Genomic DNA, 115,343 nt, shown 5'->3' on the forward strand with positions numbered 1-115,343 from the left:
GTGGACAGCCATACTTCCGAATTATGGCAGCAAATATTATCGATTATTCAAACCAAATTAAGCAAACCGAGCTTCGATACATGGTTTAAGGCTACGAAGGCATTAACTCTTAGCCAGCACGCCATTATCATCTCGGCACCTACAACGTTTGCCGTAGAATGGCTGGAAAGTCGCTACACCAAATTGGTAGGAGCTACGGTTTATGAAGTTACCGGACAACAGGTTGACGTCAAATTTGTGATTGAGGAGAACAAGCCCGTAGAGCCTGTAATCCAGCAAATGACGCCTTCTCCCGCAGTATCGCGTGAAGAAGCGCAGACTCATTTGCTTAATCCCAAATACACTTTCGATACGTTCGTTATCGGCTCCGGCAACCGGTTTGCGCATGCAGCCTCTCTGGCTGTAGCGGAAGCGCCTGCCAAAGCGTATAACCCCTTGTTTTTGTACGGCGGGGTGGGTCTCGGGAAGACTCATCTAATGCATGCCATCGGACACTACGTCCTGGAACATAACCCTAACAATAAGGTTATCTACATCTCGTCCGAGAAATTCACGAATGAATTCATCAACTCCATCCGTGACAACCGCGGTGAAAGCTTCCGTAACAAATACCGCAACGTTGACATTCTGCTGATTGACGATATTCAATTCCTGGCCGGCAAAGAGTCAACGCAGGAGGAATTTTTCCATACGTTTAACGCTCTTCATGAAGAACGCAAGCAAATTATTATCTCCAGCGACCGTCCCCCAAAGGAAATTCCCACTCTGGAAGAACGGCTTCGTTCCCGTTTTGAATGGGGACTCATAACCGATATTCAACCGCCTGATCTGGAGACGCGGATTGCCATTTTGCGCAAGAAAGCCAAAGCGGAGAACCTGGATATCCCCAATGAGGCCATGATGTACATCGCCAACCAGATCGATACGAACATTCGCGAGCTTGAGGGCGCATTGATCCGTGTTGTTGCCTATTCATCGCTTACCAACCAGGACGTGACCACTCATCTGGCAGCCGAAGCACTGAAGGATATCATTCCTTCCAGCCGGCCGAAGATGATCACCATGAACGATATTCAGCAGAAGGTCGGCGAATATTACAATTTGCGCATGGAAGATTTCAAGGCGCGCAAACGCACCAAAGCCGTAGCTTTTCCACGTCAAATCGCTATGTATCTCTCCCGTGAATTAACGGATTATTCGCTTCCCAAAATCGGAGAAGCTTTCGGGGGACGTGACCATACGACAGTTATACATGCCCATGAGAAGATTACGCAGCAATTAAAGGTAGACCAGGAGTTGTACAAAGTGGTAAATAATCTTGCGGAGAAAATTAAAAATCCTTCCTAAGAGGAACAAAGAGCCTATGCACAATCTATACACATGTGGATAGGCTTAATTTTATGCTGTTTCTGGGGTTATCCACATAAACGGCGCCCCTACTACTAATACTATTAAATAACTATAATAATTCATCTTCTAAGAGCAGGTTTCGAAGAGGACTTACGTACACCTATTTCCCAATTTTTCAGCTAGGAGTGAAATCATGAAAATCAGCATTCTTAAAAATGAACTCAACGAATCAATCGGGCACGTATCCAAGGCCATCTCCAGCAGAACCACGATCCCCATTCTGACCGGCATTAAGCTGGAGGTAAGCCATCAAGGCGTTACCCTGACTGCAAGTGATACGGACATTTCCATTCAGTCCTTCATACCTGCAGAGAACGATAGCCATACCATCGTAAAAGTGGAACAGCCAGGAAGCGTTGTGCTTCCAGCCAAATTTTTCGTCGAGATCATCAAGAAGCTTCCCTCCAAAGAAATTCACATGGAAGTCAAAGAGGGCTTTCAAACCTATATCTCTTCCGGTTCCACGGAGATTCAGATCGTCGGTCTTGACCCCGAGGAATTCCCGGTACTGCCCAGCATCGAGGAGAACGAAACGATCTCAATTCCAGGTGATTTGCTGAAAAATATGATTAAACAAACAGCATTCTCCATCTCCACCCAAGAGACAACGCCTATTCTGACAGGGATTCTGTGGAATCTGAGTGAGAATGAATTTAAATTTACAGCTACCGACCGCCACCGTCTGGCCACAAGAGCTGCGCATCTGGAAGGGACCGAGAATGTCCAATTCGCCAACATCGTCATTGCCGGCAAAACGCTGAATGAGTTAAGCAAAATCATTCCGGACCAGAATATGCTGGTGGATATTGTCGTGGCCGATAATCAGGTGCTCTTCAAAATCGACAAGGTGCTGTTCTATTCGCGGATTTTGGATGGAATTTATCCGGATACTTCTAGAATTATTCCGACCAACTACAAAACAGAACTAACTTTGGATACAAAAAAACTCAGCGAATCAATTGACCGCGCTTATTTGCTGTCCCGTGAAGAAAAAACAAACATTGTCCGTATGCAGACACTGGAAAACGGCGACGTTGAGATCTCTTCCAGCTCGTCAGAGCTGGGGAAGGTCCGTGAAGAACTGGAAGTGCTTGATTTCAAAGGCGAGCCGCTCAAAATCTCCTTCAACTCCAAATATATGCTCGATGTCCTGAAAGTTGTCGAAAGCGAGCAGCTTGTCATCGCCTTCACCGGTATGATGAGTCCGATTATTCTTAGACCGCTGGATGACAGCCGCAGTCTGTATGTCATTCTGCCGTACCGCACAACAAATTAAACGCCGCTGTTCACGGACCTGTGGATAAGTGGCGGAAAGGATAAAAAACATGAAAAAAATACTTATCCACAGTGGATATATTAAGCTGGACCAGTTCTTGAAGCTTTCGGATTGCGTATCCACAGGCGGCATGGCGAAGGCGCTGCTGCAGGAAGGCTACGTGAAGGTTAACGGGGAAAAAGAAGAACGACGTGGCAGAAAGCTTTATCCGGGTGATACAATAGAGGTTCAGGACAACGGCGCATTCGAGATTGAAGGCGGCGGAATAAAAGAGTAGTTCACCCAAGGAGGCAGAGGTTCGTGTTTGTTAAAAATATCGGTCTGCAGCATTACCGTAACTACGGGCTGCTGCGTCTGGAGAACCTGGGCGATGTGAACCTGATTCTCGGTCAGAATGCCCAGGGCAAAACAAACCTCATGGAGGCTCTGTTCGTCCTGGCGATGACCAAGAGCCACCGTACCTCGAAGGACCGGGAACTCATTTCTTTTGATGCTCCCGGAGGATCCGCGCAAATTGTTGCCGAGGTGGAACGTAAATATGGCGATTTGAAGCTGGAGCTAACCTTGTCCGCCCAAGGCAAAAAAGCCAGAATCAACGGGCTGGAACAGCGCAGGCTCAGTGAATTCGTCGGCTCGCTCAACGTGGTGATGTTCGCTCCGGAAGATCTGGAGATCGTCAAAGGGACACCTGGAATACGGCGCCGGTTTCTTGATATGGAGATTGGCCAGGTGCAGCCAAGTTATCTTTTCCATCTGCAGCAATACCAGAAGGTGCTTCTGCAAAGAGGCAATCTGCTGAAGCAGCTATGGGGTAAAGAAGCAGCAGGCAAGGAGCTGTTGGACATATGGGATGCCCAACTTATAGAGCATGGTGTTAAAATCGTCAAAAAAAGGAAACAATTCATAAAGAAGCTGCAAATCTGGGCAGAGAGCATTCACCGGGGCATTACGAACGGCGGGGAAGAGCTGAAATTGCTGTACGTCCCCTCTTTCGGCGAGCGGGACGAGGAAGATGAAGCTGTCTTATTAGACAAATTTATGTTAAAGTTATCACAAACAAGAGATCAGGAAATTAGGCGCGGCATGACGCTGACGGGTCCCCATCGGGATGACCTGTCCTTTTTTATCAACGGAAGAGAAGCTCAGGTCTACGGTTCTCAGGGGCAGCAGCGCACGGCAGCTTTATCGCTCAAGCTGGCGGAAATCGAACTGATCCATGAAGAAATCGGGGAGTACCCTGTGCTGCTTCTTGATGATGTTTTGTCCGAGCTTGATCCTTACCGCCAGACTCAGCTTATAGAAACCTTTCAAAGCAAGGTACAAACCTTCATCACTGCCACCGGTGTGGAAAGTTTAAGTGCCGATAAATTAAAAGGCGCAAGCCTATACCATGTTCATGATGGAAAAGTGGAGTTATAAAGAGCGGAGGAAGAGAATGTATATTCATTTGGGCGGAGAAAAGATTATTCGATCCTCAGAGCTGATTGCTATATTTGATATATCAATTGAGAAGTCCTCGAAGGTGTCGAAGCAGTTCATTGTTCATTCCCAGCAGGATAAAAAACTGGAACGAATCGGTGAAGAGGAAGCGAAGTCCATTGTCGTGACCAAAAATACTGTGTACTACTCCCCTATTTCCTCCTCCACTCTCAAAAAAAGAGCCAAAATCTTGTTGGAAATATAAGCTTTTCAGGTTACAAGAGATAATCAGAAAGAAGTAGGTGAAGGCATGTCAATGAATCAACCGACATATGATGAGAGCCAGATTCAGGTACTGGAAGGGCTGGAAGCTGTTCGGAAACGTCCCGGCATGTACATTGGCTCCACTAGCGCTAAAGGTCTGCATCATTTGGTTTGGGAGGTCGTCGATAACAGTATCGATGAGGCGCTGGCAGGTTTTTGCGACCGGATTCAAGTGATGATTCATGAAGATAACAGTGTGACCGTTATTGATAACGGACGGGGTATCCCTGTCGGTGAGAACGTGAAGCTGAAGAAATCGACACTTGAGGTTGTAATGACTGTCCTGCATGCCGGTGGTAAATTCGGCGGTGGCGGATATAAGGTTTCGGGCGGTCTTCACGGTGTAGGGATATCGGTTGTGAACGCATTATCCGAGAAGGTAGTTGTAACCGTCAAACGTGACGGCCACGTCTACCAGCAGGAATACAGACGCGGTGCACCGCAATATGATATCAAGATTATCGGAGATTCCGACGAGACGGGTACCACTACAACCTTTCATCCAGACTCGGAGATTTTCACCGAAACGACAGTCTTCGAATACAACACGCTCCTTACCCGTATCCGCGAGCTGGCGTTCCTTAACAAGGGAATCGAGCTTTCACTGCTGGATGAGCGGACGGGGGTTTCCAATACCTTCAAATACGATGGCGGTATCGTAGAATATGTGAAATATTTGAACGAGAAAAAAGAGGCGCTTCATGAAGATCCGATCTACGTGGAAGGCTCACGGGATATGATTGCGGTTGAAGTAGCTCTGCAATATAACGATTCGTACACAGAGAACATTTACTCTTTTGCCAACAATATCAATACACATGAAGGCGGAACACATGAATCCGGCTTTAAGAGTGCATTGACACGGATCATCAATGATTATGCCCGCAAGACCGGCGTGATCAAGGACAGCAGCAACAATCTGACCGGAGATGACGTTCGTGAAGGATTGACGGCGATTATTTCCGTGAAAATTCCTGAGCCGCAATTCGAAGGGCAAACGAAGACCAAGCTCGGCAACAGTGAAGTCCGCGGGATTGTAGAATCCCTGTTCGGTGAGAAGCTGCAGGAATTCCTGGAAGAGAACCCTGCAGTTTCCCGGCGGGTGCTGGAGAAGTCACTGCAGGCTTCACGTGCCCGTGAGGCTGCCCGCAAAGCCCGTGAACTGACCCGCCGCAAGAGCGCTCTTGAAGTCAGTGCCTTGCCGGGTAAGCTGGCAGACTGCTCATCCAAGGACGCTTCGATCAGTGAGCTGTATATCGTCGAAGGTGACTCTGCCGGTGGATCAGCCAAGCAGGGCCGGGACCGTCACTTCCAGGCGATTCTGCCATTGCGCGGTAAAATCCTGAACGTAGAGAAAGCACGGCTTGACCGTATCCTATCCAATGCCGAAATCCGGGCGATTATTACTGCTCTGGGAACCGGGATCAGCGAGGACTTCGATCTGTCCAAGGCGCGTTATCACAAGGTTGTTATTATGACTGATGCGGACGTCGACGGAGCCCATATCCGGACTCTGCTGTTGACCTTCTTCTACCGCTACATGCGGAAGATTATCGAAGCTGGCTATATTTATATCGCCCAGCCGCCGCTGTTCAAAATTGAGCGCAACAAAGTCATCCGCTATGCTCAAAGTGAGAGAGAACGCGATGAGATCATTGCTACCTTTGGTGAGAATGTTAAGGTAAATGTTCAGCGCTACAAAGGTCTGGGAGAAATGAACGCCACTCAGCTTTGGGATACCACCATGGATCCTGAGAGCCGCATGATGCTGCAGGTAACGATTGATGATGCCATCTTGGCTGACGGAATTTTCGATACGCTGATGGGCGATAACGTTGAGCCGCGTCGCGAGTTCATTCAGGAACATGCCCAATCTGTTCGGAACCTTGATATTTAATCATATGCGCACACCGGTCCTCATACAGGGCTGAAGCATATGTTCTTAGCAAAGAACCTCCAGTTTCCTATTCCTTGGCGAATAGAAGCCGGAGGTTCTTTTGGTTAGGTAGTCTTTTGCTCAGGAGAGGGGTTACCGGCGGGAGACGGCTGTTTTTCTTCTCTTTAACCGTCCATACGCCACAGCATAACGATGAATTTTGCGGTAAACAGATTTGTCGTGAATTAATTTAAAGGCAATGATGGAGGGAAGGGTGTTCACTTCAAGCAGCCATACATCATGATGCTGATCCAGGGCGATATCAAGCCCGATTTCTTTAAGCCCAGGGTAGGCTGTTTCAAGCTGCATGGCAATTTTTACACCCAGGGATTTTAACGACTGAAGAGTGGATGCCATCTCTGCCGGGCTCATATGTTCTTTAAACAACGCATTGACGGTAAAGACACTGCCCCCATTATGATAATTGGTCACAATCTTTTGCGGAGCGGCGACTCTGCCCAGCATTCCGGTTGTTTCCCACCCTCCATCCGGTCTTTTTTGCGTTAGTACGCGCAAATCAAACGGGCGGTCAGCATGCCGGAGCAAATCAATTCCCTGTTGGATTAAGTAGGAACGTCCTCTAATCTTCGGCTTCAAAGCATTATGCAGTTCCTCCGTTGTGGAGAATGCTTCTGCCTCCAAACCATGACGCAAGATATACATTATTTTTTGTTCAACCGCGGCTTCACTGCTTCCAGTACCGTAATCCCCGTTGACCGGCTGCTGTCCGCTGGGACTTAAATTCACCATACGCTGCTCGGCTCGCATCACACCATTCCCATAAGTCCCGCGGTCAGGTTTTATATATACCGTCCCGTAGGTTTCGAGCAATTCGTTAAGAGCGGCCAAACTGTACTTTCGTGTTTCCGGGATGAAGATTGCCAGTAGGCGGTTTTGCAGGATAACTTTAGTTTTTGCCCATTTGCTGGAGACCCGTTGAATCCTCATTATCTTCCTCCTTTAAAAGTTTTGTGAGCGTAACAGCATTGAATTCTCCTCGTACAAAACTTGCTCCGAAAGCATAAACTTAAAGTTTTGTGGGTTGATCTGAGTGATGAATCTGGAAAGCTGAAATTTTAGGACAAGCTAACTAAACAATGTTATAATATAAGGATATGGGGTTATGTCTTTTTGGACAAAACCAGGGCCATATAACCAATCTTCTTGTCTTTACAGTCTATGTAACGAAGACATTGGCGGAAAGGGCATTTACCCCTGACTGTGCCAAAAGAAATGAATATAGAAGATATAAATCTATAGTGTTTAATTGTGCTGCTTTTGTGAAAGTAATATAATAAAGGGTAGCGGTTTTTAACTGAAGGAGGTCCAGCAACTCATGGCTGAACAAAATAACCCGCAAATCAAAGATCGGGACATTGGTGAGGAAATGCGCGAATCCTTTATGGATTACGCAATGAGCATCATTGTAAGCCGGGCTTTGCCAGATGTGCGGGACGGACTCAAGCCTGTTCACCGACGCATTTTGTTTGCGATGTCGGAACTTGGAATGTCTCCGGATAAACCTCACAAGAAGTCAGCGAGAATCGTCGGTGAGGTTATCGGTAAGTATCATCCTCACGGGGACTCCGCTGTTTATGAGACGATGGTACGGATGGCGCAGGATTTCTCCATGCGCTACATGCTCGTAGACGGTCATGGGAACTTCGGTTCCATTGACGGAGATATGGCGGCAGCAATGCGGTATACCGAGGCACGCCTGTCCAAAATCGCCGGAGAAATGCTTCGCGATCTCAACAAGGAAACAGTTGATTTCGCACCTAACTATGACGGTGAAGAGAATGAACCTGTAGTTTTGCCTGCGCGTTATCCTAACCTGCTCGTTAACGGGGTATCCGGGATCGCTGTAGGGATGGCTACCAACATTCCTCCGCATAATCTGGGTGAAGTCATTGATGGCGTACAGGCGATGATCAGGAATCCAGAGATCACACCTATGGAGCTTATGGAATATATTCAAGGGCCGGATTTCCCTACAGCGGGCTATATTTTGGGCCGTGAAGGTATTCGCCAAGCTTACCGTACAGGACGCGGATCAGTTACGATGCGTGCTAAAGCAACCATTGAGGAGAACAATGGTAAAGCGCGGATCATTGTGCATGAACTGCCTTATCAGGTCAACAAAGCGAGATTGGTTGAAAAGATTGCAGAATTGGTACGTGAGAAACGGATCGAGGGAATAACTGATCTTCGTGATGAATCCGACCGTAACGGTATGCGCGTTGTAATTGAGATGCGGCGTGATGTCAATCCAAGTGTCGTACTCAATAACTTGTACAAACATACTGCCATGCAATCTACATTCGGTATCAATATGCTGGCTATTGTAGGCAACGAGCCGAAGATCCTGAATCTTCGCGACGTGCTGTATCACTACTTACAGCATCAAATCGAAGTTATCCGCCGGCGGACGATCTTTGATCTGAAGAAGGCTGAGGCACGGGCGCATATTCTGGAAGGTCTGCGTGTTGCACTGGATCATCTGGATGAGGTTATTGCGCTGATCAGGGCTTCCCGTACGACGGATATCGCCCGTGAAGGCTTGATGGAAACATTCAGCCTCAGTATTGAGCAGGCTCAAGCAATTCTCGATATGCGGATGCAGCGCCTGACCGGATTAGAACGGGAGAAAATTGAGAACGAGTATAATGAATTGCTAGTCAAGATTGCCGAGTATAAGGAAATTCTGGCCAATGAGCATCTCGTGCTGGATATCATCAGCAGCGAGCTTCAGGAAATCCGTGATAAATTTTCGGATGACCGCCGCACCGAAATCACTGTCGGCGAAGAAAGCATTCTTGACGAGGATCTGATCCCGCGTGAAGAGGTTGTCATTACGATTACGCATACCGGTTATATCAAACGTCTGCCGGTCAGCACGTATCGCAGCCAGAAGCGTGGAGGCCGCGGTGTGATCGGGATGGATACCAAGGATGAGGATTTCGTGGAGCATCTCTTCGTGAGTAATTCCCATAATTACCTCATGTTCTTTACCGATAAGGGCAAAGTGTACCGGATCAAGGCTTATGAGATTCCTGAGCTTGGACGTACTGCACGGGGGACGCCGATTATCAACCTGATTCAAATTGAACAGGGTGAGAAGATCAGTGCAGTCATTCAGGTAGAGGAAGCGGATAGCGACAAATACCTGTTCTTTGCTACCCGTGAAGGGATCGTGAAGAAAACGCCGCTTGAAGATTATAACAACATCCGCAAAGGCGGATTGATTGCCATTAATCTTCGTGAGGAAGACTCCTTGATCGAAGTTAAGCTGACAGACGGAGAGCAGAATCTGATTATCGGTACTGCCCGCGGCATGTCTATTACCTTCTCCGAGAACGATGTACGTTCTATGGGCCGCAGTGCAACAGGGGTCAAAGGGATTAACTTGGACGACAATGACCATGTGATCGGAATGGACTGCGTGGACAAGGAGCTTGAGGTGTTGATCGTAACGACTAAGGGTTACGGCAAACGTACACCTGCCAGCGACTATCGTTCACAAACCCGTGGCGGTAAGGGAATCAAGACCATTAATCTTACGGATAAGAATGGACCGGTTGTTGGCTTGAAGGTTGTTAAGAAAGACGAAGACCTGATGATCATTACAACGAGCGGAACCTTGATTCGTACGAGTATGGATGGGATTTCTACCATGGGCCGTTATGCGCAGGGCGTTAAGCTGATTAATATCCGTGAGGATGATGCAGTAGCCACCCTTTGCAGAGCCGATAAGAATGAGGAAGACGAATTGTCCGAACTCGAGGACGGCGAAGAGAGCCAGGTTACAGCAATAGATGAAACTGCTGAAGCCGCTGAGCCTGAAATGGACGCCGGCAATGACGAGGATATTCTCGAATAGCACCCTATAAAGAGAGCACAGGCTTCTTATAAGAAGCCCGTGCTCTTTTTGCTTTTAAATATAATTTTTATGGATTGCCGATACACTATCTAGCCGCTTGCAACTATCCATACTATAATTAGAGAATCAAGTACTCCGGTGCTGCCTGGCGGCACACCAGTTAGCCGGTAATGTTCAGTCTCTATATAGAGCAGCATTCCTGAGCGCAAGTGTCATGAAGTAGAGGGGCTGAGTGGATGCCAAATATATCCGTAGCAGAAGTTAAACCAGGTTCAAAAATTATCAAAGATGTAGTTACCCCTTTAGGAGGAGTATTATTTCCCAAGGGAAAAATAATACTGCCACGCGACATTGAGATTCTGCAGGCTTTTTTAATTCAACAGGTGGAGATTGAAGGCAACCAGGGAGAGGCTGTACCTGCTGAAAATGTTAAAGCAGCCGCGAAGACGTTGCCAGTCAAGGCAGGAACACTCATTAATGAGTCAGTGCTGGCCAAGAGCAATTCCTCTTTACATGATGAATATGAGAAGATGCTGATTTTGATTAAGCAGAGCTACCGTTCTGTTGCTGCTGCCTCGATACCCATTTTTGAATTACGGAGTCAGTTGGAAGCATTGATCGACAATTTAAAAGATTATCATGTCTTGAAGTTTGCTCCACGGATTCTGCAGGATGAAGATTATAACTATCACAATGCAGTGCTGTCGGCATTAACCTGTTATAAAATAGCCCAGTGGTGCGGATATCCGCAGAAAGACTGGATGCAGGCCGCATTTGCCGGTTTGCTGCATGATATCGGTAACGTTAAAGTAGATGGGGCACTGCTGCACAAGCCGACTCCGCTGAACGGAGCTGAATTAGAAGAAGTCCGCAGGCATACCACTTATGGATACCAGCTGCTGAGAAATGTTACAGCTATTAACGAAGGGGTTAGACTTGCAGCACTTCAGCATCACGAAAAAATAGACGGTACTGGTTATCCGCTCCATCTGGAGGGCAGCCAGATTCATATCTACGCCAAGATCGTTGCTGTGGCTGATATCTTTCATGCTATGACCCTGGAGAAGGCATACAGAAAGGCTCAATCGCCTTATCTGGTATTGGAGCAGCTACAGACCGAAAGCTTCGGTAAGCTGGATCCGGTTATCGTTCAAACCTTTATTCAGAAAACAACAGATCTCTACAATGGCACAAGAATACGATTAAGCGACGGACGTCATGGAGAGATTATCTTTACAGACCGCAGCAACCCTACACGCCCTATGATCCAGGTGGAGGGAAAGATCGTCAACCTGATGATGGAACGTGAGCTATACATTCAGGAGATCATTGCCTAACCCAAGGGATGAGTCCAACGAAAGCTTTGTTATCGCCCTTTAAGCTGGTGCCTTTGCAGTAGGGGGCGGTACAAGCTGTATACTCCAGAAAGAATTTTATAAATAATGCTTGCAATGCAGACCTATACATGATATATTCTATTTCTGGCCGCGAAACATCAACGCCTGGCTCGGAAAAGAAGTTAAAAAAAGAGCTTGCATTGATCGGCTGAATGTGATATATTATAAGAGTTGCTGGTGACGAGATAATCGGCACTGACAACGAGCTTGATCTTTGAAAACTGAACAACGAGTGAGTATGGAAATCACGCAAGTGAGATCCAAAACTGATGAGTTTCACAGCGTATTTATACGCTTTAGAAATTTCATCGTGAGAATGTAAATTCTCGTCAGATGTTTCAAATTGAGCAATCGCTCTTTCTAAATACCAATTTGGAGAGTTTGATCCTGGCTCAGGACGAACGCTGGCGGCGTGCCTAATACATGCAAGTCGAGCGGAGTTATGAAGGAGCTTGCTCTGGATTAACTTAGCGGCGGACGGGTGAGTAACACGTAGGCAACCTACCTCTTTGACTGGGATAACTACCGGAAACGGTAGCTAATACCGGATAATTCCTTTGTTCACATGGACGAAGGATGAAAGGCGGAGCAATCTGCTACAAGGAGATGGGCCTGCGGCGCATTAGCTAGTTGGTGGGGTAACGGCTCACCAAGGCGACGATGCGTAGCCGACCTGAGAGGGTGAACGGCCACACTGGGACTGAGACACGGCCCAGACTCCTACGGGAGGCAGCAGTAGGGAATCTTCCGCAATGGGCGAAAGCCTGACGGAGCAACGCCGCGTGAGTGATGAAGGTTTTCGGATCGTAAAGCTCTGTTGCCAGGGAAGAACGTCCGGTAGAGTAACTGCTACCGGAGTGACGGTACCTGAGAAGAAAGCCCCGGCTAACTACGTGCCAGCAGCCGCGGTAATACGTAGGGGGCAAGCGTTGTCCGGAATTATTGGGCGTAAAGCGCGCGCAGGCGGCTATTTAAGTCTGGTGTTTAAACCTTGGGCTCAACCTGAGGTCGCACTGGAAACTGGGTGGCTTGAGTACAGAAGAGGAAAGTGGAATTCCACGTGTAGCGGTGAAATGCGTAGATATGTGGAGGAACACCAGTGGCGAAGGCGACTTTCTGGGCTGTAACTGACGCTGAGGCGCGAAAGCGTGGGGAGCAAACAGGATTAGATACCCTGGTAGTCCACGCCGTAAACGATGAGTGCTAGGTGTTAGGGGTTTCGATACCCTTGGTGCCGAAGTTAACACAGTAAGCACTCCGCCTGGGGAGTACGGTCGCAAGACTGAAACTCAAAGGAATTGACGGGGACCCGCACAAGCAGTGGAGTATGTGGTTTAATTCGAAGCAACGCGAAGAACCTTACCAGGTCTTGACATCCCTCTGAATCCACTAGAGATAGTGGCGGCCTTCGGGACAGAGGAGACAGGTGGTGCATGGTTGTCGTCAGCTCGTGTCGTGAGATGTTGGGTTAAGTCCCGCAACGAGCGCAACCCTTGACTTTAGTTGCCAGCAGGTAAGGCTGGGCACTCTAGAGTGACTGCCGGTGACAAACCGGAGGAAGGTGGGGATGACGTCAAATCATCATGCCCCTTATGACCTGGGCTACACACGTACTACAATGGCCGGTACAACGGGAAGCGAAGCCGCGAGGTGGAGCCAATCCCAGCAAAGCCGGTCTCAGTTCGGATTGCAGGCTGCAACTCGCCTGCATGAAGTCGGAATTGCTAGTAATCGCGGATCAGCATGCCGCGGTGAATACGTTCCCGGGTCTTGTACACACCGCCCGTCACACCACGAGAGTTTACAACACCCGAAGTCGGTGGGGTAACCCGCAAGGGAGCCAGCCGCCGAAGGTGGGGTAGATGATTGGGGTGAAGTCGTAACAAGGTAGCCGTATCGGAAGGTGCGGCTGGATCACCTCCTTTCTATGGAGAATCGTTTCCTGCAACGGAAACATTCAAATCGGAAGCTTAGCTTCCAAAACTCAGGTTTAGGCCTGTTACTCACTCGTTGGTCAGTTTTGAGAGTTTAAGCTCTCAAGTAGTACCTTGATCCTTGAAAACTGGATACCGAAACGAATTTGCGTTTTAGAACATCTTTTAGCTGAAACTTGTGTAAACAAGTTTTAATTATAGCGATGCTAGCGATTTTCCTAACGGAAAACGCATTGGTTAAGCTAATAAGAGCACACGGAGGATGCCTAGGCGCCAGGAGCCGACGAAGGACGTGGCGAACAACGAAACTGCCTCGGGGAGCTGTAAGCAAGCTTTGATCCGGGGGTGTCCGAATGGGGAAACCCAGCTGTGGTAATTCGCAGTTACTTCTCTCTGAATACATAGGAGAGATAGAGGCAGACCAGGGGAACTGAAACATCTAAGTACCCTGAGGAAGAGAAAACAATAGTGATTCCGTCAGTAGCGGCGAGCGAACGCGGAACAGCCTAAACCAAGGGGCAAGCCCCTTGGGGTTGTGGGACGTCTCACATGGAGTTACAAAGGAATATGGTAGGCGAAGAGGTCTGGAAAGGCCCGCGATAGAGGTAAAAGCCCTGTAGCCTAAACTGTGTTCTCTCCGAGACGGATCCCGAGTAGTGCGGGGCACGTGAAACCCCGTATGAATCCAGCAGGACCATCTGCTAAGGCTAAATACTACCTGGCGACCGATAGTGAAACAGTACCGTGAGGGAAAGGTGAAAAGCACCCCGGAAGGGGAGTGAAATAGAACCTGAAACCGTGTGCTTACAAAAAGTCAGAGCCCGATCTAGGGGTGATGGCGTGCCTTTTGTAGAATGAACCGGCGAGTTACGTTTAACATGCAAGGTTAAGGTGAGAAGCCGGAGCCGCAGCGAAAGCGAGTCTGAATAGGGCGACTTAAGTATGTGGACGTAGACCCGAAACCGTGTGATCTACCCCTGTCCAGGGTGAAGGTGCGGTAACACGCACTGGAGGCCCGAACCCACGTATGTTGAAAAATGCGGGGATGAGGTGGGGGTAGCGGAGAAATTCCAATCGAACTCGGAGATAGCTGGTTCTCCCCGAAATAGCTTTAGGGCTAGCCTCGGTGAATGGAGTGGTGGAGGTAGAGCACTGATTGGGTGCGGGGCCCGCAAGGGTTACCAAGCTCAGTCAAACTCCGAATGCCATTAACTTCTTGCCGGGAGTCAGACAGTGAGTGCTAAGATCCATTGTCAAAAGGGAAACAGCCCAGACCATCAGCTAAGGTCCCCAAGTGTGTGTTAAGTGGGAAAGGATGTGGAGTTGCACAGACAACCAGGATGTTGGCTTAGAAGCAGCCACCATTGAAAGAGTGCGTAATAGCTCACTGGTCGAGTGACTCTGCGCCGAAAATGTAACGGGGCTAAACACACCACCGAAGCTATGGCTAGATGCTTTGCATCTGGGGTAGGGGAGCGTTGTATGTGGGTTGAAGGTGTACCGTAAGGAGCGCTGGACAGCATACAAGTGAGAATGCCGGTATGAGTAACGAAAAGATCAGTGAGAATCTGATCCGCCGAAAGCCCAAGGTTTCCTGAGGAAGGCTCGTCCGCTCAGGGTAAGTCGGGACCTAAGGCGAGGCCGAAAGGCGTAGTCGAAGGACAACAGTTTGAAATTACTGTACCACCGTAATCCGCTATGAGCGATGGGGTGACGCAGGAGGGTAGTGACGCGGACTGATGGATGTCCGTCTAAGCAGTGAGGCTGGTGTGTAGGCAAATCCGCACACCGTTAAGGCTGGGCTGTGATGGGGAGCGAAAATTATAGTAGCGAAGGTCATGATCTCACACTGCCAAGAAAAGCCTCTAGCCAGGAGAAGGTGCCCGTACCGCAAACCGACACAGGTAGGCGAGAAGAGAATTCTAAGGCGCGCGGAAGAACTCTCGTTAAGGAACTCGGCAAAATGACCCCGTAACTTCGGGAGAAGGGGTGCCTCGGTAGGGTGAATAGCCCGAGGGGGCCGCAGTGAAAAGGCCCAAGCGACTGTTTAGCAAAAACACAGGTCTGTGCGAAGCCGCAAGGCGAAGTATACGGGCTGACGCCTGCCCGGTGCTGGAAGGTTAAGGGGAGCGGTTAGGAGTAATCCGAAGCTGTGAACCGAAGCCCCAGTAAACGGCGGCCGTAACTATAACGGTCCTAAGGTAGCGAAATTCCTTGTCAGGTAAATTCTGACCCGCACGAATGGCGTAACGACTTGGGCGCTGTCTCAACGAGAGATCCGGTGAAATTTTAATACCTGTGAAGATGCAGGTTACCCGCGACAAGACGGAAAGACCCCATGGAGCTTTACTGCAGCTTGATATTGAATTTGGGTACGATCTGTACAGGATAGGTGGGAGCCGTAGAGGCAGGAGCGCAAGCTTCTGCGGAGGCGCCGTTGGGATACCACCCTGATCGTATCTAGGTTCTAACCTAGTGCCCTAATCGGGTACGGGGACCGTGTCAGGCGGGCAGTTTGACTGGGGCGGTCGCCTCCTAAAGAGTAACGGAGGCGTTCAAAGGTTCCCTCAGAATGGTTGGAAATCATTCGAAGAGTGCAAAGGCATAAGGGAGCTTGACTGCGAGACCTACAAGTCGAGCAGGGACGAAAGTCGGACTTAGTGATCCGGTGGTACCGCATGGAAGGGCCATCGCTCAACGGATAAAAGCTACCCTGGGGATAACAGGCTTATCTCCCCCAAGAGTCCACATCGACGGGGAGGTTTGGCACCTCGATGTCGGCTCATCGCATCCTGGGGCTGAAGTAGGTCCCAAGGGTTGGGCTGTTCGCCCATTAAAGCGGTACGCGAGCTGGGTTCAGAACGTCGTGAGACAGTTCGGTCCCTATCTGTCGTGGGCGCAGGAAATTTGAGAGGAGCTGTCCTTAGTACGAGAGGACCGGGATGGACGTACCGCTGGTGCATCAGTTGTTCCGCCAGGAGCATGGCTGAGTAGCTACGTACGGACGGGATAAGCGCTGAAAGCATCTAAGCGTGAAGCCCCCCTCAAGATGAGATTTCCCAATCAGTAAGACCCCTTGAAGACGACGAGGTAGATAGGTTGGAGGTGGAAGTGCAGCAATGCATGGAGCTGACCAATACTAATCGGTCGAGGGCTTATCCAACAAATTAAGACGCAGATTCGTTTCGGATTCAGTTTTCAGGAATTAAGGTTCCTGAAGCATTTACGCTGTAAATGCCCGTTTGGTGGCGATAGCGGAGGGGTTCCACGCGTACCCATCCCGAACACGACCGTTAAGCCCTCCAGCGCCGATGGTACTTGGACCGAAGGGTCCTGGGAGAGTAGGACGCCGCCAAGCACACAAAGCCATTGTTGAGTTTCTCAACAGTGGCTTTTTTGTTATTTAGAGTGTAAGAGATAGGTATAGAGGAGCATATATTTATAAAACGCTTACAATGGAGTGACATTTTTGTTACCGAAGCCACAGCAGATCAAAGTATAATAGAAAAGTGCAAATATTAAGAAGAACCTTAATACGAATGAACTACTGATAAATTCTAAATTTGAATTTTCTTGCGTCTTTAGATGCATGGTAGAGGTAAGGAGGATTTAAGGTATGAAGCGAACCCGGCCCATGTGGATATTATTTATTGTTTCTATAGTTTGTGTAATGCTGGTTGGTTGCGGTACGAAAGAGCCTGCCTGGGATGCCTTTGAGGGTGCGCTTAACGAAAAAAGCTTTCCGGTACCTAAGGACGCCAGTTCTCCTGATCGGACCACTACCAATGTCGCTATGGATTATGTTCGTTATTCATTGCCCGGACTTAAAGAAAAGGATGGCGTAGCAGAGCCTTATTTGGAAGCCATCAAGGCTTGGGGATGGGAAGAACAACAGGATGATGACTCAGGAAGCTCGCGAGTCTTTGAAAAGGATGGACTCACAGTTCACCTAACGATCCATGATGACTATTTCGTTGTGATGATTCCGAAGGAGAAGAAAACATAGTTAAAGAGCTGGAGAGTAAATAAATAACCGCCGTCTATTAGGACGGCGGTTATTTATTGTAGTGTGAGCATTTCATAGCTGTATGTATGTGGCTTGTTGATTACTGAGAGTAATAAGAAACATCAGTGGATGTGAACTTAAGCATACCATTTTTCTCTTCACGATTTAGTCTCAGCAGCGTATAAAGACGGGGGAAGAGCACCCATAGATGACAGATGATCAAGGATACTGTAAATGCCGGCGGAGACCATACAATAAACAGCGCGGCGATGCACAGGCCGATCCAAAAGTTATGCATCTGCACTTTACGGAAGATACCATAGCTGATGTATTGATCAGGCATATAACCAAGCCATGGCAGGCGATAGGATAATCTCCACCGCTTGGCGATGGGATGCCCGGTAATGACCAGAACTGACCGCGAGATTACATATTGAATCCATATCACAACAGGTGCGGCAATAATCATGAACAGGATACTCCACCAGGAAAGGAACACTGTTTCCAGCACTACGAAAAAGAGGGGGAGCGCAATATATATCCGTAGCTTAACAGGCGTGAGATTAATCTTTTTGATAAGCTTGTATTGATAGAATGTGGCTGCGCCTTTGGTGTTAGGTTCCATAAAGAAAGGTTTGACCTCCTCACTTAGTTCTCATGTTACTAATATCGGCGAATGACAGCAATTTATTAAACTTCAGCATCAGGTTCACCTTTAGACAAATGACGGAATATATATATTATAAGCCTTGAAGGATAGGAAAAAACTATGAAAGGGTTTAAAATGATAGAAGGTGTAACATACTGTTCTTAAAAGAGTCAAGGTGGGATGGTAATGGAACAGCAACCCGGACAGCCCTGCATCATTTGCGGACAAGTGAAAGAGGAAGGTATTGTGATTGTCTCGCATTTCATTTGTGAGGATTGTGAGAGTGAAATGGTGCATACAGAGGCGGAAGATGCCAAATACCGTTTTTTTATTGGACGGATGAAGAAGATCGGATTGCAGAAGAACGCTTGAGCAGAACACAGGTATGGAATGAAGATGGGGTAAAAAGAGCAGGCGGTGGTTATGTGTCGCGTTGGCTGCATAAGAAGGCTTCAATATAACGGCTTCCCCGTCTTAAAGGGCGGGAGGAGCCGTTTTGTTGTTGTGAAGAGGCTTTTGTCCAGAATAATAGGCGTTTGCACATATTTGCGTTAAAATAGAAGGTAACCCCCAGGGAAGGAATAGATCATGAACAATTTACAGCCTGGCAGGGCACCTGTATACGAAATGTTGGAACAATATAGAGTAAAGGGTAATATATCTTATCATGTGCCGGGCCATAAGAATGGTGAGGCCTATAGCGGATTCGGGGGCGCAGGATATCTAAATGAGATCATGAAATACGATGTCACAGAGATTTCCGGAACAGATGACCTTCATCATCCTGAAGGGGTGATTAAGGAAGCACAGGAGCTGGCAGCGGACTGTTTTGGGGCGGAAGAGAGTTTTTTTCTCGTTGGCGGCAGCACTGCCGGTAATCTTGCCCTCATCCTGACGGTATGCCCCCAGCCGGGGATGACCATGATTCTGCAGCGCAATGTGCATAAATCGGTCATTCATGGACTAATGCTGGCAGGTGTCCAGGCAGTTTTTCTGGAGCCGCTGCTGGATACGGACAGCGGCCTTGCGGTCGCTCCTGCGGCTGAGACGGTGCAGGCTGCCTTGGCAGCCTACCCGGAAGCCGCAGCTGTGCTGGTCACCATGCCGAATTACTACGGCATGGGCAGCGACCTGGCGCCCCTCGCTCAGATCTGTCACGACAGCGGTGTTCCGCTGCTGGTTGACGAGGCGCATGGGGCGCACTACGGACAGCACCCCGAGCTGCCGGCCGGGGCGCTAATGTGCGGCGCGGACGGCGTAGTGCAGTCCACGCACAAGATGCTGCCCGCGCTCACCATGGGCGCCATGCTGCATGTGCAGGGCCCGCGGCTTGACCGCACCCTGCTTAGGCAGCGGCTCGCGATGGTGCAGAGCTCCAGCCCATCCTACCCCGTGATGGCTTCGCTCGATCTGGCCCGGCGGCTGGTGCACAGCCAGCGCGCAAATGCCTTCACGGCGGGGCTCGCCGCCGTAGACGTCCTGCGGCACGGCCTGGCGCAGCTGCCGCGTTATGGGCTGCTGCAGCCAGCGGTGCCGCTGCAGCCTTCCGGCGGTGCAGGCGCAGCCGCCGGCACGGGAACGCCGCCGCATAGCGGGGCGGCGTACAGCATGCAGGACCCCTTCAAGGCCGTCATTTATGACGCCGCCGGGGGCCTGGGGGGCTTCGAGCTGCAGCGCAGGCTCGAGGAGAAGGGCATCGTGCCGGAGATGAGCGATGCCCGGCACGTAGTGCTGGCCTTCAGCCTCGGCTCGAAGGCAGAAGATGCGGCAGCGCTGCTGTGCGCGCTGCAGGAGATTGGTGCGGACATGCCATGCCCGGTGCCGCAGGCATCTGGGGCTGCTGCTGGTCCGGCATCTGCGGTTTTTAAGGCTGCTGCGGACCAAGCACCTGCAGCAGCCTTCACTGACAGTCAGGCAGAGGGAAGCATAACTCCTCACAACAATAATTCCACGTGGAACAATTTCCCCACGTCTCTGATTTCTGATCCGGTTCCGTTTTCATTGCAGCCGGTGCTTGAAAGTGAAACAGAAAGCGTCCGCTTAGAATATAGTATAGGAAGAGTGGCGGCAGAGATGGTTATTCCTTATCCGCCGGGCATTCCACTGCTCTATCCGGGCGAAGCAATAACCGAAGCTATATGCAGCCGGCTGAGTGGTCTCAGTAAAGGCGGAGCCAAATTTCAGGCCTGCGCTGATCCGGTATTACAGCATATCAAGGTATACAACATTCAGAAGGGCGGAGAAGTATAAGTGGCACGAGAAGGTTTCTTCATTACTTTGGAGGGAGGCGATGGCTCGGGAAAAACAACAGTACTGGGCCGGGTGGCGGCATATTTGCAGAATCACTCCATGCCCTACCGGATTACGCGTGAACCCGGGGGGATTGAAATCGCCGAGAAGATCCGATCCATCATTCTGGATCCCGCCCATACTGCTATGGATGCCCGGACGGAAGCGCTGCTGTATGCAGCGGCAAGAAGCCAGCATCTGGCGGAAGTAGTTGAGCCTGCACTCAAGGACGGGATTACCGTGCTTTGTGACCGGTTCGTAGACAGCAGTCTCGTGTATCAGGGTTATGCGAGAGGACTTGGCATTGAAGAGGTCCGGAGCATTAACCGCTTTGCTATTGGGAACCGGATGCCGGATCTAACCTTTTATCTGGATGTGGACCCGCAGGTGGGGCTGTCACGGATCGCTGCCAATCAGGAACGGGAAGTGAACCGCCTTGATTTGGAAAACATGGCTTTTCACCAAAAGGTTCGTGAAGGGTATCAGCTCGTTATTGCATCAGATCCCCAGCGGATTGTTGTCCTTGATGCCAATCGTCCGATTCATATGGTTGAACAGGATATCGTTCGTACGCTGAAGGAGCGCATTTTAAAGGATTTTTAGCGCGCTTTGTCTAATATTACTTAGGTGTGAACTTATCACATCACCTTTGGAGAGGTAACACTCCAATGTATCGCCTACAAAACTTTTAGGAGGGAACGAAGATGAACTTAATCATCGCAATTATCCAGGATAAAGACAGTAACCGGTTGTCCAGTGAGCTGGTCAAGGCAAACTTCCGTGCAACCAAGCTGGCCAGTACAGGCGGATTTCTACGCGCAGGGAATACCACATTTATGATTGGTGTAGACGATACTCAGGTAGATGCTGTACTTAGTGTTATCCGAAATAGCTGCAAGGTGCGTGAGCAGCTTGTTACTCCGGTAACTCCTATGAGCGGTACGACGGATTCATATTTACCACTTCCTGTAGAGGTACAGGTAGGCGGAGCAACAGTATTCGTGCTTCCTGTTGATCGTTTTGAGCATTATTGAGCATAATACCGGTGCAATCCCATGATAAGGACGGTAGATACCTTTGAAAATCAATCCGGGCTACAGGCCCCTAAAAAGCGAGCTGCCGACTAACGAAGAAGGTAGAAGGCCCGTTCAGCAAAAATCATTCACTGATGTATTCCATCAGCAGGGTGAACAGAAAACGATAGATGAGCTTAACCGCCAGATTAAAGATATCCAGCAGCAGGGCGATCGGCTATCCAAATCCATGACGGTCCGCGAGCTGGCGATTTACCGCAATATGATCAAAAAGTTTCTGGAGGAGACTGCGCGCCGCGGAGTCATTCTGAAGGATACGAAGGGCTGGGACCGTCGCGGCAGGAGTAAAAGGTATAAACTGCTGGAGGAGATCGATGCCGCGCTGCTGAACTTGGCGGATGACTTGCTGGAAAGTGAGCATGGCCGTATTGATCTGCTGGGACGGGTTGGAGAGATCCGCGGAATGCTGATTAATCTTGCTTTTTAAAAGAGTTGGAGGAATTTATGCCTTTTCATGATATATTAGGCCAGGAGGATGCCAAACGCCTGCTGCAAAATGCATTGCGCAAAGAAGCGGTCAGTCATGCCTATCTGTTCACCGGACCTTCCGGGAGCGGACAAATGAAGACAGCACTGATGTTCGCGCAAGCCATATTTTGCACCGTACTCCAGGACGATGCCTGTGGTGAATGCCTGGAATGCCGCAAGGTTGAGCATGGCAACCATCCGGATTTAACCCTGCTGAAGCCCGAAGGGGCAAGTCTTAAGATCGATCAGATCCGTGAGCTGCAGCGTGTTTTTTCTTACCGATCGGAAGGAATTAACCCGAAGGTTTATATTATAGAAGGAGCGGATAAAATGACGGTGCAAGCCGCCAACAGTCTGCTCAAATTTTTGGAGGAGCCACCTGCTCCGGCAGTAGGCATTTTAATCTCCGATAATAGCAGTTCCCTGCTACCAACGATTCAGTCAAGGACTCAGCGTATTCCGTTTAGCCCGCTGCATCCGGATATTATGCTCCAGGCGTTATCCGGCGAGGGGGTTCCTGTGCCGCTAGCCCGGTGTGCAGTATCGCTGACTTCAGGTCTTGATGGCTGCAGGGAACTTTTGGCACAGAATTGGTTTGCAGAAATGAGAAATCTAGTGTTACAATTAGCTAAGGAGTCTTTGGGCAAAGGCAGCACTGCCGTAGCAACCGTAGGGCAGAAGCTGTTCAAGGCCGGGCTCGGTGAACATTTGGATATTCTTTTCAGCATGTTCCATCTTTGGTTTAAAGATATGCTTTACTTCCTGTACCGAAGACACGAAAGCATCGTTTTCATAGATCAGTTAGACTTTATTTCCAGACATGCCCGTCAGCGGAGTACGGAACAATGGGTGGCTTATATGGAATTCGCGGCGGAGAGCAAGCGGAGGCTCCGGTCCAATGCCAATGCCCAACTGTGTCTGGAGCAGTTCTTAATCCGACTGGAAAGTTAAAGGGTTAGTTATGATATATCCTCTATATGTCGCTTCAGCCTGGAAGTATGGGTTTAACGGATAAGGAAGGACAAGCATGGATCATCAGAGAGCGGACTTGCTTAAGGGTTCCTTTACCGGCAAACAAGGGGGTTAATTTTTGTACAGCGTAGTAGGTGTCCGCTTCAAAAAAGCGGGTAAAATATATTATTTTGATCCGCTTGATTTCCCGATTGAACGCGATCAATGCGTTATTGTTGAGACGGCAAGAGGGGTTGAATACGGTAGAGTTGTCGTTGGCAAAAAAGAGGTGCAGGAAGCGGATGTTGTATTGCCTCTCAAGAAGGTCATGCGTATTGCCGGAGAAACCGACGCACGTGTGGTTGAAGAGAACAAAGGTGCAGCCAAGGAAGCTTTTACCACCTGTTTAAATAAAATTCGCGATCATGGGCTCAAAATGAAGCTAGTGGATGTGGAGTTCACGTTTGACCGCAATAAGATTATTTTTTATTTCACTGCCGAGGGACGCGTCGATTTCCGCGAATTGGTCAAGGACCTGGCAAGTATTTTCCGTACCCGGATCGAGCTGCGGCAGATTGGTGTGCGTGATGAGGCTAAGATGCTGGGTGGTCTGGGGCCTTGCGGACGAGTATTGTGCTGCTCCTCCTGGCTTGGAGATTTCGAGCCGGTGTCGATCAAGATGGCTAAGGATCAGAACCTTTCGCTTAATCCGACAAAGATCTCGGGTTTGTGCGGACGGCTGATGTGTTGCCTGAAGTTTGAGCATGATAATTACGAAAGCACGAAGGAAGAAATGCCGGCGGTAGGCAAGATTGTCGTAACCTCACTCGGTGACGGCAAGGTGGTAGGAATTAATGCCGGAACCCGCACGGTTCATGTACAGCTGTTTGAAGTGGGCAAAGTTAAGGAACTTCCAATGGATGATGTTGTCGTCAAGTAAACCATATAAGGTTACTTTCGGGGTGGAAACTTGGAGAAGATAAATATATTTGCACACATGCAGGAGATGGAAGCGCAGATGGAAAGCATGCGCGCAAGTCTCGGAGATTGGAAACAGACGGTTAAGGAACTGATGGAAGCCAATCAAAGGCTTAGTCTGGAGAATGAACAGCTCCGCAAAATATTGAAGAGGGACGCACCTTTGGACCCTGCCGTTGATACTGCGGAGGCGGAAGCTCTTTTGGCCGCCAGAGAGGGAACAGAAGAGGTAGTTGGGGAAGGTTATGACAATCTGGCCCGGCTGTATCATGAAGGCTTTCACATCTGCAATGTCTATTTCGGCCATTTGCGCACAGAAGGTGATTGTCTGTTCTGTCTTTCTTTTCTTAATAAATGAGGATATCCAGCCGTAGGAGATTTACGCCTACGGTTTTTTTTGAATTTAAGGGCGTAGACTGATGAAAGAAAGGCACAGGCTCAGGCAAAACTAAGCGTATGCTTCCGAAGCGAGTTTTGTTTCGCAGGATTTCATTGAAGTATATGCTCAGGCAAAACTAAGTCTATGCTTACGAAGCGAATTTTGTTTCGAAGAATTTCATTGAAGCATAGGCTCAACAAAACTTTTAGGAGATTACAATGACGAATTTTTCTAACGAAATACCTGTTCCTCTACTGCTGCCAACGGAGCGGGTGGATGATTTATTGACTCATGATCTGCGGATTATTCAGAGTGATGAAGTGTTCAGCTTCTCAATGGATGCCGTACTGCTGGCCCGGTTTGCGGGTATACCGCCACGCGGCAGAGTACTTGATCTTTGTACTGGCAATGGAGTTATTCCGATACTGCTCACTACACGTACCAAAGCTTCTATAGAAGGTATTGAAATTCAGCCGCGTCTGGCGGATATGGCACGCCGTAGTGTAGCCTTAAATGGACTGCAGGAGCGGATTAAGATACATGAAGGGGATTTACGCGAACTGCATAATGATGCTGGATACGGTGTATACGATGCGATTACCGTTAATCCGCCGTACATGCCGCTTAACGGAAGCGATCTCAAGTTGAATACACATCAGGCGATGGCCCGCCATGAGCTTGGCTGCACGCTGGAAGAGGTGATTCAGGCATGTGTAAGACTGGTTCGCACCGGAGGCAAGGTAAGTATGGTACACAAGCCACAGCGTCTGGTAGATATTATCAGCCTGATGAGACAAAACAGACTGGAGCCGAAGCTGATTCGTTTCGTGCATCCAAGAGCACATTTGGAAGCCAATATGGTATTGATTGAAGCTGCACGCGATGGAAAGCCTGAGGTGCGTTTACAACCGCCGCTGATCGTATATAATGAGGACAATCAATACTGTCCAGAAATTATGGATATTTATTATGGAAACAAAGAGGGTAAATGATGACTATAACATGCCAAAGCAGCTTTCAAAACAACAATGATGGAATTAAACCGCCAGGATGCGGTTGTCTTTATCTGGTCGCTACGCCAATCGGCAATCTGGAGGATATGACTTACCGTGCAGTCCGCACTTTAAAAGAATGTGATATTATTGCCGCCGAGGATACAAGACAGACGCGTAAGTTACTGAGCCATTTTGAAATTACGCCTTCCATGCTGTTCAGCTATCATGAGCATAATAAGGCTGCCAGTGGACCGGAACTGATCCGCTATATAATAGAAGGTAAAAATTTGGCGCTTGTCAGCGACGCCGGTCTGCCGGCAATTTCCGACCCTGGAGCAGATCTTGTAGCATTGGCTGTCAGCCACCATATTCCGGTCATTCCAATTCCCGGAGCTAACGCGGCTTTGTCAGCTTTGATTGCCTCCGGCTTGCCGACTACAAGCTTTACCTTTGTCGGGTTCCTGCCCAGGGAGCGTAAGGATATCCGTAGTGTATTATCCGCTGTTCGTTCTGTGCAGGGGACTTTGCTGTTTTATGAATCTCCGCACCGGGTAGCCAAAACCTTGGTTCATCTGCAGGAGGCATTCGGCAACCGCCGGGTGGTGCTGGCCCGTGAACTGACGAAGCGTTATGAGGAGTTTCTGCGCGGCACGATTGAGGAATGTTCTGCTTGGCTGGCCGAACATCCGCCGCTTGGCGAATATGTAATCGTGGTTGAAGGGGAAAGCAAAGAAGAGGCTGAGATTGCTGAATCCTCCTGGTGGCGTGAGCTCAGCATTGAGCTGCATGTCGCTCACTATGAAAACGCAGGAATGGCACGGAAGGAAGCTATGAAAAAGGCCGCCGCAGACCGTGGCTTGGCCAAACGCGATATTTACAATGCATTGTTGGACAGGGAGTAAAGGGCGTTTGCCTCCGTAAGCGATTCCCGCAGGGAGAGCGGGCAAAAGCAGAAAAAGCAGCTCACCAGCCAGCAGCCAGTAACCGCTAAAGTCACTGGCCCGTGCCACCGTAAAGCGATTCCCGTAGGGAGAGCGGGCAAAAGCAGAAAAAGCAGCTCACCAGCCAGCAGCCAGTAACCGCTAAAGTCACTGGCCCGTGCTACCGTAAAGCGATTCCCGCAGGGAGAGCGGCTTTATCGCCCAACCGTTGCAGGGCAGCGCCTTCGCGCAGCCGCCATAGGCGCACGGCCTATGGCGAAATCCCTCGGATGGCAAGGCCCTGAGGGCGTGCCCGAAAGAGGGCCGGTCCACCGTCACAGTTACTCCTTTACGCGCGGCCACAAATTAGACAAGCTTCCGGGTGTCCAGAGGGCCGGGGCCCTTGGGGCCCTCCCTGTAGGGAGGGTTTGGGAGGGTAAAAAAGCATAAAAAATACCTCCCGCATCAACGGGAGGCCAAGGAGATATAAAAAGGTTAGAATTAACAATTTGATTAGTTCCTATTATAACCTATTTGTTCTAGTTTGTCACAGGGGTAGGGATAGCAGAAATGCATTCATGACAAACTATTTTTCCTTTGAAATAGGTTACATTCTCAGCATTGCCGCAGAAAATGCAAGCTGGCTCGTATTTTTTAAGCATGATCCGCTCACCGTCCACGTAAATTTCGAGCGCATCTTTTTCTCCAATGCCCAGGGTACGGCGCAATTCGATCGGAATAACAACCCGTCCAAGCTCATCTACTTTTCTTACAATTCCTGTTGATTTCATCATTACAATCGTTGCTCCTCTCAATGTTCAAAAGCGTCATTATTCGACATTGTTCACCGTTTTATGATATTTATAATACCAACCATTCCCAAAACAGTCAACCTTTTTTGAGGCTAATTTTAAGGAATTTTTTAATAAAACTTTTATATCGCCTACATTACACATAAATTCATACAAATGCAGATAAAATTAAATTGTCGATTTGTAAAACGATAAAATGACACAATTCGACAAAGTGCGACATAATTCATTATTATACTACCTATTACCTCTTATTTCTAATTATATTATTCGAAGGAGTTGAACACATGAAGCAACCGCTGACAGAAGAGAAGGTTTTCAAAGATCCGGTTCACAACTATATTCACGTGCAGGACACAATTATCTGGCGATTGATCAATACCAAGGAATTTCAGCGTCTGCGGCGCATCCGTCAGCTTGGCACCTCCTATCTAACCTTTCACGGTGCAGAGCATAGCCGATTTTCACACTCCCTGGGTGTCTACGAAATTACACGCCGTATCATTTCGCAGTTCGAGCGAAGCGGGTATAAGGATTGGATGCCGGAGGAGAGCCTGCTTACTCTATGTGCAGCGCTGCTGCATGATTTGGGGCATGGCCCGTTCTCCCATTCTATAGAAGAAGCCTTTGAAATGAACCATGAAGACTGGACCTGCCGGATCATTCTGGAGGACACGGAGATCACCGCGATTCTGCGGGATGTGGCAGAGGATTTTCCCGGCAAGGTAGCATCGGTAATCTCCAAAACTTATGAGCATGAAATTGTAGTCAACTTGGTTTCCGGCCCTCTGGATGCTGATCGCATGGATTATCTGCTCCGCGATGCATACTACACGGGAGTAAACTATGGGACGATTGATATTGACAGGATTCTAAGAATGCTGCGCCCATACCATGGAAGGGTAGTGGTTAAGGAGTCAGGGATGCACGCCATCGAGGATTACTTAATGTCGCGCTATCAAATGTACTGGCAGGTATATTTCCACCCGGTCACACGCAGTTCCGAAATCATTTTGCGGCAAATTTTCCGCAGAGCCAAAGAACTGTACCAGAGCGGTTATGAATTCCGGTTCATGATTGATCCTTTAGGTGATTTGTTCCGCGGAGAGGTCACGGTGGAGCAATATCTGCTGCTAGACGAAGCTATGATCCAGACCGCCTTCATGCAGTGGACTTTGGAGAAGGATGAGTTGTTAAGCGACTTGTGCAGCCGGTTTATTCATCGTAAACTGTATAAATATGTAGAGATGGAGAACCTTGATTCCGAGACGATTGACGAAATACGCCGCAGCTTTGCCGTGGCAGGGCTAGATGCCGATTATGATCTGGAAATTGATTTTCCAACAGATTTGCCCTATGATGTGTTTCGTCCGGGACAAGGCTTTGACAGCAAGCAGATTCTGCTGCTTGACCGCCATGACAAACTGAGGGAGATCTCTGAAGTTTCAGATATCGTACGCTCCATCAGCGGAATTCACCGCGGCCGTTATCACCTGTATTTTCCACAGGATAAGCTGCAGAAAGCCCTTCCAATGCTGCCTACTTCAATCGCAGAAATCTTTGCAAAGTAATCCAAAAATACTTGGAATTCATCATAGAAATTATGACAGAAAAGGGGATGTAACATGCAATTGTTCGACACGCACACCCATCTGGATGCTCCGCAATTCGACGAGGACCGCGAAAGGGTAATCGCCAATGCGCTCGAGGCAGGAGTTACCAAAATGATTAATATTGGCTTTAACAGGGAAACAATCCCAACGACCATGAAGCTTGCTGAAACCTATGACTATATTTATGCAGCCGTCGGCTGGCATCCGCAGGATGCCATAGACATGAGGGACGGTGATCTCGAGTGGATCGCCTCACTGTGCAGTCATAAAAAAGTAGTCGCCATCGGAGAAATTGGGTTGGATTACTATTGGGACACCTCTCCCAAAGAGGTACAGCATGAAGTGTTCCGCAAACAAATCGGACTAGCCCGTGAACTGAAAATGCCGATTTGTATTCATAACCGTGATGCTCATGAAGATGTGGTGCGTATTCTCCGTGAAGAGAAGGCTGATGAAATAGGCGGAGTGATGCACTCCTTCTCCGGAAGCTGGGAAATAGCCAAAATGTGCCTGGATTTAGGCTTTCACCTGTCCTTCGGCGGCCCGATTACATTCAAGAACGCCAGAGTGCCAAAAGAGGTGCTGGCCCAGACTCCGATGGACCGGCTGCTGATTGAAACGGACTCGCCTTATTTGACACCGCACCCTTTCCGGGGCAAGCGAAATGAGAGCGCACATGTGAGATTAGTAGCAGAGGCTGCCGCGGAAATAAAAGGGATTGATTTACAGGAATTGGCGGAAATTACGTATGCGAACGCACTGGAACGATTTGGAATTGTCTGAAATCGGGAGTAAAAGCGGTGAAAAATGAAGTATAGCCGATATATTAAACTTTTTTAATTTAAAAACGGCTGAATATTACAATATTTTAATCATTTTTTTGCGTAAACGTGGTTGAATCGTCCTTTACAACATGCATCAAAACAGGATATCATCTTTTCAGTGCAGTGAGCTGTTGTTACTGTGACAGTCACTGAATCATGGATCGTCTCGCTGAGTCTCCGTATGGAGAACGGGGGAACCAATAATGCCTGCCGCATGTCCGTACATAGAGTACAACACAGAAATGCCGCAGAATTTATTTGATTTCTTCACGTGGTCTTTGGGGTGAATTTGAGGGCAACCGCCGTGAGCGGGTGACCTAAGATAGGGCGTCTCTCTTATGCCCGAACCCGACAGCTAACCCCGTAAGCGCAAGTAAGAGAGGAAACCTCGTGCATAAACATTCCCGCGTATTCTGACATCCGGAGAAGCCACGAAAGAGTCCTCTGTGAACTCTTTTTTGGGCTTTTTTTGTTTTGAATAATGCGAATGTTCCCAGCATACTGTTATATAACAGGTATCTGGAGTAATTATGCCGGGCAGGCGATCCATGAGCAGGAAACGCTAAAGCAATGCGGGCGTATCCTGTTGCAATCTCAAACCTAGTTTCGTCAGCAATCATTCAGTCACCTTGATATACAACTTGACGACGGGGCTATGTAAGGAGGATGGAGAGAGTGGGCGTATTCCAACCAGAAGTATCCCATGATTCGCAATCATCCAGCAGGTCTTTCGCATTACGGTGGAAGCAAGTGAATCCTCGCTTACTTTCGCTTGCAGGTGCGGTATCAATCGTTATCGCGCTGCTCATTCTGCTGTACGTACACGGTCAGAGCAAGAAAGAGATATTTTTAGTAATAGACGGGAAAGTACAGACGCTGGAAACGCGCGAAGCGCTGCTCAGTGATGTGCTGGCTAAGGAACAAATTTCGCTGCAGCCGCATGATGAATTATCTATTGGCCTTAGTGATGAGATACAGGACGGCGACCGTGTCGTGATCAATCGTGCACAGAAGTTTAGTCTCACTGCGGATGGAGCAACAAAAACAATGTACACCACCGAAGACACTATCGGTGACGCCATTAGCAAACTGGGTTTAAGCCTGGAGAGCAGTGACAAAATATACCCTTCGCTTGACACCACAGTATCGGCCGGCATGGAAATTAAAATTGTCCGCATCAACAAGCAAATTGTAGAGCGGAAGCATAATTTGCCATTCCAGGTCATTAAGACCTCAGATCCTTCCCTGAACAAGGGGACCGTAAAAGTGGCACAGTTAGGCGCACCAGGCGTCATGGTCCAGCATATCGAGAAGGTCTACCAAGATGGAGAACTGGTCTCTATGCGCATGATTGGCAAGGAAGTACAGACGGTTACCAAACATAAAATTGTTTATGTTGGTACGAAGCCCCTGCCAAAGCCCGTTGTAGCTGCTGTGACAACTTCCAAAAAAAGTACGGCATCCAAAACAACCAAAGTTTCCGCAAAAAGCAGTAACGTCGTGCACAAGGCAGGCGTAGATTTCCAATACAAGAAGATGATCAAAAATGTGTCGATGACAGCCTATTCTTCGGAAGAGCCAGGCATTGGGACCCGCACGGCTTCTGGCACACGCGTAACAGAAGGCCGGACAATAGCTGTGGACCCGAATGTAATTCCTATCGGCTGGTGGGTGTACATTGAGGGATTAGGGTTTCGCCGAGCAGAGGATACCGGCGGTGCCATCAAAGGCAACAAGTTAGATGTTTATTACGATTCACTGAGCCATGCCCGTAATTTCGGCCGCAAGTCCCGGACTATTTATGTGATCGGTCCAGTGAAGCCGGAGTTGAATTAACGTGGTCCGCTTTTGCAAATTAACGGTTTATAAGCTATAGTGAGGGTAGCACTGACAGAACGGGCTGCCGCTCATCACTTATACATTCTTTAGCCAAAAAGAAGGGGAGCGAATCCTCTTCTTTTTGTGTTTTACAGGAAGGAGCAACGTGTATGATTAAGGAATTAATTGTGGTGGAAGGCAAGAGTGATACGGTTGCCGTCAAGCGGGCGGTGGAGGCCGATACGATAGAGACTGGCGGTTCAGCGGTAGACCGCAAGGTTATCGCCAAGATAGCGCTGGCAATGGAACGCAGAGGCGTGATCATCCTTACGGATCCCGATCATGCCGGCGAACGCATCCGCAAGATTGTTTCCTCCAAGGTGCCAGGCTGCAAGCATGCATTCATCCCGGAGAAGGATGCCACACGCAAGGGGGATATCGGTGTTGAGAATGCATCACCGGAAGCGATCCGTCATGCGCTGCAGCATGTACATACCTCCTTTGAGGGGGCCCCTGCCCTTATTGGGCTGGAGGATCTTATGGAGGCGGGCATGCTGGTGCATTCGCGAGCGGCTGAGCGCAGGATGGCGCTTGGCAACGTGCTTGGCATCGGGTATTGTAACGGCAAACAGCTATACAAGCGGCTGGCTATGTTTGGCATCACGCGGGAAGAATTCTCCGGAGCTCTCGCACAAATTGATCAGGGAGGCATTACCTCATGAGTGGCAATAACAAGATCTCATCGCCAGTACGGACCAAAGAAATTATTCAGCGCTACGGTTTTTCGTTCAAAAAAAGTCTGGGACAGAACTTTCTGATCGACCAGAATATCCTTGATAAAATAGTGGACGCAGCAGAATTAACTGACTCTGCGGGCGCCCTGGAGATTGGTCCGGGTATCGGAGCACTTACTGAACGGCTGGCCATGGCTGCGGGTGCGGTGACTGCTGTAGAGATCGACCGCAGACTGATTCCGATTCTGCGGGATGTACTGTCTCCGTACCCGCATGTCAAAATTCGCAATGATGATGTGCTGAAGGTAAACCTCCAGGAACTGTTCACAGAGGATTTTGCAACCGTCGACAAAGTAAGTGTGGTTGCCAACCTGCCGTATTATGTGACAACTCCTATACTGATGAAACTGCTGGAAGAGAAACTTCCGCTGGATAATATCGTGGTAATGATCCAGAAGGAGGTTGCTGAGCGTATGGCGGCTTCTCCGGGCGGCAAAGAATATGGAAGCCTCAGCATAGCCGTGCAGTACTACAGTGAGCCTGAGCTGGTCTGTATTGTGCCGCGTACGGTCTTCATCCCGCAGCCGAATGTGGAATCTGCTGTAATCCGGCTGAAGGTCAGAGAACGTCCTCCGGTGGATGTAGCTGATGAGAAGCATTTCTTTGAGGTGGTCCAGGCTTCCTTCACCCAGCGGCGTAAGACAATAGCAAACAATCTCAAGGCCCGCTTCTTCCCTGGAGAAGGCCGTGAACGCCTGGAGGCTCTGCTGGCTGAGGCTGGCATAGAGCCAACCCGCCGCGGGGAGACGCTGAGCCTTGCGGAGTACGCCCGGCTTAGCGCTGTGCTGCTGGCGGCAGGAATCGCCTAGAGTATGCAGCGTGAAACATCGCGCTTTATCTTTTGAAAATGCGGCTGTTGAAGAACCAACCATGACCTTTGCCCATACGATGGGGATAGAGGTGGTGTTGTCATGAATTTAGGAGACTTGGTCGTCCGCAAATCTTATGGTGGAGATGTAACTTTCCGGGTGGAGAACATCGTGCAGAGTGGAGCTGTAATCAAAGGCACAGAATTCCGCCTTTTGGCGGATGCTCCCCTGGACGACTTGGTTCAAGTGCCGCCTACCCGTATTACAGAACGGGGACAGCAGGCACAGATCAAAGCAAAGGAATCATTGACAAGGTTGCGTAAGGACCGTCAGGAACAGAGCCAGCGCAGCGGAGAAACTGTTGCCGGAGGCTGGCCGCAATCCCCCAAGGAGGCGGCTTATTTCGAGGTGCCGGGCAAAGTGCTGCATTTGGACGGCGATGCGCTTTATTTGAACAAAAGTCTTAGCTTGTATGAACAGCTGCGGATTCCCGCGGAAGGGCATCATGTTCATGAGTCCAAAATGGCGGAGACATTATACCGGCTTCTGCCTCGTGTGCGTCCGGATATCGTAGTTATAACTGGCCACGACGGGGTGCTGAAACAGCCGCATACTTATGATCTCTATAGTCTTAGCAGCTACAAAAATTCGCAGAACTTTGTGGCTGCTATTGGGGTTGCAAGGGAATATGAACGGAACTTTGATGCCCTGACCATTGTGGCGGGAGCCTGCCAGTCGCATTTTGAGGCACTGCTGGGGGCGGGGGCCAATTTTGCCAGCTCACCGGGGAGAATCCTGATTCATGCGCTGGATCCGGTCTATATAGCAGCCAAAGCCTCTTTTACCTCGATCCGTGACACTGTCAGTCTAGGCGATGTACTGAATCATACCATCAGCGGCAACCAGGGAATGGGCGGAATAGAGACACGCGGCAGCTTCCGGATTGGAATGCCTCGCCTGCAAAATCTTTCCGCGCTGAAAGTTACCCCGTCGGCGATATAGTATCATGGTCCCGGAAAAGCCGTACGCAATAATTTTCCAGAATGGCAGGAACAAAAAAAGGAAAGGATAAGCATAACGCTTTTCTTTTCCTTTTTTTGTTGTGGAAGCCGGACAGGCGGCGACAGCCTCCGGTATATTATTACCGATAACAAGGCGCCTCGGCCGGGAGTCTTTCGTTCTAAAAAAATTCCGTTGACAACTTTTTTGGCATCATCTATAATTATTTATTTGCTTTGACAATGTTTGTGAAAAGTTGTATAATGGACAAGGAAAGAGGTGGTCGTCAGGTAATGGCTAATAACGCGCTGTTGGAAATTAAACGCAGTCTCGAAGCTCACGTCGGTCATAAGATCACGTTGCGTGCAAACGGTGGACGTCGTAAGACCGTTGAACGCACCGGTGTCCTGGAAGAAACGTACCCTTCTGTATTTATTGTCAAACTGGATCAGGAGCAGCAAACCTTCAAGCGTGTCTCCTATAGCTATGCCGATATTCTTACGGAGTCTGTGGAGATCACAGTTTGCGAAGACGATGGGCAAATGCGAATTATGTATATTAAGGCTTAAGTGTTACGGACAGTCTCCTATGGGGGCTGTTTTTTGTTTTGTGAATATAACAACAGTGTGAACGGTTTCTTCGCGGGTTGAATGATCATTGCCCCGGTACAGCATACTAAAGGAGCAATAAGCTAATCATCTACTACCCTAAGGAGGAATTCCGCTAATGAGCCGCAGAAAACGAGGCATGATGTCGGAGGAACTGAAGACGGAATTGGCTAAGGAGCTTGGATTCTACGAAACGGTAGAGCGGGACGGCTGGGGTGGAATCCGGGCCCAGGATGCAGGGAATATGGTGAAGAGGGCGATTCAGCTTGCCGAGCAGGCTGCCCGGAAGTCTTAACCGCTTATGTGCTGAAAAATGGTAATAAAAAAGGGGAACCGTCCTTGCGGCGTTTCCCTTTTTGGCCTGTCCAAACTTTTGATAATGGACTTCGTTACAAGTTTCTCATATAATATGTTAAGTTGTTTTTACGGGAAAAGCTGAAGGTGGGTGAACGCCTTGAAAATGTATGAGAAAGCGCCGGCCAAGATCAATTTGATGCTGGATGTGCTTCACAAGCGGCCTGACGGATTTCACGAAGTGGAAATGATTATGACCATGGTGGATCTGGCGGACCGTTTGGAGCTATCAGAGATGAAGAGAGACTCGATTATTATATCAAGCCAGGCGGGATATATTCCGCTCGACGAGAAGAACCTTGCCTTTCAGGCTGCGAGGCTTATTAAAGACCGTTATAATGTGAAGAGCGGTGTACATATCCATCTGGACAAAAGAATTCCGGTCGCTGCCGGCCTTGCCGGCGGCAGCAGCGATGCGGCAGCAACGCTGCGCGGCCTGAACAGGCTCTGGCGCCTTGGTATCCCGGCGCAGGAGCTGCAGGAACTGGGCGCCGAGCTGGGCTCGGACGTGCCGTTCTGCGTCACAGGAGGCACTGCCCTGGCAACGGGGAGAGGCGAGCGGCTGACTCCGATTGAGAATCCGCCGCAGTGCTGGGTCGTCCTGGCGAAGCCACCGATTAATGTATCGACGGCTGAGGTGTACGGACGTGTACGGGCGAATGACATTGCGGTGCATCCGTCGGCAACGCGGATGCAGGAGGCCATTGCAGCGGGCGACTTCAACGCAGTCTGTGCGGGGCTAGGCAACGTCCTGGAGGATGTGACGCTGAAGCTCCATCCAGAGGTGCAGCAGCTGAAGGAAGCCATGATGAAGCTGGGTGCAGATGGAGTGCTGATGTCCGGCAGCGGACCGACCGTCTTCGGTCTGGTATCCAAACAGTCGAAGGTAGCCAGAATTTACAATGGACTGCGCGGATTCTGTAAGGAAGTTTACGCGGTACGTTCGCTGAGCTGAAGAGCTTCCAGAGAAACGGCTAGCAACTGTCAAAGGCAGAGCAGCCGTTTCTTCTTGTGTAAATCCGTACAAAAGTGATATTATTTTATAATAATATTCGGTTTTGGCGAGGAGCATTCCGTGAAAAAACTTAAAAGAAGCCAACGTTTGGTAGACATGACCCAATTTTTGCTTGAGAAACCGCATGACCTGCTGTCGCTGTCAACATTTGCAGACCGGTATGGTGCGGCAAAGTCATCCATCAGCGAAGATTTGGCTATTATAAAAGAAGTATTTGAAGGCGAAGGCATGGGTGAGCTGCAGACACTGGCCGGAGCGGCAGGCGGGGTGCGTTATATTCCTAGAATGCCAACAGAGATGGCGCTGGCTTTCGTTAACCGTTTGTGCGGACAGCTGGAGCAGAGCGACCGGATTCTGCCCGGTGGTTATTTATATATGTCTGACTTGCTGGGGCTGCCTTCTCTGATGGAACAGGCCGGAAAGATCATTGCAACGGCTTTCTACGGGGTAGAGATTGATGTAGTGATGACCGTGGAAACCAAAGGCATTCCGCTGGCTTATGCAACAGCTGCACAGCTTGGGCTGCCGGTGGTGCTGGTGCGCCGTGACCATCAGGTGACCGAGGGCTCTGCGGTTAGCATCAACTATGTATCGGGCTCGCACAAGAGCATACATACGATGTCGCTCTCGAGGCGGGCGCTGCGTGAGAAGTCGCGGGTGCTGATCGTGGATGATTTCATGAAGGCCGGCGGTACCGTACGCGGTATGGTCGATCTGCTTGGCGAGTTCAATGCCGAAGTGGCCGGTGTAGGTGTACTCGTGGAATCAGGTGCGGTGGAGACGGAAGAACGTCTTTTGCATGACTATGTATCTCTGGTGAAGCTGAATGAGGTGGATTCCAAGGTGCGGCGGATTTCAGCGTATCCGGGTAATTACTTCTCCTCCTGAGCTGGACAGTTACTTTGCGTTAAGAAACAGTAAAATGTCGAAATCGTAAGGGATTATTAGAAAACCCCGCGAATGGTGTCGAAATCAATGGTTGCGCAAAAATAATCTTCATTATCAGGCATTTTTTGGAATCAAAAAGAAGGAATTCGCTTTGCTGTGTGGAATTATACACCAAGTCTCTGATGGAAAAAGGTGGTGAACACACACATGCAAATTACGGATGTCAGACTCCGCCGCGTCAACTCTGAGGGGAGAATGAAAGCAATCGCATCCATTACAATCGACAACGAGTTTGTTGTTCATGACATTCGAGTCATCGACGGTAATAACGGGATGTTCGTTGCTATGCCCAGCAAGCGTACACCGGACGGCGAATTCCGCGATATCGCACACCCGATTTCTTCGGGAACACGCGAGAAGATTCAATCTGCGGTTCTGGCCGAGTACGATCGCGCCGCTACGGAAGAAGAAGAGGTCATCGAAGAGGGAGCTTAAGCCTTAAGCTGACTCTGATGTCCAGCTGCCCTCCCAGGGCGGCGTAAGGTCAAGCCGTTTTTAATTGGGGTTCGAAGAAAAGGGAACCATGCTCACATGGTTCTCTTTTCTTTTTTCCCGATATGAGATATATTCAGTAGTGAGCTCAAGAAGTGGGAGGTTGGCATTCTTGAAAAGAATGGCTGTTGTACTTGCCGCAGGTCAAGGCAAGCGCATGAAATCTAAATTATATAAAGTGCTGCACCCCGTCTGTGGCAAACCGATGGTAGGGCACGTACTTGATACAGTTAAAGCGACCGGAAGCCAGCGTACCGTCGTTATTGTCGGATATGGCGCAGAGCAAGTAAAAGCCCATATAGGCCAGGATGCGGAATATGTGCTGCAGGAAACCCAACTGGGTACCGGTCATGCCGTCAAACAGGCTAAGGATCTTATCGGCAGCGAGGAAGGCACAACCATCGTGATTTGCGGTGATACACCGCTGGTCATGGCGGAAACGCTGGAAGGGCTTATGACACTGCACGAAGGGCAGCATGCGGCAGCAACTGTACTGACTGCTGTGATGGATCAGCCTGCAGGCTATGGACGGGTTATCCGCGGGGAAGACGGCGGTGTACTGAAGATTGTGGAACAGAAGGATTGCACCGCTGAGGAAGCAGCTGTAGGCGAAATTAATACAGGTACCTATTGTTTTGATAATGCCAAGCTGTTCGCGGCGCTGGAGAAGGTCACCAACAGTAATAACCAGCAGGAATATTATTTAACAGATGTAATCGGCATACTCCGGGCACAGGGTGATATCGTTCTGGGATATCAGGCTCATGACGCTGCGGAGTCTATCGGCGTTAACGACCGTTTGGCTTTATCCGAAGCAGAAGGTTACATGCGCCAGCGCATCAACCGGCAGCATATGCTGAACGGTGTAACCATCATTGATCCGGCTTCCACCTATATAGGAGCCGATGTCATCATTGGATCAGATACCGTGTTATATCCGGGTACCCAGCTGAAAGGCAAAACCGTCATTGGTGAAGATTGCGTGATCGGGCCTTTCAGTGAAATCGAAGACTGCGTGATTATGGACGGCGCTGAGGTGAAGCATTCCGTACTGAATCAGGCACAAGTCGGCGCACGGACTACCGTTGGGCCTTTTGCCTATTTGCGTCCGGGCACTGTACTTGGTGAGGAAGTCAAAATAGGCGATTTCGTGGAAATTAAGAATGCAGTGATCGGCGACGGCTCCAAAGTATCGCATTTGAGCTATGTCGGCGATGCCGCTGTAGGTAAGAATGTAAATGTTGGCTGTGGTGCAATTACTGCCAATTATGACGGATTTAATAAATCCAAGACGACAATTGAAGATAATGCCTTCATCGGCAGCAATGTGAATCTGATTGCACCGGTCACCGTAGGCAAAGGCGCTTTTGTTGTTGCAGGGTCGACAATCACAAGATCTGTTTCGGAGAATGATTTGGCCATTGCCAGAGTAAGACAGGAGAACAAGCCGGGATATGCCGAGAAGATCCGCTCCCGGGCCAAAGCAAAGAAAGACCAGTCAAGTCAATCGTAAGGGCCACTGCCAAAGCGCCGGATAGAGCTGAGATCTCTTTACCGGCGCTGCTTGGAAGCTAAATTCCGTCACGGAGGGTTTATATTTTATGACTTATTGCGATTCCAAATTAAAGATTTTCACCTGTAACTCCAATCCTAAGCTGGCTAGTCAAATTGCTGATTATATCGGAATTCCGATGGGTGAATCACATACCACAAGCTTCAGCGACGGGGAGATTCAGGTCAAGCTGTCTGAGAGTGTCCGGGGCTGCCATGTCTATATCGTACAGTCGACTTGTGGTCCGGTTAACGACAATTTGATGGAGCTTCTGGTTATGGTAGACGCGCTCAAACGCGCTTCCGCGAAAAGCATCAATGTGGTTATTCCTTATTACGGATACGCTCGTCAAGACCGCAAGGCGCGTTCCCGTGATCCAATTACGGCCAAGCTGGTAGCGAACCTGATCGAAAAAGCAGGAGCTCACCGTGTTATCACGATGGACCTTCATGCCATGCAAATTCAAGGCTTCTTTGATATTCCGGTGGATCATCTGCTGGGTGTCCCGATTCTTGCCCAGTATTTCCGTTCGAAGCAGATCCAGAATCCGGTTGTGGTCTCCCCGGACCATGGGGGTGTTGTGCGGGCTAGAAAGCTTGCCGATTTCCTTAACGCACCTCTGGCGATCATCGACAAACGCCGTCCGGAACCCAATGTCAGCGAAGTCATGAATATTATCGGTAACATCGAAGGCAAAACAGCGATTCTGATCGATGATATTATCGACACGGCCGGAACGATTGTACTGGGAGCCAATGCCTTGATGGAAGGCGGCGTGAAGGAAGTTTATGCTTGCTGTACCCACCCGGTATTGTCTGGACCTGCGCATGAACGTCTGGAAAATTCACCAATCAAAGAAATTATCGTGACGGATACCATTCCAATCCGCAGCAGCAATCCGACCTCGAAGCTCAAAGTGTTGTCCGTGGCTCCACTTATGGGTGAGGCGATTATTCGTGTTCATGAGGAGCTGTCCATCAGCAAATTGTTCGAAATCGAATAGTATTCGGGTAGTGCTCTTGTAGTGATATGACTGCCGTTCCCGCCTATATTCAAAAAGGGTTACACCTCCGTAACGGAAGATGTAACCCTTGTCGGCGTGATGACCCCCAGCTTTGCTGCGGCATTAATACCCTGGCCGGGAGATAAAGGTGAACAGGCTGCGGTTGTAAAGAGTTCCTTGCAGCTCAACAAAGCCTTCATCCGCCGCTGTAACTACACCGATGGCTACGTGCACATTGTCTCTGTAAATTTCGACAGGCACAGCATATTGGATGTGGTACTGGAAATGGCGCTGAAGCGTTAAGATGTCGCCCTGATGTGGCATCGTTCATCACCTGTCTTTGGAGTAAAGTGGCCCTAGGCTGCTCTAGAAGTAAGCCTAATAAAATTCATTGTACCAAAAACGGAACTCTTCTGCTTAAGAGAACCGGATGGAAAGGATAGGCCATCATGAAATGGATTGTTGGACTCGGAAATCCGGGACCGCAGTACGCCAAAACCAGGCATAACGTCGGTTTTATGGCGCTTGACGAGCTAGCGGCCAGAAACGGAATCACCTTTAACCAGAATAAGTGCAAGTCCGTAATCGGTGAGGGCGTCATCGGGGGAGTCAAGACAGTTCTGATCAAACCCATGACCTTTATGAACCTGTCCGGAGAAGCGGTTCGTGCATATATGGAATATTATAAAGTGAATTTAGAGGATATGATCGTTGTCTATGATGATCTTGATACAGAAATCGGCAAAATCCGGCTGCGTTATCAGGGAAGTGCCGGAGGCCATAACGGAATCAAGTCGATCATACAGCATACAGGCACGCAAAGCTTCAACCGTGTGCGGATGGGGATCTCCCGTCCTGAACCGGGCTTTGCTATTGTAGATTATGTGCTTTCTACCTTTCCCAAGAAAGACGGAGACAGGCTGAAGACCATGATCCTGGATACCTGTGATGCCCTGGAGTTCAGCCTGCAGCATACCTTTGAACAGACCATGGCCAAATTCAATGGCTAGCCGCCCGCTCCCGCCGCATCTTTAGGCTAAATACGGCCGGGCCGGGGCATACTGAAGGGTATATACTAACTTCAGGAGGCATATAGATGGCAATACACTACGTATGCAGGCACTGCCGGACATTTCTGGGAAGCATCAATAGAAGTAATATCACAGAAGCGCAGCTTGGTCTGCATTCTTTGACCCCTGCGGAGCGCAGAGATATCATAGCGTATGATTCAGAAGGTGAGATCACGGTAAAGGTTACTTGCGATTACTGCAAACAGGCCTTGGAGAACAACCCTGAGCTCAGCCTGCTGTCCAGTCCGCTTCAGTAAGGTGGAAGCGCCTGTCTCTATCGTCATCCGCAAGCCTTGGCCTTATCGCTGAGGCTTGTTTTCAATTCTAATCATAATAGGTGCGGCGGCTTAGGCTGCTGTCAGCCTGTTCAGTAAGAGAGGTGTCTTTTGTTGTTACAAGGTCTTATAGAAGCTTTTTCCAAAGATCCTGATTTTCAGTCTGTCACCCGCGGTGTTGCCGTAGGGATGAAGGAGCAGCTAATATCAGGTTTGTCCGGTTCGGCCAGACAAATTATGCTGGCGGCGCTGCATGAAGAAACCGAACGGCCGCTGCTTATAGTCACCCATAATATGTTCTCGGCCCAGAAGATGGCTGAGGATTTGCAGGAAGCGCTTTCTCCGGATCGCGTGCTGCTTTACCCTGCCAATGAGCTGGTTGCCGCTGAAGCGGCTGTCTCCAGCCCTGAGACGCTCGCTCAGCGGATAGATGTCCTGACCAAATGTGCGCAGGGCTTCCGTGGCGTTGTGGTTGTGCCTTATTCCGGCGTCCGGCGTCTGCTTCCATCGCCGCATGTGATGGCAGAGGCACAATTAACCGTTTCACAGGATGGAACCCTCTCTCTCGATGATTTTCTAATGTCAATGATTATGATGGGTTATGAACGGGTTGAACGGGTAGAGAACCGCGGTGAGCTTAGTGTTCGGGGGGGCATTGTCGATTTCTATCCAATGACCTCTTCACTGGCTTATCGGGTAGAGCTGTTTGATGATGAGATCGATTCGATCCGAACCTTTGATCCTGCAGACCAGCGATCCATCGACAAGGTGCGCAGTGTGAAGATCACACCGGCTAAGGAGATCATCGCAGACCAGTCCCGCCAGGATTCGGCAGCCTCTGAAGCGGCTGCGATGCTGGAACGCCAGCTTGAGAAAATGACCGACCGGCAGGCAAAGCTACGTTTGCGTGAGGAAATGGGCCGGGAGCTGGAGATGCTGCGGCAGGGCACCTATTTCCCTGAAGTCTATAAATATATCAGTCTGTTATATCCTGAACGCTGCCATTTATATGATTATATGGCACAGGATACTCTCCTTATTATGGATGAGCCGGCCAGACTGCTGGAAACGGCGAAACAGCTGGAGCGGGACGAGTCAGAATGGAACCTGCATTTGCTGCAGAACGGCAAGAATCTGCCTGATCTTCATCTTTCTGTAGATAATGAGGCTATCATGTACCGCCGCCCATTCCAGAGTCTGTTCATGTCGATTTTCCTGCGCCAGGTTCCACATATCCAGCCGCAGAACATCCTTGGATTTATCAGCCGCGGCATGCAGGATTTCCACGGCCAGATGAATGTGCTGAAATCGGAGATGGAGCGCTGGCATAAGTCGGGTGTGCAGGTCGTGATGCTGGCGAGCAGCGAGGAGCGGATGGAACGGGTCCGCCGGGTGCTGTACGATTATGGCATCGAAGAGCCTACTATTGTCCACGGGAATCTGGGCTCCGGTTTTGAGCTGCCTTCCATTCATCTTGCCGTGATCACTGAAGGAGAGATGTTCTCCCAGAAGCAGCGCAAGGCGCGCAAGGTTTCCAAAGGAATTGACAATGCAGAACGGATCAAGAGCTATACCGAGCTCAAAATCGGCGATTACGTGGTACATCAGAATCACGGTATCGGCAAATATATGGGGATTGGCACACTTGAGGTCAGCGGAATTCACCGGGATTATATGCATATTCTATATGCCGGTGGCGATAAGCTATCTGTACCGATTGACCAGATAGATCTGATTCAGAAATATGTCGGATCGGAAGATAAAGAACCGAAGGTATACAAGCTTGGCGGAAACGAGTGGACGCGAGTTACTAATAAAGTGCGTTCTTCTGTTCAGGATATCGCGGATGATCTGATTAAGCTGTACGCCGAACGCCAAAGTGCTCTGGGTTATGGTTTTGAGAAGGATACGCAGGAGCAGCGTGAATTCGAGGAAATGTTCCCGTATGACGAAACCCGAGATCAGCTGCGTGCTATCGAAGAGATCAAGAAGGATATGGAGCAGAACCGTCCGATGGACCGGCTGCTATGCGGAGACGTTGGCTATGGCAAGACGGAGGTGGCGATCCGGGCAGCCTTCAAATCAGCGATTGAAGGCAAGCAGGTTGCCGTGCTGGTGCCGACCACAATCCTCGCGCAGCAGCATTATGAAACCTTCCGTGAGCGGTTTGCCAATTATCCGCTGAACATTCAGGTGCTGAGCCGCTTCCGCAGCCGCAAAGAGCAGAATGAGACCATTAAGGGTGTCCGGCAGGGAACGGTAGATGTAGTAATCGGCACACACAGGCTGTTGTCGCAGGATATGGTCTTTAAGGATCTCGGTCTTTTAATTGTTGATGAAGAGCAGCGCTTTGGTGTAACCCATAAAGAAAAACTCAAGAAGCTCAAGACCAATGTCGATGTGCTCACCTTGACTGCAACGCCTATTCCACGGACCTTGCATATGTCGATGCTTGGCGTGCGGGATTTGTCAGTCATTGAGACACCACCGGAGAACCGCTTTCCCGTGCAGACGTATGTGGTTGAACATAGTCAGACGCTTACCCGGGAAGCGGTGGAACGTGAGCTGGCCCGTGGAGGACAGGTCTATTATCTTTATAACCGCGTTCAAGGCATTCAGGAAATGGCCGCCCAAATCTCCATGCTCGTTCCGGAAGCAAGGGTCGGCATTGGCCACGGCCAAATGTCGGAATCGGAGCTGGAGAAGACCATACTCGATTTCCTTGACGGAGAATACGATGTGCTGGTGAGCACAAGTATCATTGAGACTGGGGTGGATATTCCGAATGTCAATACGCTTATTGTCCATGATGCCGACAAAATGGGGCTATCGCAGCTCTATCAGCTGCGTGGACGTGTAGGACGCTCTAACCGGATTGCCTATGCCTATTTCACGTATCAGCGGGACAAGGTGCTGACTGAGGTCGCGGAGAAGCGCCTGCAATCCATCAAGGAATTTACGGAGCTTGGCTCCGGCTTCAAAATTGCCATGCGCGACCTTTCCATTCGCGGAGCGGGCAATCTGCTTGGTGCGGAGCAGCACGGGTTTATCGCTTCCGTCGGTTTCGACCTGTATTCGCAAATGCTGGCGGAAGAAATCCGTAAGCGTAAGGTCACTGTACTGGGAGAAGAGGATACTTCGCTGAAGCATGGCAATACGGTCATTGATTTGTCAATTGATGCGTATCTTCCATCCGAGTATATCTACGACAGCATCCAGAAGATCGAAATTTACAAGAAGGTTGCGGCGGTTTCCACTTTTGAGGACGCTGGGGAATTGGAGGATGAACTGCTTGACCGCTTCGGAGAATTGCCGGAGGCCGTAGTCAATCTGCTGTCCGTAGCCCGTCTCAAGGTATATGGAAAGCTCTATGGATTGGAATCAATGATCCGTCGTGGTGACGATGTTTCGTTGAACTTCCATGAAGGGAGCACCGGGGCCTTTGATACGGCCAAGCTTGCCAAAGTTGGAAATAGCTTTGAAAGACGTGTACAATTTGATAGGGATGCAAAAGCCAGTATCCGCATCAAGTCGAAGGATCTTGACGATAAGGCGCTGCTTGATCTGTTAGAGCAGTTTCTGGCAGCGGCCAAACAGTCTCTAAAATTGAAGGGAGAACTACATGATGTCGTTAAATAAAACAAAATCCTGGAAAGTGCTGCTGGTCTCACTGGCAGCGGCTCTTTCTTTCTCTATGCTTTCTGCTTGCAGCAGCAACAACAATAATAAAAATAATAATGCAGCTGATGATAGCAGCACAGCGTACGCTACCTACAAAGGGGGAACCATTACTGAGAAGGAATTCGATTTAGACACCCGTGTCATGAAATTCCTCTCCCCTCAGCAGGCCCAGTACCTGGAGATTGATACCTTCAAGGAATCTATTCTGAACCAGGAAGTGGCCTTTGAGCATCTGGCCGGCAAGGCAACAGATGAGGCTAAGAAGCAGGCCGAGAAGGAAGCCGATGTGCAATTAGCTGATCTTAAGAGCCGTTTGGGTGACACCTTTGATAGCGTATTAAAGGAGCAGAATCTGAAGGAAGACGATGTGCGGACTTATATGGTGCGTGTGCTTACGGTTTTTCAGGATATGCTGCTCAAAGTAACCGATGACCAAGTAAAGAAGGAATTTGAAGTAATCAAAGGCGATTTCACTGTAGCTACTCTTCGTCAGGTGTTGATCGGACTGACCGACGCCAACAAAAAAGAGCGTACCGAGGAAGACGCACTTAAGCTGGCTAAGGAGGTAAAGGCTAAGCTTGACGGTGGAGCGGACTTTGCGGAAATCGCCAAGCAATACACCGACGATACCGCGTCTAAGGAAGCTGGCGGCCAGCTGAAGGAAGTATTTCTGGGCAATTATTCGGAGGAGTTCAAGGCAGCAGCCCAGACACTGCCGCTGAATACAATCAGTGATCCAGTGCTAACAAAATTGGGTTATTACATCATTAAGGTGGAGAGCCGTACAGAAGCAACCTTTGACAAGCTGACCGGTGAACAAAAGGAAGCAATCAAAAGCTCGCTGGCTTCGCAGAGCGTGGAGTCCTTCCTCGAAAACAATCTGAAAGACCTGGAAATCAAAATCAATCTGCCGAAAAGCTCCGCTGCTGCCTCTGAGTCCGGAACAAACAGCGGAACTAAAGCTACAGAAGCTCCAAGTGCCTCACCAGAGGCTACACAAGAAGCCAAATAAACCATTTGCACGGACAAGCCATCCTGACGCTTCAAAGCGAGGGATGGCTTTATTTTGTAAATTATAATGTATAATTATGTTAAAAATAGCACATAACGGGGAGGGGTGCGCCGGAAGTCTGCGGATTAAGGATATTTAATGTTATACCTTCCAGAGGATGTATAAGGAACTGGGAAGAGATGAATACTATGGTCAGATATTACGATAAATCACTGGGATTATCCATTCCCTTAATGGACAGTAGTTGGACCATACTTCTTAAGAAAGCGGGGCAACATGTGAAATGAAAGCTACTGGAATTGTACGTCGTATTGATGACCTCGGTCGAGTTGTTATCCCTAAAGAAATCAGACGCACACTACGTATTCGTGAAGGGGATCCGTTGGAAATTTTCGTCGATCGCGACGGTGAAGTCATACTGAAGAAGTATTCCCCCATTGGTGAGCTGGGCGATTTCGCCAAGGAATATGCAGAGTCGCTTTATGAAGGCACCGGGCATATTACAATGATTACTGACAGGGACACTTTTATCGCCCTTGCCGGAGGCTCCAAAAAGGATTATCTCGAGAAACAGGTGGGTGTGCTTCTGGAGAAGGTAATGGACAGCCGCAAGACCGTGCTCGAAACGAATGCAGGCAGCTATGACATCGGTAAAGATCATGCAGAATTAATATCGAGCTATGTAGCTGCTCCCATCATCTCAGGCGGGGACCCCATCGGTTGTGTAGTGCTGCTGAACAAGGATGATTCGGTAAAAATGGCGCAAATGGAAATCAAAATGGCCGAAACGGCAGCCGCTTTTCTGGGCAAGCAGATGGAGCAGTAACAGCTTTGATACTATGGACCCCGCTTTCCTTTTGGTATGATACAAAGGGAGGGCGGGGTTTTGACATTCCATTTTGGAAAAGATAAGAAGATGCGGATTGCAGAAAAATGCGGCCGTCCGTGTAAATGCAACCAAAACCGCTTCTACTTACGCGCCTCCATGCGTTATAATATAGAAATTCATCCCATTATGGCAGTTATCGCTGTAGAAGCAGGTACTTTTATGAAATCTGGTACACAAGGCTCTAAATTACTGCAAGGCGCATTTATTCTCAGCGCAGCAGCCATTCTCTCCAAACTGATCGGTACGCTGCAGAAAATTCCGCTGCAAAATCTGGGGGGAGACGCCGTGTTCGGCATATACAACACGGTTAATCCCCTGTACACGATGCTTATAACGATAGCTATGCTGGGTCTGCCGTCTGCAATCGCCAGATTCGTGGCCGAGTCCTCGGCCGACAGAGATGAAAGCGAAGGCCGGAGGGTTCTGCTGCTGTCAGCGGCCATTACAGTCATCAGCGGCCTTGTGATCGGGGCCCTTGCCTATCTTGGGGCTCCGGTTATCGCCGGGTGGGTCGGCAACTCCCATGTCATTCCCGCGCTGCGCTGCAGCGCATTAGGGCTTGCTGTTGTTCCGCTTATGGCCGCATTGCGCGGTTATTTTCAGGGACTGCATAATATGGTCCCTACCGCGGTGTCGCAGGTTGTCGAGCAGTCGGTGCGGGTAGCTGTCATGATCGCACTGCTGCTGTATCTGACCGGGAAGGGAGCAGATGCGGCCACCATCGCGGCGGGTGCGCTGATTGGCTCGGCTGGCGGCGGAGCGGCCGGTCTGATTGTCATGCTGCTGTATTGGCAGAATTACCGCCGCCGTGTGAGCGTAGCGCAGCAGTCGGCTGAGCTGGCGATATCAGCTGCCGCTGAAACCGCCTGGACCCGGAGTTCTGCTGCGGACAATATCCGGGAGCAGACAGGAGCCAAGGCCCGCAAGCTGCTGGGCTATGGTATTCCAGTCATGCTCGGAACGCTGGCTATACCGCTTATCGGGCTGGTCGATGTATTTACCGTCCCCCGTTTGCTGTCGTCAACTGTCAGTGAAGCGGCGGCGATGGCGCAGTTCGGCATCTACAATCGCGGCCTGCCGCTTGTTCAGATGGTAACGATGCTGGCCACTTCGTTATCAGTGGTCTTCATCCCGGCACTCGCGGAGGCGAAGCACCGCGGAGATCTCGGGCTGATCCAGACCCGCTGCAGCCTGTCGCTGCGCTGGTTCTGGCTGCTGGGCCTGGCCGCTTCGGTTGGCCTGGCCGTCCTTGCAGAGCCGGTCAATGTGGCTCTGTACGGTGATGCTGCCGGCAGCGGCACGATGACCTGGCTGGCCTTTACCGCCGCTGGCGGTACGGTCAGCATCATCTCCTCCGCGCTGCTGCAGGGCCTGGGCGCCGTGCGCGCGCCGGCGATACATCTCTTGGCCGCCGCGGTGCTCAAGGCGGCCCTTAACCTGCTGCTGATTCCGCAGCAGGGCATTACCGGCGCAGCCATCGCCAGCGTGGCCGCACATCTCTTCGCAGCAGCGCTGAATGTGCTGCTGCTGTACCGTATGGGCCATCTGCGGCTGCGCTTCGCAGATGCCCTGGTGAAGCCCGCGCTGCTGCTCGCGGGCCTTGGCCTGGGCGCCGCAGCCGTAAGCCTCGGCGTTGGCAGTGCGGCCGCAGCCATCGGCTTCGGCGGCGGGCGTACCGCAGCCCTGGCGCAGAGCCTGCTCGGCGTGCTGGCAGGCTGCGCCGTCTTCGCGGCCGGCGCTGTTGCCCTGCGGCTGCTCAGCGAAAGCGAGCTGCGCCAGCTTCCGGGCTTTGGCCCGCGGCTTGCGGACAAGCTGAAGAAGCTGCGCCTGTTCCCTTAAGGCGCAGCTAGGGGTTCCAACCGTTATCTCTTAAGCATGAGATTACTATATTGCAGTACATACAAAGCTGCCTTAGCCTCAGCGGCAAGGCAGTGCAGAAGGAGTGGAGACAGGTATGAGCGCAACATTAACCGTGGTTGGCCTCGGTTCCGGCAATCCCGACCGGCTGACCCTGGGCATTATCAAGAAGCTGCAATCCGCATCCGCCGTTTATGTCCGGACCGCAGAGCATCCGGTGATGGCAGCTTTAACAGAGCTTGAAATAGCTTCTCAGTCCTTTGACGGGCTGTATGAATCGCTGTCCTCGTTTCCTGAGGTGTATGAAGCCATTACGGCGAAATTAATCGAGGAAGCGCGTTCCGCACCGCAGGGTACGGAAATTGTCTATGCCGTCCCGGGGCATCCCATGGTTGCAGAATCGGCGGTATCCCTGCTGCGGGAGCGCTGCCCGGGCGCGGGAGTAGAACTGCACATTCTCGGCGGGGAAAGCTTTCTCGATGAGGCATTCGTACGGCTTGGCTTCGACCCGATTGAAGGGTTTCAGCTTCTGGATGCTTCCGGTATCCGCAGTTCCCAGCTTCAGCCGGAGCTGCATACGCTGATCGGCCAGGTCTACGACAGCTTCACGGCTTCCGAAACCAAGCTCTGTCTGATGGATTGTTATCCGCCGGAGTATGAGGTAATCGTAGGACATGCTCTTGGAGTGGATAAGGAAGAACGTATTCTCCGGGTACCGCTGTATGAGCTGGACCGCCTGGAAGGGTACGGCAATCTCTCGCTGATTTATGTTCCGGCCAACCGCGCTGAAAGTGCACGAAAACGCACATTCGCCCGCTTACATGAAATTGTCGATACGTTGCGCAGTCCGGAAGGGTGTCCATGGGACCGGGAGCAGACGCATGAATCACTGCGCAAAAATCTGATTGAGGAAACCTATGAGGTTCTGGAAACGATTGATGAGGATGATCCGGACCATATGAAGGAAGAGCTGGGCGACCTGCTGCTGCAGATCCTGCTTCATTCCCAGATGGAGGAGGAGCAGGGCACCTTTAATGTCTATGATGTCATTGAAGGATTGAATGACAAGCTGATCTTCCGCCATCCGCATGTCTTCGGCGATAAGAATGCTGCAGATGCCGAGGAAGCGCTCCAGAACTGGGAGGGCATGAAGGCCGAGGAAAAACGGCTTAAAGGCGTAACACCGGAAGCAGAATCCGCGCTGAGTGGTGTTCCCCGTGATTTGCCTGCGCTAATGAAGGCCTACAAACTGCAGAAAAAGGCCTCAAAAGTAGGATTCGATTGGGACAACGTTGGCGATGTGCTGGCTAAAATCCGCGAAGAGGTTGATGAGCTTCAGGAGGCTATCGAATCCGGCGCACCGGCGGAGGAGCAAATGCTGGAGCTGGGGGATTTGCTGTTCGCCGCGACCAATGCTGCACGCTTCATCGGTGCGGACCCGGAAGAGGCGTTAACCCGTACCAACCGCAAGTTTGTATCTAGATTCCAATATATTGAGCAGCAGCTGCTAAGCCGGAACACCCGTCTATTGGACAGCAGTCTAGAAGAGATGGAAGCGTTGTGGCAGGAGGCAAAGGTCAAGGAGCAAAAAAATTGATTCTGAGCATCTCTAATATAGGCGTCGCTTTCCCAGCCTTTTGCAGTATAGGGGCTGCAGGAAGAGGCAATGATGTGAATGGGGCTTAACTCTCTGGTTTGGAATGCGGTGAGAGGTTTATAATGTAATAGTGCCTGAGCCTGGACTGCTCTCTTAATTTTAAAAAAATAGAGTGTTTGCGGCAGGAATTTCGGGCGGCATCCAGAATATCTTAAAGACGAAATGACGATTCGCGGCATATCCTAGCAGCTTATCGCGTTTCATTTATTTTTTTGTATCCTAGGAGGAACTTCAAATTATGAACAAGACAGATTTGGTAAACAACATTTCCGAAAAAAGCGGATTGGCAAAGAAAGATGTAGAAACCGTATTGAACGGCGTGCTGGGTGAAATTACAGATGCACTGTCCAAAGGCGATAAGGTCCAATTGATCGGCTTCGGTACTTTCGAAACCCGCAAACGTTCCGGCCGCACCGGCCGCAACCCGCAATCGGGCACACCTATTGAAATTCCTGAATCCACTGTACCGGCCTTCAAGGCTGGCAACAAGCTTAAAGAAGCCGTCAACTAATGCGCCTGGACAAATTCCTGAAGGTATCCCGTTTGATTAAGCGCCGCACTGTGGCCAAGGATGTGTCCGAACAGGGCCGGGTGCTGATTAATGGGAAGGAATCAAAACCGAGCAGTACGGTAAAGATCGGCGACGAGATTACAGTGCAATTCGGTCAAAAGCTAGTAACGGTCAAAGTGGAGAAACTGGTGGAAACGACCCGCAAGGATGAGGCCGCCGGCATGTATACGCTGCTCCGTGAAGAGCCTGTTGCCAAAAGCAACGGTCTCGACTGGTAAAAGCGCTGTAAGGATAAGCAGATCACAAGCAAGAGGGTGTTCCTGTAGCCAGAAGTGGCCGGAATACCCTCTTTGTTTTTAATAATAATAGAACTCTGTTGGCTTCGTGCAGGAGCTCTATCGGTCTTTTGAAATTCTAAAAGCCTCTGTTCTATAACCTCTTCTTCCACCATAGATTAGAAACAAGAAGGAGGGGTACATGCTATGATCGAGCCAGTCAAAGTCAATAAACAGCACGATCTGCACATGCGCAGTCGCAAGCAATTGGAGCTAACAGGCGTGCAGAATGTGGAGAGCTTCGACAGCGAGGAGTTTCTGCTACGCACGGAACTTGGCCATCTCACCATTCGCGGAAATCATTTACATATCAAGAATCTAAGTCTGGAGAATGGGCTTTTGTCTCTGGAGGGCAACGTCCATTCCCTGATTTACCTTGATCCCGGAGCACAGAGTAAAAACAAAGGCATCCTCGGCAAACTGTTTAAATGAATCCCGCGATTCAGTGGATCACCCTGCTTTACATGATGCTGGCCGGCACAGCCATGGGACTGGCCTATGACAGCTACCGGGTGCTGTCGCTGAAATTAAGCTTTCCCAAATGGCTGAATGCGCTGCTGGATCTGCTGTATTGGATGTGGGCGGCACTCCTCGTCTTCCGGATGCTTTATGCCGGGAATCAGGGACAATTGAGGTTTTATGTCTTTCTTGGCCTCTTTCTAGGCGTATGGATTTATTTTTTACTCTTCAGTGTTACGGTGCGGCATTTTGTGGTAATGTTAATTCAGTCGATTCAGTATACGTGCAGGCTGCTATGGAGAGCTGTAGAAATCGTAATAGGCATGCCGCTTCGCTGGCTTTGGCGCCTCCTGAGGGGGACGCTGCTGCTCTTGTGCCGGATCCTGTTATTTATCCTGAAGCTGCTGCTGCGTCTAACGAAGCCAATTTGGGTACTTCCAGTAAGATGGATCTCTCCGTCTTTGTCCCGGCTCTATCACAGTGCCTGGATGGTGAGATTGTCTGAGTGGTTGACTGCATGGTGGAAACGCTGAGATTGAACTGGGGGTAGGCTGCATGAACAGATTTTCTGCAGAAGAGAAGAGTAGCAATAACAAAGGCTTGGCTGCAGGCGCGAAGAGAAGAAGATTCATATGGGCGGTCATGGTTACAGTTTTTTTGGGCTGGGCCGGTTATATTTTCTTTGCCCAGAGTGCGGCAATTGCGGACAAGAGTGAACAGCTGGCCAAGAAGCAGGCGAGCAGCGAGGGAGTTACGGCTTCTCTCAATCAACTGAAATACGAAGTGTCACGACTTAACGATGACGAGTATATCGGCCAATTGGCGCGTAAATGGTACAATATGTATCCGTTAGGGGAACAGCCTATTCGTCCCGAGCAATCAGGACAATAAAGCAGGCCAAAAGAGGCTTTCGCTGTGTTGCCTTGCTTTGCTCTTTACTGTATAATCAAATCACCGCAGACTGGATGGACTTTATATTCGTCTGTATATTTTTAAGGGAGGATCATTTTATTCTATGGCAATTGAAGTGGGCACCAAGTTAGAAGGCAAGGTGACAGGCATCACGCATTTCGGAGCATTTGTGGATCTGTCAGGAGGTGTCACAGGTCTCGTTCACATTTCGGAAATCGCCGATAACTACGTCAAGGATGTTAACGATCATTTAAAGATTGGTGATGTAGTAACTGTCAAGGTGATCAACGTTGACAAGGACGGCAAGATCGGGCTTTCCATCAAGCAGGCTGTAGATAAGCCGGCATCGGAAGTACGTCCCCCTAGAGCTCCAAGACCAGAACGTCCAAGCGGTGGAGACCGTTTCGGCGGCGGTGGCGGCAGTGGTGGAGGCGGCGGCGGTGGTGGTGGTTTCAATCGTGAACGGGGAGGGCGTCCATTCAAGCCTGCAGCCGGTAAACCTTCATTCGAGGATAAAATGTCACGCTTCCTGAAAGACAGCGAAGAACGGATATCTTCGATCAAGAAGAACACAGAAGGAAAGCGCGGAGGCCGTGGAGCCAAACGCGTATAATCTACTTGCACATCATAAATAACCGCAGGGGCTTTCGCCCTTGCGGTTTTTTTGTCGTTGCCCGGCAAATTGCCGACAGCATCTATCTCATTCTCACATAACACCAGAGCAATCGCTGACGAAAATCTGCCGCTGGCCTCTGCACAGTCTTGCGGCAATCCGATGGTCGAGTCTATCAATCCAATGCCCCGCATGGGATCGAGAGGCTTCGCGGGTGCTTTGTCGGGACAGGCTTTTTTGTCGGAAATTTTTTACAGTTTGCTCTCTGTTTCTGACAAACTTTCTTAAGACCCCCGCTATATAATGAGAACCATAAATTCTTAAACGGGTGGTGCAGAGGAATGGATAAAAGCAATGTGGTCAATTTGCCGGAGTGGACAAAAGCGGGAAGCAAAGACAAGGAGCAGAAGGAAGCCTGGGGCATGCGTCTAAAGAGCTGGGGTAGGAATCAACCGCTGCTTCAGTTTTTAACAGTGAAGAAATGGATGCTGCTGTTGAGCTTAATGGGCTTTATGCTGGGACGGGCAATGATTTTGGACGAGCTGTCACCCTTTGCTGTAGCTTACTTTGCTGTCATTGTGTTTATGCGTAAAGACTCCATACTTCCGGTGGCTGCAGCCACGATCCTCGGCAGTCTGTTCACCCCGTTCCCCGGAGCTGTAGTGATTGCCGCAGAGCTAATTATCTTCTACCTGCTGTACAAAGGTTTTGAGAGCTTCCAGCGGATTGATCTGTCCTATGCGCCGCTGATGGTATTTGTATCCTCATTTATGGTCGGACTGTTCCGGATTATTATGGGTCCCTCGATCGCCTGGTACCCGCTGATGATGTCGACACTTGATGCGCTGCTTGGCTTTGTGCTTACACTGGTATTTTTGCAGGCGCTTCCTTTGTTTACTTACAAGCAAAGGAGCCGGGCGCTGCGGAATGATGAAGTTCTCTGCTTGATTATTCTGCTGGCTTCCGTCATGACCGGCCTTGTGGGCTGGACCATAAACGGCTTGTCGCTGGAACATATTCTGTCACGCTTTCTTATTCTATTGTTTGCTCTCGCCGGTGGAGCTCCGCTCGGTGCTGCCGTCGGGGTAGTCACCGGCCTGATCCTCAGCCTGGCTGATATCGGAGCCATTTATCAGATGAGTCTCCTGGCTTTCTCCGGAATGCTGGCCGGGATGATGCAGTCCGGGCGCAAAGGGGCAGTCTCGATCGGGATGCTGCTGGGCTCAACTATACTTTCGGTCTACTTCTTGGGCCCGGGTGATGTGATGGCTTCAACTTGGGAGACTTGCGCTGCCGTGCTGTTGTTTCTTCTAACACCAAAGGGGATTATTTCTGCCATCGCCAAATATGTGCCGGGCACACCGGATCACAGCCGGTCACAGCATGAATATGCCCGAAGAGTGAGAGATATTACAGCAGACCGGGTAACCCAGTTCTCGCAGGTATTCCAGCAGCTGTCGAGCAGCTTCGGGCAGATTCCCCGGGCTGGGGAAGCCGGTAAAAGTGAACGTGAAATGGAAGACTTCATGAGTACCGTAACTGAGGGTGCCTGCGCCGGCTGTATCCGGCGTTCGCATTGCTGGGACACGAAGTTTTATCAGACGTACAGGTATATGACAGATATGATGACGACCGTAGAAGAATGCCCGGACATCACCGCAGCCCAGCTTCCGCCCGAGTGGAGCCGGATTTGCGGCAAGACAGGGGAGGTGCTGGAAGTGATGAAGGGCCAGTATGAGCTATACCAGCATGATATGCGCTGGAAAAGACAAATATACGACAGCCGCCAATTTGTTGCCGAGCAGCTTTCGGGTGTATCTCAGGTGATGGAGGATCTGGCGAAGGAGATCAAACGTGAAGGCCAGGCAATGTACCGGCAGGAGGCCCAGATCCGTGAGGCGCTGGAGAAACTGGGGTTGTCCATTCATTCGATTGAGATTTTAAGCCTTGATCCCGGCCGGGTAGAAATAGAAGTGGTTCATGCTTATACCCGCGGCTTTGATGAGTGCCGCAAGATGGTTGCGCCGCTGTTATCCGATATTCTGGAGGAGAATATTGCAGTCGTAAGTGAAACCGCAGTGCATCCCCGCGAGGGACTGTCGATGGTCACCTTTGGATCTGCCAAAGCTTATGAGGTGAATACTGGAGTTGCGGGGGCAGCCAAGGGAGGCGATATGTTCTCCGGCGACAGCTTCAGCACCGTAGAGCTTGGAAATGGCACATTTGCTGTTTCCATCAGCGACGGGATGGGTAACGGAGAGCGTGCCCGGATGGAGAGCAGTGCCGCGTTATCTATGCTGGAAAAGCTGCTGCAGTCCGGTATGGACGAGAAGCTGGCGGTAAAGTCCGTAAATTCCATTCTGCTGCTGCGTTCTCCGGATGAGTTCTATGCGACGGTGGATATGGCGCTGATCGACCAGTATTCGGCGCATACTACTTTTATGAAAATCGCGTCTGCGCCTTCCTTTATCCGCAGGGGGAGCGAAGTTATCCCGATTACTTCGAGCAATCTTCCGATCGGAATCATAAAAGACATTGAGGTGGATCTGATCAGCATGCAGCTGCGTCCGGGTGATATTCTCATTATGATGACCGATGGTATTTATGATGCGCCCGGATATGCCGTTAATAAAGAAATATGGATGAAGCGGTTAATCCAGGAGCTGGAGGGAGATGATCCTCAGGATATGGCCGACAGCCTGCTGGAAAAGGTTATCCGTTATCAAGGCAATGAAATCCATGATGACATGACCATTATCGTCAGCCGGGTCGATCATTATCATCCGGAATGGTCCAGCCTGCATATGCCTGGCATCGGCCGGATGGAGCGGCCGCGCACGGTCAGCTAGTAAGGTAATCTATCATCTAACTCACGTTATTCTTTCGTGAGCTATATATGGAAGCAATGGAGTATCCTAATTCGGCGGGGCCTCATCTACTCCGCCGCCCTTTGCGCAGCCCCGTTTCAAAAGCCGCTGGCTCAGCGGCGTTCTTTTTCAGATTTCAAACATAACGTGAATCTATGGGACGGAGAGGAATTTTGGAGCTGGAGAAGCGTCAGCGTTCGCCTTTGTCCCCGGATTTGCACCATGTGGCCAATTCAATAAATCCGGGGACAACAGCGATCGGAAGCCCAAAAGTTCCTCGCAGTTCCCCGAGTTCACTATTGTTTTTATCTGAATATCTCCGCTAAGCGGCGTTTGAAATCTCTCAACCTTGGATATGCTAGAAACAGATAACAAGGCAAAGGGGAGTGAACGGTCATGAAGCAAATTCTGCTCATTACGGACGGATGTTCCAATGTGGGGGAGAGTCCGGTGATGGCTGCGGCGCATGCCCGGCAGGAGGGAATCACCGTTAACGTGGTTGGCGTGGTCGATTACGGAACCATTGGCGAGCTGGGAAGCCGGGAGATTTCCGATATTGCCAAAGCAGGGGGCGGACTGAGCCGGATTGTCGGAACGCCGCAGCTGGCGCAGACCATCCAGATGATGACCCGCAAAACTGTGGTTCAGACCATTCAGCAGGCGGTTAATAAAGAGGTAAAAAAAATACTCGGCGAAGGCTCGCTGGAAGAGCTGCCGCCGTTGAAACGTTCGCAGGTCGTTACCGTCGTAGATGAGCTGACAGAAACTTCGCCGCTGCGCATCGCACTGCTGATTGACGCAAGCGCAAGTATGAAGCCTAAACTGGGAGCCGTAGAGGATGCTATCCGTGATTTGGCCCTCAGCCTGGAAGCGCGGGAAGGAAGCAGTGAGATTTCCGTGTTCCATTTTCCCGGGCGCTCGAGCAGTGAGGAGGCCATGCTGGATATGGACTGGACGAGTAATGTGTCGCAGGTCCGCTCGCTGTTCTCCAAGCTGAAAATGAGGGGAGCCACGCCTACAGGTCCGGCTATTTTCAAGGTGCTCGAATATTACCGTTGTGATACACTGGATGAACACCGTGACCGCCTTCCGGGCAGGGATCACGATGAAAGAGAAGGGATGATTGGTGGGTATGTCGTCTAATCCGCCCTACCCTGCCGGTACCGTTATTAGCGGCAAATGGCGGGGGAACCGTTATGTCATTGAACGGATGCTGGGAAGAGGGGCCAATGGAACCGTATATCTCGTGCAAAGAGAAGGCAGACGGGAGCGGTATGCGCTCAAGATCGGAAACGATACGCTTGAGCTGCAGTCGGAAATCAACGTGCTGACCTCGCTGCAATCCTGCCGGAAGCGAAGTGAGTTTCGCGCCCGCCGTGAATCTACGCTGTCCTCTTACCTGCTGGAGTCGGATGATTTCAAAGATGGAGAGCATACCCCTTTTTATGTGATGCGCTACGTTGAAGGTAAACAGCTGCACCATTTTTTGGCTAAAAACGGGATCTCCTGGCTGGGTCTGGTTGGACTGAAGCTGTTAGAGAAGCTGCAGACGCTGCATGAATGCGGTTTTGTGTTTGGTGATCTCAAGCCCGAGAATGTAATGGTATCACATTACGGCGAAGCCGAACTGATCGACTATGGCGGCGCAAGTCCCATGGGACGCAGTGTGAAGCAATTTACCGAATGGCATGACCGGGGATTCTGGAATGCAGGCAGCCGTACCGGCGACGAGAATTATGATCTGTTTGCTTTTGCCGTTCTCTGCCTTCGTTTGCTTAATGAAGACGGGCTGAAAGCCGCTGCCCAGCAGCTGCCGCAGACAAGAAGCGTCGATGAACTGATTAAGCTGGCCAAAAGTTTGCCTGACAGGAAGCTCTCCTCTTGGCTGTGTCTTGCACTAAAAGGCGGATTTCCCGGTTCGGCGCAGGCTGCTGAGATCTGGAAGGTTCATATATACGGAACGCGCAAACAGCCGAAGGATGCCATGGCGACCCCGCGCTGGCTAAAAAGTGCGTTTGGGTTATCGTTATTTGTGCTGGCTTTTACGATTTATTGGGTATTGCGTTTTTGATCTCATACATATACCGGAATGCTGGCCATGCCGGTCAAAGATTGTGTAAATGATAGGGCAAGAAAGGGAGCACCGTATGGAGCAAATGAATGAGCTTGTGGAATCCGTATTGGAGTCTGCAGCCGAGCACAGGCTGTGGGCGCCCCATGACACCATAGTAGTCGCAGTTTCCGGAGGGTCGGACTCTGTGGCTCTTTTGCGTATTCTGCATGAAATATCTGTGAACCGGATACCGCTAAAGCTGGTATGTGCCCATGTAAACCACGGGTTCAGGGATGAGTCGGTTGAGGAGGCGGAGTTCGTCCGGCAAATGGCCGGGGAGCTGGGGGTGCCTTTTGAGCTGGCCGAATTTGATATCCCTTCCCTCGCCAAAGGCAGCGGGCTTGGCCCCGAGGGGACGGCACGCGAGAAACGATATCAGTTTCTGATCGAGACTGCGCACCGCTATGGCGCACGCTCTGTTGCGCTGGCACATCATGCCGATGATCAGGCGGAGACGGTGCTTATGCGCCTGTTGCGGGGCAGCGGACCTTCCGGTCTGGCCGGAATGCGCTGGAAGAGGACAGAAAAAAAGGTGGAACTCATCCGCCCCTTCCTGCGTATTAACAAAACGGCTCTTGTCGGGTTATGCCGGGATGAAGGGTTTCCCTACGCCGAAGATGCCAGCAATCTGCTGACCAAATATAAGCGGAATGTCATCCGGCTGGAGGTGCTGCCTTCACTGGAAAAGTACAACCCGAAAGTCAAACAGTCGCTTCTGCAATTGTCCGAAATTGTCGGAGCCGAAGATGAATTTATGGAGGCGAACGCAGCAAGATGCTTCGATGAGCTGGTTTTGATGAAGCATGGAAAATACACCTTTAAGAGAGCTTTGTTCGCGGCCATACCCTCCGCTTTACAACGGCGTTTGATTAAACTAATATTAAATTATCTGTCGGCGGATTCATCGACCCTGGATTTTTCCAAGATCGAGGCTGTACGCCGGGGAACGCTGCAGGAACACCCCACCGTATGGAGTTTAGATTTGGGTGGAGGTCTGATCTGTGTGCGGCAATATGATACAATTTTGTTCTCGTCCAAGCCTCCGCAGCGGAAGGTTAGTTATACATATCGGATGTCTTTGCCTGATTCCCGGCTTTTGCTGACGGAACTAGGAAAAGTAATGACGATGACGGTGCTGGAGAAAGAAACTTTTTTAGTACAGGGGGAGGACTATGGGAAGATGTCGGCTTGGTTTGACAGCGATGAGCTGGTCCTGCCGCTGACCATTCGTTCCCGATTGCCTGGAGATACCATAAGGGTTATGGGATTAAACGGAAGCAAAAAGGTAAAAGATATTTACATTGATGATAAAATACCTTCTTCCGAACGCTCTGAGATTCCCCTTGTTTGTGATGGTTTGGGCAATATCGTCTGGATTCCGGGCGTTAGGCGCTCGATGCATGCCGCAGTAGGGCGGCACACGGCCTCGGTTCTTCTCTTGTCTCTGGAGGATATGGAGCAGCACGAAGAAGCGTAATGGTCGAAGTTAGTCTTTCATAGTATAACTTAGGAGGTTCGCAAGTTGCAGAACGATATTCAGGAAATCTTGATCAGCGAAGAAGAAATCCAACAAAGAATCAGGGAGCTCGGCGCCCAGCTGAGCGCAGAATATGCAGGACGTACGCCATTGGTAATTTGTGTGCTGAAAGGCGCGTTTATCTTTATGGCGGATTTGGTTAAAGTCATTACAGTACCTGTTGAGATGGATTTCATGGCTGTATCCAGCTATGGAGCATCCACCAAATCTTCCGGTGTAGTCAAAATCATCAAAGATTTGGATGCGTCAGTTGAAGGACGCGATGTTCTGATCGTCGAAGACATCATCGACAGTGGTCTTACACTCAGTTATTTAATTGAAATGCTTCAAGGACGCAATGCTGCTTCCATTTCTGTGGTTACCCTGTTTGATAAACCGACAGGACGCACCGTTAATCTCGAAGCTGCCTATACCGGCTTTGTGATTCCTGACGCTTTCGTAGTCGGCTACGGACTCGACTATGCCGAGCTGTATCGGAACCTCCCTTACGTCGGTGTACTGAAGCCTGAAATTTATTCCAAATAAGCTAATCGACAGCCTTAGATCCACGGATCAGATTTCCGGAGCACTGAGCATTTGAGGACTCTGGGCAGGCTATGGTACAATAACTTGAGCGTTGTGAGAGGAGGTAGGGGATGAATCGGTTCATCCGGAATTCTGGTTTTTATTTGATTTTATTTTTAGTCGTGGTGGGCATTGTCCAGTTTGTGAGCAATGGAAATGAATCCGCCGATTTCCCTAGATACGATGAGTTAAGGCAGGAATTGAAAGACAATAATGTGAAGAGTATGACGATTCAGTTTGAAGGCAATGCTTTTGCCGTTACTGGTGAATATAGAGAGCAGCCGTCAGATGCCAAATCGAAAAATTTCTCCACATTTGTTCCTCCTACAGACAAGGCTCTTGATGAGCTTATTGGAGCCAGCGAATCCTACGGTGTAGAGCTGGTTACGAAAAAAATGGAAGGTGACAGCATTTGGCTGACATTCCTTTCTTCCATCATTCCGCTGGTTATTATGTTCATCCTGTTCTTCTTCCTGTTCAATCAGGCACAGGGTGGCGGCGGCAAAGTAATGAATTTCGGCAAGAGCAAGGCCCGGTTATATAATGAAGAGAAGAAGAAAATCAGCTTTGAGGATGTTGCAGGGGCTGATGAAGAGAAGCAAGAGCTGGTGGAAGTCGTGGAATTCCTCAAGGATCCGCGTAAATTCGCAGCTGTTGGCGCGCGTATTCCTAAAGGGGTTCTCCTTGTAGGTCCTCCAGGGACCGGTAAAACCTTGCTGGCCCGCGCAGTTGCCGGTGAAGCAGGCGTTCCGTTCTTCAGTATTTCCGGTTCCGACTTTGTGGAAATGTTCGTGGGTGTCGGTGCTTCCCGTGTACGTGACTTGTTCGAAAATGCCAAGAAGAATGCACCATGTATCATCTTTATTGATGAGATCGATGCAGTGGGTCGTCAGCGCGGCGCCGGACTTGGTGGCGGACATGATGAACGCGAACAGACACTTAACCAATTGCTTGTAGAAATGGACGGTTTCGGCGGCAACGAAGGCATTATTATTGTCGCAGCTACCAACCGTGCAGATATACTTGACCCGGCATTGCTTCGTCCGGGACGTTTCGACCGTCAAATTACAGTTGACCGCCCAGATGTTAAAGGCCGTGAAGCTGTACTTAAAGTTCACTCCCGCAACAAGCCGCTTACGAAAGACGTAAGACTTGATGTTATCGCCAAACGCACTACCGGATTTACCGGTGCCGATCTGGAGAACCTGCTGAATGAAGCGGCTCTGCTCGCTGCACGCCGCAACCGCAAGGATATTACCATGCGTGAGGTAGATGAAGCGATTGACCGTGTAATTGTAGGTACCGAGAAACGCAGCCGCGTGATCAGCGACCGTGAGAAGCGTATTGTAGCTTACCACGAAGCCGGTCATACGATTGTGGGTTACTTCCTGGAGCATGCAGACATGGTTCACAAAGTTACGATTATCCCGCGCGGACGCGCAGGCGGATACGTCATTATGCTTCCTAAAGAAGACCGCATGCTTGTTACGAAGCAGGAATTGCTTGATAAAGTAACCGGACTCCTCGGTGGACGTGTTGCCGAAGAGATGTTCATCGGTGAAATCGGCACAGGCGCATACAGCGACTTCCAGCAGGCTACGCGTATTGTCCGCAGCATGATTATGGAATACGGTATGAGTGATAAGCTGGGACCTATGCAGTTCGGTACATCCCAAGGCCAGGTCTTCCTGGGCCGCGATATCGGGCATGAGCAGAACTACAGTGATTCCATCGCTTATGAAATCGACCAGGAGATGCAGAACTTTATCCGCAGCAGCTATGAACGCTGCCGGGAGCTGCTTACCAAGCACTCCAAGGAAATGCACCTCATTGCCAACACCTTGCTTGAGAAAGAAACGCTGGAACTGGATCAGATTAGAGAATTGATCGAGCAAGGATATCTGACTGAAGACGGTAAACCGGAAGAGACTCCGGGTGTGACACACGAAGCCGGTGAACCCGTTATTGATTCTATTGGTGATGTGCGTGTCCGCATTCAAGGCAAGGACGACACCTCTTCTACAATTCCTGATCTGACCAAGGATATTCCGAATAATCCGGAGTCCGGGGATGGAAATGATTCTAACGACGGCAATAAAGACGGCGGCGGAGGCCTCGTCTAAAGAGCCCCTAAACTGAATGAAGCTACGTAAGCTCGTCCGGAGAACCTTAAAGTTCTCCGGATTTTTTTCGCCTTTAGGCTTCCTACCGTACAGCTTGATCGACTCCCGGTTACATTGACAGAGGGTGGAACCTTGTGTACATTAGTGATTAAATATTAAATAAATGGATAACTATCTATAGCAGAGCTGAGTGGCTGTGCAGATCCGCAAGGAACATATAATCTATTCGAAAGTAGAGCCGGCGTACGCCGTGAAGAAATAAGGGGGAGAATTAACCGTGGAAGCTCTGGCGCTTGAGCGCAAGCAGGAACAAAATCGCGAACTTCGTGTGCGCCTCGAACAGCTGAAAAAAGAACGGAATGCAATCATTTTGGCTCATTATTATCAGCGTGATGAAATTCAGGAGGTTGCCGATTTTCGGGGGGACTCTTTTTTACTCGCTCAAAAAGCAGCGGAGACCGATGCAGAAGTGATCGTCTTCTGCGGTGTTCATTTCATGGGGGAAAGCGCTAAGATTCTGGCGCCTAACAAAACTGTGCTTATTCCTGATGAACGCGCCGGTTGTCCGATGGCCGATATGGTCAATGTGGATGGCTTGCGCAAGCTGAAAGCACAGCATCCAAATGCTAAAGTGGTGACTTATATCAACTCGTCGGCTGAAATTAAAGCAGAGACTGATATTTGCTGTACCTCTGCCAACGCTGTGAAGGTCATCGAATCACTCGATGCGGAAGAAATCATCTGGGTGCCGGATAAGAATCTGGGTCAATACGTCCAGGACCAGACGGGCAAGAAGCTGATTATCTGGGAAGGCTATTGCAACACTCACGATATGCTTACCGTTAAAGATGTAGTGGAAATGAAAGCGAAATATCCGGAAGCCGAGTTTGTGGTGCATCCGGAATGCCGCCCTGAAGTGGTTGCCATGGGCGATTATGTAGGCAGCACCACCTCGATTCTTGAATATTGCCGGAAATCGGACCGCCGGCAGTTCATTGTTGGGACAGAAGACGGTACCGGATACCAGCTCCGCTTGGATAGTCCGGATAAGGAATTCCATTTTGCAACGAAATTTCTCGTATGCCCTAATATGAAGGTCAATAATTTAAAGAAACTGGTCAAATGCCTGGAGACGATGAAGCCGCAGATTTACGTACCGCCTGCTGTCGCCGACAAAGCCAGAACTTCCCTAGAGCGCATGCTACAAGTCCGGTAGCATGCGCTACTCTTTCGTTGAAACAGGTGAAAAGCGGTCATGATTCCACAGTATTTGGTTGATTTCGACCTTCGCGAGCTTCCTACAATAAAGACGGATTGCATTGTTATCGGTTCAGGTATCGCCGGATTGTTCACGGCTATTAAAGCGAGTGAAGACCGGCATGTCATTATGATTACTAAGAAATCGCTGATGGAGAGTAATACTAGATATGCTCAGGGAGGAATTGCCGCTGTAATAGCCGAAGATGACTCTCCGGCATATCACCGGCAGGATACACTAATGGCTGGTGCAGGGCTCTGCTCCTCGGCTGCTGTTGATGTATTGGTGAATGAAGGACCGGGCGGGGTACATGAGCTGATCCGGCTCGGCACCGTATTTGACAAGGAAGATGGCATATTGGCTTTGACTCAAGAAGGAGCACACAGCCACCGGCGGATTCTGCATGCCAACGGGGATGCTACGGGCTTTGAAATTGTGCGTGCACTCTCTGAACAGGTTACTGAACATGACAATATTGAGGTATGGGATGATCATTATGTCATTGATCTCGTTACCGAGGGCGGCGAATGCCTTGGGGCACTGGTACAGAGGCCGGGTGGAGGCAGATTGTTCCTGCAGGCTGATGCAACGATTCTATGCTCCGGGGGGGCGGGACAATTGTACCGCTATACTACTAATCCGGAAGTTGCAACCGGAGACGGCGTAGCCATCGCTTACCGGGCCGGAGCCCATGTGCGCGACATGGAATTTATCCAATTCCATCCAACGGCGCTTAGTTATCCGGGAGCCCCGAGGTTTCTGATCTCGGAAGCGGTACGCGGCGAGGGCGCTGTGCTGCGCAATATCAATGGAGAGCGGTTCATGGAACGATATCACGAGCTGCTGGAACTGGCACCCCGCGATATCGTGGCCCGGGCCATTGTCAATGAGATGGAGCTGACCAAATCAACCTTTGTCTATTTGGATATTACGCATGAATCGGCCGATATGGTCAAACATCGTTTCCCCACGATATATGAGACATGTATGGGCTACGGACTGGATATTACAACGGACTGGATTCCCGTGGCTCCTGCTGCGCATTATATGATGGGGGGCATTAAGACCGATCTCAACGGAGAGAGCAATATCTCCCGTTTATTCGCCTGCGGTGAGGTGTCTTCCACCGGGGTACATGGCGCCAACCGCTTGGCTAGCAATTCTTTGTCCGAGGCCATTGTGTTCGGACGGCGGATTATTGAACGCATTCGCCAGCTTCCTCCGCTCCGGCGGGAGACGATTTCGGCAGGTAGTCAGCAAGGCCGTGTTGAGTCTCCTACACAAGCTATTGTGGAGCGGCGGCTTAAGCTGCAGAAGGTAATGGTCCGTTACGCCGGATTGCGGCGGAATGAAGAGATGTTGTCTAAGGGGCTGGAGGAATTGAAACGGCAGCTGCCGATTTTTGCTTCGGCGCTGACCAAACGTGAGGAGTACGAGTTCGCCAATATGCTGACCTGCTGCCTGCTGATTACGGAATCGGCTTTGGCGCGGGAGGAGAGCCGCGGAGCACATTACCGTGAAGACTATCCGCTGCGGAATGATGCAGAGTGGCAGAAGCATCTGCTCCAGATTCGCGAACTGGGAATAGTGGAGGAATTAAGTGATGATGTTTAATGGATATAATGAAGAGCTGGTACAGGCAATTAAAGGCTGGCTGCAGGAGGATGTCGGTTCCGGGGATATAACGACCCGTACGACGATACCTGCAGGCCATGAGTCCAAGGGTATTATTCACGCCAAAGAGGACGGCATTATCTGCGGAATCCCTGTAGCGGAGCTTGTGTTTGAGATTGTAGATCCGTCGCTTGTGTTCACGGCACTGGTGCAAGAAGGCCAGAGTGTGTCCAAGGGAACGGTCATCGCAGAAGTTGAAGGCAGCACGCATGCGATCCTCACGGGGGAACGGCTGGCACTTAATTTAATGCAGCGGTTGTCCGGCGTGGCTTCACGTACCGCCTCCTTCGTTCAGGAGCTTCATGGCTTGCCGACGCGTCTGGTGGATACGCGCAAGACAACACCCGGTCACCGGATGCTGGAGAAATACGCTGTACGGGTCGGTGGTGGAGCGAATCACCGGTTCGGATTATATGATGCGGTAATGATTAAGGACAACCACATCAAAGGCGCTGGCGGAATCCGTCAGGCTGTAGGACGTGCACGGGCTAATATTCCGCATACAATGACGATTGAAGTAGAGACGGAAAACCTTGAGCAGGTGGAGGAAGCACTTGTTGCCGGAGCCGATATCATCATGCTTGATAATATGTCTCCTGAGCTGATGAAGGAAGCTGTGAGAAGAATTAAGGCCAAATCGCCTCATGTCAAGACTGAAGCATCGGGTAATGTATCTTTGGAAACGGTTCGCCGTATCGCGGAGTCCGGCGTTGATGTAATTTCAGTGGGCCGTCTCACCTATTCTTTCTCCAGTCTGGATATCAGTCTGGACCTGAATGCGAAGAAGGAGGGCCCGCTGTCATGATGCTCGCCGTCGATATCGGCAATACCAATATTGTTCTCGGGGTGTACCGGCAGCGTGAGCTGCTGCACCATTTCAGGCTTAATACTGCACGCCAGTCCACTGTGGATGAGTATGGAGTTCTGATCCATAATCTATTCAGCATGTCGGGACTTTCGGTGAAGGATATCGAAGGGGTTATTATCTCCTCGGTAGTTCCGCCGCTTGTTCAGGTCATCGTGGAGATGTGTGTGAAATATATTGGCAAGGATCCGCTGCTGGTAGGTCCAGGAATCAAGACAGGGCTTAACCTGCGCTATGAGAATCCGCGTGAGGTAGGTGCTGACCGGATTGTTAATGCAGTTGCTGCCATTGAGCAATATAAATGTCCGCTAGTTGTTGTTGATTTCGGAACTGCGACTACCTTCGATTGCATTGACGCAGGTGCCAATTATCTTGGCGGGGCGATTGTGCCGGGACTCGGCATTTCTACGGAGGCTTTATATCAGCGGGCTTCCAAACTTCCGCGGATTGAGCTGGAGAAGCCGAAGAAGGTAATCGGACGGAACACAGTCCACGCTATGCAGGCAGGGATTATTTTCGGCTATGCCGGGCAGGTTGAAGGGATTGTAAGGCGCATTAAGCTGGAAATGAATGCGCCGGTGCTGAAGGTCATCGCTACGGGTGGACTTGCCCCGCTCATTGCCGGTGAAACGGATTGTATTGATGAAGTGAATCCAATGCTGACGCTGGAAGGTTTGCGTATTATTTATGACCGCAACAAATAAAATAAAGAAGCCTTAAAGGGCAGGAGATAGGAGGAGTATGCACCCGATGGATAACAAAAAGGACCGGCTGGTCCGGGGAACGGCGCTGAATGGCAGAGTCAGAGCTTTTGCTGTGCGCACGACAGCGCTGGTTGATGAATTGCGGCGCAGACATGATACGTATCCAACGGCTACAGCCGCACTGGGCCGTACAGTTACCGCTGCAGCCATGATGGGCGCAATGCTCAAAGGTCAGGAGAAACTCGCCGTAATGGTCAAAGGCAATGGACCGATCGGACAGATTACTGCAGAATCAAATGCTTTTGGAGAAGTACGCGGTTATGTGACCAACCCGCATGTTCATCTGCCGAGCAATAGTCTTGGCAAGCTGGATGTCGCAGGCGCCGTGGGTACGGAAGGGTTTATTGATATCAGTAAGGATTTAGGCATGAAGGAGCCTTACCGGGGAAGTGTGCCGATTATTTCCGGTGAGCTCGGAGATGATTTCACGTATTACTTTGCAGTTTCCGAACAAACACCGGCTGCGGTGGGTCTTGGTGTGCTGGTTGAAACCGATAACTCCGTGCGCGTAGCCGGGGGATTTATTGTACAACTGCTTCCAGGGCTTACGGATGAAGAGATCACCGAGATTGAGCGGGCGGTAGGGTCGCTGCCTTCAGTAACCGCTTTACTGGAAGAGGGGCTGGAACCCGAAGAGATGCTCCGTTATCTTTTACCGGATGCAGTGATTATGGATGAGCTGGATATCAAATTTGTCTGCCAATGCTCGCGTGAACGGGTGGAGCAGACACTGGTCAGCTTGGGTGAGAAAGAGCTGGAGCGTTTGATTGAAGAAGATGATCAGGCTGAGGTTGTCTGCCATTTTTGCAACGAGGCCTATGTTTTTAATAAGGATGAATTGCAGGTTATCCTGGATCAAGCGAAATCGTAGGGCTGAGGATGATGACAAGACAGGAGCGCGCGCTGCGCAATGCCGTTATTCTACTGGCTGTCGCGACTTTGATGCTCGGAGGTCTTTTATTCTGGAGTTTGCGGGCGATGTCCATTCTTAAAGGAGAGCCGGCGGACGGCGAGTCCTCGGACATCGCCTCTGCAGGAGGCCAACCGGTAACGGATCAAGCCTGGGTGGATGAACTCAAAAAAAAGTACGGTAATGATGTGCTGCTGGGCATGCTTAATCATATTGTAGTCGACAAAGAAGCCAAGGCTCTTGGTGTTGCTGTGACAGATGTGGAGATTGAGCAGGAATTGAAGCGCAGCATGACCGGTTACGGTTCGGAAGAGCAATACTATGCCCAGATGCAGTCGGAGCTGGGGCTTTCCCGTCAGGAAGTGCGTGAAGAAGCAGTGTATCGCCTGACTCTTCAGGCAGTTGCAACTGCAGGCATTACCATTACTGATGCGGAAATTGATAATTATTTAGCGGAGAATTCCGAGCGGTTCACACCGAGGAAAGAAATGCAGCTCTCGATAATCAAAGTGGCCACCTACAGCGAAGCTGAGCGTGTAATGGACCGGCTGGAGCAAGGAGAGGACTTTGCTGCACTTGCCAAGGAATTATCCATAGATGAGGAAAGCCGGGGACGAGGCGGCAGCATCGGAACCGTGGAAGAGGAGGATCCCTTTTGGCCGGAGGATCTGCTGAAGACGGCAGCGCAGCTGGACGAAGGAGATATCGCAGGTCCCCTGCAGACGGGCGATGATTATGCCATTATCCGGCTGGAGAAAATGATTGATCCCAAAAGCCAGGATCAGACGGAAATCCGTGAGCAGGTTCGGCGGGAGCTGGCCCTGGAGCAGGCAGCTCCATTACAGCAGGTGGAGAGTGATTTGCGCGCTAAATATGATACAGCGATATATATTGACAACAGCCTGCAAGATTGATAATATGAAATTAAATGGAAAACCTACTGTTTTAGTCGGAAATAGATAGCGGCAGATCATATTTGACCGCGGAACAGCGCTATAACTTGGTGCTGCGGTGTTGAATCTCCTGGTGCACACCCGGAATTACAAGCTGAAGACTTATATATGTCACAAGTTATGCACCCATATATCATTTATCATTCCAAGGAGGTTTTTACATGGCTAAAGTCGTCAACAGTGTAACAGATTTGATCGGAGGCACACCGCTCGTTCGTCTCAATCGTATTGTTCCTGAAGGATCAGCGGAAATTTATTTGAAGCTGGAATACCAAAACCCGGGCTCCAGCGTTAAAGACCGCATTGCCCTCAGTATTGTAGAAGAGGCTGAGAAGGAAGGTCTTCTGAAACCAGGCGGCACGATTGTAGAAGCAACCAGCGGCAATACAGGTATTGGCCTTGCGCTTGTAGCTGCAGCCAAAGGTTATAAGGCTATTATTGTTATGCCGGAAACGATGAGCCTTGAGCGCCGCAATCTGCTGCGTGCTTACGGCGCAGAGCTGGTGCTGACTCCAGGATCGGAAGGTATGAACGGTGCGGTTAAGAAGGCGGAGCAGATCTTAAGCGAGAACCCAAGCTTCTTCCTGGCTGAACAATTCAAGAACAAAGCCAACTTGAAAATCCACCTTGAAACAACCGGCCCGGAAATCGTGGAAGCCATTGAATCCATTGGTGGACCGCTGGATGCTTTCATCGCTGGTGTGGGTACAGGGGGAACTATCTCCGGGGCAGGTGAAGTGTTGAAGGGTCAATATCCTGATGTGAAGATTTATGCGGTAGAACCAGCTGCTTCGCCAATTCTGGCCGGCGGCAAACCGGGACCTCACAAAATTCAGGGGATTGGCGCAAACTTCATTCCTGAAATCCTCAACCAGGACATTTATGATGAGATCATTCACGTAGAGAATGATGAAGCATTTGAAACTGCCCGTCGCGTGGCTAAAGAGGAAGGCGTGTTGTCCGGTATTTCTTCCGGTGCAGCTGTATTTGCGGCTCTCAAAGTAGCTAAAGAACTGGGCGCAGGCAAAAAAGTGGTTGTGATCATCCCAAGTAACGGCGAACGCTATTTGAGCACACCACTGTATAACTTCGAAGCATAATTGCTGACTAAGCAAATAACTAAGAGTCCTCGCATCCGCTAAGACAGGGATAACGAAGGCTCTTTTTTGTGCATGATGAAAGATATAATCCTTCCTGTGCTTCCACAGCAGATGAGGCTGGAGTCAGTTGAAGCAGATTTTTTCAGAAAATCCATGGTTCAGGCTTTTCAAAGCAGCACGAAGTACAGTATACTGACAGGCAATAAACTTTAGATTGCTTAATGCAAGCAGCGCAGCTTCATAGAACTTAAGCGAATGCTTACGAAGCAAGTTTTGTTACGAAGCAAATTGAAGAAGTGCAGGGCTTCACAAAACTTTTAGGAGGATGGCTTTGGAAATCATAACGGCTTGGCAGGATTGGGAGCAGTGGGCACAAGAGGACTGGAGCCTCCTCCCTTTAATTATAAAATCACCGCAGGACAAGGAGGGCTTGCCCTCTTCCTGGATGAAGGCCTGGCAGCTGGCCTCCCCCTATTCAGTGGTGCTGGAGAGCGGGAAAGGCGGACGATACACATACTTGGGGTTGCAGCCCGTTTCAGTACTAAAAGGAAAAGGCGGGGATGCCGAGGTGCTCAGCTTGTCCCCGGAGGCAGCGGGAACGAATGAACCAGTACCGCAAGCTGTGGAGCTGCAGGGAGAGCCGCTGAAAGTGCTGCAAAACTGGATGAGCGGCTTCACTTCGCCCAAACTGCAGGTTGCCGGCCTGCCCCCGTTCCGTGGAGGCTGTGCGGGGTTCCTCAGCTATGATGTAGTCCGCTCTCTGGAGCAGCTCCCTGTGCTTGCCCAGGATGATCCCGAATTTCCGGACTATCTCTTCATGCGGCTGGAAGAGCTGTGGATCTATGATCATCTTGAGAACACGCTCTATTCCATCGTGCATGTGCCGGTTGCTGCGGCCAGCTCGTCTGAGCTTGCCGCTCTGAAGTCACTGTATCAAGACGCAACCGTCCGGGCAGAAGGAATGGTGGAACAGTGGCATCAGATCTGCTCTGCTCCCGGCCTGGAGGAAGACCGCGAAGAGGAACGTGGAATTATCGCTGCTGTTGAATCAAGCGCCGACCTGTCCGGTGAATGGCCAGGCATGACCTCTGCTTTCTCGCCCGGGCAATTCCAGCAGGCTGTGCTTCACGTTCAGGAATACATCCGCCAGGGCGATGTATTCCAGGTCAACCTGTCGCTGCGCAAGGAGGCGCAGCTGAATTCCTCGCCGGAGGATGTGTATGAATGGCTGCGCAAGCTCAACCCGTCCCCGTACATGGGGCTGCTTCGCTCGCCCGGCTTCGCTCTCTCCAGCGCTTCGCCGGAGCTGCTGGTCAAGCTGCACGGGGACAAGGTCAGTGCCCGCCCCATTGCCGGTACCCGGCGCAGGGGCCTGACTCCCGCGGAGGATGCCGCCATGGAGGCGGAGCTGCGCGGGAGCGAGAAGGAGACCGCCGAGCATATTATGCTTGTCGATCTGGAGAGAAACGACATCGGCCGGGTCGCGGCCTATGGATCGGTCAGCGTGCCGGAGCTGCTGACCGTGGAGCGATACTCGCATGTCATGCATCTCGTCTCGCAGGTCGAGGGCAGCATCGCCCCCGGCAAGGATGCTTATGATGTCATGGCCGCCTTGTTCCCCGGCGGTACCATTACCGGTGCACCCAAGGTGCGGACAATGGAAATCATCGAGGAGCTGGAGCCGGTACGGCGTGGTCCATATACTGGATCACTGGGCTGGATTGACTATAACGGTAATATGGAATTAAATATTATTATAAGAACACTGGCAGTGAAGGACGGAGTCGGTTATATTCAGACGGGCGCGGGTATTGTGATTGATTCGGATCCGTACCGCGAATACCGGGAATGCCATAATAAAGCCAAAGCGGTCGTGAAGGCGGTTCTCTGCAGTGAGCATCAGCAGGAATTGCGGACGACCGGCGGCGCCGAAGGGGGAGCAATACAATGATCTTGGTCATCGATAATTATGATTCCTTTACGTACAATCTGGTACAATACCTGGGGGAGCTGGGGGAAGAAGTGAAAGTATTCCGCAACGATGAAATCAGCATTCAGGAGATAGAGGCGCTGGCTCCGGACCATATTTTGATCTCTCCCGGACCTTGTACGCCGAACGAAGCCGGCATCAGTCTGGAAGTGCTGCAGCATTTTAAGGGGATCATACCGATCTTTGGAGTCTGTCTCGGACATCAGGCTATCGGACAGGCCTTTGGCGGCAATGTTATCCGTGCGGAGCGTCTGATGCATGGCAAAACATCGCCGATTCACCATCACGGCACATCCGTATTTGAAGGACTGGAATCTCCCTTTACCGCAACCCGGTATCATTCTCTGATTGTAGAGCGTGAGAGTCTGCCGGAATGTCTGGAGATTACAGCCGAGACCGCGGAAGGCGAGATTATGGCGCTGCGCCATAAAGAGTACCCGATTGAAGGCGTGCAGTTCCACCCTGAATCGATCATTACGGATCATGGGCACATCATGCTGCGCAACTTTCTGAAACGGAGAGCCGGGGAAACGGCATGAAATATATAGGGCTCAACAATAGCGTAGTTGAGGCTAAAGACGCCGTGGTCTCCACCTTGGATCACGGTTTTTTATACGGTATGGGCTTGTTTGAAACCTTTCGCACCTATAACGGCGTCCCCTTCCTGCTGCGCCGTCATCTGGACAGACTGGCTGATGGCTGCAGGCAGCTAGGCATTCCATTTGTACCGGATGAAGCGTCCCTGCGGGACTGGATCACACGGGTGATGGACAAAAACGCACTAAAGGATGCCTATATACGGTATACAGTTACAGCCGGGGAAGACATTCTTGGTCTTCCGGCTGGTGACTATAGCCGCCCGAATCATTTGCTCTATATCAAAGAATTGCCGCGCCAGCCAGCCGCTCTCTACAGTGAAGGCAAAGGACTGCAGCTGTTGCAGCTGCGTCGTAATACCCCCGAAGGACCGGTAAGGCTGAAGTCACTCCACTATATGAACAATATACTGGCCAAACGGGAGCTTGCCGGATATGCCTCTGCGGCCGGCGGCACGGAAGGGCTTATGCTGACTGCAGAAGGGAACATTGCTGAGGGAATTGTGAGCAATATTTTTTTTATCTGCAATAAGGTGCTGCACACACCTGAACTGGCCACAGGCATCCTTCCGGGAATTACCCGGGAAATGGTCCTGAAGCTGGCTCCTGCCGCCGGACTCCGCGTGGAAGAGGGATTGTACCGCTGGGAACAGCTTCAGGCTGCCGATGAGGTGTTTCTCACCAATTCGGTGCAGGAGATTGTCCCGGTTACCACACTGTGGCACGGTGATGAGGCGCTGACTGTAGGCACAGGGCGCTGCGGGGCATACACGGGGCAATTGATTACTTTATACAGGGAAAGGATGGGAGAGCCGGTATGAGACCCGTAATCTATAAGCGGACCTACCGCTGGAACAACAGCGAGCTGATCCTTGGTGACCGGACGTTAATTATGGGCATTTTAAATGTAACCCCGGATTCCTTCTCTGATGGCGGACTATGGAATGAACCGGATCAAGCGGTAAGACATGCGCTGCAAATGGCTGCTGAAGGTGCCGATATTATCGATATAGGCGGAGAGTCAACCCGTCCCGGTCATCAACCGGTAAGCCTGGAAGAGGAGCTGGCCCGTGTACTGCCTGTTATTGAGAGCATTCACCGCGCTGCGCCTCAGTTGATATTATCCATAGATACCTATAAGGCGGAGGTGGCACGTCAGGCGATTCGGGCAGGGGCCCATATCATCAACGATATTTGGGGGTGCAAGGCTGATCCTGATATGGCGGCTGTGGCTGCTGAGGCAGACTGTCCGATTATTTTGATGCACAACCGCCACGACCGGAATTATCAGAATTTGGCCGCGGATATGGCAGCTGACCTCAATGGCAGCATCAGCCTGGCGCTCGAAGCCGGTGTGAAGCCGCATAATATCATCCTTGATCCAGGCATTGGCTTTGCCAAGGATTATGCGGAGAATTTGCAGGCGATGATGGTGCTGGATGAACTTACGATGCTGGGTTATCCCATGCTGCTTGCCACTTCCCGCAAAAAATTCATCCGTACCGTGCTGGACCTCCCGTCTGATGATGTGATGGAGGGAACCGCCGCTACCGTTGCATTCGGCATTGCCCAAGGCTGCCAGATTGTGCGGGTGCATGATGTGGCCACGATGAAACGTACCGTACTTATGTGTGATGCGATGCTCTATGCCGCCTCTCCGCGGGTGCATGAATAGATGGCTATTGCTGAACGAACTATTTTGTATTAGAAAGCAGGGATCAGGGTGGATAAAATGAAGCTGCACCGCATGGAGTATTATGGATATCATGGTGTGTTCGAAGAGGAACGCAAGCTTGGACAACGTTACTATATTGACCTGGAGCTGGAGCTTGATCTGCGGGGGGCTGGTCTTCAGGATGATCTGGACCAAACCGTAAATTACGCCGAAGTGCATGGGCTCGTCAAAAAAATTGTCGAAACAAAGTCCTTTAAGCTGATTGAAGCTTTGGCGGAACATATTGCATCCTCAGTACTGGACACTTATACTGTTATCAATGCAGTAACGGTCAAAGTGACTAAGCCGCATCCGCCGTTCGACATTCATTTTCAGGGAGTGACTGTAGAACTGCATAGAACGAGAAAGTGAGACAGGGCCCATGACTATACACTCCACCTCTGAGGTATCAGAGGCTTATATTGCTTTAGGGGCCAATTTGGGTGACCGCGAAGGCACCTTGAAGGAAGCTTTGAACAGGCTGGATCATTATGACGGGATTGAAGTTGTACGCTGCTCTAATGTATATGAGACAGAGCCTGTCGGCTATCTCGACCAGCCGCAGTTTTTGAATATGGCAGCCGCCCTCCGCACCACGCTTGGGCCGGAGAACTTGCTTCATGTGATGCTCGACATTGAAGCGCAGCTAGGCCGGGTTCGTGATATCCGTTATGGCCCGAGAACAGTGGATCTTGATTTATTATGGGTAGAAGGACAGAGCTATGATACGGCAGATTTAACGCTTCCGCATCCCCGGATGCTGGAACGGGCGTTTGTGCTGTTTCCGCTTAGTGACATCGTACTGCCGGATGAGGATTCTTCTGGACTCCGGGGAATCATTACAGCAGCGCTGCAGGATATAGACGGAAAGGAAGGAATGCGCTTGTGGACATCAAACGTATGGGAACGCGGGTCAGAGCATTCCGAAAGCTGAAAGGATACACCCAGCAAGAGTTGGCGGATTCTGTCGGAATTTCACTGGCTGTGCTAGGCGCAGCCGAGAGGGGAAACCGGCATTTGGAAGATAAAATTTTAAATAAAATTGCGGATGTTCTTGAGGTTTCAGTCGAAGAATTGACCAATCCCTCTACTTAGGAAGACGTCCATTCATTAAAAATGGAACTAAAGGAAGTGAAGAATTGTGCTGAAAATTGGCGGCATTGAAATGAAGAACCAGGTCGTTCTGGCTCCTATGGCCGGTGTATGCAATCCAGCGTTCCGGCTGATTGCAAAAGAATTCGGCACCGGCTTGGTATGTGCGGAAATGGTCAGTGACAAAGCTATTCTGCACGGTAATTCTCGTACGCGTGAGATGCTGTTCGTGGATGAACGGGAGAAGCCGCTTAGCCTGCAGATTTTTGGCGGAGACCGTAAGTCGCTCGTTGAGGCGGCCAAAGTTGTGGATAAGGAGACCAATGCCGATATTATCGACATTAATATGGGGTGTCCCGTACCGAAAGTAACAAAATGTGATGCCGGGGCCCGCTGGCTGCTGAATCCGGACAAAATCTATGAGATGGTCTCGGCGGTTGTAGAGGCCGTTGACAAGCCGGTTACCGTAAAAATGCGGATCGGCTGGGACAGCGAGCATATCTTTGTAGAAGAGAATGCCCGCGCAGTGGAACGTGCCGGAGGCCAGGCTGTCAGTGTGCATGGACGTACCCGTGAGCAGCTCTACACCGGCCATGCCGACTGGAAGTATATTAAAATGGCTAAAGAGGCTGTTTCGATCCCTGTCATCGGCAACGGCGATGTTAACACACCTGAGGATGCCCGGGCCATGCTGGATCAGACCGGCTGCGACGGGGTTATGATTGGACGCGGCGCGTTAGGTAATCCATGGATGCTGTACCGGACCATTCAATATTTGAGCACAGGTGAGCTGACGCCTGAACCGGGAGCGGAAGAGAAGATCAAAGTGGCGATTCTTCACATGGACCGTTTGGTGGCCCTTAAAGGCGAGGCGGTAGCGGTTCGTGAAATGCGCAAGCATCTAGCCTGGTATTTAAAAGGTCTTAAGGCTGCTGCCCGCGTAAAGGATGTCATTATGGAAGAAACCAAACGCGATGAAATGGTGCGGATCTTGAATGATTTTGTCGCACAGCTTAAAGATGAAGAAGAACAAGAGGGCCGTAATCCGTCTCTCTCGGCAGTTTAATCACCGTCTCCACTGGCTTTAAGAGATAACACCGGAACATTATATGGGGCGTCATTGACATTTTGTAGCGGTTCCAATATAATTTCACAGTATAAAATCGCCGTTACAGCAAGGGCAATGCAGCATGGAGGGTTCTTATCCCTCTGGATTCGCATATAGTATGGTGTTTTCAATAAATGTATACGACAGGAGAATCGGTTGAGATGAGCGATAAAGAAGTCATCCTTACGCCGGACGGACTTAAGCGTCTGGAAGAAGAACTGGAGACCCTCAAATCCGTGAAACGCCGCGAAGTGGCCGAACGGATTAAAGTGGCGATTGGCTACGGAGATATCAGCGAGAACTCCGAATATGAGGACGCGAAGAATGAACAGGCCTTTATCGAAGGGCGTATTATCACTTTGGAAAAAATGCTCCGCAACGCTCGCATCATCAATAGCGATGAGATCGTTACCGATGTGGTAAGTATCGGGGTTACTGTAAGCGTTGAAGATATGGAATATGGCGATGTGATGGAATACACAATCGTTGGTACAGCCGAATCCGATCCGCTTAACAATAAAATCTCCAATGAAAGCCCGGTAGGCAGAGCTATTATCGGTAAGAAAATCGGCACTGTTGTAGATGTTAGTGTACCTGCAGGAGTCATTCAATATAAAATTCTTGATATCCGAATGAAGTAATCTACAGGCGCTTTGCGCCTGTGAATAGACATGCTGCCCTCGCACAGAGAACTGCACTGCACTGGCAGAAGAAGGAACAGGGCCCGGAAAGCTTCCTTAGGGAAGCTTTTTTCTAAATAAAGAAGAGATATCGCCCGAAAAATATGGCTGAACACATATAGCTTATATTTTGTACTGGAACGGACTGCCCTCAATTATGGAGGTGGAGCCGTTTCTTCTTGTGTATATGACATGAGGCATTAGAGAGGATGAGGAACATGACTGAGGAAATGAATACCGTGGAAACCACGGAAAAAGAGCTTAGTGAGCTGTTGCAGATTCGCCGTGCTAAATTGGACGAGCTGCGGGCACTGGGAATTGACCCGTTTGGCAAAAAATATGACCGCACAGCAGGTGCCGGGGACCTTCTGGCTAAGTATGACGGACAAACAAAAGAGGAATTGGACGAGCTGGCTCTGGAAGTCAGCATTGCCGGTCGGATTATGGCTAAACGTGTCATGGGTAAGGCGAGTTTTGCCCACATTCAGGATCTTAGCGGCAAAATCCAAATTTATGTGCGCCAGGACAGCATCCCTGAGGCACAATACGCAGCCTTTAATGTTCTCGATTTAGGCGATATTATCGGAGTGCGCGGTATCGTGTTCAAAACAAAAACTGGCGAAACCTCTATTAAAGTGTCCAATCTTGAGGTTTTGTCCAAATCTCTGCTGCCGCTGCCTGAGAAGTATCATGGCCTGAAGGATGTTGAGCTGCGCTACCGCCAGCGTTATGTAGATCTGATCATTAACCCTGAAGTACAGCAGACCTTTATTGCCCGTTCGCGGATCATCCAGTCGATGCGCCGTTACCTGGATTCCCTTGGCTACCTTGAGGTTGAAACCCCAACACTTCATGCGATTGCCGGCGGAGCCGCTGCACGTCCGTTCATCACCTACCACAATACGCTGGATATGCAGCTGTATATGCGGATTGCGATTGAACTGCATCTGAAACGTCTGATTGTCGGCGGACTCGAAAAAGTTTATGAGATCGGCCGTGTATACCGCAATGAGGGCATTTCGACGCGTCATAATCCGGAGTTCACCATGATTGAGCTGTATGAGGCTTATGCCGACTACAAGGATATTATGCATTTGACCGAGAGCATGATCGCCCATATCGCCCAGGAGGTTCTTGGCAGCCAGAAGATCAACTATCAAGGCCAGGAAGTGGACCTCTCACCAGGATGGCGCCGTGTGACCATGGTTGACGCCGTTAAGGAAGTAACGGGTGTGGACTTTGGTGTTCAGATGACGGATGAGGAAGCACAAGCTTTGGCTAAGGAGCACCGTGTACCGGTTGAAAAACATATGACCTTCGGCCATATCCTGAATGCCTTCTTTGAGCAGTTTGTTGAGGAAACATTGATTCAGCCTACATTTGTAATGGGTCATCCGGTTGAAATCTCGCCGCTGGCCAAAAAGAACGATCAAGATCCGCGGTTTACCGACCGCTTTGAGCTATTTATCGTCGCACGCGAGCACGCGAATGCCTTTAGTGAGCTGAACGACCCGATTGACCAGCGTCAGCGCTTTGAAGCGCAGATTCAGGAGAAGGAGCAGGGCAATGATGAAGCCCATGAGATGGACGATGACTTCATCCGTGCTCTGGAATATGGTATGCCTCCTACAGGCGGACTGGGAATCGGTGTAGACCGTCTGATCATGCTGCTGACCAATGCTGCTTCAATTCGTGATGTTCTGTTGTTCCCGCATATGCGCAACAAGACTGATTAATTTCAATGTTTTATTTCACAGAGCCAAGGGCCGCTGTATTATACAGCAGTTCCTTGGGCACTGTGGGTTTAGAATTGGTGTAATGGACTACAGGGTATGCGGGAAGCGGTGTATCCAACCTAGTTTAAAATAATGCTTGCAATGCAGAACCATACATGATATATTCTATTTCTGGCCGCGAAACATCAACGCCGGGCTCGGAAAAGAAGTTAAAAAAAGAGCTTGCATTGATCGGCTGGATGTGATATATTATAAGAGTTGCTGGTGACGAGATAATCGGCACTGACAACGAGCTTGATCTTTGAAAACTGAACAACGAGTGAGTATGGAAATCACGTAAGTGAGATCCAAAAATTAGAGAATGTAAATTCTCGTCAGATGTTTCAAATTGAGCAATCGCTCTTTCTAAATACCAATTTGGAGAGTTTGATCCTGGCTCAGGACGAACGCTGGCGGCGTGCCTAATACATGCAAGTCGAGCGGAGTTATGAAGGAGCTTGCTCTGGAATAACTTAGCGGCGGACGGGTGAGTAACACGTAGGCAACCTACCTCTTTGACTGGGATAACTACCGGAAACGGTAGCTAATACCGGATAATTCCTTTGTTCACATGGACGGAGGATGAAAGGCGGAGCAATCTGCTACAAGGAGATGGGCCTGCGGCGCATTAGCTAGTTGGTGGGGTAACGGCTCACCAAGGCGACGATGCGTAGCCGACCTGAGAGGGTGAACGGCCACACTGGGACTGAGACACGGCCCAGACTCCTACGGGAGGCAGCAGTAGGGAATCTTCCGCAATGGGCGAAAGCCTGACGGAGCAACGCCGCGTGAGTGATGAAGGTTTTCGGATCGTAAAGCTCTGTTGCCAGGGAAGAACGTCCGGTAGAGTAACTGCTACCGGAGTGACGGTACCTGAGAAGAAAGCCCCGGCTAACTACGTGCCAGCAGCCGCGGTAATACGTAGGGGGCAAGCGTTGTCCGGAATTATTGGGCGTAAAGCGCGCGCAGGCGGCTATTTAAGTCTGGTGTTTAAACCTTGGGCTCAACCTGAGGTCGCACTGGAAACTGGGTGGCTTGAGTACAGAAGAGGAAAGTGGAATTCCACGTGTAGCGGTGAAATGCGTAGATATGTGGAGGAACACCAGTGGCGAAGGCGACTTTCTGGGCTGTAACTGACGCTGAGGCGCGAAAGCGTGGGGAGCAAACAGGATTAGATACCCTGGTAGTCCACGCCGTAAACGATGAGTGCTAGGTGTTAGGGGTTTCGATACCCTTGGTGCCGAAGTTAACACAGTAAGCACTCCGCCTGGGGAGTACGGTCGCAAGACTGAAACTCAAAGGAATTGACGGGGACCCGCACAAGCAGTGGAGTATGTGGTTTAATTCGAAGCAACGCGAAGAACCTTACCAGGTCTTGACATCCCTCTGAATCCACTAGAGATAGTGGCGGCCTTCGGGACAGAGGAGACAGGTGGTGCATGGTTGTCGTCAGCTCGTGTCGTGAGATGTTGGGTTAAGTCCCGCAACGAGCGCAACCCTTGACTTTAGTTGCCAGCAGGTAAGGCTGGGCACTCTAGAGTGACTGCCGGTGACAAACCGGAGGAAGGTGGGGATGACGTCAAATCATCATGCCCCTTATGACCTGGGCTACACACGTACTACAATGGCCGGTACAACGGGAAGCGAAGCCGCGAGGTGGAGCCAATCCCAGCAAAGCCGGTCTCAGTTCGGATTGCAGGCTGCAACTCGCCTGCATGAAGTCGGAATTGCTAGTAATCGCGGATCAGCATGCCGCGGTGAATACGTTCCCGGGTCTTGTACACACCGCCCGTCACACCACGAGAGTTTACAACACCCGAAGTCGGTGGGGTAACCCGCAAGGGAGCCAGCCGCCGAAGGTGGGGTAGATGATTGGGGTGAAGTCGTAACAAGGTAGCCGTATCGGAAGGTGCGGCTGGATCACCTCCTTTCTATGGAGAATCGTTTCCTGCAACGGAAACATTCAAATCGGAAGCTTAGCTTCCAAAACACTCACTCGTTGGTCAGTTTTGAGAGTTTAAGCTCTCAAGTAGTACCTTGATCCTTGAAAACTGGATACCGAAACGAATTTGCGTTTTAGAACATCTTTTAGCTGAAACTTGTGTAAACAAGTTTTAATTATAGCGATGCTAGCGATTTTCCCTCTGGGAAAACGCATTGGTTAAGCTAATAAGAGCACACGGAGGATGCCTAGGCGCCAGGAGCCGACGAAGGACGTGGCGAACAACGAAACTGCCTCGGGGAGCTGTAAGCAAGCTTTGATCCGGGGGTGTCCGAATGGGGAAACCCAGCTGTGGTAATTCGCAGTTACTTCTCTCTGAATACATAGGAGAGATAGAGGCAGACCAGGGGAACTGAAACATCTAAGTACCCTGAGGAAGAGAAAACAATAGTGATTCCGTCAGTAGCGGCGAGCGAACGCGGAACAGCCTAAACCAAGGGGCTTGCCCCTTGGGGTTGTGGGACGTCTCACATGGAGTTACAAAGGAATATGGTAGGCGAAGAGGTCTGGAAAGGCCCGCGATAGAGGTAAAAGCCCTGTAACCTAAACTGTGTTCTCTCCGAGACGGATCCCGAGTAGTGCGGGGCACGTGAAACCCCGTATGAATCCAGCAGGACCATCTGCTAAGGCTAAATACTACCTGGCGACCGATAGTGAAACAGTACCGTGAGGGAAAGGTGAAAAGCACCCCGGAAGGGGAGTGAAATAGAACCTGAAACCGTGTGCTTACAAAAAGTCAGAGCCCGATCTAGGGGTGATGGCGTGCCTTTTGTAGAATGAACCGGCGAGTTACGTTTAACATGCAAGGTTAAGGTGAGAAGCCGGAGCCGCAGCGAAAGCGAGTCTGAATAGGGCGACTTAAGTATGTGGACGTAGACCCGAAACCGTGTGATCTACCCCTGTCCAGGGTGAAGGTGCGGTAACACGCACTGGAGGCCCGAACCCACGTATGTTGAAAAATGCGGGGATGAGGTGGGGGTAGCGGAGAAATTCCAATCGAACTCGGAGATAGCTGGTTCTCCCCGAAATAGCTTTAGGGCTAGCCTCGGTGAATGGAGTGGTGGAGGTAGAGCACTGATTGGGTGCGGGGCCCGCAAGGGTTACCAAGCTCAGTCAAACTCCGAATGCCATTAACTTCTTGCCGGGAGTCAGACAGTGAGTGCTAAGATCCATTGTCAAAAGGGAAACAGCCCAGACCATCAGCTAAGGTCCCCAAGTGTGTGTTAAGTGGGAAAGGATGTGGAGTTGCACAGACAACCAGGATGTTGGCTTAGAAGCAGCCACCATTGAAAGAGTGCGTAATAGCTCACTGGTCGAGTGACTCTGCGCCGAAAATGTAACGGGGCTAAACACACCACCGAAGCTATGGCTAGATGCTTTGCATCTGGGGTAGGGGAGCGTTGTATGTGGGTTGAAGGTGTACCGTAAGGAGCGCTGGACAGCATACAAGTGAGAATGCCGGTATGAGTAACGAAAAGATCAGTGAGAATCTGATCCGCCGAAAGCCCAAGGTTTCCTGAGGAAGGCTCGTCCGCTCAGGGTAAGTCGGGACCTAAGGCGAGGCCGAAAGGCGTAGTCGAAGGACAACAGTTTGAAATTACTGTACCACCGTAATCCGCTATGAGCGATGGGGTGACGCAGGAGGGTAGTGACGCGGACTGATGGATGTCCGTCTAAGCAGTGAGGCTGGTGTGTAGGCAAATCCGCACACCGTTAAGGCTGGGCTGTGATGGGGAGCGAAAATTATAGTAGCGAAGGTCATGATCTCACACTGCCAAGAAAAGCCTCTAGCCAGGAGAAGGTGCCCGTACCGCAAACCGACACAGGTAGGCGAGAAGAGAATTCTAAGGCGCGCGGAAGAACTCTCGTTAAGGAACTCGGCAAAATGACCCCGTAACTTCGGGAGAAGGGGTGCCTCGGTAGGGTGAATAGCCCGAGGGGGCCGCAGTGAAAAGGCCCAAGCGACTGTTTAGCAAAAACACAGGTCTGTGCGAAGCCGCAAGGCGAAGTATACGGGCTGACGCCTGCCCGGTGCTGGAAGGTTAAGGGGAGCGGTTAGGAGTAATCCGAAGCTGTGAACCGAAGCCCCAGTAAACGGCGGCCGTAACTATAACGGTCCTAAGGTAGCGAAATTCCTTGTCAGGTAAATTCTGACCCGCACGAATGGCGTAACGACTTGGGCGCTGTCTCAACGAGAGATCCGGTGAAATTTTAATACCTGTGAAGATGCAGGTTACCCGCGACAAGACGGAAAGACCCCATGGAGCTTTACTGCAGCTTGATATTGAATTTGGGTACGATCTGTACAGGATAGGTGGGAGCCGTAGAGGCAGGAGCGCAAGCTTCTGCGGAGGCGCCGTTGGGATACCACCCTGATCGTATCTAGGTTCTAACCTGGTGCCCTAATCGGGTACGGGGACCGTGTCAGGCGGGCAGTTTGACTGGGGCGGTCGCCTCCTAAAGAGTAACGGAGGCGTTCAAAGGTTCCCTCAGAATGGTTGGAAATCATTCGAAGAGTGCAAAGGCATAAGGGAGCTTGACTGCGAGACCTACAAGTCGAGCAGGGACGAAAGTCGGACTTAGTGATCCGGTGGTACCGCATGGAAGGGCCATCGCTCAACGGATAAAAGCTACCCTGGGGATAACAGGCTTATCTCCCCCAAGAGTCCACATCGACGGGGAGGTTTGGCACCTCGATGTCGGCTCATCGCATCCTGGGGCTGAAGTAGGTCCCAAGGGTTGGGCTGTTCGCCCATTAAAGCGGTACGCGAGCTGGGTTCAGAACGTCGTGAGACAGTTCGGTCCCTATCTGTCGTGGGCGCAGGAAATTTGAGAGGAGCTGTCCTTAGTACGAGAGGACCGGGATGGACGTACCGCTGGTGCATCAGTTGTTCCGCCAGGAGCATGGCTGAGTAGCTACGTACGGACGGGATAAGCGCTGAAAGCATCTAAGCGTGAAGCCCCCCTCAAGATGAGATTTCCCAATTAGTAAGACCCCTTGAAGACGACGAGGTAGATAGGTTGGAGGTGGAAGTGCAGCAATGCATGGAGCTGACCAATACTAATCGGTCGAGGGCTTATCCAACAAATTAAGACGCAGATTCGTTTCGGATTCAGTTTTCAGGAATTAAGGTTCCTGAAGCATTTACGCTGTAAATGCCCGTTTGGTGGCGATAGCGGAGGGGTTCCACGCGTACCCATCCCGAACACGACCGTTAAGCCCTCCAGCGCCGATGGTACTTGGACCGAAGGGTCCTGGGAGAGTAGGACGCCGCCAAGCACACAAAGCCATTGTTGAGTTTCTCAACAGTGGCTTTTTTGTTGGGTTAAAGTGCAAATGGTGGTAGTTAAAACAATATATAGGCTAATCCCACGCCCTGAAACTACGAATGTACATATACAATAAATGGGTTCTTACAGTGATAATGTCCACTGGATACGGACTTTCGTCCAAGAATTCGCTTACCCGGTGACCGTTTTCCGATTCCCTCCTCCGATGATGTAATATTCTTGACAGGCCAAAAACCCTTTGCTAAGATGGCAATAATATATTTTTGGACAAGCATCTCAAACCTTAATTGAAGATACGGATATGTATAACTTCGCTGTTTAGTTCGGTGTCTATCGGATATGGACTTCAAACCGGAGTTTCTTCATTTATAAAGTTTGTGGGCGGTTAGAATAAAGATAATCGAGGAGGAATGACCCAGGTGTGGGAAGATAAGTTTGGTAAAGAAGGTTTGACGTTTGACGATGTGCTGTTGGTGCCGCGCAAATCCGAGGTACTGCCGAAGGAAGTGGATCTTGCCACGGTACTGAGCAAAAATGTGAAGCTAAATATCCCTCTGATGAGTGCAGGCATGGATACAGTCACAGAAGCAGCTATGGCGATTGCAATCGCCCGCGAGGGAGGCATTGGCATTATTCATAAGAATATGTCAGTGGAGCAGCAGGCTGAAGAAGTAGACCGCGTAAAGCGCTCCGAGAGCGGTGTTATTACTAATCCCTTTTCTCTAACGCCAGAACACTGGGTCTCCGACGCTGAAGTCCTAATGGGTAAATACCGTATTTCCGGAGTACCTATCGTTGATGAAAGCAACAAGCTGGTTGGGATTCTGACCAATAGAGATCTGCGTTTCATCCATGATTTTAATATTCAAATTAAAGAAGTGATGACCCATGAGAATCTGGTCACTGCTGCGGTTGGGACTACTCTCCAGGAAGCAGAAGGTATCCTTCAACGCCATAAGATCGAGAAACTGCCGCTTGTAGATGAGAACAACATTCTTAAAGGTCTGATCACGATTAAAGATATAGAAAAAGCAATTCAATTCCCGAACGGAGCAAAAGATGCTCACGGCCGTCTGCTGGTAGGTGCGGCAATTGGTATTTCCAAAGATACTTTTGAACGTACAGAGGCGTTAGTGAAAGCCGGCGTGGATCTGATTACAGTAGATTCCGCACACGGACATCATATTAATATTATTGATGCTGTCCGCAAATTGCGTGAACTGTACCCGGATCTTACGATTGTTGCCGGTAACGTGGCAACCGGAGACGCAACCCGTGAATTGATTGAAGCTGGTGCTTCTGTAGTCAAAGTGGGTATTGGACCAGGATCAATTTGTACCACACGCGTAATTGCCGGTATCGGTGTTCCGCAAATTACGGCCATTTACGACTGTGCAACGGTTGCCCGTGAGTACGGCATTCCAATTATTGCTGACGGGGGTATCAAATATTCCGGTGAGGTTACCAAAGCGATTGCTGCGGGAGCATCTGCGGTTATGATGGGAAGCCTGTTCGCCGGAACGGAAGAAAGCCCGGGCGAATCCGAGATTTACCAAGGACGTAAATTCAAGGTATACCGCGGCATGGGCAGTATGAGCGCCATGAAGCAGGGCAGTAAAGACCGTTACTTCCAGGATGATGACAAGAAGCTTGTTCCAGAAGGTATTGAAGGTAGAGTCGCATTCAAAGGTTCTCTCTCCGATACAGTTCATCAGCTGATCGGCGGGCTTCGTTCTGGCATGGGGTATTGTGGAACGAAGACACTGGAGGAACTGCGCAATGATACATCTTTCATCCGGATTACAGGAGCCGGATTGCGCGAAAGTCACCCTCATGATGTACAAATCACCAAGGAAGCTCCCAACTATTCCCTATAATTAGGCGGTTTCGATAAATTACGGACAGACAGGACTAAATTCGTCCTGTCTGTCTTTTTTTGCAGGTACCCCTGTGTTAGAATAGAACAAGCAATGGATATGAGGATCAAAAGGAGAGTAGTAATCATTGAAGCACAAGCGGAAATTTAGCAGTAAACAATTTGTAATTAAGACAGCGACAGTAGGTCTGCTTTTAAATATGTTAGCTTCTCCAGTACATTCGGTGTTCGCTGATGAAGTGAAGACACCGGCAACGACAGAAAAGGGTACTGCCGCTGGCACTACTGCGGCGAAAGCTGCAGTCAAGATTCCTAATATAGAATCACTGAAGCTCGAAGTAGATTCGGCAGTGTTGATCGAACCCACTACAGGCGAGGTTCTTTTGTCCCTGAATGCCGATAAGCCTCTGCCTCCGGCAAGCATGACGAAGATGATGACCGAATATCTGGTTGCAGATGCCGTGAAGAATGGCCAGATTTCCTGGGATCAGAAAGTAGTTGTTCAGGAAAATGCCTCCAAGCAGATCGGCTCGCGTATTTTTTTGGCTGAAGGCGATGAACATACGGTAAGAGAGCTATACATAGCGATGGCCGTTGGTTCTGCTAATGATGCCACCGTAGCGTTGGCTGAGCTTGTTTCGTCATCGGAGCAGGAATTTGTAGCTCTAATGAATGAAACTGCAAAGAAGATGGGAATGAAGACGGCTTACTTTATCAATTCTACCGGTCTTGACCGTGCCGATATGCCAGCTAAGTTCCAGCCCAAAGTCGATCGTGAAACCGTAATGTCAGCCATGGACGCAGCGATTCTTGCCAAATATATCGTAACGGACCACCCTGATTTCACAGAATTCACAACCATTCAGTCTTATAAGTTCCGTCAACGGGATGACAAACCGATGGTTAACTACAACTGGATGCTGGAAGCGAACAAGGATATCGCCAACTTTAAGGCATACGCTTATCCCGGCCTTGACGGGCTGAAGACAGGACATACCAACAATGCCGGCAACTGTTTCACTGGTACGGCTGTTCGCGACGGCATGCGGCTGATCAGTGTCGTTATGGGCGCCAACTCGGAAGCACACCGTTTCACAGAAACCAAGAAAGTACTTGATTTTGGCTTCAATAATTTCGAAATCAAACAGGTAGTGGCCCCTAAAGCCGTGATTGCCGGCAATGAAACAGTGCCCGTGCAAAAAGGCAAAAAGAAAGATGTGTCCATCGTTACCGATGCCGGAGTTACTTTTATCGTGCCTAAAGGAACGGTTGCACCACAGATTAACACGGCGGTTGCGGTTAATGATGCAGCAACACTGGTAGCCCCAATTGCCAATGCTTCCAAAGTGGGCAAGGTTACTTACTCCTACAAGGTTGAAGGCATGTCTCAGGTTCAGGAGAAAACGGTCAATCTGATTACCGCAGAGGAAGCGGAGAAGGCTGGCTGGTTCAAGCTGCTGATGAGAGCAATTGGCGATTTTTTCAGCGATTTGTTTACAGGAATTAAGAACCTGTTCTAGGGCAGTAATGTCTGGTGCAGTGAATAATTCGAGTAAATAGGTTGTATATATAGCCGCCTTGCGGTAAAGTGGCAAGTTAGATAAGATCAATCGGGAGGCTTGAATCATGGAAACTGGAACATCGCGAGTTAAAAGAGGCATGGCAGAAATGCAAAAAGGCGGCGTCATTATGGACGTCATGAATGCAGAGCAAGCGAAAATTGCCGAGGCTGCGGGTGCAGTAGCTGTAATGGCTCTGGAACGTGTACCCTCTGATATCCGCGCAGCAGGCGGTGTAGCCCGGATGGCTGATCCTACAATCGTAGAAGAAGTTATCAAAGTGGTGAGCATTCCCGTTATGGCCAAAGCCCGTATCGGTCATTATGTAGAAGCGAAGGTTCTTGAATCTCTGGGCGTAGATTATTTGGATGAAAGCGAAGTGCTCACGCCTGCCGATGAAGTATTCCATATCAACAAACGTGAGTTTACAGTCCCTTTTGTCTGCGGAGCGAAAGATCTGGGTGAAGCGCTGCGCCGCATTAATGAAGGAGCTTCGATGATCCGTACTAAGGGTGAACCGGGAACGGGCAACATCGTGGAAGCCGTGCGCCATATGCGTTTTATCAACAGCCAGATCCGCAAGGTAACCAACTTGTCCAAAGACGAGCTTTTTCACGAAGCTAAGACTTTAGGTGTTCCTTACGAGCTGCTGCTTGAAGTTCACGAGCTCGGCAAGCTGCCGGTTGTTAACTTTGCCGCAGGGGGTGTAGCTACTCCGGCTGATGCAGCCTTGATGATGCATCTTGGTGCGGATGGCGTATTCGTCGGTTCCGGTATATTCAAATCGGACAACCCCGAGAAATTCGCCCGGGCGATTGTAGAGGCAACTACTCACTTCACTGACTATAAACTGATCGCTGAAGTATCCAAGAACCTTGGCACGCCAATGAAGGGGATTGATATCGCAACTCTGACTCCGGCTGAACGTATGTCGGAGCGCGGCCGTTAATAGAGAGAAGGTTGTCCGGATGAAAATAGGAGTGTTGGCGCTTCAAGGCGCCGTAACAGAACATATTGTCAGTATAGAGAAGGCCGGGGCTGAGGGCCTGCCCATCAAGCGTGTAGAGCAGCTGGATGAGGTCCAGGGGCTCATTATACCTGGTGGAGAAAGTACAACGATAGGCAAGCTGATGCGCAAGTATGGCTTCATAGAAGCGATACGCGATTTTGCAAGCTTGGGCAAGCCTATTTTTGGAACATGTGCCGGCATGATTGTACTGGCGAAGAGAATCGCCGGCGGTGAGCCCGGACATCTCGAACTGATGGACATTACCGTTGCCCGGAATGCCTTTGGCCGCCAGCGGGAAAGTTTTGAATGTGATCTGGAGGTTAAAGGGATAGATGAGCCGGTGCGTGCCGTCTTTATCCGTGCTCCTCTTATTAATGAGACGGGTCCGAATGTGGATGTGCTCACGGTTTACAAGGATGAGATTGTAACTGCGCGTGAAGGCAATCTGCTGGTCTCCTCCTTTCATCCGGAACTGACAGAAGATTACCGGCTGCACCAGTATTTTGCCGATATGGTAGAGGCAAGCCTGGCAGCCAAACAATAGAACTGCATATAAGAACATTCTGACTCTTTCAGTGCTGCAAAACAGCAATTTGAAAGAGTTTAGGCTGTTTTCAGGAGGGAAACTTTGTGCTAGATGTAAAAGTATTGCGCAGTGATTACGCAAAGGTAGAAGAGGCGCTTAACAAACGCGGTAAATCGCTCGATTTGATCGCCGGATTTCCGCAGCTGGATCTGCGCCGCCGTGAGCTGCTGCAAGAGACAGAGGGTTTGAAGAACCGCCGGAATATTGTTTCCGGTGATGTTGCTAAGAAGAAGAAAAACGGCGAACCGGCTGATGATTTAATTGCAGAGATGCGGACCGTTTCTGACCGCATTAAAGAACTCGATGATGAAGTGCGTGTTCTGGAGACTCAGATTGACGAACTGACGATGAGTATTCCGAACATTCCGCATGAATCTGTACCAGTAGGTAAATCCGAGGAAGAGAATGTTGAATTGCGCCGCTGGTCGCAGCCAAGAGAATTCGGATTTACACCAAAATCACATTGGGAGCTGGCACAACAGCTGGATATCATTGATTTTGAAGCTGCTGCTAAGGTAACCGGCTCCAGATTTGTTTTCTATAAGGGACTTGGAGCGCGTCTTGAACGTGCCCTGATTAACTTTATGATGGACCTTCACAGTGGAGAGCATAATTATGAAGAAATGCTGCCGCCGTATATCGTCAACAAGGATAGCTTATATGGTACAGGCCAGCTTCCGAAGTTTGAAGAGGATCTGTTCAAGTTGCGGGATACAGAGTACTACTTAATTCCTACGGCTGAAGTCCCGGTGACGAATTATTATCGTGAGGAGATTTTGACAGCGGCAGACCTACCCAAATATCATGTCGCTTACAGCTCCTGTTTCCGTTCTGAAGCAGGGTCGGCAGGACGTGATACCCGCGGACTTATCCGCCAGCACCAGTTCAACAAGGTGGAGCTGGTGAAGCTCACCACCCCTGAGACCTCGTATGAGGAGCTTGAGAAGATGACTGCGGATGCTGAGCGTGTACTGCAGCTTCTGGGGCTGCCATACCGTGTCCTGGGCCTGTGCACGGGAGATATGGGCTTTACTTCGGCTAAGACTTACGATTTGGAGGTTTGGCTGCCGGAGAGCGGCATGTACCGTGAAATCTCCTCTTGCTCCAATACTGAGGACTTCCAGGCGCGCCGGGCGAATATCCGTTTCCGCAAGGAACCCAAATCCAAGCCGGAGTTTGTTCATACGCTGAATGGCTCTGCACTTGCTGTCGGCCGGACGGTCGCCGCTATTCTGGAGAACTACCAGCAAGAAGATGGCAGTATCCAGATTCCAGAGGCCCTTCAGCCGTATATGCGTAATGTAAAATGTATTAGTCCTAAAGTTTCTTAATAAAACAGTTGCTTATTGTTTGTATTGTGTGGTACAATTCCTAATGCATGTGAAATTTAGATGCATTGGAGAGGTACCGAAGCGGTCATAACGGGGCGGTCTTGAAAACCGTTAGGGTGCAAGCCCACATGGGTTCGAATCCCATCCTCTCCGCCATTCCTTTTAATTAAATAAATTTACAGATAGAAGTCGCCTTCCTTGGAAGGCGGCTTTTTTTATACAGCAGGTTGAGAAAAATAAGGTTGTGGAATTTAATTTTTTAAATATTCCTTTACAGGAATATTCTCATAATGGTATATTTATATCGAGCAAGGGAATACAAAAGCCAGACACTTAATGAAGGGTACGTACCTTCACAGCTAAGAATGGATGATGACTATGAATTCGAATGTCATGAGTGCCTTGGCAGAGCCTAACCGCCTGCAGATTGTTGAGCTTTTGCGCGAACGCCCGCTAACTGTAGGGGAAATCGCTGAAAGGCTGCAACTGCGCCAGCCTCAAGCATCCAAACATTTGCGTGTTCTAAGTGAGGCTGGCATTGTGGAGGCCCGGGTGGACGCTAACCGCCGGATCTATAGCCTGCTGCCCGAACCTTTTCAGGAGCTGGAGGATTGGCTGAGCAGCTATCGTCACATCTGGGAGGAACGGTTCGACCGGCTGGATGACTACTTACAGAAAGTACAAGGTAAGCAAGCAGTAGAAGAGCAGCAAGATTGAATAAGAGATGATGGATGAGCTTTGCGAACGCTGTGGTAGAACTGTCTTAACCCACTAGGAAGATCGAGGAGGAATTTAAAATGGCAAATGAAATGGTATCCAAGGTAGAGGATAAGGTGCTTATTCTGGAACGTGAGTTCAATGCCCCTCGGGAGCTGGTATTTCAGGCGTTTTCGCAGGCAGAGCATCTGAAGCATTGGTGGGGGCCTAGAGGCTGGACGCTTCCGGTATGCCATATGGATTTCCGTGTGGGCGGCGTTTGGCATTATTGTATGAAGTGCGAGGACAAGAACCAGGGCGATTTCTATGGCATGGAATCATGGGGCAAGGGTGTATACCGTGAGATCGTTGCACCAGAGAAGATCGTGTATGTAGATTATTTCTCCGATGCGGAGGGCAACGTTGCAGATAATATGCCTGAGACGCTCGTTACCTTAATCTTCGTCGAAACAGAAAATGGGACTAAAGTCATTAATCGCGCGGAATATGCTACAAGAGAAGCATTGCAGCAGGTACTGGATATGGGTATGCTGCAGGGTATCACCGATACCTGGAACAGACTGGTTGAGCATTTGAACTCGATCCGGAAGATCGGTTAAAGGATAAAAGTCCTGCATATACGAAGGTCATTCCTCTTAGGAGGAGTGATCTTTTTTTATTCTTATTTTTGGAACCTGTTCCAGAGGGAATAAAAACCCTCTTTTCTCCGCAATGTATTAAAGAAGGGAGGCTGATAAGAACAATGAACCGACAATTGCAACTGGACCAGCAAAGCCTGGTTACCGCATGGCAGGAGCGTCTGCCTGCACTGATGGAGGATGGAGACAGCTTTAGTGTGCAGGGAGATGCAGCTGACCAGAACAGTCTGCTGATTCATTTCAATGCGGCAGGGCGGCAGGATTATTCTCTTGATTTTCGCTGCACTTATGTCGATAGCCGTGAAGTGGCTGTGAATCTGATTGATGCCGAGCAAGCCGGACGGCATACCGATGAGCGTACCGATGCCGTACAATTACTCGCTCAGCAGTATTCAAGACAGATTCATGAATGTGCACAAGCGCTACAAGATTTGACTAATCCATAGGGAGGGAATTAAAAATGAGCAAGCCTAAAAGTATGCCGGTTCCCGGGGTAGACACCAATCACGAGCCTAGAGGAGAACATCATTCTTCAGCGCCCAAGCCGCTTTCCGGCTCCAAAAAGGTCAAACAGGCTAACCATGTAGATCATCATAATCCGCAGGGATAACACCTCCGGAAAAGAAAGGAGAAATGAACTGTTTCCCCTTTTTGCCAAATGGTTTATCATTAGGAAGGGGAAACAATTTTTTTACATGGGAGAGGAGAACAACAATGAACAAAAAATGGGGGTTATCCGCTTCCGCATTGCTGCTTGCAGCTGCAATTATTTTGCCGGGATGCGCGAACAAACAAGAGGCACCAAAAGAGGCCCTGAAATCGGCCGCCGCTAAAGCGACTGCATTGACTTCATATGAAATGAAGAGCAAGCTAGTCATTAACAACCTGACTGTGGAAGCCGGTGAAGGTACAACGGATGCCACGACAGGTATGGTGCTCAGTATGCTGAAGAACGCTGATATTTCCGTGAATGGGGTATACCAGGCGGATCCGATGCAGACAGAAATGACTATGGTACTGAACCTGAAGGGCGATATGGCGATGTCCTTTAACATCCCTATGGTAATGACCGCAGAGAAGATGTACGTCAAAGTACCGTCGATTCCGTTCTTGCCGCTTCCGGAGACAATTGTAGGGAAATACGTAGAACTTGACCTGAAGGAACTGGCAGAGCAGGGCGGCACCGAATGGAGCCCGGCTTCAGTAGACACGCAAAAAATGCAAAAGCTCTCCAATGAAGTGGTAAGCACACTGTTGGCTGAGTATGATGAAGAAAAATATTTTACCGACATCAAACCTAAAGATGCAGCATTACCGGAGGACGTCAAGGCTAAACAAGTGGTTCAGTTCCAGGTGACCAATGACAATGTCAAAGAAGCACTTACAATCCTCGTGAATAATGCACTGCCGAAGATTATTGATATTGTGGGTAAGGAAGAATACAAGACTATGCTGCAAATTGACGAGGCTGATTTAGCCAAAGCCAAAGAAGAGCTGCAGTCCAGTGAGACCCGTGCTGAGGTCGACAAAGGATTGGCTGATTTGAACAAGTATCTGACGATCAACCAATTCAAACTCGATACCGCGATCGACAAAGATAGCTTCCCTGTATACCAAAACCTGCTGATGGATATCATCGTCAAAGATCCTGAGCAAGGAACGAACGTCAGCCTGTCATTAACCGGAAGCAACCAATACAGCAAAGTTAATGAGAAGCAGACCTTCACGATTGGCATCCCGCAGGGCGATGATGTAGTTACAATGGAAGAGCTGCAACAGCAGTTCGGTGGAATGGGCACTTATTAATCTAAGCAGCATAGAAATCCCGCATGCGTGCGTATTGTTCGCGCTCATGCGGGATTTTTTTGTTCAAATATAAAAATTTATATGCTTTTGAGGACGGCGAACCGTTTCCACTGGTTTACATAGTTTGGCTGCAATATGTAGTGAGGGCTAATGCTGTCCCTTCTCCGGATAGTAATCATCGCTCAGAATAGCGTAGGTGCGGTGGTCCTGCCACTGGCCGTTGATTTTAATGAAACGCCGGGCAATTCCTTCTGCCTGAAACCTGTTCTTCTCCAATACACGGCGGGAGCCTTCGTTATGCAGCAGGATGCAAGCCTGTACCCGATGCAGCCCAAGAGCATGGAAGGCATACTCCAGGATTAAGCCTACAGCGGCGCTGGTATACCCTTTTCCTTGTACCTCATGGTCAATAAAATAGCCGATATCGGCATACTGTCCGACGCCACGTACCACATTGGAAATGGTAACCTGCCCAATTAATTGTCCGTCCAGCAGAAAGATGCCAAACATATAGGCTCTATCCTGACGGGCATCCTCCAAACGCTGGCCAACGAGCTGCTTCTGGCTTTCAAGGGTAAAATAATCGTCCTCGCGCAGTGGTTCAAACGGCTGATGCTGTACCTTGTTGCGCAGGCGCAGCTGAAGCAGCTCTTCCGCATCATGGAGCTGCAGCAGGGAGAGATAGATACCTTGAGACGTATTGTACAGTTTAAGAGACATATAATCCTCCTTGGTCATTTTTGCGAATAACTATAGCTTGGACGGCTTCTGGCGCAAGCGGCGGAAAAAGGAAGTCAGCAGATCCGCACACTCCTCCTGCAAGATCCCTTGAATGACTTCGGTCCGGTGATTGAACCGCGGTTCCTCCAGCAGATTCATGAGGGTGCCTGCACAGCCGGCTTTAGGGTCTGTTGTGCCATATACGGTGAGAGGGACTCTAGATTGAACCATAGCCCCCGCACACATCGGACAGGGCTCAAGGGTAACGTAGAGCCGGCAATCGAGCAGCCTCCAGGAATTCATAGCTATACTGGCCTTGCGGATGGCTACCATTTCAGCATGAGCCGTGGAGTCCATTGTGGTCTCACGCAGATTGTAGCCGCGCCCGATGATTTCGCCATGGCGGACAATTACTGCTCCGATGGGAACCTCGCCCAGTGCTTCTGCTTTGCGGGCTTCCGCAATCGCCTCCCGCATCCAATATTCATGAGCCTCCCGCTCTTCGGGCGGCAGTTCATCAAGTAATATATTCAAGTGCATCTTCCCTTCTTATTCTGTACCTTGTGCAACGAACAAATATTCGTTCTGAACAAATTGTGTATAAGTCTGTGGATAACCGCCGACTTATACACAATATTGTACACATTAGAATTTAATAAAATGTTTATATGTGTATATCCTGTGGATTAACCTTATGTTTTTCTTATCCATTGTAGAGAAACTCCCTATAAAATTCAATGCTTCGCAAAATATGCCCCGTCTCTGAAATGTCTTTTCAAATGGATAGGCAAAAGGTATGATATTCATGAACACTCCGCTAGGATTTACCAGCGGATAAGAGGTGAAAAAGCAGCTTGTCCATAAAAACGAAATTATCGGCTATTATTTTTGGTTCGGTACTGCTGATCTTGGCGCTCAATCTTACACTGAATCTTTACGCGGCCCGTGATAATCTGCGTATTGAAAGTGAAAATAATATGAAGATGACCGCCATGCAGATTGCCGTTTCAGTCGAACAGAGCAGCTATAGCTCGAACTATGTGCAGTATCAGCTGGCTCAGAACCTGCGGATGACCGCCATTCTAGCCTCTGAAGAGCTTGACCCGGATATCAAGAATGTGAAGAATGAACAGCTGGTGTACCTGGCGGATAAGCTTGGTGTGTCTAATATTTCACTTCTGGTCAAGACTGATGATGATATAGTGGTTGCCAAATCGTCTGATCCTAATGAGATTGGACTGCCTACCAAAGGAATGGGGTATTGGTACGTCGCATTTCTCGAGCTGTTTGCCGGTCAGAAAGTATCCGTTCAGCAGGGGCAGAGCCTTGAGAATTTCTGGTCCGGACCTTTTGAATTTTCGACTTCCAATCCTAAGTTCATTGAAAAGTGGGGATATTATCACGATGCCTCGACTAACTACATCATAGATCCTTACATACGGAGTACAGCAGTGAGTGATTACGTCAAAATTATGAATCCTGATGAGATCGTTCAGCAGTCCAAAGAGGTCAATCCGGGACTTCTGGAGGTCACAGGAATCAATCCCAAAACCTTTGCCTCTGCAAGCATGATGCCTAATGGTGAAGACCGCGTGAATGAGAAGCTGCGCAGCCGTCCCATTAAATTCGGCACCTATATCTTTGGCAATGTGGAAGAGGATAAGTCGGCGATGATGGCAGCCCTCGGCAAAGGGCAGCCGGTCACGCTGGATACGGAGGCTCTTGGCAAAAGAGTGCTCAAAAGCTTCATCCCGATCAACCAGCCGGGTGCTGATGATTATGTCGTCTCTGTAGTCATGGACTATTCGGTCATTTCTTCGGTCATCAAAGACCAATTGTTCAATAATATCACTACTTCATTGTTGCTGCTTATCATTTTTTTCGTGTGCAGCTATGTGCTTGCCGGTGTGGTAACGCGTCCGATTCAGGATATTCTGGCCAAGGTCAATGATGTGGCAAAAGGCAAATTTGAGCCGCCGTTAAAGGTGGACAGCCGGGATGAGCTGGGACAGCTGGCCCACAGGATTAATGCGATGACCTCCCATCTTTCCCAGCATACGAACCGGTTAGGGCAGACGCTGGAAGAGAACCGGGCGGTTAAGGAACATTTGGAATCGGTGATCAACGGCACCTCCGATGCGATTCATACTGTAGATATGGATGGACGGATCACCAGTACGAACAGAGCATTTGAGGATCTGTACGGCTGGAGTGCCGCAGATGCCCTGGTTAAGCCGCCTTATCTGGTACCGGCTACGGTGCAGAAACAGGAAGAAGAAAGGCTTAGGGAGCTGAAGAATGGCGCTGTTCTGCCTCCGGTAGAGACTGTAAGGCTGAAGCGAGACGGTTCGATGGTCGAAGTCAGTGTCAGCACCTCGATCATTCGCGACGAAGAGGGACGGCCACAGGCCTTTGTCCACGTATCCCGTGACATGACAGAGCGCAACCGGATCGAAGAGCTGCTGAGACGCTCTGAGAAGCTGACGACGGTAGGACAGCTTGCCGCCGGGGTTGCCCATGAAATCCGTAATCCGCTGACAACGCTACGGGGATTCCTGCAGCTTCAACAAGAAAAGCAGGTGCTGGTCCCGCTGCATATTGACTTAATGCTCTCCGAACTGGAACGAATTAATCTCATTGTGAGTGAATTTCTGATATTGGCCAAGCCGCAGGCAGTTCACTTTCAGCAAAAGGATGTCCGGCACATTCTAAATGATGTAATTTCCCTTCTGAGCAGCCAGGCCCATCTCTTTGGCATAGAGTTTGAGTCACGGTTCGCAGAGCTGCCGGCAACGGTGCATTGCGAGGAGAACCAGCTCAAGCAGGTGTTTATTAATATCGTCAAGAATGCCATTGAAGCCATGCCGGACGGCGGAACCATCACACTGGAGCAGTATATGGATGAAGACTCTGTTGTTATTGTGATCTCTGACGAGGGAGGCGGCATTCCCGATTATATGCTGCCCAAGCTGGGCGAGCCGTTCTATACCAATAAAGAGTCAGGGACGGGACTTGGGCTGATGGTCAGCCAGCGGATTATCCAGGCTCACAAAGGCAGTCTGGAGATTCGCAGTGAATACGGTTGCGGGACGGAGGTTATTATTAAACTGCCCGCACCAGTTGAGCCTGCTGCAGAGCAGGGCATGAATAAAGAACGGAGTGAAGACAATCATGAGAATTAATAAATTCATCAGTGAGACAGGCTATTGTTCACGCCGTGAAGCAGACAAGCTGGTGGAAGGCGGCAGGGTTACCATTAACGGTGAGCCGGCCGTACTCGGCAGTCAGGCCGTTCCTGGCGATGAAGTACGGATTGATGGCAAGCCGCTGGAAACGGGAAGCCAGATCGTCTACATTGCGCTTAATAAGCCGGTGGGCATCACATCGACCACGGAAAGCCACATTCAGGGGAATATTGTTGACTTTGTCGGACATCAGGAGCGCATCTTTCCGATCGGCCGGCTGGACAAGGACTCAGAGGGGTTAATTTTACTTACCAATGATGGAGACATTGTTAACAAGATATTGCGGGCCGAAGGCAAGCATGAGAAGGAATACGTAGTCACTGTAGACCGGCCTGTCACGCCTTCCTTCATTTCCGGGATGTCGAGTGGAGTGAAGATCCTGGGCGGCAGAACGCTGCCCTGTGAAGTGACAAGAATGACAGAGCGGGTATTCCGCATCATCCTGACTGAAGGCAAGAACCGGCAAATACGCCGCATGTGTAGCGCCTTTGGTTATGAGGTCAGAAAGCTGCAGCGCATCCGGGTTATGAATATCCGCCTTGGGACGCTGCAAACCGGAGAGTGGCGTGAGCTGTCCCCTCAGGAGAAGCAAGAACTTGGGGAAATGCTAAACTATGAGCTGCAGTAGCCATTAGAAAGTGCTGCCGAAGAAAGCAAAGAGCTGTTCCAGAAGATCTCTCGCGGGATCGTTGGAACAGCTCTTTTATCTGAGTGCCTATTATTGGTTAGGGAGGGTAATGCCCTTTGGTTCAGTGACTTCTTGATATTTGCGCAGAATAGAAACTTCTACGCGGCGGTTCTTGGCCCGTCCGGCAGTAGTGTCATTGGGTGCGATTGGATGGTATTCCCCATATCCGATAGGACTGAATTTAACGGGATTCAGATTCGGATTCAGCAGCAGGATTTTCATGAAATGCAGTGCACGGTCTACGCTGAGGTCCCAGTTAGATGAATAGCTGGTATTGGAAATCGGAATATTATCCGTATGCCCTTGTACAAGGACGTCATAATCAGGGAATTGCTGCAGCATGTTCGAGATTGATTTGGCAAGCTGGCGGGAATCATCCTTTACGTCTGCCTGTCCTGAAGCAAAGAGGGCGTTGTCGCTGATGGTAATCATCAATTGCGATTGATTCAACTTGGTGCTGAGCAAATCGGTCAGCCCGTTCTTTTCAATATACTGATCAAACTGCTTTTTTAGTTTCTCCAGATCCTCTTGCTCTTTCGCCCGCAGCTTGGCCATGTCGGATTCGCCGGTATTCTTATCAATAACACTGTTCATTTTATCTTGCTTACCCTGATCAAGCTGGGTATTTGTCGGGGCATCGGAACGATACTCCAGAACACCGCCACCACCACTGAGCGCAGAGCTAAAGGCATCAGCCATGTCTTCAAATTTCTTGGCGTCTGTAGCACTCATGGCATACATAACGAGGAACAGCGCCACTAGGAGCGTCATCAGGTCGGAATAGGGTAATAGCCAGGATTCATCGGCATGCTCTTCGTGTTCTTCATGCCTAGTCTTTTTGCTCACTTGAGCCGCCTCCCTTTTCGATTAGCTTGACACGTTCAGAAGGTGTTAGGAAGACGGAAAGCTTCTGATTGATAGCGATTGTGGATACTCCGGATTGAATAGACAGCAGACCCTCTACCATCATCAGCCGGATTTCAATTTCACGCTTGGAAATTCTTTTGAGCTTGTTGGACATCGGATGCCACATTACATAACCGGTGAAAATACCGAGCAATGTAGCAATAAAGGCTCCGGCAATTGCGTGCGCCAGAACGTCCATATCACTCATATCCGCCAGAGCGGCAATCAGCCCGATAACGGCACCCAATACCCCTAGGGTAGGAGCGTACATCCCCGCTTGTGAGAAGATCAGGGCTCCCGCTTTATGCCGGTCTTCTGTAGCATGAATATCTTCCATTAACACATCGCGGACAAATTCCTGGTCGTTGCCGTCGATAATCATCCGCATACCGTTACGGAGGAAGTTATCTTCGATCTCATCGACCTTGGACTCCAGCGCCAACAGACCTTCGCGCCGTGTAATGGAAGCCCATTCCATGAACATTGTAATCAGTTCAGCTTTGCTGACCATCTTTTTCTTAATAAAGAGGATCTTGAACAGCTTGGGTACATTCTTGACCTCCGACATGGGAAAGGCCACAAAGATTGAGGCAGTCGTACCAAGAAAGATAATGACATAAGCTGCCGGATTTTCCAAGCTGGTAAGCGGGGCATGTTTGAGCATCATTCCCCAGACAACTGCGATGAGACCAAATACTAAGCCTAGTAATGTTGAAATTTCCATTATGCACCTCGTCCATGAGAATTAAGAAGTGATCCGTTCAGACCGCATATTTCATCCTTGAACAGCGGCGGGACACCCTGCACGTAACCAAATCACGTATATTCTTATTTATCGTCAGTATTCCGTTTTTTGTGAAGTCATTTTTTCGGCTATAATGATAAGGTAAGTTATTATTCATCTGTGAAGAAAACGGAGTGATACACGTGGGTGTGAAACATGGCAGAGATTACAGCGAGATTCTTAGTGATTTGACGGAAGCAGTCGGACGTATTTCTGACGGGTATGTGTTTTTTGAGATGGAGCCGGATGAGTGGCAGGAACTGCCGCAGGAATCCAAGCTGGAGGTATGGGAAGCGCTCGCAGAGGATCTATTCTACGCGCTGGGCAACGAGCCTGTTATTCAGGTAGGCAGTGGTGTGGTTATCTATGACAAGGAGACGCACCGTATCAATATTTTGCTGGGTGAAGAGGATTTGGCTTCGGTTGTACTCATTTAGAGCAGCAGAACAGCAGAGTAACAGGAGGACGGTTTGCCCCCTGTCTGCGGCCCGTGGTAAAATTGAAGATGCCGAGTACTATTTGCCGGGATCTTAGAATACATTAAACCGAAAAAAAGCCTTCATCCTGGCGCATCCCTTGGACTTTACCGAAGCTGAGGGATGTTTTGTTTAAGGGATATGGGGAGCTGGGCTGTACGGACTTTACGGCTAACTTAGTAAGGGAGGAAACAAATTGCATTTTACGGAGGAAGAGCTGCGTGAGCAGGTAAGTAAGCTGGAGGGCTGGAAGCTGGAGCCGAATATGATGGTGCGTAAATATATGTTTAATGAATATATGAAGGGTATCGCCTTTGTGGATGAGGTGGCTGCGATCTCGGAAGCCTTCGATCATCATCCGCATATTACAATTGATTACAAAACGGTAATTCTGCGCTTGTCCGCAAAAGAAGAGAGCGGGCTTGCCGCGCTAGAGTTCCGCCAGGCGCATGAATTTAACGAAGCTTTCGACAAAACGCGTTAGGCGCAGGAGAAACCGACCTATCATAGGAATAGATATAAAAATGCCCGTGCAAGGATGTCTGAATATCCTTTGTACGGGCATTCTGTATTTTTAAGGTCAGGTTTATTTCTTCTCTGCAAGCCACATGGCAACATTCGCAATCTCTTCGGGAGCAAGCTTATCCTTGAAAGACGGCATTTGGCCGCGTCCCTTCGTAACAATGGTGTAGATTTCTTCTGCGTTATGCTGGCCGCCTTCCTGCTGCAGACTAGGGCCTAGACCGCCCTGTAGCTGATCACCGTGGCAGGTAATGCAGCTTGCCTGTACAATCGCTTCGGCGCTGGTGGCATCCAGTGTGACTTGCGGCATCGTCGGGTTATTTTCTTCGGCTACCTCTGCTTTGCCGGGCAATGTGAACAAGAGCACTACCGCAAAGGCACAGGCTGCGAAAAACAAACCGCCCATGATCCATTTCTGCATCTTCATCCGTCCCCTCCATGTAAGCTGCTTCCTACATTATATAGGATGGTGAAGCGTTATCATAGCATTTGTGTCAAAAAAGTGGACGATTTCAACACTAAAATTTTCAATTTAATGGAACGTTATGTTGTTTATCATAGACCATGCAATAAAATGGCTTATTTCCGGTTGGAGTAAGGCGTTCATAAGTATCCGTGATCGTGAAGCCGCATTTTTGGTATGTTCGGATCGCCCGCTGGTTCCAGGTCAATACTTCCAAATCAATCTCCCGCCCGGGATACCGCTTTAGCGCGGCCTGAACGATGGCTTCCATGAAAATGTGGCCAAGACCGTGTCCGCAAAGCTCGGGGCGCATTCCAATACCCAGCCTGACGACACCCTCCATCGGAAACAACTGCGCAAAGCCGCAAAGGATGCCTTGCTCGTTGACCACGGAAACATACTGGTCCCTGCGGAGCTCTGGATCGCCAAATTCAATGCCAAGCGCCTCCATTTGGGACCAAGGCATCCATTCGTAAATATTATAAGGCGCTTTGTAATTCCATGCGGCGATGTCTTCAGCATGGCTGATCTCCATGGGAACCACATGGAATGTAACGGGGGAGCTAATCATAAGGCCACCGGCCTCCTTTCATAGGGAGCAACAGCACTAGCTATACCTAATTATATCCATAACTGGCCTGATTCGACTCAGAAATTTCCTGAAAGGCGGAAACTTGACAAAGTGGTAAAAAATATTTTATGAAATGGAGGAAATTTGGGTAGATTTATGTTTTGCGGATATTGAGAGGGGTAAGTAATTTTATAGACAAAAAAAACAGGCCCCCTCCAGATTTCGGCAAAAATCATGGAAGAGTGCCCGTTTTACGACAACTTATTGCACGTCATCATTGTCTTGGGAATCAGAAGTAACGGATTGGTAAGCATCTGTACTCATGATCCGTTTGGCGCCAACGTAACGGTTGACGTAGTAGCTGTCACTCATCGTGCTGATGGTTACACCACGGGAGGATGAAGCATGTGCGAATTTGCCCTCACCGACATAAATGCCGACATGGGATACACCTTTACCGCTGGTATTATAAAATACAAGATCTCCCGCTCTCAGATCGTCCCGGGAAATGGCGGTACCCATTTGGTATTGGGAACCGGATTGGTGTGGCAGATTGATACCGATCTTATCAAAAACGTACATTGTAAATCCGGAGCAATCAAAGCCGTTGGTCGATACACCGCCGGATACGTATTTACTTCCGATGGTCTTGTCGATGACTTTATCCATTTTGGAATCCGCGAAAGCGCTTCCTGCTCCGATGGTAAGCATAATGGAAAAGCTTAGTACTGCTGCTGCTAACTTCTTCTTCAAAAGTGAATACCCCTTCCAAATGCCTACGAGGTTAGCTTAAGGGTTCGGTTGAAGGTCCCCTATGACCCCTCTGTGAATAGGAGGTCAATTCACCCAAAATCGGTTCCCCCGTTTCCCTAATGGTTAGGGAACTCGGCATGACTGTTGATTAGGATTAGCTTGTTAACCAATACATGACAAAACCTTTGTAAAACCCGATTGAATAATTACAAAAATGTTACTAAAAACTCACTGCGATAATTGTAACAAAGACTTCGCCAGTTGGCAATCACTTAAAACATATTAATGCATAATATTTACGCTTTTTAAGAGTTGATTTTGCTAAAAAGGTCTTATATTTACACGCTGAGTAAGCTTTAACTTAGATTTGTTGGGATTTTTAGTAAAAAGGTGTTTCACAGGCCTCAAATACGTGTAAAAGGTAGAATAAGGAAGACAAAAAGGAAAAACCCGGAAATGATTACGGCAATAATCAGTTTCCGGATTTCTATAAGTTACAATTATTTATTGGAGGATGGAATTCCTGAGGGATGTCAATCGTAAGCGATAGCTTTGTAAGCTGTTGTGCTCATTACTCGTTTGGCTCCAACGTAGCGGTTGGCCCAATAGGATTGACTCATTGAACTGATAGTTACACCACGGGATGAAGAGGATTGGGCGAATTTTCCGTTGCCGACATAAATACCGACATGGGAGACTCCATTGCCAAGGGTATTGAAGAATACCAGATCGCCTGAACGGAGGTTACTCCGTGATACGGCGGTTCCAACGCTGAATTGTGCTTTGGAAGTGCGGGGCAAGGTAAGGCCAACGTTCTTAAATACATATTTGGTGAATCCAGAACAATCAAAGCCGGCAGTGCTTGTGCCCCCGGTTTTATATGTCGTTCCGAGTGTTTTTGTAATAACCGTATCCATTCTGGAGTCGGCGAAAGCGCTCCCTGCTCCAAGCGTGAACACCATCACCAGCCCTAATGCTGCTGCGGTGCATTTCTTCTTAAAATTATGACTTTTCAAAAGATGTACTCCTTCCAAGGCCTGCGAGGTTAGCTTAAGGATTCGGTAGAAGGTTCCCCTATGACCCCTCTAAAGCGAGATCAATTCACCCAAAATATGGTTCCCCCACTTCCCGGTGCCGGGAATTTGGCGTTTTATGCACCGAAACAGTGACGTGTCGACAAGGTTAAATGCTTAAAGGTACATTCATTTGCTTCAAATTAGTTTCAAAAGATTACAAAGTTGTTACTACTGGTACAGGCATCATTGTACCAGAGGATTTACAGTTTTGCAAATACCCTAAATCACGTTGTAACCAAAAGAAGAGTCCCGCCCTTTATCTGGGGCAGTGACTCTTCTATTATGCCAAGGGACTGGCGTAATTATTGTGGAAATGTTTTACTGCACCAAAGGTGATACTGCCCCGCTAGGCTCCACATTTTGAACAGCGTTGAGGGAAGCGGTGAAAATTGCCGGAACAGCAGTGCGGGCAGGCCTGGACAGAAAAGTGCGGTCACTCCAGAGAGCAGCAGCAGAAGCAGGCCGCCGGCGCCGAACAGTGCAGATATACAGGTGGAAGGGAGGATTACCCTCAGGCCAACCAGCAAGGAAGAAAACATGCCTGTTCCTCCGGTGAAGCCAAACTGCATGTACAGCAGCAGAATGCGGATCAGGTAGAAGTACAGGAGCCAGGCCAGAACATAAGGAACCAGTCTCAGCAGCAGAGTATAATCGAGAATACCGCTGAGGAGAAGCCCATACATTTTGGGGAGAAGCCAATACAGCGGTGTTGCGGCCAGAAGCCATTCCGCTAGACTGAACAGCAGTACGGGGAGTCCGTAAAGCTTCATTCCGGGAAAAAAGAACATTCCCCGCTCCCCTTTGCGCTCCTGGTGCAGCTCATGCAGCAGCCCTGCGCGGATAAAGGGGGAGCATAGCAGCCGTAGCGCTGAGAGGGCCAGCAGCAGCCAGAGCCAGCGCAGCACCCCGGGGTCTGTGCTAAGTGCAGTCTGTCCTTCGATATAATACAGCAATCTGCCTATTCCGCTGCCGCCGGCGTGTGTATCGGGATAACGGAGCAGCACCGGGATGAGGGCTGACCTGACGAATCTGTACAGGAAATAGCCCCAAAGCAGCCGATAGATAAAAAGCAGAATCAGAATATAAAATTGCTCTTTCATGCTGTACCAGCCGCGAACTATCGATCTTTTCACAATCCTTCACCTCACCAGACAAGAGTTCCGAGCAGGGTTTCAAGCAGCTTCGTTGCGCTAAGCGTCCAGCGGGAGAGCGTCTTTCGCTCCAGCTCCGCCAGTCTAAAATTGTTGAGATGCTTACTCTCCAGCAGAATGGAGTGCTCCGGATCAATCTCTGCAGACAAAAGAGGCGCTTTGTAGGCTAGCTGAAAGGTGGTTTCCTTCTCTGTCCCATTCCAAAACTGCTGGACAGTATAGCCATCCAGGAAGGTGAACTTTATGGGGACGTCACCATACTGATTTCCTTTATTGCTGACCGCTACTGAGCTTTCGTAACGGGCATTATCATCGCCGCCCTCTTTTTTTGGGTCAGAGATTTTAATGTGATCAATTGAAAAATCCGGAGAACCGCCGCTGTATACATATTGGTCGAAGTAGGCTTGCCAGGATTTTTTGGTTACCTTCTCCACGATTTTCTGAAAGTCGGCGGTAGAAGGATGCCGGAAGCGGAACTTACGGGTATAGGCCGCCATTATGGCATCCATCGTCTTGGTTCCGACCTGCTGTTCGATATCCTTCAGCACCAGCTTGCCGCGGATGTACACATTTCGGGCATAGGCATCGGCAGGAGTGTATTTCCAGGTTTCCAGGTTAAGCGGCTGGGAGGATGTCACCAGGCTGGCCTGCAGGACATGATTGGATGATACCCCATACTCCTGCTCCATTAGCCTGTCTTCAGCGTAGGAAGTGAAGCTTTCGTCCAGCCAGGCCTCCTCGAATTCATTGCTGGCTAACATCCCGTAGAAATATTGATGGCCGATCTCATGAATGACCGTGCGCTCCAGAGAGGTGCCTGGAGAAGCCTCGGCCGCGCCAAAAGCAGTAACCAGTGTGGGATATTCCATCCCGCCGGCGCCGTTGCCCTCTTTGGGAGGTACGACGATGGATAATGTAGAGTAAGGATAAGGTCCGTACCATTTGCTGAAATTGGTCAGAGCGGCCTTCGCTGCCTGGAAATAACGCTCCTGCAGATGTTTATGTAGCGGGTCCAGATAAAGCTTGATTCTCACGCCCGGTACATAGTCTGTAGAGAAGGCCTCTTCGGCTACCACAAAGTCCGGGGAAGCGGCCCAGGCGAAGTCATGGACATCATCCGCATAAAATTGATACACCTTCTGATCCTGCTTCAGCTTGGCGCTCTTGACCGGGAACCCGCTTGCGCCAACGATATAATTGGGGGGGACGGAGATGGTTACATTGTAGATACCGAAATCGCTGTAAAATTCGGATGTTCCGTGATATTGGTGCAGATTCCAGCCTTCCTCATGTACACCCCGGGTACCGGCAGGTTCATAGACGCTCAGTTTGGGAAACCATTGCCCGGCCATCACGAAATTGCCGGCGGAACCCATGCGGGCGAATATTTTGGGCAGCTTAACTTCAAACTGGACCCTAAGCGTAACACTTTCCCCACCGTTAACCGGCTGCGGGAGATGCACCTTTACGAGTGTCTTGTCATTGCCATTGCCATCATCAGGCTGCACGTATTGCAGCCGCTGCATGAGCGAGACTCCATCCGTAGTCCGGAGATCGGTCAGGGTTATGCTGCCAAATCCGTTCGCTGGCATGGCATCACCCCGGAGTTCGCCTCCAGATTCTTTCATAAACGTAGTATCTTCAGAAGCAAATGCGTTTGGATAAAGATGAAAGTAGAGTTCTTGTACCGGTTTTAGGCCCGGGTGAGTCCAGGTCACCGTCTCTGAGGCTCTTAGAGAGGTGGTGTCCGGCAGCAGCTGCACGTCGATATGATACTCCACTACCCGCTGGCTTAACGCTTCTGAGACCGGAAGGGGAGTGCTCTGGGGAAGAACGGGCTGCACGGCTTTGGGCTTAGGCAGGGCAGCGGGGGACTTGGCCTCTTTTTGAACAGCAGCAGTCAGAACGGCAGGGCTGTGCTCTGCACCATACCCTGAAAGGACCCCTATTCCCCCTCCCAGCAGAGTGAGGGCGGACAGGGCCGCAAAGACGATAACGTACCTTAATGACAGTGGCTTCATACTGTGATTCCTCCCGTGACAAGCATCTACGGGATGTATATGTTTGCATTCGCCGCATTATTAGCTAAAATTAAATTATTAGTGAAAGGGAAGGATGTGCACTTGTGGATAACATACAACCGGAGGGCAAGAAACAGATTGCCTTAAATATTGTGAATGCCAAGAGCAAACATAAAGGCTTCGGCGCAGGCTCCATTGATTTGAACAATGTATCGCCCGTTATTATTGACGGCGGTGAAGCAGTTATCGATATCGGTGCCATGCATGCCAAGAGCAAGGTAGAGAAGGGGATTAAGTTCTCCATGAACCGCGAGGATGTGCCGGCGGGCAGACAGGTTTGGGTTGTCTGGGTAGCTGTAGACCGTACGGCGGAGGGCCAGTTCTACGGGGGCATTACCGCTTGCGAGATGTGGATTGATACAGAGGCACGGCGCGGCTGGAAAATTCTTGCCGATCATGTGAACAAGCTGGATGCTGCTCTGAAGCGGAAGATCATTCTGGAGGGGCTCGGTACGGTGGAAAGAGCGGCGCTTAAATCATTGCTGATTTCTCATAATGAAGCTTGGTGGAATGCCTCTCCGGAAGAGCTGAAAGCGGCGCTGTCGGAATAGGAGATGTCCCCCGCAACATACTTTGATTCAAGCTAAAAAGGCTTGGCCCTCCCGAAACGGGAAAGGCCAAGCCTTTTGAATGCTCATGAGGGATGAATCAAGATGTTTGTGTTCTTTTATTTGCCTGCTGCATTGATCTTGCGCTTTAGCTGGCTGACTCTGGCCTGGCTGATGCCAAGAACCTCGGCAAGCTCCTTCTGGTTGGCATACGGATGGTCCGCGATGGCCTTCTCGAGACGCTGGCTCATTTCCTCTGTTTTTGTTCTCCGGCCGCCACGCAGTAATGCAGTGTTGTCTTCAACAGGACTTACCGGTTGCTCTGCCGCATCGGAAACAAGCCCGGGATCCCCCAGCTCTTTGAGGCAGCTGTTGCAAATAAACTGATCTTTAAAGTAAGTTACATGGTCAAGGCTTCTGCAAAAAGTGCATTCTGTAGAGGTGTACTTTCTGAGCACAATAATCTCTTCATTCAGAATGAAAAACTCGATAGGATCCCCAATGTCAATATTACGTGTCATGCGGATTTCTACAGGAACCACAATTCTACCAAGACTGTCTAAACTCCGGATCATGCCTGTATCTTTCATCTCATGTCCCTCATTTGCATCTTTATATTTTTGGTGTGGATATCTATGATTATAACAGTAATTGTAAGTTAAGAGAACGGGGGAAGCGCATACATTTATAGGAATTTGGAGATTAAAGAGATGAAAAGCCTCTGCCGGCGGAGGTCCGCTGGCAGAGGCTGATTAGGGTTCATTATTTTTTACCCAATTCCGGGATACCGAAACAGGCAGGGAAGTCTTTAAACTCTGAAAGAGCTGGCCTGCTTAGCATTTACCGAAACGTAAGGATTGTTCCTGAGATAGAAACGCCAGGGCAGCTCCGCATATTCTTCAGCATAAGGAATATTGATGCGGGGAGCCTGTACAATATCAAGAGTTTCGGGGCTTGCGCCTTGCTCCAGCCAGAGCGGCCCGCCCGGTACGTCCAGGCGGATTTCATTCAGGCTTTTGTCGATCCGCAGCGCCCGGCAGAGCTTGCCCGGACCGCCCGACAGGTCGGCCGGCTTCTTGACGGCTATGCCCCGGTAAGATGCCATCCGCTCCGCATCGGCGGGAGTGAGCGGCTCCACCGCGCGGATCAATACCGCATGCGGATCGTCTTGCGCGGCGGTAACCACATTGAGGCAGTGGTACATGCCGTATATGAGATATACATAGGCGGTGCCGCCGGAGCTGAACATCACTTCGGTTCTGGCGGTGCGGCGGCCTCCATAAGCATGGCTGCCTTTGTCTTCGGCGCCTCCGTAGCTTTCCGTTTCCACGATGCGGCAGCGTATATCCCCGTCTTCCGTGCGCCGGACCAGATGCTGGCCAAGAAGAAGCGGCGCGGCCCTAAGCGCTGTATGCGCATAGATCTCCGGGGACAGAAGTGGAGAAGAAGGGAACGGTTCCCTGCCGCTGGCAGCGTTATTCGCATTCATAGATTGATGGCACCTCTCCCTGGCGAAGCAGGGCTTAAAGCCTGTGCTTCTGCCGTTCATTGGTCCCATCGTAGCGCAGACGGGGCAATGGCTGCAACAGGGATCAGTTCATCCACCAGCGCTTAATGTCGCTCCACAAGGAATGTTCATCCTTGGCAGGGACTGCGCTGTCCTTTGATCCGCCGGATGGAGCGGTGTCTTCGCCTGCACCATGCTGGTCACAATATTCCGTAGGTTCTGTACCGCTGATGAAGGTTTCCAGCTCCTTCTCGGGGCAGGCGGCCGTGGCCAGCTTACCGGATTGCGGGTTAATGTACACGCTAACCACGCCGTCGGGAATCGGAAAAGTTTTTGGCGGGACGTTTGCCAGTGCTTTTTCCGTGAACTCCGCAAAAATTGGCGCAGCCCGCCTTCCGTCAGACGTGGCGATCTCACGCCCTTTATCATAGCCTACCCAGACTACGGTAGACAGCTCGGGGGTGAAGCCGACCATCCAGCCGTCGGTGTCAGTGGTGCCGGTCTTGCCGGCCACGGGACGTTTGATAACGGAGGCGACACGATTTCCCGTTCCGCCGCTCTCGAATACACCTTCCATCAGCCGGGTCAGCACATAGGCCGCTGCCGGCTCGACAACCTTTTGCCCCCGGCCCTGCGGAGCCTCATAGAGCAGATTGCCTTTGGAGTCGGTAATCTTGAGGATAGCCGTCACAGGCAGCTTAGTCCCTCCGCCGCCAATCACCGCAAAGGCTGAGGCCATCTCCAGCGGACTGACCGGCGAGGTGCCGAGCGCTAGTGAGGGCACGCTTTGCAGCGGGCTGCCGATACCCATATTAGCGGCCATTTCGGCGACCTTATCCGCCCCTACCTTCATAATGGTATTCACGGCATAAATGTTGTCAGAGGCGGCAATCGCCTGACGCATATTGATCTCTCCAAGATATTTGTCGCCAAAGTTGCGGGGCTGATAGGTTTTGCGGTTATTGTCGTAATGGAACAGCGTCGGCTGGCTGTTAAAGACAGACAGTCCGGTCATCGTCTTGGACGAGAGTGCGGTTAAATACATAATTGGCTTAAAGGAAGATCCCGGCTGGCGCGTTGTGGCTAAGGCATGGTTGAACGGGTTGGTGCGGTAATTTGTGCCTCCGACCATCGCTTTGATATAACCGGTGCGGGGGTCGATGGAGACAAGGGCGGTCTCCAGCTCACTGCTGCCGTCCATTCCTTTATCGACAGCATCCTCTGCCGCCTGCTGCATATCGGAATCAAGGGTGGTATAGACCTTCAGCCCGCCCTGGTCCAGCTCATCGCTGCTGATATGCAGGGTGTCGATGACAAGACTGCGCACATAATCGCGAAAATAGGGTGCGGCCACAGTGGTGTCCTTCTGACCCTGAGGCTTGAATTTCAAGCCTTCCCGGGCTGCTGCCTGGGCCTCCGCATCGGTAATATCGCCAACATTGGCCATAGCGGACAAAATGATGCCCTGCCGCTTCTTGGCATTCTCCATATGCGTATACGGCGAATAGTAGGTCGGGCCCTTGGGAATCCCGGCAAGCATGGCGCTCTCGGCCAGATCCAAATCCGCCGCAGCTTTGCCGAAATACATTCGTGCAGCCGCTTCAATGCCGTAGGCTCCATGTCCGTAATAGATTTCATTTAAATACATGTTCAGGATTTCGTCTTTACTAAACTTCATCTCAAGCTGCATCGTATATAAAGCTTCCTTCGCCTTACGGGTCCAGGTCTTCTCATGGGTCAGGTAAAGATTGCGCGCAAGCTGCTGGGTTAGGGTGCTGGCCCCCTGCGTGCGTTTGCCCGCCTCCAGATTGACGAGTACAGCCCGGGCCATACCTTTTAGATCAAAGCCGGAGTGGTCATAGAACTTACGGTCCTCCACGGCCAGGGTTGCCTGTATGAGCAGCCGAGAAATCTCTTCCAGCTTTACAGGGTCCCGGCTGCGCCCGTCGTTGGTGAAGGTGGCCAGCACATTGCCCCGGGAATCGAGCAGCTTGGAGCGGATATCATCTCCGATCGGAGGAAGGTCTTTCTGATATAGATAGCCGATCAATGCCCCGGAAGCGAGCAGCAACAGTACGGTCATGACGGCCAGCAGCCGGAACAGCCCGCGGAAGCGGTGTTTCTTTGCCTTGGGTTTATCAGAATCGCGCGGCATGGCATCAGGCTCCTTCTTTATAAATATCTAAATTATAGGAAACGACGGCTGTATTCTTATTTCCTCATTAATTTTCATTATGGGGAAGGATGGGATCAGATATTCAGGAGACCTGTACTTTGCATCAAAAGAGACAAGAGGGAGCCGTTTGAAGGACGGTGACCAAATTGTCTTCTTTTTGTGATTTTCTCTGGTGGATCGAGCAGCGGCGGGGGAGTATAACAGAGTAGTGTTTACAGAAAAGGGTATATATCTTACAGGAGGTGTTCTCATGAATTGGACCCATAAAATACACCACACGGCCTTAACGCTCCTCTCGGCGGGCCTTTTGGCGGTTTCCGGCTGGGGAGCATCCGCTTCACCGGCGCAGGCAGCGTCAGTACCGGCACCTGCCTGCGGCAGCGGCGATCACGGATTGTTGCAGGAACTGCAGGCGAAACTGAGCAGCACCCAAAGCGCACCGCCCAGCTTTAACGATCTCCAATTTCTTGGCGCAGATACAGGCCGGGCGGCAGGAAACGGCTTTATGATCGGTACGTCAGATGGCGGTTGTCACTTTCAGGAGATCTACAAGGGACAATGGAACTTCCGCCAAATGGATTTCCCGGACAACGTCAAAGGTTGGGCACTGGCTTCAGTTCAAGACGGTTCAGCGGTCTATCTGATTACAACCTCTGACGGAGGCTCTACCTGGAAGAGACTTTTGGACAAGGCGGTAACTTTTGAGCGAATTGATTTTACAGACAGGATGCACGGCTTTGGGTACAACCGGACCTCTTCCTACTACACTGCGGACGGCGGCCTTAGCTGGAGCAAGATCTCAACACCGGCCCACACCAGCGGCGCAGAGTTCAGCAGCCGCAGTAACGGTTGGGCAGTTGTAACTGCACCGGGTTCCGGCTACCGGATCATGAAGACTACGGATGGCGGCTCCACTTGGAAGCTTAGCCTGAAGTCCGCCTTTGCCTATCCTGAATCAGGACGAATCTATGCGAAGGGTGATCAAGTATACGCCTTGCTATACGGGGGGAGCGGTATGTCGCAGACCTCTTATTCACTGTATGCCAGCGGTAATAAGGGCAACAGCTGGCGCAGAGTAATTGCCGAGGATTCGGCTGGGGGCGGACCTGCGCCGGGCAGCGGCGCCGAGCCGCTCAAGACGGGACCTGCTTCCGGCAAACCGGGCAACATGCAGCTGGTCGGCAACAGCACCGCTTTTCTGTCCGGCTTCTCTCCGGCGGGAGAGAAGGTAGCCGTTGGCAGGACTTATAACAGCGGCAAGCAGTGGTCAAATCAGCCGGCCATTCCTGGGGTTGACGGTATGATTTCTTTTACCGGCAGCAAAGTGGGCTGGATGGCCATGAAAGGCGTCAATAGTTCCTCCCTGTACGCTACGGAAGACGGCGGTACCACCTGGAAGCTGAAATTGACTTTTAAAGGAACAGAATAATTATCCGGCAGCGGGACCGCATGGTCCTGCACGGATGGCGGCTCCTCTGGGGGCCGCTTTTTGTATTTCGAACATCTAGTTACTACCCCGGGAAAGTGTGTTTTTTTCGCCGGTATGGTAAAATTTTATGTACTTTCTAAGGTAGGCGCCCGGCGTGTGAAAGGGTTGCTTATCCAAACAATCTTGAATAACCATTAGGAGGACTTCCAATATGGCTTTTCGCGTATCTGCTGTGCAATATCATCTGCATACGATCTCTTCATTTGAGGAGTTTTCCGCTCAATGCGAGCACTACATAAAGACAGCGGAGGAGTATAGCGCCGACTTCATCCTGTTTCCCGAATTTTTAACGACGCAGCTAATGTCCATAGGTGATGAGCAGGGCAAGGCCCTGGGAATTAACGACCTGCCGCAGTTTACCGGCCGCTACCGGGAAATGTTCTCTGGTTATGCCCGGAAGTACGGTGTACATATTATTGGCGGAACCCACGTACTGCGCAGAAATGGCAAGCTGTACAATGTGGCGCATCTCTTTTATCCGGATGGAAGAATTGCCGAGCAGGCCAAGCTGCACATTACACCTGCGGAAGTTGAAGGCTGGAATATGGGGGCGGGAGAAGGGCTGGAGGTATTCCAGACCGATAAAGGCACCATCGCCATGCTGACCTGCTATGACATTGAATTTCCGGAAATTGTACGCATGGCCAGAGCCAAAGGTGCAGACGTGATTTTCTGTCCCTCCTGTACGGATGACCGCCATGGATTCCACCGGGTAAGATATACGAGTCACGCCCGCGCGATTGAGAATCAGATCTATGTGGTGCTGACGGGGACCGTAGGCTCCTTGCCGACTGTCGACCTGATGCGCGCCAATTTCGGCCAGGCAGCGGTCATTACGCCGAATGATATTCCTTTTCCGCCGCAAGGTCTGCTCGCCGAAGGTGAAATTAATGACGATATGATCATTACCGCCGATCTGGATCTGGAGCTGCTGTACAGTGTGCGCGAGAAAGGTTCTGTAACGACGTGGCGGGACCGCAGGACAGACCTCTACACAGATTGGAAGTAAGGAGTGGAGCACGGTATGTACTACAAAACCTTTTATGCTTTTGACGGAAAAATCCCGGTGCCTGCGGTTATCCGCCAGTATACCGAAGACGATTTTGCCGAGCTGATCACCATTCAGTCCGAAGCATTTCCGCCGCCTTATCCTGCTGAATTATGGTGGAACCGGGAGCAGCTGCTGAATCATGTGACGCTTTTTCCGGAAGGCGCGCTCGCTGTGGAAGTGAACGGGGAACTGGCTGGCTCGGTGACAGGGCTGAAAATTAATTTTGAGCCGGAGGGTGAAGGGCTTCATCATACGTGGTCGGAGGTTACAGCAGACGGTTATATTACCACGCATCAGCCGGATGGAAATACGCTGTATATCGCCGATTTATGCGTACGTCCCAAATACCGCAAGCTGGGACTCGGCAAGGAACTGGTGCAGTCGCTGTATCACGTTGTGGTGGAGCAGAAGCTGGAGCGGCTACTGGGAGCGGGAAGAATGCCCGGCTATCATCTGCAGGCTTCCCGGATGCCGGCGGAGAAGTATCTGGCCGAAGTGGCCGCCGGCACACTAGCTGATCCTGTGATTACCTTCCTGCTGCGCTGCGGGCGGACGCCGGTCGGGGTCGTAGCCGATTATCTGGACGATGAAGAATCGGGCAATTTCGCTGCACTGATGGAGTGGCGCAACCCCTTTGTTTCACGTGTATGAAGTCGTAGTGAATTCATAACCGGATGGAGGAGGAAATGGAATATGGAATATATAAGAATCACCGATATTGGGGACCCGTTGTTCAGACAAGTGCATCAATTGCTGGCAGAGGTGTTCCCACCGGAGGAAGTGCTGGAGTATAGCTTGTGGAAAGCGCCGCTTGAAGATCCCGGGATTCGCGTATTTGCCGCCGTCCATGACGGAGCTGTGGTGGGCACAACGGAATACCGTTATTATCCGGACTGGAATGTGGCAATGACCGACTTCACCATCATTGGCCGTGAGGGTCTGGGGATCGGGCGTTTTCTGGCCCGGAACCGGCTGAAAGACTTGAACAAGATTGCTGCGGATAGCGGCAAAATGCTGTACGGTATGTTCGCAGAAATCTACGATCCTTACCGGGCCGAGCATCATGAGTTTGGAGGCGTTAAGCCGATGGATCCCTTTGTACGCCGTGAGGTGCTGTCGCACTTAGGCTATAAACGTCTTGATTTTCCTTATGTACATCCCTCGTGGACGGGCGACGGGGAAGCGGTAACCGGACTGGATCTTTGTTTCATGCCCGCAGATGAGGAGCAGGACCGGCTGGATGCATCTTTGGTTGGCAATTTCCTGACCCGCTATTATGCTGTGCTGGAGGATAAGCCTGAGGCCTGGCTGTCGATGGTGGAAGGTCTGCGTGCCCAGGATAAGCTTGAACTGCTGCCGCTTTAATTATTCCTCATGGCGAATTAGCCATTGAATTGCTCTCTTGAACTGGATATAGTGTA

The 115,343-nt window shown here is 50.2% G+C and carries 104 protein-coding genes, 1 tRNA gene, 6 rRNA genes and 3 riboswitches; of the genes, 94 read left to right on the plus strand and 17 right to left on the minus strand.

Translation table 11 applies throughout. The features are described from left to right. The 6 genes from dnaA to gyrB all read left to right on the plus strand — a co-directional run bounded on the left by dnaA (position 1) and on the right by gyrB (position 6,326). Positions 1-1,347, plus strand: a complete 1,347-nt coding sequence (dnaA, locus tag NST07_RS00005; RefSeq protein WP_038584283.1) for a chromosomal replication initiator protein DnaA — start codon at positions 1-3, stop codon at positions 1,345-1,347. Between the two features lie 196 nt (positions 1,348-1,543). Beyond that, positions 1,544-2,686, plus strand: coding sequence for a DNA polymerase III subunit beta (dnaN, locus tag NST07_RS00010; RefSeq protein ID WP_038584286.1), 1,143 nt, complete (start codon positions 1,544-1,546; stop codon positions 2,684-2,686). A gap of 49 nt (positions 2,687-2,735) precedes the next feature. After that, complete coding sequence (gene yaaA / locus NST07_RS00015) at positions 2,736-2,963, plus strand: S4 domain-containing protein YaaA (protein ID WP_038584289.1); 228 nt, start codon at positions 2,736-2,738, stop codon at positions 2,961-2,963. A 23-nt stretch (positions 2,964-2,986) separates the two neighbouring features. Further along, positions 2,987-4,105 carry a DNA replication/repair protein RecF gene (recF, locus tag NST07_RS00020; RefSeq protein ID WP_341097486.1) on the plus strand — a complete coding sequence of 373 codons (1,119 nt, stop codon included), beginning with the start codon at positions 2,987-2,989 and terminating at the stop codon, positions 4,103-4,105. A gap of 16 nt (positions 4,106-4,121) precedes the next feature. Next, positions 4,122-4,370: an extracellular matrix/biofilm biosynthesis regulator RemA family protein gene (locus NST07_RS00025; RefSeq protein WP_076114400.1), complete on the plus strand. Its 249-nt coding sequence runs from the start codon at positions 4,122-4,124 to the stop codon at positions 4,368-4,370. Between the two features lie 45 nt (positions 4,371-4,415). Beyond that, entirely contained in the window at positions 4,416-6,326 is a 1,911-nt protein-coding gene (gene gyrB, locus NST07_RS00030) for a DNA topoisomerase (ATP-hydrolyzing) subunit B (protein ID WP_341097488.1), read from the plus strand. 132 nt (positions 6,327-6,458) lie between these two features. Here the strand turns inward: gyrB and NST07_RS00035 are convergent, their stop codons facing one another. Further along, complete coding sequence (locus NST07_RS00035; protein WP_342480900.1) at positions 6,459-7,313, minus strand: YheC/YheD family protein; 855 nt, start codon at positions 7,311-7,313, stop codon at positions 6,459-6,461. 388 nt (positions 7,314-7,701) lie between these two features. Between NST07_RS00035 and gyrA the strand changes: the two genes are divergently transcribed. From gyrA to NST07_RS00065, 6 genes are all read left to right on the plus strand, one after another. Continuing rightward, a complete protein-coding gene (gene gyrA / locus NST07_RS00040) occupies positions 7,702-10,245 on the plus strand; it encodes a DNA gyrase subunit A (protein WP_341097491.1) in 2,544 nt (847 codons plus the stop codon). Positions 10,246-10,481: 236 nt separating this feature from the next. Then, positions 10,482-11,582: an HD-GYP domain-containing protein gene (locus NST07_RS00045; protein ID WP_341376977.1), complete on the plus strand. Its 1,101-nt coding sequence runs from the start codon at positions 10,482-10,484 to the stop codon at positions 11,580-11,582. A gap of 429 nt (positions 11,583-12,011) precedes the next feature. Next, a 16S ribosomal RNA gene (locus NST07_RS00050) occupies positions 12,012-13,567 on the plus strand. Positions 13,568-13,811: 244 nt separating this feature from the next. Beyond that, positions 13,812-16,739: ribosomal RNA gene (locus NST07_RS00055) — 23S ribosomal RNA — on the plus strand. A gap of 78 nt (positions 16,740-16,817) precedes the next feature. Further along, positions 16,818-16,934 (plus strand): 5S ribosomal RNA (rrf, locus tag NST07_RS00060). Together the 16S, 23S and 5S rRNA genes form the textbook arrangement of a ribosomal RNA operon. 258 nt (positions 16,935-17,192) lie before the next feature. Continuing rightward, a complete protein-coding gene (locus NST07_RS00065; RefSeq protein ID WP_341089002.1) occupies positions 17,193-17,582 on the plus strand; it encodes a hypothetical protein in 390 nt (129 codons plus the stop codon). Positions 17,583-17,682: 100 nt separating this feature from the next. On the opposite strand, the gene NST07_RS00070 is transcribed toward NST07_RS00065, so the two are convergent. After that, the gene (locus NST07_RS00070; RefSeq protein ID WP_076113617.1) at positions 17,683-18,207 is read right to left on the minus strand and encodes a hypothetical protein; all 525 of its coding nucleotides are present in this window, start codon (positions 18,205-18,207) and stop codon (positions 17,683-17,685) included. Between the two features lie 210 nt (positions 18,208-18,417). Here NST07_RS00070 and NST07_RS00075 point away from each other — a divergent pair, with 210 nt between their 5' ends. From NST07_RS00075 to rsmI, 10 genes are all read left to right on the plus strand, one after another. Then, positions 18,418-18,603 carry a sigma factor G inhibitor Gin gene (locus NST07_RS00075; RefSeq protein WP_038584317.1) on the plus strand — a complete coding sequence of 62 codons (186 nt, stop codon included), beginning with the start codon at positions 18,418-18,420 and terminating at the stop codon, positions 18,601-18,603. A 216-nt stretch (positions 18,604-18,819) separates the two neighbouring features. Further along, positions 18,820-20,481 carry an aminotransferase class I/II-fold pyridoxal phosphate-dependent enzyme gene (locus tag NST07_RS00080; protein WP_341089004.1) on the plus strand — a complete coding sequence of 554 codons (1,662 nt, stop codon included), beginning with the start codon at positions 18,820-18,822 and terminating at the stop codon, positions 20,479-20,481. Beyond that, a complete protein-coding gene (tmk, locus tag NST07_RS00085) occupies positions 20,482-21,123 on the plus strand; it encodes a dTMP kinase (protein WP_341089005.1) in 642 nt (213 codons plus the stop codon). 101 nt (positions 21,124-21,224) lie between these two features. Next, entirely contained in the window at positions 21,225-21,554 is a 330-nt protein-coding gene (locus tag NST07_RS00090; protein ID WP_038584327.1) for a cyclic-di-AMP receptor, read from the plus strand. 43 nt (positions 21,555-21,597) lie between these two features. After that, complete coding sequence (locus tag NST07_RS00095) at positions 21,598-22,041, plus strand: YaaR family protein (RefSeq protein ID WP_341089007.1); 444 nt, start codon at positions 21,598-21,600, stop codon at positions 22,039-22,041. Between the two features lie 17 nt (positions 22,042-22,058). Beyond that, positions 22,059-23,033 carry a DNA polymerase III subunit delta' gene (gene holB, locus NST07_RS00100; RefSeq protein ID WP_341089008.1) on the plus strand — a complete coding sequence of 325 codons (975 nt, stop codon included), beginning with the start codon at positions 22,059-22,061 and terminating at the stop codon, positions 23,031-23,033. 139 nt (positions 23,034-23,172) lie between these two features. Then, positions 23,173-23,973 carry a stage 0 sporulation family protein gene (locus NST07_RS00105; RefSeq protein WP_341089010.1) on the plus strand — a complete coding sequence of 267 codons (801 nt, stop codon included), beginning with the start codon at positions 23,173-23,175 and terminating at the stop codon, positions 23,971-23,973. 30 nt (positions 23,974-24,003) lie between these two features. Continuing rightward, positions 24,004-24,369, plus strand: coding sequence for a DNA replication initiation control protein YabA (locus tag NST07_RS00110; protein WP_341089011.1), 366 nt, complete (start codon positions 24,004-24,006; stop codon positions 24,367-24,369). Positions 24,370-24,608: 239 nt separating this feature from the next. Then, the gene (locus tag NST07_RS00115; RefSeq protein WP_341089013.1) at positions 24,609-25,382 is read left to right on the plus strand and encodes a tRNA1(Val) (adenine(37)-N6)-methyltransferase; all 774 of its coding nucleotides are present in this window, start codon (positions 24,609-24,611) and stop codon (positions 25,380-25,382) included. Next, the gene (gene rsmI, locus NST07_RS00120; RefSeq protein ID WP_038584344.1) at positions 25,382-26,287 is read left to right on the plus strand and encodes a 16S rRNA (cytidine(1402)-2'-O)-methyltransferase; all 906 of its coding nucleotides are present in this window, start codon (positions 25,382-25,384) and stop codon (positions 26,285-26,287) included. The genes NST07_RS00115 and rsmI overlap by 1 nt, the downstream gene beginning before the upstream one ends. A 557-nt stretch (positions 26,288-26,844) precedes the next feature. On the opposite strand, the gene NST07_RS00125 is transcribed toward rsmI, so the two are convergent. After that, positions 26,845-27,099 carry an AbrB/MazE/SpoVT family DNA-binding domain-containing protein gene (locus NST07_RS00125; RefSeq protein WP_019914502.1) on the minus strand — a complete coding sequence of 85 codons (255 nt, stop codon included), beginning with the start codon at positions 27,097-27,099 and terminating at the stop codon, positions 26,845-26,847. Between the two features lie 305 nt (positions 27,100-27,404). On the opposite strand from NST07_RS00125, the gene NST07_RS00130 reads away from it, so the two are divergent. From NST07_RS00130 to NST07_RS00190, 13 genes are all read left to right on the plus strand, one after another. Further along, positions 27,405-28,688 carry an HD domain-containing protein gene (locus tag NST07_RS00130; protein WP_341089014.1) on the plus strand — a complete coding sequence of 428 codons (1,284 nt, stop codon included), beginning with the start codon at positions 27,405-27,407 and terminating at the stop codon, positions 28,686-28,688. A gap of 54 nt (positions 28,689-28,742) precedes the next feature. Beyond that, complete coding sequence (locus tag NST07_RS00135; RefSeq protein WP_341089016.1) at positions 28,743-29,513, plus strand: TatD family hydrolase; 771 nt, start codon at positions 28,743-28,745, stop codon at positions 29,511-29,513. Between the two features lie 198 nt (positions 29,514-29,711). Continuing rightward, a riboswitch (cyclic di-AMP (ydaO/yuaA leader) is annotated at positions 29,712-29,939 on the plus strand. 290 nt (positions 29,940-30,229) lie between these two features. Further along, complete coding sequence (locus NST07_RS00140; protein WP_341089017.1) at positions 30,230-31,390, plus strand: ubiquitin-like domain-containing protein; 1,161 nt, start codon at positions 30,230-30,232, stop codon at positions 31,388-31,390. 152 nt (positions 31,391-31,542) lie between these two features. Beyond that, complete coding sequence (gene rnmV, locus NST07_RS00145) at positions 31,543-32,094, plus strand: ribonuclease M5 (protein ID WP_341089019.1); 552 nt, start codon at positions 31,543-31,545, stop codon at positions 32,092-32,094. Then, positions 32,091-32,975, plus strand: a complete 885-nt coding sequence (rsmA, locus tag NST07_RS00150; RefSeq protein ID WP_341089021.1) for a 16S rRNA (adenine(1518)-N(6)/adenine(1519)-N(6))-dimethyltransferase RsmA — start codon at positions 32,091-32,093, stop codon at positions 32,973-32,975. The genes rnmV and rsmA overlap by 4 nt, the downstream gene beginning before the upstream one ends. Positions 32,976-33,077: 102 nt before the next feature. Continuing rightward, entirely contained in the window at positions 33,078-33,977 is a 900-nt protein-coding gene (yabG, locus tag NST07_RS00155; RefSeq protein ID WP_038584361.1) for a sporulation peptidase YabG, read from the plus strand. A 290-nt stretch (positions 33,978-34,267) separates the two neighbouring features. Beyond that, positions 34,268-34,543 (plus strand): Veg family protein, encoded by a 276-nt coding sequence (locus tag NST07_RS00160; RefSeq protein WP_019914493.1) that lies wholly within the window; start codon positions 34,268-34,270, stop codon positions 34,541-34,543. 157 nt (positions 34,544-34,700) lie between these two features. Further along, complete coding sequence (locus NST07_RS00165) at positions 34,701-34,877, plus strand: small, acid-soluble spore protein, alpha/beta type (RefSeq protein ID WP_019914492.1); 177 nt, start codon at positions 34,701-34,703, stop codon at positions 34,875-34,877. A gap of 159 nt (positions 34,878-35,036) precedes the next feature. Beyond that, a complete protein-coding gene (gene ispE / locus NST07_RS00170) occupies positions 35,037-35,891 on the plus strand; it encodes a 4-(cytidine 5'-diphospho)-2-C-methyl-D-erythritol kinase (protein ID WP_340895699.1) in 855 nt (284 codons plus the stop codon). 120 nt (positions 35,892-36,011) lie between these two features. After that, on the plus strand, positions 36,012-36,839 hold the full coding sequence (gene purR, locus NST07_RS00175) for a pur operon repressor (protein ID WP_038584367.1): 828 nt from the start codon (positions 36,012-36,014) through the stop codon (positions 36,837-36,839). Between the two features lie 207 nt (positions 36,840-37,046). Beyond that, positions 37,047-37,334 carry a septation regulator SpoVG gene (gene spoVG / locus NST07_RS00180; protein ID WP_020425826.1) on the plus strand — a complete coding sequence of 96 codons (288 nt, stop codon included), beginning with the start codon at positions 37,047-37,049 and terminating at the stop codon, positions 37,332-37,334. A 169-nt stretch (positions 37,335-37,503) separates the two neighbouring features. Next, entirely contained in the window at positions 37,504-38,904 is a 1,401-nt protein-coding gene (gene glmU, locus NST07_RS00185) for a bifunctional UDP-N-acetylglucosamine diphosphorylase/glucosamine-1-phosphate N-acetyltransferase GlmU (RefSeq protein ID WP_342480901.1), read from the plus strand. Between the two features lie 88 nt (positions 38,905-38,992). Next, positions 38,993-39,946 (plus strand): ribose-phosphate diphosphokinase, encoded by a 954-nt coding sequence (locus NST07_RS00190; RefSeq protein WP_019914487.1) that lies wholly within the window; start codon positions 38,993-38,995, stop codon positions 39,944-39,946. Between the two features lie 123 nt (positions 39,947-40,069). On the opposite strand, the gene NST07_RS00195 is transcribed toward NST07_RS00190, so the two are convergent. Continuing rightward, the gene (locus tag NST07_RS00195) at positions 40,070-40,270 is read right to left on the minus strand and encodes a hypothetical protein (RefSeq protein WP_038584374.1); all 201 of its coding nucleotides are present in this window, start codon (positions 40,268-40,270) and stop codon (positions 40,070-40,072) included. Positions 40,271-40,395: 125 nt separating this feature from the next. Here NST07_RS00195 and pth point away from each other — a divergent pair, with 125 nt between their 5' ends. The 50 genes from pth to NST07_RS00445 all read left to right on the plus strand — a co-directional run bounded on the left by pth (position 40,396) and on the right by NST07_RS00445 (position 93,715). After that, positions 40,396-40,956 carry an aminoacyl-tRNA hydrolase gene (gene pth / locus NST07_RS00200; protein WP_341089024.1) on the plus strand — a complete coding sequence of 187 codons (561 nt, stop codon included), beginning with the start codon at positions 40,396-40,398 and terminating at the stop codon, positions 40,954-40,956. Between the two features lie 86 nt (positions 40,957-41,042). Next, complete coding sequence (locus NST07_RS00205; protein ID WP_341089025.1) at positions 41,043-41,273, plus strand: anti-sigma-F factor Fin family protein; 231 nt, start codon at positions 41,043-41,045, stop codon at positions 41,271-41,273. 132 nt (positions 41,274-41,405) lie between these two features. Then, on the plus strand, positions 41,406-44,930 hold the full coding sequence (gene mfd, locus NST07_RS00210) for a transcription-repair coupling factor (RefSeq protein ID WP_342481915.1): 3,525 nt from the start codon (positions 41,406-41,408) through the stop codon (positions 44,928-44,930). After that, complete coding sequence (locus NST07_RS00215) at positions 44,917-45,984, plus strand: peptidylprolyl isomerase (protein ID WP_342480902.1); 1,068 nt, start codon at positions 44,917-44,919, stop codon at positions 45,982-45,984. The genes mfd and NST07_RS00215 overlap by 14 nt, the downstream gene beginning before the upstream one ends. Positions 45,985-46,267: 283 nt before the next feature. Continuing rightward, the gene (spoVT, locus tag NST07_RS00220) at positions 46,268-46,810 is read left to right on the plus strand and encodes a stage V sporulation protein T (RefSeq protein ID WP_038584386.1); all 543 of its coding nucleotides are present in this window, start codon (positions 46,268-46,270) and stop codon (positions 46,808-46,810) included. A gap of 222 nt (positions 46,811-47,032) precedes the next feature. Next, a complete protein-coding gene (locus tag NST07_RS00225; RefSeq protein ID WP_342481916.1) occupies positions 47,033-48,712 on the plus strand; it encodes a polysaccharide biosynthesis protein in 1,680 nt (559 codons plus the stop codon). Between the two features lie 115 nt (positions 48,713-48,827). After that, complete coding sequence (gene mazG / locus NST07_RS00230) at positions 48,828-50,327, plus strand: nucleoside triphosphate pyrophosphohydrolase (protein WP_341089028.1); 1,500 nt, start codon at positions 48,828-48,830, stop codon at positions 50,325-50,327. A gap of 298 nt (positions 50,328-50,625) precedes the next feature. Next, on the plus strand, positions 50,626-50,898 hold the full coding sequence (locus NST07_RS00235; RefSeq protein ID WP_038584392.1) for an HU family DNA-binding protein: 273 nt from the start codon (positions 50,626-50,628) through the stop codon (positions 50,896-50,898). After that, positions 50,898-51,176, plus strand: coding sequence for an RNA-binding S4 domain-containing protein (locus tag NST07_RS00240; RefSeq protein WP_150275633.1), 279 nt, complete (start codon positions 50,898-50,900; stop codon positions 51,174-51,176). Before NST07_RS00235 ends, NST07_RS00240 begins: the two co-directional genes overlap by 1 nt. A gap of 204 nt (positions 51,177-51,380) precedes the next feature. Further along, positions 51,381-51,665, plus strand: a complete 285-nt coding sequence (gene yabP / locus NST07_RS00245; RefSeq protein WP_076113635.1) for a sporulation protein YabP — start codon at positions 51,381-51,383, stop codon at positions 51,663-51,665. Then, positions 51,662-52,225 (plus strand): spore cortex biosynthesis protein YabQ, encoded by a 564-nt coding sequence (gene yabQ, locus NST07_RS00250; protein ID WP_341089033.1) that lies wholly within the window; start codon positions 51,662-51,664, stop codon positions 52,223-52,225. The genes yabP and yabQ overlap by 4 nt, the downstream gene beginning before the upstream one ends. A 22-nt stretch (positions 52,226-52,247) precedes the next feature. Further along, positions 52,248-52,583 carry a septum formation initiator family protein gene (locus tag NST07_RS00255; RefSeq protein ID WP_341376983.1) on the plus strand — a complete coding sequence of 112 codons (336 nt, stop codon included), beginning with the start codon at positions 52,248-52,250 and terminating at the stop codon, positions 52,581-52,583. 124 nt (positions 52,584-52,707) lie between these two features. Beyond that, on the plus strand, positions 52,708-53,217 hold the full coding sequence (locus NST07_RS00260; protein WP_341089036.1) for a S1 domain-containing RNA-binding protein: 510 nt from the start codon (positions 52,708-52,710) through the stop codon (positions 53,215-53,217). Between the two features lie 341 nt (positions 53,218-53,558). Further along, on the plus strand, positions 53,559-56,066 hold the full coding sequence (spoIIE, locus tag NST07_RS00265; RefSeq protein WP_342480903.1) for a stage II sporulation protein E: 2,508 nt from the start codon (positions 53,559-53,561) through the stop codon (positions 56,064-56,066). Positions 56,067-56,480: 414 nt separating this feature from the next. Next, positions 56,481-57,227, plus strand: a complete 747-nt coding sequence (locus tag NST07_RS00270; protein ID WP_341089039.1) for a hypothetical protein — start codon at positions 56,481-56,483, stop codon at positions 57,225-57,227. Beyond that, a complete protein-coding gene (locus tag NST07_RS00275) occupies positions 57,211-58,155 on the plus strand; it encodes a serine/threonine protein kinase (protein WP_341089040.1) in 945 nt (314 codons plus the stop codon). The genes NST07_RS00270 and NST07_RS00275 overlap by 17 nt, the downstream gene beginning before the upstream one ends. 76 nt (positions 58,156-58,231) lie before the next feature. After that, positions 58,232-59,674 (plus strand): tRNA lysidine(34) synthetase TilS, encoded by a 1,443-nt coding sequence (gene tilS / locus NST07_RS00280; protein WP_342480904.1) that lies wholly within the window; start codon positions 58,232-58,234, stop codon positions 59,672-59,674. 45 nt (positions 59,675-59,719) lie between these two features. Next, the gene (hpt, locus tag NST07_RS00285; protein ID WP_038584418.1) at positions 59,720-60,259 is read left to right on the plus strand and encodes a hypoxanthine phosphoribosyltransferase; all 540 of its coding nucleotides are present in this window, start codon (positions 59,720-59,722) and stop codon (positions 60,257-60,259) included. A 110-nt stretch (positions 60,260-60,369) separates the two neighbouring features. Next, a complete protein-coding gene (gene ftsH / locus NST07_RS00290; RefSeq protein WP_342480905.1) occupies positions 60,370-62,421 on the plus strand; it encodes an ATP-dependent zinc metalloprotease FtsH in 2,052 nt (683 codons plus the stop codon). Positions 62,422-62,698: 277 nt separating this feature from the next. Beyond that, positions 62,699-63,637, plus strand: a complete 939-nt coding sequence (gene nadA / locus NST07_RS00295) for a quinolinate synthase NadA (RefSeq protein WP_038584425.1) — start codon at positions 62,699-62,701, stop codon at positions 63,635-63,637. A 39-nt stretch (positions 63,638-63,676) separates the two neighbouring features. Continuing rightward, positions 63,677-65,293 carry an L-aspartate oxidase gene (nadB, locus tag NST07_RS00300; RefSeq protein ID WP_341376986.1) on the plus strand — a complete coding sequence of 539 codons (1,617 nt, stop codon included), beginning with the start codon at positions 63,677-63,679 and terminating at the stop codon, positions 65,291-65,293. Next, positions 65,283-66,158, plus strand: a complete 876-nt coding sequence (gene nadC / locus NST07_RS00305) for a carboxylating nicotinate-nucleotide diphosphorylase (protein WP_038584428.1) — start codon at positions 65,283-65,285, stop codon at positions 66,156-66,158. Before nadB ends, nadC begins: the two co-directional genes overlap by 11 nt. Further along, positions 66,155-66,922, plus strand: a complete 768-nt coding sequence (locus NST07_RS00310) for a type III pantothenate kinase (protein WP_038584431.1) — start codon at positions 66,155-66,157, stop codon at positions 66,920-66,922. The genes nadC and NST07_RS00310 overlap by 4 nt, the downstream gene beginning before the upstream one ends. Before the next feature lie 46 nt (positions 66,923-66,968). Further along, positions 66,969-67,853 carry an Hsp33 family molecular chaperone HslO gene (gene hslO / locus NST07_RS00315; protein ID WP_341089044.1) on the plus strand — a complete coding sequence of 295 codons (885 nt, stop codon included), beginning with the start codon at positions 66,969-66,971 and terminating at the stop codon, positions 67,851-67,853. An 8-nt stretch (positions 67,854-67,861) separates the two neighbouring features. Next, the gene (locus NST07_RS00320) at positions 67,862-68,806 is read left to right on the plus strand and encodes a peptidyl-prolyl cis-trans isomerase (RefSeq protein WP_341376987.1); all 945 of its coding nucleotides are present in this window, start codon (positions 67,862-67,864) and stop codon (positions 68,804-68,806) included. Between the two features lie 200 nt (positions 68,807-69,006). Continuing rightward, complete coding sequence (gene cysK / locus NST07_RS00325; protein WP_038584437.1) at positions 69,007-69,945, plus strand: cysteine synthase A; 939 nt, start codon at positions 69,007-69,009, stop codon at positions 69,943-69,945. Positions 69,946-70,270: 325 nt separating this feature from the next. Further along, positions 70,271-71,896 (plus strand): anthranilate synthase component I family protein, encoded by a 1,626-nt coding sequence (locus NST07_RS00330; protein ID WP_341089046.1) that lies wholly within the window; start codon positions 70,271-70,273, stop codon positions 71,894-71,896. Beyond that, complete coding sequence (gene pabA / locus NST07_RS00335; RefSeq protein WP_342480906.1) at positions 71,893-72,474, plus strand: aminodeoxychorismate/anthranilate synthase component II; 582 nt, start codon at positions 71,893-71,895, stop codon at positions 72,472-72,474. The genes NST07_RS00330 and pabA overlap by 4 nt, the downstream gene beginning before the upstream one ends. Next, positions 72,471-73,352, plus strand: a complete 882-nt coding sequence (locus tag NST07_RS00340) for an aminotransferase class IV (protein WP_341089049.1) — start codon at positions 72,471-72,473, stop codon at positions 73,350-73,352. The genes pabA and NST07_RS00340 overlap by 4 nt, the downstream gene beginning before the upstream one ends. Then, on the plus strand, positions 73,349-74,206 hold the full coding sequence (folP, locus tag NST07_RS00345; protein WP_341089051.1) for a dihydropteroate synthase: 858 nt from the start codon (positions 73,349-73,351) through the stop codon (positions 74,204-74,206). Before NST07_RS00340 ends, folP begins: the two co-directional genes overlap by 4 nt. A gap of 48 nt (positions 74,207-74,254) precedes the next feature. Next, positions 74,255-74,617 (plus strand): dihydroneopterin aldolase, encoded by a 363-nt coding sequence (folB, locus tag NST07_RS00350; protein ID WP_341089053.1) that lies wholly within the window; start codon positions 74,255-74,257, stop codon positions 74,615-74,617. A 10-nt stretch (positions 74,618-74,627) separates the two neighbouring features. Beyond that, a complete protein-coding gene (gene folK / locus NST07_RS00355) occupies positions 74,628-75,179 on the plus strand; it encodes a 2-amino-4-hydroxy-6-hydroxymethyldihydropteridine diphosphokinase (protein ID WP_342480907.1) in 552 nt (183 codons plus the stop codon). Next, positions 75,146-75,340 carry a helix-turn-helix transcriptional regulator gene (locus NST07_RS00360; RefSeq protein WP_341097498.1) on the plus strand — a complete coding sequence of 65 codons (195 nt, stop codon included), beginning with the start codon at positions 75,146-75,148 and terminating at the stop codon, positions 75,338-75,340. Before folK ends, NST07_RS00360 begins: the two co-directional genes overlap by 34 nt. Positions 75,341-75,386: 46 nt before the next feature. Next, on the plus strand, positions 75,387-76,403 hold the full coding sequence (dusB, locus tag NST07_RS00365; RefSeq protein WP_341089057.1) for a tRNA dihydrouridine synthase DusB: 1,017 nt from the start codon (positions 75,387-75,389) through the stop codon (positions 76,401-76,403). 203 nt (positions 76,404-76,606) lie between these two features. Further along, entirely contained in the window at positions 76,607-77,086 is a 480-nt protein-coding gene (greA, locus tag NST07_RS00370) for a transcription elongation factor GreA (protein ID WP_038584463.1), read from the plus strand. A gap of 257 nt (positions 77,087-77,343) precedes the next feature. Beyond that, entirely contained in the window at positions 77,344-78,861 is a 1,518-nt protein-coding gene (lysS, locus tag NST07_RS00375; protein WP_342480908.1) for a lysine--tRNA ligase, read from the plus strand. Positions 78,862-79,275: 414 nt separating this feature from the next. Continuing rightward, a 16S ribosomal RNA gene (locus tag NST07_RS00380) occupies positions 79,276-80,831 on the plus strand. A 228-nt stretch (positions 80,832-81,059) separates the two neighbouring features. Next, positions 81,060-83,987 (plus strand): 23S ribosomal RNA (locus NST07_RS00385). Between the two features lie 78 nt (positions 83,988-84,065). Further along, a 5S ribosomal RNA gene (gene rrf, locus NST07_RS00390) occupies positions 84,066-84,182 on the plus strand. Positions 84,183-84,612: 430 nt separating this feature from the next. Beyond that, a complete protein-coding gene (gene guaB, locus NST07_RS00395; RefSeq protein WP_038584466.1) occupies positions 84,613-86,070 on the plus strand; it encodes an IMP dehydrogenase in 1,458 nt (485 codons plus the stop codon). A gap of 127 nt (positions 86,071-86,197) precedes the next feature. Next, positions 86,198-87,589 (plus strand): D-alanyl-D-alanine carboxypeptidase family protein, encoded by a 1,392-nt coding sequence (locus NST07_RS00400; protein ID WP_341089060.1) that lies wholly within the window; start codon positions 86,198-86,200, stop codon positions 87,587-87,589. A gap of 103 nt (positions 87,590-87,692) precedes the next feature. Then, positions 87,693-88,577, plus strand: a complete 885-nt coding sequence (gene pdxS, locus NST07_RS00405; RefSeq protein ID WP_341380305.1) for a pyridoxal 5'-phosphate synthase lyase subunit PdxS — start codon at positions 87,693-87,695, stop codon at positions 88,575-88,577. A gap of 19 nt (positions 88,578-88,596) precedes the next feature. Then, complete coding sequence (gene pdxT / locus NST07_RS00410; protein ID WP_342480909.1) at positions 88,597-89,181, plus strand: pyridoxal 5'-phosphate synthase glutaminase subunit PdxT; 585 nt, start codon at positions 88,597-88,599, stop codon at positions 89,179-89,181. 86 nt (positions 89,182-89,267) lie between these two features. After that, a complete protein-coding gene (gene serS / locus NST07_RS00415) occupies positions 89,268-90,554 on the plus strand; it encodes a serine--tRNA ligase (RefSeq protein ID WP_341089064.1) in 1,287 nt (428 codons plus the stop codon). 67 nt (positions 90,555-90,621) lie between these two features. Then, positions 90,622-90,710: transfer RNA gene (locus NST07_RS00420), tRNA-Ser, on the plus strand. A gap of 222 nt (positions 90,711-90,932) precedes the next feature. Then, positions 90,933-91,271 (plus strand): metalloregulator ArsR/SmtB family transcription factor, encoded by a 339-nt coding sequence (locus NST07_RS00425; protein WP_341089066.1) that lies wholly within the window; start codon positions 90,933-90,935, stop codon positions 91,269-91,271. Positions 91,272-91,351: 80 nt separating this feature from the next. After that, complete coding sequence (locus tag NST07_RS00430; RefSeq protein ID WP_341089068.1) at positions 91,352-91,870, plus strand: SRPBCC domain-containing protein; 519 nt, start codon at positions 91,352-91,354, stop codon at positions 91,868-91,870. Positions 91,871-92,013: 143 nt separating this feature from the next. Next, the gene (locus NST07_RS00435; protein WP_341089069.1) at positions 92,014-92,355 is read left to right on the plus strand and encodes a hypothetical protein; all 342 of its coding nucleotides are present in this window, start codon (positions 92,014-92,016) and stop codon (positions 92,353-92,355) included. A gap of 14 nt (positions 92,356-92,369) precedes the next feature. After that, a complete protein-coding gene (locus NST07_RS00440) occupies positions 92,370-92,519 on the plus strand; it encodes a small acid-soluble spore protein P (RefSeq protein WP_038584486.1) in 150 nt (49 codons plus the stop codon). Between the two features lie 104 nt (positions 92,520-92,623). After that, positions 92,624-93,715, plus strand: coding sequence for a hypothetical protein (locus NST07_RS00445; RefSeq protein WP_038584489.1), 1,092 nt, complete (start codon positions 92,624-92,626; stop codon positions 93,713-93,715). Between the two features lie 147 nt (positions 93,716-93,862). On the opposite strand, the gene NST07_RS00450 is transcribed toward NST07_RS00445, so the two are convergent. Further along, a complete protein-coding gene (locus tag NST07_RS00450) occupies positions 93,863-94,435 on the minus strand; it encodes a GNAT family protein (RefSeq protein WP_341089072.1) in 573 nt (190 codons plus the stop codon). A gap of 30 nt (positions 94,436-94,465) precedes the next feature. After that, entirely contained in the window at positions 94,466-94,969 is a 504-nt protein-coding gene (gene tadA, locus NST07_RS00455; RefSeq protein WP_341089074.1) for a tRNA adenosine(34) deaminase TadA, read from the minus strand. A gap of 320 nt (positions 94,970-95,289) precedes the next feature. Here tadA and NST07_RS00460 point away from each other — a divergent pair, with 320 nt between their 5' ends. Beyond that, entirely contained in the window at positions 95,290-97,617 is a 2,328-nt protein-coding gene (locus NST07_RS00460; RefSeq protein ID WP_341089075.1) for an ATP-binding protein, read from the plus strand. After that, positions 97,607-98,308 (plus strand): 23S rRNA pseudouridine(2604) synthase RluF, encoded by a 702-nt coding sequence (rluF, locus tag NST07_RS00465; RefSeq protein WP_038584496.1) that lies wholly within the window; start codon positions 97,607-97,609, stop codon positions 98,306-98,308. Before NST07_RS00460 ends, rluF begins: the two co-directional genes overlap by 11 nt. 90 nt (positions 98,309-98,398) lie before the next feature. Here rluF and motB read toward each other — a convergent pair whose 3' ends face one another. Both motB and motA read right to left on the minus strand, forming a co-directional pair. After that, on the minus strand, positions 98,399-99,214 hold the full coding sequence (gene motB / locus NST07_RS00470) for a flagellar motor protein MotB (RefSeq protein WP_341089076.1): 816 nt from the start codon (positions 99,212-99,214) through the stop codon (positions 98,399-98,401). Beyond that, positions 99,198-99,998: a flagellar motor stator protein MotA gene (motA, locus tag NST07_RS00475; protein ID WP_076114081.1), complete on the minus strand. Its 801-nt coding sequence runs from the start codon at positions 99,996-99,998 to the stop codon at positions 99,198-99,200. Before motA ends, motB begins: the two co-directional genes overlap by 17 nt. A gap of 203 nt (positions 99,999-100,201) precedes the next feature. Here motA and NST07_RS00480 point away from each other — a divergent pair, with 203 nt between their 5' ends. Continuing rightward, positions 100,202-100,495 (plus strand): hypothetical protein, encoded by a 294-nt coding sequence (locus tag NST07_RS00480; RefSeq protein WP_341089078.1) that lies wholly within the window; start codon positions 100,202-100,204, stop codon positions 100,493-100,495. Between the two features lie 235 nt (positions 100,496-100,730). Beyond that, entirely contained in the window at positions 100,731-101,018 is a 288-nt protein-coding gene (locus NST07_RS00485) for a 4a-hydroxytetrahydrobiopterin dehydratase (protein WP_038584508.1), read from the plus strand. 102 nt (positions 101,019-101,120) lie between these two features. Here the strand turns inward: NST07_RS00485 and NST07_RS00490 are convergent, their stop codons facing one another. The 6 genes from NST07_RS00490 to NST07_RS00515 all read right to left on the minus strand — a co-directional run bounded on the left by NST07_RS00490 (position 101,121) and on the right by NST07_RS00515 (position 107,091). Next, the gene (locus tag NST07_RS00490; RefSeq protein WP_341097501.1) at positions 101,121-101,477 is read right to left on the minus strand and encodes a cytochrome c; all 357 of its coding nucleotides are present in this window, start codon (positions 101,475-101,477) and stop codon (positions 101,121-101,123) included. A 106-nt stretch (positions 101,478-101,583) separates the two neighbouring features. Further along, a complete protein-coding gene (locus tag NST07_RS00495) occupies positions 101,584-102,090 on the minus strand; it encodes a GNAT family N-acetyltransferase (RefSeq protein ID WP_341089080.1) in 507 nt (168 codons plus the stop codon). A 261-nt stretch (positions 102,091-102,351) separates the two neighbouring features. Continuing rightward, the gene (locus NST07_RS00500; protein ID WP_156130986.1) at positions 102,352-102,801 is read right to left on the minus strand and encodes a C40 family peptidase; all 450 of its coding nucleotides are present in this window, start codon (positions 102,799-102,801) and stop codon (positions 102,352-102,354) included. A gap of 47 nt (positions 102,802-102,848) precedes the next feature. Then, positions 102,849-102,991, minus strand: a riboswitch (cyclic di-AMP (ydaO/yuaA leader). 385 nt (positions 102,992-103,376) lie between these two features. Next, complete coding sequence (locus NST07_RS00505) at positions 103,377-103,805, minus strand: C40 family peptidase (RefSeq protein ID WP_341097502.1); 429 nt, start codon at positions 103,803-103,805, stop codon at positions 103,377-103,379. A gap of 57 nt (positions 103,806-103,862) precedes the next feature. After that, positions 103,863-104,001: riboswitch (cyclic di-AMP (ydaO/yuaA leader) on the minus strand. 220 nt (positions 104,002-104,221) lie between these two features. Continuing rightward, entirely contained in the window at positions 104,222-105,052 is an 831-nt protein-coding gene (locus tag NST07_RS00510; protein WP_341089082.1) for a hypothetical protein, read from the minus strand. 11 nt (positions 105,053-105,063) lie between these two features. Continuing rightward, positions 105,064-107,091, minus strand: coding sequence for a M1 family metallopeptidase (locus tag NST07_RS00515; RefSeq protein WP_342480910.1), 2,028 nt, complete (start codon positions 107,089-107,091; stop codon positions 105,064-105,066). Positions 107,092-107,195: 104 nt separating this feature from the next. Between NST07_RS00515 and NST07_RS00520 the strand changes: the two genes are divergently transcribed. Beyond that, a complete protein-coding gene (locus NST07_RS00520) occupies positions 107,196-107,702 on the plus strand; it encodes a YwhD family protein (protein ID WP_340895636.1) in 507 nt (168 codons plus the stop codon). 116 nt (positions 107,703-107,818) lie between these two features. On the opposite strand, the gene NST07_RS00525 is transcribed toward NST07_RS00520, so the two are convergent. From NST07_RS00525 to NST07_RS00535, 3 genes are all read right to left on the minus strand, one after another. Next, positions 107,819-108,289: an AbrB/MazE/SpoVT family DNA-binding domain-containing protein gene (locus tag NST07_RS00525; RefSeq protein ID WP_341089086.1), complete on the minus strand. Its 471-nt coding sequence runs from the start codon at positions 108,287-108,289 to the stop codon at positions 107,819-107,821. A 218-nt stretch (positions 108,290-108,507) separates the two neighbouring features. Then, complete coding sequence (locus NST07_RS00530) at positions 108,508-109,188, minus strand: DNA-3-methyladenine glycosylase (protein WP_341089089.1); 681 nt, start codon at positions 109,186-109,188, stop codon at positions 108,508-108,510. A 103-nt stretch (positions 109,189-109,291) separates the two neighbouring features. After that, positions 109,292-111,361, minus strand: coding sequence for a PBP1A family penicillin-binding protein (locus NST07_RS00535; protein ID WP_342480911.1), 2,070 nt, complete (start codon positions 111,359-111,361; stop codon positions 109,292-109,294). Positions 111,362-111,632: 271 nt separating this feature from the next. Here NST07_RS00535 and NST07_RS00540 point away from each other — a divergent pair, with 271 nt between their 5' ends. The 4 genes from NST07_RS00540 to NST07_RS00555 all read left to right on the plus strand — a co-directional run bounded on the left by NST07_RS00540 (position 111,633) and on the right by NST07_RS00555 (position 115,287). After that, positions 111,633-112,811 (plus strand): hypothetical protein, encoded by a 1,179-nt coding sequence (locus NST07_RS00540; protein WP_342480912.1) that lies wholly within the window; start codon positions 111,633-111,635, stop codon positions 112,809-112,811. Between the two features lie 211 nt (positions 112,812-113,022). After that, positions 113,023-113,880: a carbon-nitrogen hydrolase family protein gene (locus NST07_RS00545; protein ID WP_341089094.1), complete on the plus strand. Its 858-nt coding sequence runs from the start codon at positions 113,023-113,025 to the stop codon at positions 113,878-113,880. Between the two features lie 15 nt (positions 113,881-113,895). Further along, positions 113,896-114,573, plus strand: a complete 678-nt coding sequence (locus NST07_RS00550; RefSeq protein ID WP_341089095.1) for a GNAT family N-acetyltransferase — start codon at positions 113,896-113,898, stop codon at positions 114,571-114,573. 42 nt (positions 114,574-114,615) lie between these two features. Next, positions 114,616-115,287: a GNAT family N-acetyltransferase gene (locus tag NST07_RS00555; protein WP_341089097.1), complete on the plus strand. Its 672-nt coding sequence runs from the start codon at positions 114,616-114,618 to the stop codon at positions 115,285-115,287. Positions 115,288-115,343: the final 56 nt, after the last annotated feature.

Source organism: Paenibacillus sp. FSL L8-0340, from assembly GCF_038593145.1.
Taxonomy (GTDB): domain Bacteria; phylum Bacillota; class Bacilli; order Paenibacillales; family Paenibacillaceae; genus Paenibacillus_AQ.

Excerpts from the sequence above, each read along its gene's own strand:
- dnaN (WP_038584286.1), top strand. The coding sequence starts at position 1,544 with ATGAAAATCAGCATTCTTAAAAATGAACTCAACGAATCAATCGGGCAC.
- yaaA (WP_038584289.1), top strand. The coding sequence starts at position 2,736 with ATGAAAAAAATACTTATCCACAGTGGATATATTAAGCTGGACCAGTTC.
- NST07_RS00025 (WP_076114400.1), top strand. The coding sequence starts at position 4,122 with ATGTATATTCATTTGGGCGGAGAAAAGATTATTCGATCCTCAGAGCTG.
- gyrB (WP_341097488.1), top strand. The coding sequence starts at position 4,416 with ATGTCAATGAATCAACCGACATATGATGAGAGCCAGATTCAGGTACTG.
- NST07_RS00035 (WP_342480900.1), bottom strand. The coding sequence starts at position 7,313 with ATGAGGATTCAACGGGTCTCCAGCAAATGGGCAAAAACTAAAGTTATC.
- gyrA (WP_341097491.1), top strand. The coding sequence starts at position 7,702 with ATGGCTGAACAAAATAACCCGCAAATCAAAGATCGGGACATTGGTGAG.
- NST07_RS00045 (WP_341376977.1), top strand. The coding sequence starts at position 10,482 with ATGCCAAATATATCCGTAGCAGAAGTTAAACCAGGTTCAAAAATTATC.
- NST07_RS00065 (WP_341089002.1), top strand. The coding sequence starts at position 17,193 with ATGAAGCGAACCCGGCCCATGTGGATATTATTTATTGTTTCTATAGTT.
- NST07_RS00070 (WP_076113617.1), bottom strand. The coding sequence starts at position 18,207 with ATGGAACCTAACACCAAAGGCGCAGCCACATTCTATCAATACAAGCTT.
- NST07_RS00075 (WP_038584317.1), top strand. The coding sequence starts at position 18,418 with ATGGAACAGCAACCCGGACAGCCCTGCATCATTTGCGGACAAGTGAAA.
- NST07_RS00080 (WP_341089004.1), top strand. The coding sequence starts at position 18,820 with ATGAACAATTTACAGCCTGGCAGGGCACCTGTATACGAAATGTTGGAA.
- NST07_RS00090 (WP_038584327.1), top strand. The coding sequence starts at position 21,225 with ATGAACTTAATCATCGCAATTATCCAGGATAAAGACAGTAACCGGTTG.
- holB (WP_341089008.1), top strand. The coding sequence starts at position 22,059 with ATGCCTTTTCATGATATATTAGGCCAGGAGGATGCCAAACGCCTGCTG.
- NST07_RS00115 (WP_341089013.1), top strand. The coding sequence starts at position 24,609 with ATGACGAATTTTTCTAACGAAATACCTGTTCCTCTACTGCTGCCAACG.
- rsmI (WP_038584344.1), top strand. The coding sequence starts at position 25,382 with ATGACTATAACATGCCAAAGCAGCTTTCAAAACAACAATGATGGAATT.
- NST07_RS00125 (WP_019914502.1), bottom strand. The coding sequence starts at position 27,099 with ATGATGAAATCAACAGGAATTGTAAGAAAAGTAGATGAGCTTGGACGG.
- NST07_RS00130 (WP_341089014.1), top strand. The coding sequence starts at position 27,405 with ATGAAGCAACCGCTGACAGAAGAGAAGGTTTTCAAAGATCCGGTTCAC.
- NST07_RS00135 (WP_341089016.1), top strand. The coding sequence starts at position 28,743 with ATGCAATTGTTCGACACGCACACCCATCTGGATGCTCCGCAATTCGAC.
- rnmV (WP_341089019.1), top strand. The coding sequence starts at position 31,543 with ATGATTAAGGAATTAATTGTGGTGGAAGGCAAGAGTGATACGGTTGCC.
- rsmA (WP_341089021.1), top strand. The coding sequence starts at position 32,091 with ATGAGTGGCAATAACAAGATCTCATCGCCAGTACGGACCAAAGAAATT.
- yabG (WP_038584361.1), top strand. The coding sequence starts at position 33,078 with ATGAATTTAGGAGACTTGGTCGTCCGCAAATCTTATGGTGGAGATGTA.
- NST07_RS00160 (WP_019914493.1), top strand. The coding sequence starts at position 34,268 with ATGGCTAATAACGCGCTGTTGGAAATTAAACGCAGTCTCGAAGCTCAC.
- NST07_RS00165 (WP_019914492.1), top strand. The coding sequence starts at position 34,701 with ATGAGCCGCAGAAAACGAGGCATGATGTCGGAGGAACTGAAGACGGAA.
- spoVG (WP_020425826.1), top strand. The coding sequence starts at position 37,047 with ATGCAAATTACGGATGTCAGACTCCGCCGCGTCAACTCTGAGGGGAGA.
- NST07_RS00190 (WP_019914487.1), top strand. The coding sequence starts at position 38,993 with ATGACTTATTGCGATTCCAAATTAAAGATTTTCACCTGTAACTCCAAT.
- NST07_RS00195 (WP_038584374.1), bottom strand. The coding sequence starts at position 40,270 with ATGCCACATCAGGGCGACATCTTAACGCTTCAGCGCCATTTCCAGTAC.
- pth (WP_341089024.1), top strand. The coding sequence starts at position 40,396 with ATGAAATGGATTGTTGGACTCGGAAATCCGGGACCGCAGTACGCCAAA.
- NST07_RS00205 (WP_341089025.1), top strand. The coding sequence starts at position 41,043 with ATGGCAATACACTACGTATGCAGGCACTGCCGGACATTTCTGGGAAGC.
- NST07_RS00215 (WP_342480902.1), top strand. The coding sequence starts at position 44,917 with ATGTCGTTAAATAAAACAAAATCCTGGAAAGTGCTGCTGGTCTCACTG.
- spoVT (WP_038584386.1), top strand. The coding sequence starts at position 46,268 with ATGAAAGCTACTGGAATTGTACGTCGTATTGATGACCTCGGTCGAGTT.
- NST07_RS00225 (WP_342481916.1), top strand. The coding sequence starts at position 47,033 with ATGAAATCTGGTACACAAGGCTCTAAATTACTGCAAGGCGCATTTATT.
- mazG (WP_341089028.1), top strand. The coding sequence starts at position 48,828 with ATGAGCGCAACATTAACCGTGGTTGGCCTCGGTTCCGGCAATCCCGAC.
- NST07_RS00235 (WP_038584392.1), top strand. The coding sequence starts at position 50,626 with ATGAACAAGACAGATTTGGTAAACAACATTTCCGAAAAAAGCGGATTG.
- NST07_RS00240 (WP_150275633.1), top strand. The coding sequence starts at position 50,898 with ATGCGCCTGGACAAATTCCTGAAGGTATCCCGTTTGATTAAGCGCCGC.
- yabP (WP_076113635.1), top strand. The coding sequence starts at position 51,381 with ATGATCGAGCCAGTCAAAGTCAATAAACAGCACGATCTGCACATGCGC.
- yabQ (WP_341089033.1), top strand. The coding sequence starts at position 51,662 with ATGAATCCCGCGATTCAGTGGATCACCCTGCTTTACATGATGCTGGCC.
- NST07_RS00255 (WP_341376983.1), top strand. The coding sequence starts at position 52,248 with ATGAACAGATTTTCTGCAGAAGAGAAGAGTAGCAATAACAAAGGCTTG.
- NST07_RS00260 (WP_341089036.1), top strand. The coding sequence starts at position 52,708 with ATGGCAATTGAAGTGGGCACCAAGTTAGAAGGCAAGGTGACAGGCATC.
- spoIIE (WP_342480903.1), top strand. The coding sequence starts at position 53,559 with ATGGATAAAAGCAATGTGGTCAATTTGCCGGAGTGGACAAAAGCGGGA.
- NST07_RS00270 (WP_341089039.1), top strand. The coding sequence starts at position 56,481 with ATGAAGCAAATTCTGCTCATTACGGACGGATGTTCCAATGTGGGGGAG.
- tilS (WP_342480904.1), top strand. The coding sequence starts at position 58,232 with ATGGAGCAAATGAATGAGCTTGTGGAATCCGTATTGGAGTCTGCAGCC.
- ftsH (WP_342480905.1), top strand. The coding sequence starts at position 60,370 with ATGAATCGGTTCATCCGGAATTCTGGTTTTTATTTGATTTTATTTTTA.
- nadB (WP_341376986.1), top strand. The coding sequence starts at position 63,677 with ATGATTCCACAGTATTTGGTTGATTTCGACCTTCGCGAGCTTCCTACA.
- nadC (WP_038584428.1), top strand. The coding sequence starts at position 65,283 with ATGATGTTTAATGGATATAATGAAGAGCTGGTACAGGCAATTAAAGGC.
- NST07_RS00310 (WP_038584431.1), top strand. The coding sequence starts at position 66,155 with ATGATGCTCGCCGTCGATATCGGCAATACCAATATTGTTCTCGGGGTG.
- hslO (WP_341089044.1), top strand. The coding sequence starts at position 66,969 with ATGGATAACAAAAAGGACCGGCTGGTCCGGGGAACGGCGCTGAATGGC.
- NST07_RS00320 (WP_341376987.1), top strand. The coding sequence starts at position 67,862 with ATGATGACAAGACAGGAGCGCGCGCTGCGCAATGCCGTTATTCTACTG.
- cysK (WP_038584437.1), top strand. The coding sequence starts at position 69,007 with ATGGCTAAAGTCGTCAACAGTGTAACAGATTTGATCGGAGGCACACCG.
- NST07_RS00330 (WP_341089046.1), top strand. The coding sequence starts at position 70,271 with ATGGCTTTGGAAATCATAACGGCTTGGCAGGATTGGGAGCAGTGGGCA.
- pabA (WP_342480906.1), top strand. The coding sequence starts at position 71,893 with ATGATCTTGGTCATCGATAATTATGATTCCTTTACGTACAATCTGGTA.
- NST07_RS00340 (WP_341089049.1), top strand. The coding sequence starts at position 72,471 with ATGAAATATATAGGGCTCAACAATAGCGTAGTTGAGGCTAAAGACGCC.
- folP (WP_341089051.1), top strand. The coding sequence starts at position 73,349 with ATGAGACCCGTAATCTATAAGCGGACCTACCGCTGGAACAACAGCGAG.
- folK (WP_342480907.1), top strand. The coding sequence starts at position 74,628 with ATGACTATACACTCCACCTCTGAGGTATCAGAGGCTTATATTGCTTTA.
- NST07_RS00360 (WP_341097498.1), top strand. The coding sequence starts at position 75,146 with ATGGGAACGCGGGTCAGAGCATTCCGAAAGCTGAAAGGATACACCCAG.
- greA (WP_038584463.1), top strand. The coding sequence starts at position 76,607 with ATGAGCGATAAAGAAGTCATCCTTACGCCGGACGGACTTAAGCGTCTG.
- lysS (WP_342480908.1), top strand. The coding sequence starts at position 77,344 with ATGACTGAGGAAATGAATACCGTGGAAACCACGGAAAAAGAGCTTAGT.
- pdxT (WP_342480909.1), top strand. The coding sequence starts at position 88,597 with ATGAAAATAGGAGTGTTGGCGCTTCAAGGCGCCGTAACAGAACATATT.
- NST07_RS00425 (WP_341089066.1), top strand. The coding sequence starts at position 90,933 with ATGAATTCGAATGTCATGAGTGCCTTGGCAGAGCCTAACCGCCTGCAG.
- NST07_RS00430 (WP_341089068.1), top strand. The coding sequence starts at position 91,352 with ATGGCAAATGAAATGGTATCCAAGGTAGAGGATAAGGTGCTTATTCTG.
- NST07_RS00435 (WP_341089069.1), top strand. The coding sequence starts at position 92,014 with ATGAACCGACAATTGCAACTGGACCAGCAAAGCCTGGTTACCGCATGG.
- NST07_RS00440 (WP_038584486.1), top strand. The coding sequence starts at position 92,370 with ATGAGCAAGCCTAAAAGTATGCCGGTTCCCGGGGTAGACACCAATCAC.
- NST07_RS00445 (WP_038584489.1), top strand. The coding sequence starts at position 92,624 with ATGAACAAAAAATGGGGGTTATCCGCTTCCGCATTGCTGCTTGCAGCT.
- NST07_RS00450 (WP_341089072.1), bottom strand. The coding sequence starts at position 94,435 with ATGTCTCTTAAACTGTACAATACGTCTCAAGGTATCTATCTCTCCCTG.
- rluF (WP_038584496.1), top strand. The coding sequence starts at position 97,607 with ATGAGAATTAATAAATTCATCAGTGAGACAGGCTATTGTTCACGCCGT.
- motA (WP_076114081.1), bottom strand. The coding sequence starts at position 99,998 with ATGGAAATTTCAACATTACTAGGCTTAGTATTTGGTCTCATCGCAGTT.
- NST07_RS00490 (WP_341097501.1), bottom strand. The coding sequence starts at position 101,477 with ATGCAGAAATGGATCATGGGCGGTTTGTTTTTCGCAGCCTGTGCCTTT.
- NST07_RS00495 (WP_341089080.1), bottom strand. The coding sequence starts at position 102,090 with ATGATTAGCTCCCCCGTTACATTCCATGTGGTTCCCATGGAGATCAGC.
- NST07_RS00500 (WP_156130986.1), bottom strand. The coding sequence starts at position 102,801 with ATGCTTACCATCGGAGCAGGAAGCGCTTTCGCGGATTCCAAAATGGAT.
- NST07_RS00505 (WP_341097502.1), bottom strand. The coding sequence starts at position 103,805 with ATGGTGTTCACGCTTGGAGCAGGGAGCGCTTTCGCCGACTCCAGAATG.
- NST07_RS00515 (WP_342480910.1), bottom strand. The coding sequence starts at position 107,091 with ATGAAGCCACTGTCATTAAGGTACGTTATCGTCTTTGCGGCCCTGTCC.
- NST07_RS00525 (WP_341089086.1), bottom strand. The coding sequence starts at position 108,289 with ATGAAAGATACAGGCATGATCCGGAGTTTAGACAGTCTTGGTAGAATT.
- NST07_RS00530 (WP_341089089.1), bottom strand. The coding sequence starts at position 109,188 with ATGAATGCGAATAACGCTGCCAGCGGCAGGGAACCGTTCCCTTCTTCT.
- NST07_RS00535 (WP_342480911.1), bottom strand. The coding sequence starts at position 111,361 with ATGCCGCGCGATTCTGATAAACCCAAGGCAAAGAAACACCGCTTCCGC.
- NST07_RS00540 (WP_342480912.1), top strand. The coding sequence starts at position 111,633 with ATGAATTGGACCCATAAAATACACCACACGGCCTTAACGCTCCTCTCG.
- NST07_RS00545 (WP_341089094.1), top strand. The coding sequence starts at position 113,023 with ATGGCTTTTCGCGTATCTGCTGTGCAATATCATCTGCATACGATCTCT.
- NST07_RS00550 (WP_341089095.1), top strand. The coding sequence starts at position 113,896 with ATGTACTACAAAACCTTTTATGCTTTTGACGGAAAAATCCCGGTGCCT.
- NST07_RS00555 (WP_341089097.1), top strand. The coding sequence starts at position 114,616 with ATGGAATATATAAGAATCACCGATATTGGGGACCCGTTGTTCAGACAA.